At 65.5% G+C, this 112,364-nt stretch carries 105 protein-coding genes, 1 other RNA gene and 3 pseudogenes (1 of these 109 running past the window's edge); 51 read left to right on the forward strand and 58 right to left on the reverse strand.

What is annotated here, in order from left to right; genetic code table 11:
- Positions 1-26: 26 nt before the first annotated feature.
- The 3 genes from LOY33_RS24305 to LOY33_RS24315 all read left to right on the forward strand — a co-directional run bounded on the left by LOY33_RS24305 (position 27) and on the right by LOY33_RS24315 (position 4,854).
- Positions 27-2,246, forward strand: coding sequence for a primosomal protein N' (locus LOY33_RS24305; protein ID WP_078481693.1), 2,220 nt, complete (start codon positions 27-29; stop codon positions 2,244-2,246).
- Positions 2,247-2,423: 177 nt separating this feature from the next.
- Complete coding sequence (gene argS, locus LOY33_RS24310; protein WP_043860142.1) at positions 2,424-4,160, forward strand: arginine--tRNA ligase; 1,737 nt, start codon at positions 2,424-2,426, stop codon at positions 4,158-4,160.
- 1 nt (position 4,161) lies between these two features.
- Positions 4,162-4,854 carry an SPOR domain-containing protein gene (locus LOY33_RS24315; protein WP_043860141.1) on the forward strand — a complete coding sequence of 231 codons (693 nt, stop codon included), beginning with the start codon at positions 4,162-4,164 and terminating at the stop codon, positions 4,852-4,854.
- Between the two features lie 40 nt (positions 4,855-4,894).
- Here the strand turns inward: LOY33_RS24315 and LOY33_RS24320 are convergent, their stop codons facing one another.
- The gene (locus LOY33_RS24320; RefSeq protein WP_043860140.1) at positions 4,895-5,317 is read right to left on the reverse strand and encodes a TM2 domain-containing protein; all 423 of its coding nucleotides are present in this window, start codon (positions 5,315-5,317) and stop codon (positions 4,895-4,897) included.
- A gap of 156 nt (positions 5,318-5,473) precedes the next feature.
- Between LOY33_RS24320 and LOY33_RS24325 the strand changes: the two genes are divergently transcribed.
- The gene (locus LOY33_RS24325) at positions 5,474-6,112 is read left to right on the forward strand and encodes a C40 family peptidase (protein WP_043860139.1); all 639 of its coding nucleotides are present in this window, start codon (positions 5,474-5,476) and stop codon (positions 6,110-6,112) included.
- Here LOY33_RS24325 and LOY33_RS24330 read toward each other — a convergent pair.
- A complete protein-coding gene (locus LOY33_RS24330; protein WP_258660335.1) occupies positions 6,109-7,143 on the reverse strand; it encodes a type IV pilus twitching motility protein PilT in 1,035 nt (344 codons plus the stop codon). The two genes, LOY33_RS24325 and LOY33_RS24330, sit on opposite strands and share 4 nt — an antisense overlap.
- A 66-nt stretch (positions 7,144-7,209) precedes the next feature.
- Between LOY33_RS24330 and LOY33_RS24335 the strand changes: the two genes are divergently transcribed.
- From LOY33_RS24335 to LOY33_RS24375, 9 genes are all read left to right on the forward strand, one after another.
- Positions 7,210-7,896 (forward strand): YggS family pyridoxal phosphate-dependent enzyme, encoded by a 687-nt coding sequence (locus LOY33_RS24335; RefSeq protein ID WP_054915543.1) that lies wholly within the window; start codon positions 7,210-7,212, stop codon positions 7,894-7,896.
- A 38-nt stretch (positions 7,897-7,934) separates the two neighbouring features.
- Positions 7,935-8,753 carry a pyrroline-5-carboxylate reductase gene (proC, locus tag LOY33_RS24340; RefSeq protein ID WP_043860136.1) on the forward strand — a complete coding sequence of 273 codons (819 nt, stop codon included), beginning with the start codon at positions 7,935-7,937 and terminating at the stop codon, positions 8,751-8,753.
- Positions 8,754-8,763: 10 nt separating this feature from the next.
- A complete protein-coding gene (locus tag LOY33_RS24345) occupies positions 8,764-9,354 on the forward strand; it encodes a YggT family protein (protein WP_054915542.1) in 591 nt (196 codons plus the stop codon).
- A 95-nt stretch (positions 9,355-9,449) separates the two neighbouring features.
- Positions 9,450-10,589 carry a homoserine O-acetyltransferase gene (locus LOY33_RS24350; RefSeq protein ID WP_043860134.1) on the forward strand — a complete coding sequence of 380 codons (1,140 nt, stop codon included), beginning with the start codon at positions 9,450-9,452 and terminating at the stop codon, positions 10,587-10,589.
- Between the two features lie 7 nt (positions 10,590-10,596).
- A complete protein-coding gene (gene metW / locus LOY33_RS24355) occupies positions 10,597-11,217 on the forward strand; it encodes a methionine biosynthesis protein MetW (RefSeq protein ID WP_043860133.1) in 621 nt (206 codons plus the stop codon).
- 26 nt (positions 11,218-11,243) lie between these two features.
- On the forward strand, positions 11,244-11,678 hold the full coding sequence (locus LOY33_RS24360) for a DUF4426 domain-containing protein (RefSeq protein WP_258660339.1): 435 nt from the start codon (positions 11,244-11,246) through the stop codon (positions 11,676-11,678).
- Positions 11,675-12,271: an RdgB/HAM1 family non-canonical purine NTP pyrophosphatase gene (gene rdgB / locus LOY33_RS24365; RefSeq protein WP_258660342.1), complete on the forward strand. Its 597-nt coding sequence runs from the start codon at positions 11,675-11,677 to the stop codon at positions 12,269-12,271. Before LOY33_RS24360 ends, rdgB begins: the two co-directional genes overlap by 4 nt.
- Positions 12,268-13,482: a radical SAM family heme chaperone HemW gene (gene hemW, locus LOY33_RS24370; protein WP_100634288.1), complete on the forward strand. Its 1,215-nt coding sequence runs from the start codon at positions 12,268-12,270 to the stop codon at positions 13,480-13,482. The genes rdgB and hemW overlap by 4 nt, the downstream gene beginning before the upstream one ends.
- 9 nt (positions 13,483-13,491) lie before the next feature.
- On the forward strand, positions 13,492-13,815 hold the full coding sequence (locus LOY33_RS24375; protein ID WP_043860129.1) for a DUF3392 family protein: 324 nt from the start codon (positions 13,492-13,494) through the stop codon (positions 13,813-13,815).
- A 113-nt stretch (positions 13,816-13,928) separates the two neighbouring features.
- On the opposite strand, the gene trmB is transcribed toward LOY33_RS24375, so the two are convergent.
- The 4 genes from trmB to LOY33_RS24395 form a co-directional block, all read right to left on the reverse strand.
- A complete protein-coding gene (trmB, locus tag LOY33_RS24380) occupies positions 13,929-14,651 on the reverse strand; it encodes a tRNA (guanosine(46)-N7)-methyltransferase TrmB (RefSeq protein WP_043860128.1) in 723 nt (240 codons plus the stop codon).
- 9 nt (positions 14,652-14,660) lie between these two features.
- Complete coding sequence (locus LOY33_RS24385; RefSeq protein WP_043860127.1) at positions 14,661-15,455, reverse strand: thiazole synthase; 795 nt, start codon at positions 15,453-15,455, stop codon at positions 14,661-14,663.
- A gap of 48 nt (positions 15,456-15,503) precedes the next feature.
- Positions 15,504-15,704 carry a sulfur carrier protein ThiS gene (gene thiS, locus LOY33_RS24390; RefSeq protein ID WP_043860147.1) on the reverse strand — a complete coding sequence of 67 codons (201 nt, stop codon included), beginning with the start codon at positions 15,702-15,704 and terminating at the stop codon, positions 15,504-15,506.
- 101 nt (positions 15,705-15,805) lie between these two features.
- On the reverse strand, positions 15,806-16,177 hold the full coding sequence (locus LOY33_RS24395; RefSeq protein ID WP_043860126.1) for a DUF423 domain-containing protein: 372 nt from the start codon (positions 16,175-16,177) through the stop codon (positions 15,806-15,808).
- A gap of 34 nt (positions 16,178-16,211) precedes the next feature.
- On the opposite strand from LOY33_RS24395, the pseudogene mtgA reads away from it, so the two are divergent.
- Positions 16,212-16,969: pseudogene (mtgA, locus tag LOY33_RS24400) on the forward strand (monofunctional biosynthetic peptidoglycan transglycosylase).
- 95 nt (positions 16,970-17,064) lie between these two features.
- Here mtgA and rpoH read toward each other — a convergent pair.
- The 4 genes from rpoH to ftsY form a co-directional block, all read right to left on the reverse strand.
- Positions 17,065-17,919 carry an RNA polymerase sigma factor RpoH gene (gene rpoH / locus LOY33_RS24405; protein WP_043860124.1) on the reverse strand — a complete coding sequence of 285 codons (855 nt, stop codon included), beginning with the start codon at positions 17,917-17,919 and terminating at the stop codon, positions 17,065-17,067.
- Positions 17,920-18,030: 111 nt separating this feature from the next.
- Complete coding sequence (ftsX, locus tag LOY33_RS24410) at positions 18,031-19,062, reverse strand: permease-like cell division protein FtsX (RefSeq protein ID WP_043860123.1); 1,032 nt, start codon at positions 19,060-19,062, stop codon at positions 18,031-18,033.
- The gene (ftsE, locus tag LOY33_RS24415) at positions 19,059-19,730 is read right to left on the reverse strand and encodes a cell division ATP-binding protein FtsE (RefSeq protein WP_058541784.1); all 672 of its coding nucleotides are present in this window, start codon (positions 19,728-19,730) and stop codon (positions 19,059-19,061) included. Before ftsE ends, ftsX begins: the two co-directional genes overlap by 4 nt.
- The gene (gene ftsY / locus LOY33_RS24420) at positions 19,727-21,226 is read right to left on the reverse strand and encodes a signal recognition particle-docking protein FtsY (protein ID WP_258660358.1); all 1,500 of its coding nucleotides are present in this window, start codon (positions 21,224-21,226) and stop codon (positions 19,727-19,729) included. Before ftsY ends, ftsE begins: the two co-directional genes overlap by 4 nt.
- A gap of 229 nt (positions 21,227-21,455) precedes the next feature.
- On the opposite strand from ftsY, the gene LOY33_RS24425 reads away from it, so the two are divergent.
- The 4 genes and pseudogenes from LOY33_RS24425 (at position 21,456) to LOY33_RS24440 (ending at position 26,175) form a co-directional block, all read left to right on the forward strand.
- Entirely contained in the window at positions 21,456-22,811 is a 1,356-nt protein-coding gene (locus LOY33_RS24425; protein WP_043859990.1) for a pitrilysin family protein, read from the forward strand.
- A 103-nt stretch (positions 22,812-22,914) separates the two neighbouring features.
- Positions 22,915-24,282: pseudogene (locus LOY33_RS24430) on the forward strand (M16 family metallopeptidase); the annotation flags it as partial.
- Positions 24,282-24,878, forward strand: a complete 597-nt coding sequence (gene rsmD, locus LOY33_RS24435) for a 16S rRNA (guanine(966)-N(2))-methyltransferase RsmD (RefSeq protein WP_043859992.1) — start codon at positions 24,282-24,284, stop codon at positions 24,876-24,878. The pseudogene LOY33_RS24430 and the gene rsmD, both read left to right, overlap by 1 nt.
- Positions 24,879-25,179: 301 nt before the next feature.
- Entirely contained in the window at positions 25,180-26,175 is a 996-nt protein-coding gene (locus LOY33_RS24440) for a hydrolase (RefSeq protein WP_258660360.1), read from the forward strand.
- On the opposite strand, the gene LOY33_RS24445 is transcribed toward LOY33_RS24440, so the two are convergent.
- Positions 26,176-27,030 carry a sulfurtransferase gene (locus LOY33_RS24445; RefSeq protein WP_258660361.1) on the reverse strand — a complete coding sequence of 285 codons (855 nt, stop codon included), beginning with the start codon at positions 27,028-27,030 and terminating at the stop codon, positions 26,176-26,178.
- Between the two features lie 36 nt (positions 27,031-27,066).
- Positions 27,067-27,732 carry a TetR/AcrR family transcriptional regulator gene (locus LOY33_RS24450; RefSeq protein WP_043859994.1) on the reverse strand — a complete coding sequence of 222 codons (666 nt, stop codon included), beginning with the start codon at positions 27,730-27,732 and terminating at the stop codon, positions 27,067-27,069.
- Between the two features lie 88 nt (positions 27,733-27,820).
- Between LOY33_RS24450 and LOY33_RS24455 the strand changes: the two genes are divergently transcribed.
- From LOY33_RS24455 to LOY33_RS24465, 3 genes are all read left to right on the forward strand, one after another.
- Positions 27,821-29,248, forward strand: a complete 1,428-nt coding sequence (locus tag LOY33_RS24455) for a coniferyl aldehyde dehydrogenase (protein ID WP_104572827.1) — start codon at positions 27,821-27,823, stop codon at positions 29,246-29,248.
- Between the two features lie 239 nt (positions 29,249-29,487).
- Positions 29,488-29,967, forward strand: a complete 480-nt coding sequence (coaD, locus tag LOY33_RS24460; RefSeq protein WP_043859996.1) for a pantetheine-phosphate adenylyltransferase — start codon at positions 29,488-29,490, stop codon at positions 29,965-29,967.
- 109 nt (positions 29,968-30,076) lie between these two features.
- On the forward strand, positions 30,077-30,328 hold the full coding sequence (locus tag LOY33_RS24465) for a YfhL family 4Fe-4S dicluster ferredoxin (protein WP_011531711.1): 252 nt from the start codon (positions 30,077-30,079) through the stop codon (positions 30,326-30,328).
- A 9-nt stretch (positions 30,329-30,337) separates the two neighbouring features.
- Here the strand turns inward: LOY33_RS24465 and mutM are convergent, their stop codons facing one another.
- On the reverse strand, positions 30,338-31,150 hold the full coding sequence (gene mutM / locus LOY33_RS24470) for a bifunctional DNA-formamidopyrimidine glycosylase/DNA-(apurinic or apyrimidinic site) lyase (RefSeq protein ID WP_058541780.1): 813 nt from the start codon (positions 31,148-31,150) through the stop codon (positions 30,338-30,340).
- Positions 31,151-31,153: 3 nt separating this feature from the next.
- On the reverse strand, positions 31,154-32,020 hold the full coding sequence (locus tag LOY33_RS24475; protein ID WP_043859998.1) for an HDOD domain-containing protein: 867 nt from the start codon (positions 32,018-32,020) through the stop codon (positions 31,154-31,156).
- 137 nt (positions 32,021-32,157) lie between these two features.
- On the opposite strand from LOY33_RS24475, the gene LOY33_RS24480 reads away from it, so the two are divergent.
- Entirely contained in the window at positions 32,158-32,697 is a 540-nt protein-coding gene (locus LOY33_RS24480; protein WP_258660366.1) for a type 1 glutamine amidotransferase domain-containing protein, read from the forward strand.
- Between the two features lie 76 nt (positions 32,698-32,773).
- Entirely contained in the window at positions 32,774-33,970 is a 1,197-nt protein-coding gene (locus LOY33_RS24485; protein WP_043860000.1) for a class I SAM-dependent rRNA methyltransferase, read from the forward strand.
- A gap of 94 nt (positions 33,971-34,064) precedes the next feature.
- On the opposite strand, the gene LOY33_RS24490 is transcribed toward LOY33_RS24485, so the two are convergent.
- Positions 34,065-35,738 (reverse strand): DUF4153 domain-containing protein, encoded by a 1,674-nt coding sequence (locus LOY33_RS24490; RefSeq protein ID WP_100634280.1) that lies wholly within the window; start codon positions 35,736-35,738, stop codon positions 34,065-34,067.
- Between the two features lie 235 nt (positions 35,739-35,973).
- Between LOY33_RS24490 and LOY33_RS24495 the strand changes: the two genes are divergently transcribed.
- From LOY33_RS24495 to LOY33_RS24505, 3 genes are all read left to right on the forward strand, one after another.
- Positions 35,974-37,338: an APC family permease gene (locus LOY33_RS24495; RefSeq protein ID WP_258660375.1), complete on the forward strand. Its 1,365-nt coding sequence runs from the start codon at positions 35,974-35,976 to the stop codon at positions 37,336-37,338.
- A gap of 259 nt (positions 37,339-37,597) precedes the next feature.
- Entirely contained in the window at positions 37,598-39,439 is a 1,842-nt protein-coding gene (gene ilvD / locus LOY33_RS24500; RefSeq protein WP_058541776.1) for a dihydroxy-acid dehydratase, read from the forward strand.
- A gap of 333 nt (positions 39,440-39,772) precedes the next feature.
- Positions 39,773-41,164, forward strand: a complete 1,392-nt coding sequence (locus LOY33_RS24505; protein WP_058541775.1) for an L-cystine transporter — start codon at positions 39,773-39,775, stop codon at positions 41,162-41,164.
- A gap of 68 nt (positions 41,165-41,232) precedes the next feature.
- Here LOY33_RS24505 and LOY33_RS24510 read toward each other — a convergent pair whose 3' ends face one another.
- Positions 41,233-41,751 carry a dihydrofolate reductase gene (locus tag LOY33_RS24510; RefSeq protein WP_043860005.1) on the reverse strand — a complete coding sequence of 173 codons (519 nt, stop codon included), beginning with the start codon at positions 41,749-41,751 and terminating at the stop codon, positions 41,233-41,235.
- A gap of 76 nt (positions 41,752-41,827) precedes the next feature.
- Between LOY33_RS24510 and LOY33_RS24515 the strand changes: the two genes are divergently transcribed.
- The gene (locus tag LOY33_RS24515) at positions 41,828-43,207 is read left to right on the forward strand and encodes a DUF2868 domain-containing protein (RefSeq protein WP_258660376.1); all 1,380 of its coding nucleotides are present in this window, start codon (positions 41,828-41,830) and stop codon (positions 43,205-43,207) included.
- Complete coding sequence (locus LOY33_RS24520) at positions 43,200-44,564, forward strand: DUF3482 domain-containing protein (RefSeq protein ID WP_058541772.1); 1,365 nt, start codon at positions 43,200-43,202, stop codon at positions 44,562-44,564. Before LOY33_RS24515 ends, LOY33_RS24520 begins: the two co-directional genes overlap by 8 nt.
- Before the next feature lie 78 nt (positions 44,565-44,642).
- On the opposite strand, the gene LOY33_RS24525 is transcribed toward LOY33_RS24520, so the two are convergent.
- From LOY33_RS24525 to LOY33_RS24550, 6 genes are all read right to left on the reverse strand, one after another.
- Entirely contained in the window at positions 44,643-45,758 is a 1,116-nt protein-coding gene (locus tag LOY33_RS24525; protein ID WP_229588977.1) for a TIGR03364 family FAD-dependent oxidoreductase, read from the reverse strand.
- Between the two features lie 112 nt (positions 45,759-45,870).
- On the reverse strand, positions 45,871-46,896 hold the full coding sequence (locus LOY33_RS24530; protein ID WP_054915526.1) for a putative 2-aminoethylphosphonate ABC transporter substrate-binding protein: 1,026 nt from the start codon (positions 46,894-46,896) through the stop codon (positions 45,871-45,873).
- Positions 46,897-46,935: 39 nt separating this feature from the next.
- Complete coding sequence (locus LOY33_RS24535) at positions 46,936-48,654, reverse strand: putative 2-aminoethylphosphonate ABC transporter permease subunit (protein ID WP_043863458.1); 1,719 nt, start codon at positions 48,652-48,654, stop codon at positions 46,936-46,938.
- Position 48,655: 1 nt separating this feature from the next.
- The gene (locus tag LOY33_RS24540; protein ID WP_058541770.1) at positions 48,656-49,720 is read right to left on the reverse strand and encodes a putative 2-aminoethylphosphonate ABC transporter ATP-binding protein; all 1,065 of its coding nucleotides are present in this window, start codon (positions 49,718-49,720) and stop codon (positions 48,656-48,658) included.
- Between the two features lie 180 nt (positions 49,721-49,900).
- Positions 49,901-50,770 (reverse strand): LysR family transcriptional regulator, encoded by an 870-nt coding sequence (locus tag LOY33_RS24545; RefSeq protein ID WP_043863456.1) that lies wholly within the window; start codon positions 50,768-50,770, stop codon positions 49,901-49,903.
- Between the two features lie 8 nt (positions 50,771-50,778).
- Positions 50,779-53,061 (reverse strand): heavy metal translocating P-type ATPase, encoded by a 2,283-nt coding sequence (locus LOY33_RS24550; protein WP_236176464.1) that lies wholly within the window; start codon positions 53,059-53,061, stop codon positions 50,779-50,781.
- 84 nt (positions 53,062-53,145) lie between these two features.
- On the opposite strand from LOY33_RS24550, the gene cadR reads away from it, so the two are divergent.
- Positions 53,146-53,589 carry a Cd(II)/Pb(II)-responsive transcriptional regulator gene (gene cadR, locus LOY33_RS24555; RefSeq protein WP_043863455.1) on the forward strand — a complete coding sequence of 148 codons (444 nt, stop codon included), beginning with the start codon at positions 53,146-53,148 and terminating at the stop codon, positions 53,587-53,589.
- A gap of 93 nt (positions 53,590-53,682) precedes the next feature.
- On the opposite strand, the gene LOY33_RS24560 is transcribed toward cadR, so the two are convergent.
- From LOY33_RS24560 to LOY33_RS24570, 3 genes are read right to left on the reverse strand one after another with little or no spacing between them, the layout of a single operon-like run.
- A complete protein-coding gene (locus LOY33_RS24560) occupies positions 53,683-54,654 on the reverse strand; it encodes a thymidylate synthase (protein ID WP_088514635.1) in 972 nt (323 codons plus the stop codon).
- Positions 54,655-54,702: 48 nt separating this feature from the next.
- On the reverse strand, positions 54,703-55,515 hold the full coding sequence (gene lgt / locus LOY33_RS24565; protein ID WP_088514634.1) for a prolipoprotein diacylglyceryl transferase: 813 nt from the start codon (positions 55,513-55,515) through the stop codon (positions 54,703-54,705).
- Positions 55,516-55,529: 14 nt separating this feature from the next.
- Complete coding sequence (locus LOY33_RS24570; protein ID WP_043863452.1) at positions 55,530-56,312, reverse strand: sulfite exporter TauE/SafE family protein; 783 nt, start codon at positions 56,310-56,312, stop codon at positions 55,530-55,532.
- 129 nt (positions 56,313-56,441) lie between these two features.
- On the opposite strand from LOY33_RS24570, the gene LOY33_RS24575 reads away from it, so the two are divergent.
- Positions 56,442-57,188 carry an NRDE family protein gene (locus LOY33_RS24575; RefSeq protein WP_054915521.1) on the forward strand — a complete coding sequence of 249 codons (747 nt, stop codon included), beginning with the start codon at positions 56,442-56,444 and terminating at the stop codon, positions 57,186-57,188.
- An 85-nt stretch (positions 57,189-57,273) separates the two neighbouring features.
- On the opposite strand, the gene ptsP is transcribed toward LOY33_RS24575, so the two are convergent.
- Together ptsP and LOY33_RS24585 are read right to left on the reverse strand one after the other, a co-directional pair.
- Positions 57,274-59,553 (reverse strand): phosphoenolpyruvate--protein phosphotransferase, encoded by a 2,280-nt coding sequence (gene ptsP / locus LOY33_RS24580; RefSeq protein WP_043863450.1) that lies wholly within the window; start codon positions 59,551-59,553, stop codon positions 57,274-57,276.
- Between the two features lie 22 nt (positions 59,554-59,575).
- Complete coding sequence (locus tag LOY33_RS24585) at positions 59,576-60,055, reverse strand: RNA pyrophosphohydrolase (protein ID WP_043863449.1); 480 nt, start codon at positions 60,053-60,055, stop codon at positions 59,576-59,578.
- 140 nt (positions 60,056-60,195) lie between these two features.
- On the opposite strand from LOY33_RS24585, the gene LOY33_RS24590 reads away from it, so the two are divergent.
- Entirely contained in the window at positions 60,196-60,852 is a 657-nt protein-coding gene (locus LOY33_RS24590) for an HAD family phosphatase (RefSeq protein WP_043863448.1), read from the forward strand.
- A 74-nt stretch (positions 60,853-60,926) separates the two neighbouring features.
- Here LOY33_RS24590 and LOY33_RS24595 read toward each other — a convergent pair whose 3' ends face one another.
- Both LOY33_RS24595 and ilvA read right to left on the reverse strand, forming a co-directional pair.
- Positions 60,927-61,355, reverse strand: coding sequence for a DUF2269 domain-containing protein (locus tag LOY33_RS24595; RefSeq protein WP_258660387.1), 429 nt, complete (start codon positions 61,353-61,355; stop codon positions 60,927-60,929).
- 40 nt (positions 61,356-61,395) lie between these two features.
- Positions 61,396-62,910 (reverse strand): threonine ammonia-lyase, biosynthetic, encoded by a 1,515-nt coding sequence (gene ilvA / locus LOY33_RS24600; protein ID WP_054915520.1) that lies wholly within the window; start codon positions 62,908-62,910, stop codon positions 61,396-61,398.
- A 136-nt stretch (positions 62,911-63,046) separates the two neighbouring features.
- On the opposite strand from ilvA, the gene rpiA reads away from it, so the two are divergent.
- On the forward strand, positions 63,047-63,718 hold the full coding sequence (gene rpiA / locus LOY33_RS24605) for a ribose-5-phosphate isomerase RpiA (RefSeq protein ID WP_043863445.1): 672 nt from the start codon (positions 63,047-63,049) through the stop codon (positions 63,716-63,718).
- 87 nt (positions 63,719-63,805) lie between these two features.
- Here the strand turns inward: rpiA and LOY33_RS24610 are convergent, their stop codons facing one another.
- From LOY33_RS24610 to LOY33_RS24625, 4 genes are all read right to left on the reverse strand, one after another.
- A complete protein-coding gene (locus tag LOY33_RS24610) occupies positions 63,806-64,708 on the reverse strand; it encodes an SdiA-regulated domain-containing protein (protein ID WP_043863444.1) in 903 nt (300 codons plus the stop codon).
- Positions 64,709-64,785: 77 nt separating this feature from the next.
- Positions 64,786-65,718, reverse strand: coding sequence for an SdiA-regulated domain-containing protein (locus tag LOY33_RS24615; protein WP_100634265.1), 933 nt, complete (start codon positions 65,716-65,718; stop codon positions 64,786-64,788).
- A 162-nt stretch (positions 65,719-65,880) separates the two neighbouring features.
- A complete protein-coding gene (locus LOY33_RS24620) occupies positions 65,881-66,546 on the reverse strand; it encodes a fumarylacetoacetate hydrolase family protein (RefSeq protein WP_043863442.1) in 666 nt (221 codons plus the stop codon).
- 38 nt (positions 66,547-66,584) lie between these two features.
- Complete coding sequence (locus LOY33_RS24625; RefSeq protein WP_258660389.1) at positions 66,585-67,982, reverse strand: FAD-binding oxidoreductase; 1,398 nt, start codon at positions 67,980-67,982, stop codon at positions 66,585-66,587.
- 172 nt (positions 67,983-68,154) lie between these two features.
- On the opposite strand from LOY33_RS24625, the gene serA reads away from it, so the two are divergent.
- On the forward strand, positions 68,155-69,384 hold the full coding sequence (gene serA, locus LOY33_RS24630) for a phosphoglycerate dehydrogenase (RefSeq protein WP_043863440.1): 1,230 nt from the start codon (positions 68,155-68,157) through the stop codon (positions 69,382-69,384).
- Positions 69,385-69,454: 70 nt separating this feature from the next.
- Here serA and LOY33_RS24635 read toward each other — a convergent pair.
- Positions 69,455-69,914, reverse strand: a pseudogene (locus LOY33_RS24635) (DUF4399 domain-containing protein).
- Between the two features lie 229 nt (positions 69,915-70,143).
- On the opposite strand from LOY33_RS24635, the gene LOY33_RS24640 reads away from it, so the two are divergent.
- The gene (locus LOY33_RS24640) at positions 70,144-70,683 is read left to right on the forward strand and encodes a transporter substrate-binding domain-containing protein (RefSeq protein WP_043863438.1); all 540 of its coding nucleotides are present in this window, start codon (positions 70,144-70,146) and stop codon (positions 70,681-70,683) included.
- Here the strand turns inward: LOY33_RS24640 and LOY33_RS24645 are convergent.
- Both LOY33_RS24645 and LOY33_RS24650 read right to left on the reverse strand, forming a co-directional pair.
- Positions 70,680-71,168, reverse strand: coding sequence for a DUF523 domain-containing protein (locus LOY33_RS24645; RefSeq protein WP_253086248.1), 489 nt, complete (start codon positions 71,166-71,168; stop codon positions 70,680-70,682). The two genes, LOY33_RS24640 and LOY33_RS24645, sit on opposite strands and share 4 nt — an antisense overlap.
- Position 71,169: 1 nt before the next feature.
- A complete protein-coding gene (locus tag LOY33_RS24650) occupies positions 71,170-71,802 on the reverse strand; it encodes a 2OG-Fe(II) oxygenase (RefSeq protein WP_043863436.1) in 633 nt (210 codons plus the stop codon).
- A gap of 114 nt (positions 71,803-71,916) precedes the next feature.
- On the opposite strand from LOY33_RS24650, the gene LOY33_RS24655 reads away from it, so the two are divergent.
- The gene (locus LOY33_RS24655; RefSeq protein WP_043863435.1) at positions 71,917-72,666 is read left to right on the forward strand and encodes a DUF2059 domain-containing protein; all 750 of its coding nucleotides are present in this window, start codon (positions 71,917-71,919) and stop codon (positions 72,664-72,666) included.
- Here the strand turns inward: LOY33_RS24655 and LOY33_RS24660 are convergent, their stop codons facing one another.
- Positions 72,667-73,596 carry an alpha/beta hydrolase gene (locus tag LOY33_RS24660; RefSeq protein ID WP_058541761.1) on the reverse strand — a complete coding sequence of 310 codons (930 nt, stop codon included), beginning with the start codon at positions 73,594-73,596 and terminating at the stop codon, positions 72,667-72,669.
- A 163-nt stretch (positions 73,597-73,759) separates the two neighbouring features.
- On the opposite strand from LOY33_RS24660, the gene LOY33_RS24665 reads away from it, so the two are divergent.
- Positions 73,760-74,317, forward strand: coding sequence for a DUF6436 domain-containing protein (locus LOY33_RS24665; protein ID WP_043863433.1), 558 nt, complete (start codon positions 73,760-73,762; stop codon positions 74,315-74,317).
- On the opposite strand, the gene LOY33_RS24670 is transcribed toward LOY33_RS24665, so the two are convergent.
- On the reverse strand, positions 74,314-74,862 hold the full coding sequence (locus LOY33_RS24670; protein ID WP_043863432.1) for a sugar O-acetyltransferase: 549 nt from the start codon (positions 74,860-74,862) through the stop codon (positions 74,314-74,316). The two genes, LOY33_RS24665 and LOY33_RS24670, sit on opposite strands and share 4 nt — an antisense overlap.
- 100 nt (positions 74,863-74,962) lie before the next feature.
- Between LOY33_RS24670 and LOY33_RS24675 the strand changes: the two genes are divergently transcribed.
- Complete coding sequence (locus LOY33_RS24675; RefSeq protein WP_258660397.1) at positions 74,963-77,335, forward strand: penicillin acylase family protein; 2,373 nt, start codon at positions 74,963-74,965, stop codon at positions 77,333-77,335.
- Between the two features lie 102 nt (positions 77,336-77,437).
- On the opposite strand, the gene LOY33_RS24680 is transcribed toward LOY33_RS24675, so the two are convergent.
- From LOY33_RS24680 to LOY33_RS24710, 7 genes are all read right to left on the reverse strand, one after another.
- Positions 77,438-78,331, reverse strand: coding sequence for an ABC transporter permease subunit (locus LOY33_RS24680; RefSeq protein WP_043863430.1), 894 nt, complete (start codon positions 78,329-78,331; stop codon positions 77,438-77,440).
- Positions 78,328-79,209, reverse strand: a complete 882-nt coding sequence (locus LOY33_RS24685; protein WP_173925095.1) for an ABC transporter permease subunit — start codon at positions 79,207-79,209, stop codon at positions 78,328-78,330. The genes LOY33_RS24680 and LOY33_RS24685 overlap by 4 nt, the downstream gene beginning before the upstream one ends.
- Positions 79,210-79,244: 35 nt before the next feature.
- Positions 79,245-80,387 (reverse strand): ABC transporter ATP-binding protein, encoded by a 1,143-nt coding sequence (locus tag LOY33_RS24690; RefSeq protein ID WP_043863428.1) that lies wholly within the window; start codon positions 80,385-80,387, stop codon positions 79,245-79,247.
- A 58-nt stretch (positions 80,388-80,445) separates the two neighbouring features.
- Positions 80,446-81,540: a polyamine ABC transporter substrate-binding protein gene (locus tag LOY33_RS24695; protein ID WP_043863427.1), complete on the reverse strand. Its 1,095-nt coding sequence runs from the start codon at positions 81,538-81,540 to the stop codon at positions 80,446-80,448.
- Positions 81,541-81,704: 164 nt separating this feature from the next.
- Positions 81,705-82,802 (reverse strand): polyamine ABC transporter substrate-binding protein, encoded by a 1,098-nt coding sequence (locus LOY33_RS24700; protein WP_043863426.1) that lies wholly within the window; start codon positions 82,800-82,802, stop codon positions 81,705-81,707.
- Positions 82,803-82,971: 169 nt separating this feature from the next.
- Positions 82,972-84,330 (reverse strand): aspartate aminotransferase family protein, encoded by a 1,359-nt coding sequence (locus tag LOY33_RS24705; RefSeq protein WP_043863425.1) that lies wholly within the window; start codon positions 84,328-84,330, stop codon positions 82,972-82,974.
- A gap of 48 nt (positions 84,331-84,378) precedes the next feature.
- A complete protein-coding gene (locus LOY33_RS24710; protein ID WP_043863424.1) occupies positions 84,379-85,737 on the reverse strand; it encodes a glutamine synthetase family protein in 1,359 nt (452 codons plus the stop codon).
- Positions 85,738-86,340: 603 nt separating this feature from the next.
- Here LOY33_RS24710 and LOY33_RS24715 point away from each other — a divergent pair.
- The gene (locus tag LOY33_RS24715; RefSeq protein WP_043863423.1) at positions 86,341-87,717 is read left to right on the forward strand and encodes a glutamine synthetase family protein; all 1,377 of its coding nucleotides are present in this window, start codon (positions 86,341-86,343) and stop codon (positions 87,715-87,717) included.
- A gap of 75 nt (positions 87,718-87,792) precedes the next feature.
- On the opposite strand, the gene argA is transcribed toward LOY33_RS24715, so the two are convergent.
- Positions 87,793-89,091: an amino-acid N-acetyltransferase gene (gene argA, locus LOY33_RS24720; RefSeq protein ID WP_043863422.1), complete on the reverse strand. Its 1,299-nt coding sequence runs from the start codon at positions 89,089-89,091 to the stop codon at positions 87,793-87,795.
- A 123-nt stretch (positions 89,092-89,214) separates the two neighbouring features.
- Positions 89,215-90,372 (reverse strand): acetylornithine deacetylase, encoded by a 1,158-nt coding sequence (gene argE / locus LOY33_RS24725; RefSeq protein ID WP_258660402.1) that lies wholly within the window; start codon positions 90,370-90,372, stop codon positions 89,215-89,217.
- A gap of 120 nt (positions 90,373-90,492) precedes the next feature.
- On the opposite strand from argE, the gene LOY33_RS24730 reads away from it, so the two are divergent.
- Positions 90,493-91,860 carry an inorganic triphosphatase gene (locus LOY33_RS24730; protein WP_054915510.1) on the forward strand — a complete coding sequence of 456 codons (1,368 nt, stop codon included), beginning with the start codon at positions 90,493-90,495 and terminating at the stop codon, positions 91,858-91,860.
- Between the two features lie 3 nt (positions 91,861-91,863).
- On the opposite strand, the gene LOY33_RS24735 is transcribed toward LOY33_RS24730, so the two are convergent.
- Positions 91,864-92,328, reverse strand: coding sequence for an Lrp/AsnC family transcriptional regulator (locus tag LOY33_RS24735; RefSeq protein ID WP_043863419.1), 465 nt, complete (start codon positions 92,326-92,328; stop codon positions 91,864-91,866).
- A 126-nt stretch (positions 92,329-92,454) separates the two neighbouring features.
- Here LOY33_RS24735 and LOY33_RS24740 point away from each other — a divergent pair, with 126 nt between their 5' ends.
- The 5 genes from LOY33_RS24740 (at position 92,455) to LOY33_RS24760 (ending at position 96,470) form a co-directional block, all read left to right on the forward strand.
- A complete protein-coding gene (locus LOY33_RS24740; RefSeq protein WP_043863418.1) occupies positions 92,455-92,796 on the forward strand; it encodes a hypothetical protein in 342 nt (113 codons plus the stop codon).
- An 89-nt stretch (positions 92,797-92,885) separates the two neighbouring features.
- Complete coding sequence (locus LOY33_RS24745) at positions 92,886-94,628, forward strand: GspE/PulE family protein (RefSeq protein WP_258660415.1); 1,743 nt, start codon at positions 92,886-92,888, stop codon at positions 94,626-94,628.
- Positions 94,629-94,711: 83 nt separating this feature from the next.
- Positions 94,712-95,632 (forward strand): SPFH domain-containing protein, encoded by a 921-nt coding sequence (locus LOY33_RS24750; RefSeq protein ID WP_043863416.1) that lies wholly within the window; start codon positions 94,712-94,714, stop codon positions 95,630-95,632.
- A gap of 2 nt (positions 95,633-95,634) precedes the next feature.
- Positions 95,635-96,084, forward strand: a complete 450-nt coding sequence (locus LOY33_RS24755; protein WP_054915507.1) for an NfeD family protein — start codon at positions 95,635-95,637, stop codon at positions 96,082-96,084.
- A gap of 71 nt (positions 96,085-96,155) precedes the next feature.
- The gene (locus LOY33_RS24760) at positions 96,156-96,470 is read left to right on the forward strand and encodes a DUF2388 domain-containing protein (RefSeq protein ID WP_043863414.1); all 315 of its coding nucleotides are present in this window, start codon (positions 96,156-96,158) and stop codon (positions 96,468-96,470) included.
- Between the two features lie 62 nt (positions 96,471-96,532).
- Here the strand turns inward: LOY33_RS24760 and gcvP are convergent, their stop codons facing one another.
- The 9 genes from gcvP to LOY33_RS24805 all read right to left on the reverse strand — a co-directional run bounded on the left by gcvP (position 96,533) and on the right by LOY33_RS24805 (position 108,342).
- Positions 96,533-99,406, reverse strand: coding sequence for an aminomethyl-transferring glycine dehydrogenase (gcvP, locus tag LOY33_RS24765; protein WP_258660418.1), 2,874 nt, complete (start codon positions 99,404-99,406; stop codon positions 96,533-96,535).
- Between the two features lie 83 nt (positions 99,407-99,489).
- A complete protein-coding gene (gcvH, locus tag LOY33_RS24770) occupies positions 99,490-99,873 on the reverse strand; it encodes a glycine cleavage system protein GcvH (RefSeq protein WP_043863412.1) in 384 nt (127 codons plus the stop codon).
- Between the two features lie 45 nt (positions 99,874-99,918).
- Positions 99,919-101,001 carry a glycine cleavage system aminomethyltransferase GcvT gene (gene gcvT, locus LOY33_RS24775; RefSeq protein WP_043863411.1) on the reverse strand — a complete coding sequence of 361 codons (1,083 nt, stop codon included), beginning with the start codon at positions 100,999-101,001 and terminating at the stop codon, positions 99,919-99,921.
- Positions 101,002-101,119: 118 nt separating this feature from the next.
- A complete protein-coding gene (locus tag LOY33_RS24780; protein ID WP_058541753.1) occupies positions 101,120-102,742 on the reverse strand; it encodes an iron ABC transporter permease in 1,623 nt (540 codons plus the stop codon).
- Positions 102,743-102,872: 130 nt separating this feature from the next.
- Positions 102,873-103,874 carry an extracellular solute-binding protein gene (locus tag LOY33_RS24785; RefSeq protein WP_258660419.1) on the reverse strand — a complete coding sequence of 334 codons (1,002 nt, stop codon included), beginning with the start codon at positions 103,872-103,874 and terminating at the stop codon, positions 102,873-102,875.
- Positions 103,875-103,979: 105 nt separating this feature from the next.
- Positions 103,980-105,197 (reverse strand): 2-octaprenyl-3-methyl-6-methoxy-1,4-benzoquinol hydroxylase, encoded by a 1,218-nt coding sequence (locus LOY33_RS24790; RefSeq protein WP_168186836.1) that lies wholly within the window; start codon positions 105,195-105,197, stop codon positions 103,980-103,982.
- 36 nt (positions 105,198-105,233) lie between these two features.
- Positions 105,234-106,430: a 2-octaprenyl-6-methoxyphenyl hydroxylase gene (ubiH, locus tag LOY33_RS24795; protein ID WP_104572815.1), complete on the reverse strand. Its 1,197-nt coding sequence runs from the start codon at positions 106,428-106,430 to the stop codon at positions 105,234-105,236.
- Positions 106,427-107,761 (reverse strand): Xaa-Pro aminopeptidase, encoded by a 1,335-nt coding sequence (gene pepP, locus LOY33_RS24800; RefSeq protein WP_043863469.1) that lies wholly within the window; start codon positions 107,759-107,761, stop codon positions 106,427-106,429. Before pepP ends, ubiH begins: the two co-directional genes overlap by 4 nt.
- Positions 107,762-107,787: 26 nt before the next feature.
- The gene (locus LOY33_RS24805) at positions 107,788-108,342 is read right to left on the reverse strand and encodes a YecA family protein (protein ID WP_043863406.1); all 555 of its coding nucleotides are present in this window, start codon (positions 108,340-108,342) and stop codon (positions 107,788-107,790) included.
- A gap of 153 nt (positions 108,343-108,495) precedes the next feature.
- Here LOY33_RS24805 and LOY33_RS24810 point away from each other — a divergent pair, with 153 nt between their 5' ends.
- The 4 genes from LOY33_RS24810 to LOY33_RS24825 all read left to right on the forward strand — a co-directional run bounded on the left by LOY33_RS24810 (position 108,496) and on the right by LOY33_RS24825 (position 109,908).
- Complete coding sequence (locus tag LOY33_RS24810; protein ID WP_043863405.1) at positions 108,496-108,705, forward strand: TIGR02449 family protein; 210 nt, start codon at positions 108,496-108,498, stop codon at positions 108,703-108,705.
- A complete protein-coding gene (locus LOY33_RS24815) occupies positions 108,702-109,019 on the forward strand; it encodes a cell division protein ZapA (protein ID WP_043863404.1) in 318 nt (105 codons plus the stop codon). Before LOY33_RS24810 ends, LOY33_RS24815 begins: the two co-directional genes overlap by 4 nt.
- A 19-nt stretch (positions 109,020-109,038) precedes the next feature.
- Positions 109,039-109,216, forward strand: a non-coding RNA gene (ssrS, locus tag LOY33_RS24820) — 6S RNA.
- An 86-nt stretch (positions 109,217-109,302) separates the two neighbouring features.
- Complete coding sequence (locus LOY33_RS24825; RefSeq protein ID WP_043863403.1) at positions 109,303-109,908, forward strand: 5-formyltetrahydrofolate cyclo-ligase; 606 nt, start codon at positions 109,303-109,305, stop codon at positions 109,906-109,908.
- A 16-nt stretch (positions 109,909-109,924) separates the two neighbouring features.
- On the opposite strand, the gene LOY33_RS24830 is transcribed toward LOY33_RS24825, so the two are convergent.
- Positions 109,925-110,074, reverse strand: a complete 150-nt coding sequence (locus LOY33_RS24830) for a hypothetical protein (RefSeq protein WP_167400226.1) — start codon at positions 110,072-110,074, stop codon at positions 109,925-109,927.
- Between the two features lie 183 nt (positions 110,075-110,257).
- Here LOY33_RS24830 and LOY33_RS24835 point away from each other — a divergent pair, with 183 nt between their 5' ends.
- The 3 genes from LOY33_RS24835 to rbbA all read left to right on the forward strand — a co-directional run.
- Positions 110,258-110,707 (forward strand): EVE domain-containing protein, encoded by a 450-nt coding sequence (locus LOY33_RS24835; RefSeq protein WP_258660427.1) that lies wholly within the window; start codon positions 110,258-110,260, stop codon positions 110,705-110,707.
- A 95-nt stretch (positions 110,708-110,802) separates the two neighbouring features.
- Complete coding sequence (locus LOY33_RS24840; protein WP_043863401.1) at positions 110,803-111,768, forward strand: HlyD family secretion protein; 966 nt, start codon at positions 110,803-110,805, stop codon at positions 111,766-111,768.
- Positions 111,765-112,364, forward strand: the 5' end (the start) of a protein-coding gene (gene rbbA, locus LOY33_RS24845; protein WP_258660428.1) for a ribosome-associated ATPase/putative transporter RbbA. 2,136 nt of this gene lie beyond the right edge of the window; the window shows 600 of its 2,736 coding nt (coding positions 1-600); its start codon is at positions 111,765-111,767; its stop codon lies beyond the right edge, outside the window. Before LOY33_RS24840 ends, rbbA begins: the two co-directional genes overlap by 4 nt.

The following is a 112,364-nucleotide window of genomic DNA, read 5'->3' on the forward strand; positions in this document are numbered from 1 at the left end:
CGAATTGCCCTTCAGAGACCCTGCGCGTGTCCGACGTCATCCTTCGCCTTGCCTTGCCCTCGCCCCTGCGGCGGTTGTTCGACTACAGGGCCCCGGCAAGCATGGCGCACACCGCATTCACCCCCGGCATGCGCCTGCGCGTGCCGTTCGGGCGCCGCGAGATGATCGGCATCCTGGTGGAGGTGTGCGAGCACAGCGAGGTGCCCGCCGACAAACTCAAGCCCGCCATCGCCCTGCTTGACCCGGTATCGCCGATACCGCCAGCCCTGTTCAAGCTGTGCGTGTGGACCGCGCAGTACTATCAGCACAGCCTGGGCGACACCCTGAGCTGGGCGCTGCCGGTGCTGCTGCGCCAGGGCGAGCCGGCCGAAGCGCACCAGGAACGCTTCTGGCAGGTGGCCCCGGGGGCGCGCCACGACGACCCGCGCATCGCCCGCGCACCGCGCCAGCGCGATGCCCTGGCCACCCTGGCGCAGCATCCGCACGGCGTGGCCCACGGCCTGCTGAGCAAGCTCAAACTGAGCAAGGACAGCCTCGACCTGCTGCTGGCCAAGGAGCTGGTGCAGGTGGAGGTACGCCGGCATGCCCCGCCGGCGCGCCACGAACACTGGCTGGCACAGCCCGAACTGCCGCTCAACGATGAACAGAAGGCGGCGTTTCATGCGGTGCAGGCAGGGTTCGGCAGCTTCCATGCCTTTCTGTTGGCCGGGGTCACCGGCAGCGGCAAGACCGAGGTCTACCTGCAACTGATCCGCGAGACCCTGGAGGCCGGCAAGCAGGCGCTGATCCTGATTCCGGAGATCAACCTCGGGCCGCAGACCCTGGCGCGCTTCGAGCAGCGCTTCAATGCGCGCATTGCCCTGCTGCATTCGGCAGTCAACGACCGCGAACGCCTCAAAGCCTGGCTGGCAGCCCGTGATGGCGAGGCCGACATCATCATCGGTACCCGCTCGGCGCTGTTCACGCCCATGAAGAACCCGGGCCTGATCATCATCGACGAGGAGCACGACGGCTCCTACAAGCAGCAGGAAGGCCTGCGCTATCACGCCCGCGACCTGGCCCTGGTGCGCGCGCACCAGGAGCACATCCCGATCCTGCTGGGCTCGGCCACGCCATCGCTGGAAAGCCTGCACAACGCCTACTCCGGTCGTTACGGCCTGCTGCGCATGAACCACCGCGCCGGTGGCGCCAAGGCGCCGCGCTTCCTGCGCCTGGACGTCAAGAGCCGGCCCCTGGACAGCGGCATCAGCGGGCCGATGCAACAGGCCATCGGCCAGACCCTGGCCGCCGGTCAGCAGGTGCTGGTGTTCCTCAACCGTCGCGGCTTTGCCCCCACGCTGCTGTGCCACGACTGCGGCTGGCTGTCGGAATGCCCGCGCTGCGATGCGCGCATGACCGTGCATCAGCGCTCCGGCGAACTGCGCTGCCACCACTGCGGCTATGACGAGCGCGTACCGCGCCAGTGCCCGCAGTGCAACCATGTGGACCTGCGCCCGGTAGGTGCAGGCACCGAGCGCGCCGAAGAGCGCCTGAGCATTCTGTTTCCGGATGTCCCGGTGCTGCGCGTGGACCGCGACAGCACCTCGCGCAAGGACGCGATGAACCAGCTGTTCGCCACAGTGCAGCGCGGCGAGCCGTGCATCCTGGTCGGCACCCAGATGCTGGCCAAGGGGCACCACTTTCCGCGGGTCACCCTGGTGGCGATCCTGGATGCCGATGGCGGGCTGTTCTCCGGGGATTTTCGCGCCAGCGAGCGCATGGCCCAACTGATCGTGCAGGTGGCAGGGCGTGCCGGGCGTGCAGAGGAGCCAGGCAAGGTGATCATCCAGACGCACCTGGCCGACCATCCTCTATTGGTACAGCTTACCGAGCAGGGCTATTTCGCGTTTGCCGAACAGGCCCTGAGCGAGCGCCGCGCCGCCGGCCTGCCGCCCTTCGCGCACCTGGCGCTGCTGCGCGCCGAGGCGCACAAGCCGGGGCAGGCCGAGAGCTTTCTCGATGAGGCCTGCAGCGCCGCCGAGCAGTTGCTGGCAGAGCACGACCTGCACGGCATCGAGCTGCTGGGCCCGGTGCCGGCGCCGATGGAGCGACGGGCGGGACGTTTTCGTGCGCAATTGTTGTTGCAGGCCAATGCAAGGGCATCCTTGCATCGTCTGATGAGCGCCTGGCTGTTAGTGTTGGAGCAGATGCCGAGCGGGCGACAGGTGCGCTGGTCGCTGGATGTGGACCCGGTCGACCTGTACTGACCGCTTCGCCGGCAACGCCGGCTCCTACAGGTTTGATGAGCCCTGGCCCTCTGCAGAGCCTGCATTGTCGGCCAAAGGGCCCTAAAGGTTGGCAACCTCGCCCCGGCAACGGATAATACCCAGTTTTTCCACCTGCGCATCCAGGCGCCGCCGCGCTTGCGGTCGAAAGAGAAGCCCATGAAAGACACCATTCGCCAGCTGATCCAGCAAGCCCTCACCCAACTCGTCAACGACGGTGTGCTGCCTGACGGGCTGACGCCGGCGATCCAGGTGGAAAACGCCCGGGACAAGACCCACGGCGATTTCGCCAGCAACATCGCGATGATGCTGGCCAAGCCCGCCGGCCTCAAGCCGCGCGACCTGGCCGAGAAACTCATCGCCGCCCTGCCCGCCGACCCGCAGGTCAGCAAGGTGGAGATCGCAGGCCCGGGCTTCCTCAACTTCTTCCAGAACACCCAGGCCCTGGCCTCGCGCCTGGATGCCGCACTGGCCGACGCCAGGCTCGGCGTGCACAAGGCCGGCGCCACGCAGAAGGTCGTGATCGACATGTCGGCGCCCAACCTGGCCAAGGAAATGCACGTCGGCCACCTGCGCTCGACCATCATCGGCGACGCCGTGGCCCGTGTGCTGGAGTTTCTCGGTGACGATGTGGTACGCCAGAACCACGTGGGCGACTGGGGCACCCAGTTCGGCATGCTGATGGCGTACCTGGAAGAGAACCCGATCACCAGCGAAGAGCTGTCGGACCTGGAGAACTTCTACCGCGCCGCCAAGAAGCGGTTCGACGAGTCCAGCGAGTTCGCCGACCGCGCCCGTGGCCTGGTGGTCAAGCTGCAGGCCGGCGACCCCGAGTGCCTGAAGCTGTGGACCCGCTTCAAGGACATCTCGCTGTCGCACTGCCAGAAGACCTACGAGCTGCTCAACGTCAAGCTGACCATGGCCGACGTGATGGGCGAAAGCGCCTACAACGACGACCTGGCCAATGTGGTCGAAGACCTCAAGGCCAAGGGCATGCTGGTGGAAAGCAACGGCGCCCAGTGCGTGTTCCTCGACGAGTTCAAGAACGCCGAGGGCGAGCCGCTGCCGGTGATCATCGTCAAGGCCGACGGCGGCTACCTGTACGCCACCACCGACCTGGCCGCCGTGCGCTACCGCAGCGGCGTGCTCAAGGCCGACCGCGCCCTGTACTTCGTCGACCAGCGCCAGGCCCTGCACTTCCAGCAGGTGTTCGCGGTGGCCCGCAAGGCCGGCTTCGTGACCCACCCGATGGACATGGAGCACATGGGCTTCGGCACCATGAACGGCGCCGACGGCCGCCCGTTCAAGACCCGCGACGGCGGCACCGTGAAGCTGATCGACCTGCTCAACGAAGCCAAGGAGCGTGCCTACGCCCTGGTCAAGGAGAAGAACCCGCAGCTGCCTGAAGAAGAACTGCGCGCCATCGCCAAGGTGGTGGGCATCGGCGCGGTCAAGTACGCCGACCTGTCCAAGCACCGTACCAGCGACTACAGCTTCAACTTCGAGCTGATGCTCAACTTCGAAGGCAACACCGCGCCGTACCTGCTGTACGCCTACACCCGCGTGGCCGGCGTGTTCCGCAAGCTGGGCAAGGGCTTCGACCAGGTCGAAGGCGAGATCCGCTTGCAGGCACCGCAGGAACAGGACCTGGCCGCGCGCCTGGCGCAGTTCGGCGAAATCCTGAACAACGTCGCCGAAAAAGGTACCCCGCACGTACTGTGCAGCTACCTCTACGACGTGGCCGGCCTGTTCTCCAGCTTCTACGAGAACTGCCCGATCCTCGCCGCAGAAACACCCGAACAGCAGCAGAGCCGCCTGCGCCTGGCCGCCCTGACCGGTCGCACCCTCAAGCAGGGCCTGGAACTGCTTGGCCTGGAAACCCTGGAGCGCATGTAAGTTGGCTGCCAAGAAAAAACCTGCTCCCAAGCGCGGCGCCAGCCGCTACCAGGCCCCGGCCAAGCAACCGATACCGGGCTGGATGTGGCTGGCCATCGGCCTCACGGTCGGTGCGTTCATCGTGTTCCTGATGAAACTCGAGCCCAGCCGCGACGAGGTCAAGCGCACCAAGCCTGAAGCCCAGCAGAAGGCCGAGAAGATCGCCGAGGCGAACAAGACCGCGCCGAGCCCGCAGCAGCCGGTCAAGCCCAAGTACGACTTCTACACACTGCTGCCCGAGTCGGAAGTGATCGTGCCGCCCGAAGCCGTGCCGGAGAAAACCCCGCCGGTACCGGCGCAGCCACCGGTGACCCCGGCCGAGGCGGCCAAGATCGACACCGCCCGCGCCCAGGCCGCGCTGCTGGGGCAGACCCCGCCACCGGCACCGCCGGTGATCAAGCCGGCCGCCACCACGCAGTTCTACCTGCAGGCGGGCTCGTTCCGCAAAGAGGCCGATGCCGACAAGGTGCGTGCGCAGATCATCCTGCTCGGCCAGGCGGTGAAGGTGGAGTCCGGTACGGTGAAGGAAGAGACCTGGTACCGCGTGCTGGTCGGCCCGTTCAGCAATCGCGAACAGCTGACCGTGGCGCAGAAGCAACTGGCCGGCAGCGGCTTCAACAACCTGCTGCTGCAACAGCGCCAGATACGCCAGTAACCCCGATGTTCGGCGGCCCGCAGCAGCGGGCCGCCTGCTTTCAGGCCCGCGCCTGCACGTTCTTGAGCGATACCTGGGTGTTCAGCGTCCAGAAGTCGTACAGCACCCCCAGCAGAAACAGCCCGCCGGTAAAGGCATAGATCACGCCGCTGATCCACTTGCCCTGGTACATGCGGTGCACGCCGAATATCCCCAGGAAGGTCAGCAGGATCCAGGCCAGGCTGTAGTCCAGCGGGCCGGCGTGAAAGCGCAGGTCGGCCTCGCTGTCCATCTTCGGGATCAGGAACAGGTCGATGAGCCAGCCGATACCGAGCAGGCCCAGGGTGCAGAACCAGATGGTGCCGGTCACCGGCCTGCCGTAGTAGAAACGGTGCGACCCGGTAAAACCGAAGATCCACAGCAGGTAGCCGAGGACCTTGCTGTGGGTGTCCTGGGGCTGCGCCTGTTGCTGATAACTGTTCATTCATAGCCTCCACGGTTTAGAGAGAAATTTTCTAAGAAAAAATGTGACTTTTACGTGCTCAGCCGACGTATGGCGCCTCTGCAATCGACCAACGGACCAGAATTCGATCAAAAAGCTGTTATAAAGTTGCGCGCTTAACCAACAAGAGCCCTGCCCATGCGACCTTTTTTCAAGACATGGCTGACTGTTTGCCTTTTATTGCCACTGGCCGCCCACGCCACCAACCGTGAGCAACGTCTTCCCAACGGCTTCAACGTGCACACCACCAGCACCGCAGCCGTACGCTCGACCAAGGGCGCCCACGCCAAGGTCACCTCGTCCGCCGCCTCCTCCAAGGTCGCCAAGACCACCCGCCAGGTCGCCTCGATGCCGGCCAAGCAGAGCAGCGATGTGCTCAGCCGCGCGGTGAACGTGCTGGGCACTCCGTACCGCTGGGGCGGCAGCAGCCCGAGCAAGGGCTTCGACTGCAGCGGGCTGGTCAAGTACGCCTTCAACGACATCGACGAGGTCGACCTGCCGCGTACCTCCAACGCCATGGCCAGCGGCCACGGCGTGAAAGTCGACCGCAAGGATCTCAAGCCCGGCGACCTGCTGTTCTTCAACATCAAGAGTCGCCGCGTCAACCACGTGGCCATCTACCTGGGCAACGACCGCTTCATCCACGCGCCACGGCGCGGCAAGCGGGTCAGCATCGATACCCTGAACAAGCCCTACTGGCAGAGCCACTACGTGGTCGCCAAGCGCGTACTGCCCAAGGAGCAGCCGCAAACCCAGCTGCGCCTGGCCAAACGCTAGACCTGATCGGGCGAACGCGCGTTCGCCCTGGCCGTTTCCAGGCTGACGACTCCCCGCCTCACCAGGCCCTGCAGGCTGCTGTCCAGGGTCTGCATGCCTAACGCCGCGCCGGTCTGCATGGCCGAATACAGCTGCGCCACCTTCCCCTCGCGAATCAGGTTGCGCACCGCCGGCGTGGCCAGCAGGACCTCGTGCGCGGCCACTCGCCCGCCTTGCACCCTGGGCACCAGCACCTGGGCCATCACCGCCTGCAAGGCGTCGGCGAGCATGGTGCGTACCAGGGCCTTCTCCTGCGCGGCAAACACGTCCACCAGCCGGTCGATAGCCTTGGCCGCCGAGGCGGTGTGCAGGGTCGCCAGCACCAGGTGGCCGGTTTCGGCGGCGGTCAGGGCCAGGCGGATCGTCTCCAGGTCGCGCAGCTCGCCAAGCATGATCACGTCCGGGTCCTGGCGCAGCGCAGCCCGCAGCGCCTGGGCGAACCCCTGGCTGTGACGCCCCATCTCACGCTGGCTGAGCTGGCTGCGCAGCGGGCTGTGGATAAATTCGAGCGGGTCTTCCAGGGTCAGGATATGCACGGCGCGCTCGCGGTTGAGGTGATCGACCAGCGCCGCCAGGGTGGACGACTTGCCTGAGCCGGTGGGGCCGGTCACCAGCACCAGCCCGGCCGGCGACTCGGCAATGCGACGAAACACCTCCGGCAGCTGCAGGCTCGCCAGCGTCGGCACCTGGTCGGGTATCAGGCGCAGTACCGCCGCCGGCCCGCGCACCTGCACGAAGGCGTTGACCCGAAAGCGCCCCAGCCCGGGCACGGCCACGGCAAAGTCCAGGTCCTGCAGCCTGGCGAAGTCCTCCTGCTGCTGTGGGCTCATGAGCTGCGCCAGCAGGGCATGCAGGTTGTCGCTGCTCAACGCCGCCGGCCCCAGCGGCTGCATCTGCCCGTCACGGCGGATCATCGGCGCACTGCCGGCCGCCAGGTGCAGATCGGAGGCGCCTTCCCTGAGCGCCAGGGCCATCAGCCCGGTCATGTCCATAACACTCCCCAAACATCGCCAAGCAGGTAGAATGCCGCAGACCCGAACAGCCGCTGGCGTTGATCCATGTCCACCATAGCAGACAACCTTTCCACGCTTGCCGACCGCATCCGCAGCGCTGCACAGGCCGCCGGGCGTGACCCCGGGCAGGTCCGCCTGCTGGCCGTGAGCAAGACCAAGCCGGCTGCCGCGATACGCGAAGTGTATGCGGCCGGTGTGCGCGACGTGGGCGAAAACTACTTGCAGGAAGCCCTGGCCAAGCAGCTCGAATTGACCGACCTGCCCTTGACCTGGCACTTCATCGGCCCCATTCAATCGAACAAGACGCGAGCAATCGCCGAGCACTTCGACTGGGTACATTCGGTGGACCGACTGAAAATCGCACAACGCCTCAGCGAACAACGCCCTGCCGGGCTGCCCGCACTGAATGTGTGCGTGCAGGTCAACGTCAGCGGCGAGGCCAGCAAATCGGGCTGCAACCCCGACGAGCTGCCGGCGCTGGCCCAGGCCATCGCGGCGCTGCCGCACCTGAAGCTGCGCGGCCTGATGGCGATTCCCGAACCCACCGACGACCCGGCCGCCCAGGCGGCGGCATTCGCCCGTGTACGCCAATTGCAGGACAGCCTGAACCTGGGCCTGGACACCCTGTCGATGGGCATGAGCCACGACCTGGAAGCAGCGATTGCCCAGGGCGCGACCTGGGTGCGCATCGGCACCGCCCTGTTCGGTGCCCGCGACTACGGCCAGGCCTGACCCATGCATCGTTCACCTTCTTCAACCAAGGACCTGACATGAGCAAGACTCGAATTGCCTTCATCGGCGCCGGCAACATGGCCGCCAGCCTGATCGGCGGCTTGCGCGCCCAGGGTGTGGACGCCGCGCAGATCCGCGCCAGCGACCCGGGTGCCGAGACGCGCGCCAGGGTGCACGCCGAACACGGCATCCAGCTGTTCGAAGACAACGCCCAGGCCGTCGATGGCGCCGACGTGGTGCTGATCGCGGTCAAGCCGCAAGCCATGAAGGCGGTGTGCCAGGCGCTCAAGCCAAGCCTCAAGCCCAACCAGCTGGTGGTGTCGATTGCCGCCGGCATCACCTGCGCCAGCCTGCGCAACTGGCTGGGCGAGCAACCGCTGGTACGCTGCATGCCCAACACCCCGGCGCTGCTGCGCCAGGGCGTCAGCGGTCTGTACGCCACCGAGCAGGTATCGGCCGAACAACGCGCCGAAGCCGAGCAACTGCTCTCGGCAGTGGGCGTGGCCCTGTGGGTCGACAGCGAACAGCAACTGGATGCAGTGACCGCGGTCTCCGGTAGCGGCCCGGCGTATTTCTTCCTGCTGATCGAGGCGATGACCGCAGCCGGCGAAAAACTCGGCCTGCCCCGCGACGTCGCCTCCCGGCTGACCCTGCAAACCGCCCTGGGCGCGGCGCACATGGCCGTGGCCAGCGATGTCGAGGCCAGCGAACTGCGCCGGCGCGTCACCTCCCCCAATGGCACCACCGAGGCGGCGATCAAGTCGTTCCAGGCCAACGGGTTCGAGGCGCTGGTAGAAAAAGCACTGGGCGCCGCGGCGCACCGCTCGGCCGAAATGGCCGAACAACTGGGCAACTAAGGAGCTCTGCATGAATGCACTTTCGGGCGCCGCGATCTTCGTGGTGCAAACACTGGTCAGCCTGTACCTGGTCATCGTGCTGCTGCGCTTCGTGCTGCAGCTGGTCAAGGCCAACTTCTACAACCCGCTCAGCCAGTTCGCGGTGCGCGCCACCCAGCCGCTGCTCAAGCCGATCCGGCGCGTCATCCCCAGCGTGTTCGGGCTGGACACCTCATCGCTGATCCTGTCGATCGTGATCCAGGCGCTGTTGATGGCGTTCGTGCTGATGGTCACCTACGGCACCTTCGGCGACATCCCGCACCTGCTGATGTGGGCCGTCATCGGCGTCACCTCGCTGTTCCTGAAGATCTTCTGGGTCGCGATGATCGTGATGGTGATCGTGTCGTGGATCGCCCCCGGCAGCCACAACCCCGCCGCCGAGCTGGCCTACCAGATCAGCGAGCCGGTGCTGGCACCGTTTCGCAAGCTGGTGCCCAACCTCGGAGGCCTGGATATTTCGCCGATCTTCGCCTTCCTGGCGATCCAGGTGATCCAGTCGTTCGTGATGCCGCCGCTGGCCGCCTACGCCGGAATGCCGCAGGAACTGTTCCGCATGATCTGACCCGCACCACCCCCGGCCGCAAGCCGCGCCATGTTGCTTGCCGCTGGGGGTGGCGGTCTTTAGACTTACGCCTCATTCAAGCGTGAGCAGGGTCGATGTCCACTGTCTTTCCCGAAGATTCGGTCGGTCTGGTAGTACCGCAACTGGCGCGATTCGATGAGCCCCTGGCCCTGGCCTGCGGTCGCTCGCTGGCCAGCTACGAGCTGGTCTTTGAAACCTACGGTACCCTCAACAGCGCGGCCAGCAATGCCGTGCTGATCTGCCATGCCCTGTCCGGGCATCACCATGCCGCCGGCTACCACAGCCCCGACGACCGCAAGCCGGGCTGGTGGGACAGCTGCATCGGGCCGGGCAAGCCGATCGATACCAACCGCTTCTTCGTGGTCAGCCTGAACAATCTCGGCGGCTGCAACGGCAGCACCGGCCCCAGCAGCGTCAACCCGGCCACCGGCCAGCCCTACGGCGCCGACTTCCCGGTACTCACCGTGGAAGACTGGGTGCACAGCCAGGCGCGCCTGGCCGATCGCCTGGGCATCGGGCAGTGGGCCGCCGTGGTGGGCGGCAGCCTGGGCGGCATGCAGGCGCTGCAATGGACCATCACCTACCCCGACCGCGTGCGCCACTGCCTGGACATCGCCTCGGCACCCAAGCTGTCGGCGCAGAACATCGCCTTCAACGAAGTGGCGCGCCAGGCCATCCTCACCGACCCCGAGTTCCACGGCGGCTCGTTCCAGGCCGAAGGCGTGATCCCCAAGCGCGGGCTGATGCTGGCGCGCATGGTCGGGCACATCACCTACCTGTCGGATGACTCGATGGGCGAGAAATTCGGCCGCGAGCTCAAGAGCGACAAGCTCAACTACGACTTTCACAGCGTCGAGTTCCAGGTCGAGAGCTACCTGCGCTACCAGGGTGAGGAGTTCTCCGGGCGTTTCGATGCCAACACCTACCTGCTGATGACCAAGGCGCTGGACTACTTCGACCCCGCCGCCAGCCACGGCGGCGACCTGGCCGCGACCCTGGCCCACGTCACCGCCGACTACTGCGTGATGTCGTTCACCACCGACTGGCGTTTCTCGCCGGCGCGCTCGCGGGAGATCGTCGATGCGCTGATCGCCGCGCGCAAGAACGTGTGCTACCTGGATATCGACTCGCCGTATGGCCACGATGCCTTCCTGATCCCGACCCCGCGCTACATCACGGGATTCACGAACTACATGAACCGCATCGTCTGCTGAGGACCCCATGAGAGCCGACCTGGAAATCATCCAAGACTGGATCCCCGCCGGCAGCCGGGTACTCGACCTCGGTTGCGGTACTGGCGAGCTGCTCGCCTCGCTGCGTGACACCAAGCAGGTGGCTGGCTACGGCCTGGAAATCGACCCCGACAACATCGCCCAGTGCGTGGCCAAGGGCGTCAACGTCATCGAGCAGGACCTGGACAAGGGCCTGGGCAACTTCGCCAGCAACAGCTTCGACGTGGTGGTCATGACCCAGGCCCTGCAGGCCGTGGAGTACCCCGACCGGATCCTCGACGAAATGCTGCGCGTGGGCCGCCAGTGCATCATCACCTTCCCCAACTTCGGCCACTGGCGCTGCCGCTGGTACCTGGCGACCAAGGGTCGCATGCCAGTGTCGGACTTCATGCCGTATACCTGGTACAACACGCCGAACATCCACTTCTGCACCTTCGAGGATTTCGAGGCGCTGTGCAGCGAACGTCGCGCCCAGGTGCTCGACCGCCTGGCGGTCGACCATATGCACCGGCATGGGTGGGCGAGCAAGCTATGGCCTAATCTTCTAGGGGAGATCGGCATTTACCGTGTCAGCAGCCCGGGCCTGCAGGAACACAAGGTCGCGGTTTGAACAACCCACACTGGAGGAGACAGATCATGGGTCGCTTGTTGAGCTTTTTACTGGTTGCCTGCCTGAGCACGACGGCACTTGCTGCCGATGCGATCAAGGGCGAGCGCAAGGAAGTCTTCGGTGACACCACGGTGCACTACAGCACCTTCATCTCCACCTTCCTGCAGCCGGACATCGCCAAGGCGGCGCAACTGGTGCGCAGCAAGAACCAGGGCGTGATCAACGTGTCGGTGATCAAGGCCGGCAAGCCGCAGGTGACCCAGGTCAGCGGCAGCGTCAAGGACCTGAGCAGCCGCACGGTACCACTCAGCTTCAAGCAGATCACCGAACAGGGCGCGATCTACTACATCGCCCAGTTCCCGGTGGAGCAGCAGGAAAACCGCACCTTCACGATCAATGTTGCAATTGGTGGCAAGACCGAGACCATCAGTTTCAACCAAGAGCTCTTCCCAGGCGAATGATGAACATCCAGCAACTCGTATTGGCCAGCCACAACGCCGGCAAACTCAAGGAACTGCAGGCCATGCTCGGTGACACCGTGCAACTGCGTTCGATTGGCGAATTCAGCAGCGTCGAGCCGGAGGAAACCGGCCTGTCGTTCGTCGAGAACGCCATCCTCAAGGCGCGCAATGCCGCACGTATCTCCAGGCTGCCGGCCCTGGCCGACGACTCGGGCCTGGCGGTGGACTTTCTCGGTGGTGCGCCAGGCATCTACTCGGCGCGCTACGCCGATGGCCAGGGCGACGCGGCGAACAACGCCAAGTTGCTCGAGGTACTCAAGGACGTGCCGGACGCCGAGCGCGGCGCGCAGTTCGTGTGCGTGCTGGCGCTGGTACGCCATGCCGACGACCCGCTGCCGATCCTGTGCGAGGGCCTGTGGCATGGACGCATCCTGCACCAGGCCAGCGGTGCCCACGGCTTTGGCTACGACCCGCTGTTCTGGGTACCGGAGCGCGACTGCTCCAGCGCCGAGCTGAGCCCCGCAGACAAGAACCAGATCAGCCACCGCGCCCGCGCCATGAGCCTGCTGCGTCAGCGCCTGGGCCTGCAATGACCGACCGCACGCCGGCACAGCCACTGCATCTGGGCGAGGCTGGCTTCAGCTCCAACGCACCTCGGGCGGCACTCGCGCAGTTGCCGCCGCTGTCGCTGTACATCCATATCCCGTGGTGCGTGCGCAAATGCCCGTACTGCGACTTCAACTCCCATGCCGCCACCCCGCAGCTGCCGGAAGAGGCCTACGTCGACGCCCTGCTCGCCGACCTCGACCAGGAGCTGGGCGCGGTGTACGGGCGACCGATCAGCTCGATCTTCTTTGGCGGCGGTACCCCGAGCCTGTTCAGTGCCCGTGCGCTGGGCCGCCTGCTGGCGGGCGTGGAGCAACGCATCCCGTTCGCCGCCGACATCGAGATCACCCTGGAGGCCAACCCCGGGACCTTCGAGCAGGAGAAGTTCAAGGCCTACCGGCAACTGGGCATCAATCGCCTGTCGATCGGCGTGCAGAGCTTCCAGCAGGCCAAGCTCCAGGCGCTGGGGCGCATCCACAACGGTGACGAGGCGGTGCGTGCGGCCGGCATGGCGCGTGCGGCGGGGTTCGACAACTTCAACCTGGACCTGATGCACGGCCTGCCCGACCAGTCGCTGGACGATGCGCTGGGCGACCTGCGCCAGGCCATCGCGCTCAACCCTACCCACCTGTCGTGGTACCAGTTGACCCTGGAGCCGAACACGGTGTTCTGGAACCAGCCGCCGCTGCTGCCCGAGGACGACATCCTGTGGGATATCCAGGAGGCCGGGCAGGCGCTGATGGCCGAGCACGGCTACCGCCAGTACGAAGTGTCGGCCTACGCCCAGCCAGGGCGCCCGGCGCGGCACAACCTCAACTACTGGAGCTTTGGCGACTTCATCGGCATCGGCGCCGGTGCCCACGGCAAGCTCAGCCACCCGGACGGGCGCATCGTGCGCACCTGGAAGACCCGGCTGCCCAAGGACTACCTGAACCCGGCCAAGGCGTTCAAGGCGGGCGACAAGCTGCTGGCGGTGGACGAACTGCCGTTCGAGTTCCTGATGAACGCCCTGCGCCTGACCGAGGGCGTGGAGGCTGCGCTGTTCGCGCAGCGTACCGGCCTGCCGCTGGAACAACTGACGGCGGCGCGCCGTGAAGCCGAACAAAAGGGCCTTTTGCAGGTCGAACCGACGCGGCTGGTGGCGACACCGCGGGGCCAGCTGTTTCTCAACGACCTGCTGCAGTATTTCTTGACCTAAGGATAGCGAATGGACCTGGTACTCGACCTGCTCTCGACCGTCTCCCGCTGGAGCCGCAGTAACCTGTCGGAGATCTCTCTGGCGCTTGTAGGCTGTTTGCTGGTGTTGTTCGGCACCGACATCAAGGGCTGGGTCGAACAGCGCCTGGGTGGGCTGGCAGGTGCATTGCGCGTGCCGTTCATGGCCCTGCTGGTGCTGATCGGCAGTGGTGCGGCGTTGATCTATGCCACGCCGTGGGTGGTACGCGGGCTGAGCCAGTTCAACAACTATGCACTGGCGCCGGTGCTGCTGGTGGTGCTGGTGTTGCTTGGCGTGGTCGCAGACCGCCGCTAGAAGCATCGCGGGTCAAGCCCGCTCCCACAGGTACCACGCTGATTTCGAGGTCAGCGCTGTACCTGTGGGAGCGGGCTTGACCCGCGATTCGAGCGCGCAGCGCTCACCGGCAATCAGGCCAGTTTTTCGAACTTCAGATCCCACACCCCATGCCCCAGGCGCTCGCCACGGCGTTCGAACTTGGTGATCGGACGCTCGGCAGGGCGAGGTACGCACTTGCCGTCTTCGGCCAGGTTCCTGTACCCCGGCGCGACATTCATCACTTCCAGCATGTACTCGGCGTACGGTTCCCAGTCGGTCGCCATGTGGAACACGCCGCCCACCTTCAGCTTGCTGCGCACCAACTCGGCAAATTCCGGCTGCACGATGCGACGCTTGTGGTGACGGCTCTTGTGCCACGGGTCCGGGAAGAACAGCATCAGGCGGTCCAGGCTGTTGTCGGCCACGCACTTGTTCAGCACTTCGATGGCATCGCAGTCATACACCCGCAGGTTCTGCAGGCCCTGGGTCAGCACGCCATTGAGCAGCGCGCCCACGCCCGGGCGGTGCACTTCGACACCGATGAAGTCCTGCTCGGGCGCGGCGGCGGCCATCTCCAGCAGGGAATGGCCCATGCCGAAGCCGATCTCCAGGGTGCGCGGCGCCGAACGGCCGAACACCTGGTCGTAATCCACCGGGCTGTCGGCCAGTGGCAGCACGAACAGCGGCGCGCCCTGGTCCAGGCCGCGCTGCTGGCCTTCGGTCATGCGCCCGGCACGCATCACGAAACTCTTGATGCGGCGGTGTTGGCGTTCTTCGCCTTCGGCGGTGATCGGCGATTCTTGCGATTCAGTCATCAGGGGCTCTTACTTGATCAGACCATCCAGCGGCGACGAGGCGCTGGCATAGAGTTTTTTCGGCATGCGGCCGGCCAGGTAGGCCAGGCGGCCTGCCACGATGGCGTGCTTCATGGCTTCGGCCATCATCACCGGTTGTTCGGCATGGGCGATGGCGGAATTCATCAGCACTGCCTCGCAGCCCATTTCCATGGCAATGGTGGCGTCCGACGCGGTACCCACACCGGCATCGACCAGCACCGGCACTTTCGATTCCTCGAGAATGATGCGCAGGTTGTACGGGTTGCAGATGCCCAGGCCCGTACCGATCAGGCCTGCCAGCGGCATGACCGCGATGCAGCCGATTTCGGCCAGCTGACGCGCGATGATCGGGTCGTCGCTGGTGTAGACCATCACGTCGAAACCGTCCTTGACCAGCACTTCGGCGGCCTTGATGGTTTCGATCACGTTGGGGAACAGCGTCTTCTGGTCGGCCAGCACTTCGAGCTTGACCAGGTTGTGCCCGTCGAGCAGTTCGCGGGCCAGGCGGCAGGTGCGCACGGCCTCGACCGCGTCGTAGCAGCCGGCGGTGTTCGGCAGGATGGTGTAGCGGTCCGGTGGCAGCACGTCGAGCAGGTTCGGCTCGCCCGGGTTCTGGCCCAGGTTGGTGCGGCGCACGGCGACGGTGACGATCTCGGCACCCGAGGCCTCGATGGCCAGGCGGGTTTCTTCCATGTCGCGGTACTTGCCGGTACCGACCAGCAGGCGAGACTGGAAGGTACGACCGGCCAGCGTGAAGGGCTTGTCGCTACGAACATTGCTCATCGGTAATCCTCTTGAAGGTTGAGGGACTTGCAGGTGAAGCGCGTGGGCCTAGCCGCCGCCGATGGCGTGAACCACCTCGACCTGGTCGCCTTCGCGCAGGGCGGTGGCGTCGTGCTGGCTGCGCGGCACGATGTCCAGGTTCAGCTCCACCGCCACCCGGCGACCTGCGAGGTCGAGCCGGGTCAGCAGGGCCGCGACGCTTTCGCCGTCGGGCAATTCGAAAGGTTCACCGTTCAGTTGAATGCGCATGCGCACGGCCGCCATTGTTTTTAGGGGCCCGCATTCTAGCCCCTATCCGGGGCTGAACCCAAGGCCAAGCGGCGCCATTCGTCTCGATCCGGACCCGCGGGTCAACCCAGGCGCCAGGCCGCCAGGCCCAGGCACAGCCAGCCGCCGAGGAAGGCCAGGCCGCCAAAAGGGGTGATGATGCCGAGCTTGCCGATGCCACTCAGGGTCAACAGGTACAGGCTACCGGAAAACAGCACGATGCCCAGGCAGAACAGACCACCGGCCCAGGCCGTGAGTCGCCCAGGCAAGTGCGCCCAGAGCACTGCCACGCCCAGCAGGGCCAGGGCGTGTACCAGCTGGTAGGTGACGCCGGTATGGAAGATCGCCAGGTACTCCTGGCTCAGGCGGCCCTTGAGGCCATGGGCAGCGAAGGCACCGAGGGCCACGCCGGTAAAGCCGAAAAAGGCGGCGAGCAACAGAAAGCTGCGAAGCATGCGCAAGACTCCTTGGGGGCACAGGGTCTGTATAATGGCCCGCTCATTCGGTTCGGCCAAGCCATCTCTATGCTTTCATCCCTGATCCGCCGCCTCACCCGCGCCCTGCTCTGGTTCGCCGTTGCCAGCGTGTTGCTGGTGCTGCTGTTTCGCTGGGTACCGCCGCCGGGCACCATGCTGATGGTCGAGCGCAAGGTGGAATCGTGGGTCGACGGCCAGCCCATCGACCTGCAACGCGACTGGCGCCCATGGGGTGAGATCTCCGATGAACTGAAGGTGGCGGTGATTGCCGGCGAGGACCAGAAGTTCGCCGGGCACTGGGGTTTCGACTTCAATGCCATCCAGGCCGCACTGGCACACAACGAGCGTGGCGGCACGCTTCGCGGCGCCAGCACACTGAGTCAGCAGGTGGCCAAGAACCAGTTCCTGTGGGCCGGCCGCAGTTGGCTGCGCAAAGGGCTGGAGGCATGGTTTACCGCACTGATCGAGCTGCTGTGGTCCAAGGAGCGCATCCTGGAGGTGTACCTCAACAGCGCCGAGTGGGATGACGGCGTGTTCGGCGCCCAGGCAGCGGCCCGCCATCACTTCGGTACCGATGCGAGCAAGCTGACGCGCCAGCAGGCCAGCCTGTTGGCGGCGGTACTGCCCAGCCCGCGCAACTGGAGCGCAAGCCGGCCCAGCAGCTATGTGGCGCGACGGGCGGCGTGGATTCGTCAGCAGATGAGCCAGCTGGGCGGCAGCGGCTACCTGGTGCAACTGGATGAGCCGCGCAAGGCGCCCTGGGCCAACTGAAACAAAGAGGGCCCCTTCGCCGGCAAGGCCGGCTCCTACAGGGATTGTTGTAGGAGCCGGCCTTGCCGGTGAAGGGGCCCTCAGGGTCCCGCAGATCAGGCAGCGATCAGGGCTTTGACCTTGTTCATCGCATTCTTCTCCAGCTGCCGGATACGCTCGGCCGACACGCTGTACTTGGCCGCCAGGTCATGCAGCGTGGCCTTCTCTTCGGCCAGCCAGCGCTGGTACAGGATGTCGCGGCTACGGTCGTCCAGGCCTTGCAGCGCCTCGTGCAGGTTGTTCGAGGAGCTGTCGCTCCAGTCCGCATCCTCCAGCTGACGTGCCGGGTCGTAACGGTGGTCTTCGAGGTAGTTGGCCGGCGACTGGAACGCGCTGTCGTCGTCCGCCTCGCTGGCCGGGTCGAAGGCCATGTCCTGACCGGTCAGGCGGCTTTCCATCTCGCGCACTTCACGCGGCTCCACCCCCAGGCTTTCGGCCACACGATGCACTTCATCGTTGTTCAGCCAGGCCAGACGCTTCTTCTGGCTGCGCAGGTTGAAGAACAGCTTGCGCTGCGCCTTGGTGGTCGCGACCTTGACGATGCGCCAGTTGCGCAGGATGAATTCGTGAATTTCGGCCTTGATCCAGTGCACGGCAAAGGACACCAGACGCACACCCATCTCGGGGTTGAAACGCTTGACCGCTTTCATAAGGCCAACGTTGCCTTCCTGAATCAGGTCGGCCTGGGCCAGCCCGTAGCCCGAATAGCTACGCGCGATATGTACGACAAAACGCAGGTGGGCGAGCACCATCTGCCGAGCCGCCCCCAGATCCTGCTCATAGTAGAGACTCTCGGCCAGTTCACGCTCCTGCTCGGGCGTCAGCAATGGAATGCTGTTGACCGTGTGCACATAGGCCTCCAGGTTCGCACCCGGGACCAAGGCATAGGCAGGTTGCAACGAAGTGGTCATACGAAAAAACCTCCGACTCACTGAATTGTGCCATCAGGCACTGCCACCATTGACCGGGAACCGCGAAACAAGTTCCCGAAATACACGATAGTCAATGACGGCTGGAAGACACTATCGCGGTGCAAGCTCACGCAGATGCCGAGCGACCGCAATCCAAGCACCGATATACCCTAACAGCACCGCCCCAAGCAAGAGCGACAGACCATCGGCAGGCGGCACCCCGGCCAGCGAGAAATCGCTGCCGTAAAGACCCGACAGGCCGACGACCGCGTCATCCAGCCAGTTGAGGCCGAACGCCAGTACCCCCCAGGACAGTACGCCTGCCCCCAGGCCATACAGCGCGCCCATGTACAGGAACGGCCGGCGCACGTAGGCATCGGTACCGCCCACCAGCTTGATGACCTCGATTTCGGTACGGCGGTTCTCGATATGCAGGCGAATGGTGTTGCCGATGACCAGCAGCAGCGCCGACACCAGCAGCACGGTCAGGCCGAAGACAAAGCGATCACCCAGCTTGAGGATCGCCGCCAGCCGCTCCACCCACACCAGGTCGAGCTGGGCCAGTTCCACCTTGGGCAGTTCGGCCAGGCGTTGGCGCAGGGCCTCCAGCGCTGGCTTGTCGACTTCGGCCGGGGTCACCACGACCACGCCAGGCAAGGGGTTCTCCGGCAGCTCGCGCAAGGCCTCGCCCAGCCCGGACTGCTGCTGGAACTCGTCGAGGGCCTGTTCACGGCTGACATACTCGGCATCGGCCACCCCCGGCATGCCCTTGATCTGGGTACGCAGGGCTTCGCCTTCGCTCACGCTGGCGTCAAGTTTGAGGTACAGCGAAATCTGCGCTGCACGCTGCCACGAGCCGCCAAGGCGCTCGACATTGCTCAGCAGCAGCGACAACCCCATCGGCAGGCTCAGGGCCACGGCCATCACCAGGCAGGTGAAGAAGCTTCCGATCGGCTGCTTGCCCAGGCGACGCAGGCTGTCGAGCAGGCTGGAGCGATGGCTTTCCAGCCAGGCGTGCAGCAGCGTGCTGAAATCCGGGCCGTCATCGTCATCATCACGGCGCTTTTTCTGTTTCTGAGGGCTTGGCTCGGCTGCCGCAGGGGCCACCCGCTCGGACACCTTGGGACTACGTGTTGCACTCATTGCCCGGCCCCCCCATCGCCGATCAAGCGGCCGCGCTGCAGGGTCAGCATGCGATGGCGCATGCGCGCGATCAGCGCCAGGTCGTGGCTGGCGATCAGCACGCTGGTGCCCAGGCGGTTGATATCTTCGAAAACACCCATGATCTCGGCCGCCAGGCGCGGGTCGAGGTTGCCGGTGGGTTCATCCGCCAGCAACAGGGCCGGACGGTGCACGATGGCTCGCGCAATGCCCACCCGTTGCTGCTGGCCGGTGGACAGGTCGCCGGGGAACAGCTGGGCCTTGTCCGACAGGGCCACACGCTCCAGCGCCGCGTCCACACGCTTGGCCACCTCGACCTTGGACAGGCCCAGGATCTGCAGCGGCAGGGCGACGTTGTTGAACACGGTACGGTCGAACAGCAGCTGGTGGTTCTGGAACACCACGCCGATCTGGCGACGCAGGAACGGGATCTGCGCGTTGCTGATCTGACCCAGGTCCTGGCCGGCCAGCAGCAGCTTGCCGCTGGTCGGACGCTCCATGGCCAGCAGCAGGCGCAGCAAGGTGCTCTTGCCCGCGCCGGAATGGCCGGTGACGAACAGGAACTCGCCCCGACGCACCCGAAAACTCAATTCATGCAGGCCAACGTGACCGTTAGGGTAACGCTTGGCGACCTGTTCGAATCGGATCATGAAGGCTCCCGCTCGGCAAACAAGGCTTGTACGAAGGGCTCGGCTTCGAAGGTGCGCAGGTCATCGATGCCTTCGCCCACACCAATGTAGCGGATCGGCAGGCCGAACTGCTTGGCCAGGGCGAAGATCACCCCGCCCTTGGCGGTGCCGTCGAGCTTGGTCAGCGCCAGGCCGGTGAGCTCCACGCTCTGGTTGAAGTGCTTGGCCTGGTTGATGGCGTTCTGCCCGGTGCCGGCGTCCAGCACCAGCAGCACCTCGTGCGGCGCGTCGGCGTCCAGCTTGCCGATCACGCGGCGAACCTTCTTCAGCTCTTCCATCAGGTTGTCTTTGGTGTGCAGGCGACCGGCGGTGTCGGCGATCAGCACGTCGATGTTGCGCGCCTTGGCCGCCTGCACCGCGTCGAAGATCACCGAAGCGGAGTCGGCGCCGGTGTGCTGGGCGATCACCGGGATCTGGTTGCGCTCGCCCCATACCTGCAGCTGCTCCACCGCGGCAGCACGGAAGGTGTCGCCGGCGGCCAGCATGACCTTCTTGCCTTCGAGCTGGAGCTTTTTCGCCAGCTTGCCGATGGTGGTGGTCTTGCCGGCGCCGTTGACGCCGACCACCAGGATCACGAACGGCTTGTTCGCGGCATGCACCTTCAGCGGCTGTTCGACCGGCTTGAGCAGGTCGGTCAGCTCGCCCTGCAGCGACTTGTACAGGGCATCGGCATCGGCCAACTGCTTGCGTGCGACCTTCTGGGTCAGGCTCTGCACGATCACCGAGGTGGCCTCGACGCCGACGTCGGCGGTCAGCAGGCGGGTCTCGATCTCTTCGAGCAGGTCGTCGTCGATGACCTTCTTGCCCAGGAAAAGGCTGGCCATGCCCTCGCCAATGCTGGCGCTGGTCTTGGACAGGCCCTGCTTGAGGCGGGCGAAGAAGCCGGCCTTGGTGGTGGTTTCAGGCACCGACGGGGCGGCCTCGGGAACAGGCAGGGCGACCTCGGTGGCCGCAACAGGTGCGGGCGGCACCACTGCAGGCGGCTCGACCACCGGCTCGGGTGCGTTGTACTGCGGGGCAGGCTCGACCACCGGCTCGGGTGCGCTGTACTGCGGGGCAGGCTCGATCACCGGCTCGGGCGCGGCGTACTGCGGCGCAGGCGCTTCAACAGGCTCGGGCGCAGCGTACTGCGGGGCAGGCTCGGGGGCTGGGCGCTCGGGAATCGGCGGGGGGACGTGGGGCTCGAGGTCGGCCACCAGCGCCACCGGCTCTTCGGGCACCGGCAGCACCAGGCTGCTGGGGTGATCCTCGACGGCGACGGGCGCGCTCGCGACCGGGGCGGGCTCGACGGCTACCGGCTCAGGCAAAGTCGGGGCGATAGGCTCCAGCGCCTCTGGCACTGGGGTTTCGGGCTGTTCGACAACAGGTTGCTGGGGCTTTTTGCGCAGCCAGCCGAACAGGCCTTTCTTTTCACCGGCCGCGGCCGGGGTCTTTTTGTCGTCGTTGGAACCAAACATGGAAGACGGCTATCTCAGGGTAGCGATGCGCCAGTGTGGCGCCTCAAAATTCTTCTAACGCAGAACAGACTATGGTCAAGCCGACTGGTTCATGCGCAACATTTTGTCGGGACGCCTGCAACGCTTGATCTCGACAGGCATGGTCGTCAGGCAACCGGATCAGTATCCTAGCACCTCCTAGCCCGCCGACGCTAAGGCCATGCGGGCAGCCCTACAGGTTGAATCATCAATGAATGCTCTAGCCCGCCGCGCCGCCGGCCTGCTGCTCAGCACAATTGTCATGCCCCTGGTGGCGGTTGCCGCCGACGTCCAGCCCACCCATGAATTCACCCTCGACAACGGCCTCAAGGTCATCGTGCGTGAAGACCATCGCGCCCCGGTGGTGGTATCGCAGGTCTGGTACAAGGTCGGCTCCAGCTACGAGACCCCGGGTCAGACCGGCTTGTCCCATGCCCTGGAACACATGATGTTCAAGGGCAGCAACAAGCTGGGGCCTGGCGAAGCCTCACGCATCCTGCGTGACCTGGGCGCCGAAGAGAACGCCTTCACCAGCGACGACTACACCGCCTACTACCAGGTGCTGGCCCGCGACCGCCTGGGCGTGGCCCTGGAACTGGAAGCCGATCGCATGGGCAGCCTGCGCCTGCCGCCCGAAGAGTTCAGCCGCGAAATCGAGGTCATCAAGGAAGAGCGTCGCCTGCGCGTCGACGATCAGCCCAACTCCAAGGCCATGGAGCTGTTCAGCGCCATGGCCCACCCGGCCAGCGGCTACCACACCCCGACCATCGGCTGGATGGCCGACCTCGAACGCATGAAGGTCGAAGAGCTGCGCCACTGGTACGAAGCCTGGTACGTGCCCAACAACGCCACCCTGGTGGTGGTCGGCGACGTCACCGCCGACGAGGTCAAGGGCCTGGCCCAGCGTTACTTCGGTGCCATCCCCAAGCGCGCCACACCCCCTGCCAAACTGCCGCTGGAACTGGCCGAGCCGGGCCTGCGCCAGCTCACCGTGCATGTGCGCACCCAACTGCCGAGCCTGATCTACGGCTTCAACGTGCCGGGCCTGGCCACCGCCAAGGACCCGCGCAGCGTGCACGCCCTGCGCCTGATCGCGGCCCTGCTCGACGGCGGCTACAGCGCGCGCATGGCCACCCGCCTGGAACGCGGTCAGGAACTGGTGGCCGGCGCGTCGGCCAGCTACAACCCGTTCACCCGTGGCGACAGCCTGTTCGTGCTCTCCGCGGTGCCCAATACGCAGAAGAAAAAGACCCTGGCCGAGGTCGAAAGCGGCGTCTGGAAGCTGCTCGACGAGCTGAAAACCACCCCGCCAACCGCTGAAGAGCTGGAGCGCGTGCGCGCCCAGGTGATTGCCGGGCTGGTCTACGACCGCGACTCGATCAGCAGCCAGGCCACCACCATCGGCCAACTGGAGACCGTCGGGCTGTCGTGGAAGCTCATCGACAAGGAGCTCGACGAGCTCAAGAGCGTGACCCCGGCCGACATCCAGAGTGCCGCCCGCACCTATTTCACCCGCGAACGCCTGAGCGTTGCGCATGTATTGCCCGAGGAGCAGGCGCATGACTGAGCACACCACCCCACGCCACACCCCGAAGGGCCGCGGCGTATTCGGCGCGTTGCTGCTGAGCGCCGTGTGCCTGGCCGGCCCCGCCCATGCCGACACCGCGGCCGCCAAGCCCGGCGCCAACCTGCAATCGCTGGCCGAGCTGGACGGCAAGGCACCGAGCCGACGCAACCTCGACATCAAGACCTGGAACACCGCCGAAGGCGCCAAGGTGCTGTTCGTCGAAGCCCACGAACTGCCGATGTTCGACCTGCGCCTGACCTTCGCCGCCGGCAGCAGCCAGGACGGTAACCTGCCGGGCCTGGCCACCCTGACCAACGCCATGCTCAACGAAGGCGTGGCGGGCAAGGACGTCGGCGCCATCGCCGCCGGCTTCGAAGGCCTGGGCGCGGATTTCGGCAACGGTGCCTACCGCGACATGGCGGTGGCCTCGCTGCGCAGCCTGAGCGCCAAGGACAAGCGCGAGCCGGCCCTGAAGCTGTTCGCCGAAGTGGTGGGCAAGCCGACCTTCCCTGAAGACGCGCTCAAGCGCATCAAGAACCAGATGCTCGCCGGCTTCGAGTACCAAAAGCAGAACCCCGGCAAGCTGGCCAGCATCGAGCTGTTCGAGAAGCTCTACGGCAAGCATCCCTACGGGCACCCCAGCGATGGCGACGCCAGGAGCATCCCGCCGATCACCCTGGACCAGCTGCGCGCTTTCCATGCCAAGGCCTATGCCGCCGGCAACGTGGTGATCGCGCTGGTCGGCGACCTCAGCCGCACGGAAGCCGAGGCGATTGCCGCGCAGGTCTCCGCCGCGCTGCCCAAGGGCCCGGCGCTGCCCAAGCTGGCACAACCGAGCGAACCCAAGCCTGGCGTCAACCACATCGACTTCCCGTCCAAGCAGACCCACCTGATGCTGGCCCAGCTGGGCATCGACCGCGCCGACCCGGACTACGCGGCCCTGTCGCTGGGCAACTCGATCCTCGGCGGCGGCGCCTTCGGCACCCGCCTGATGAGCGAAGTGCGCGAAAAGCGCGGCCTGACCTACGGCGTGTACTCGGTGTTCAGCCCGATGCAGGTGCGTGGCCCGTTCATGATCAACCTGCAGACCCGTGCCGAACTCAGCGAAGGCACGCTCAAGCTGGTACAGGACATCCTGCGCGACTACCTCAAGACCGGCCCCACCCAGCAGGAGCTGGACGATGCCAAGCGCGAACTGGCCGGCAGCTTCCCGCTGTCCACCGCCAGCAATGCGAGCATCGTCGGCCAACTGGGGGCCATCGGCTTCTATGACCTGCCGCTGAATTTCCTCGAGGACTTCATGCAGAAGTCCCAGAGCCTCACCGTCGAGCAGGTGCGTGCTGCCCTCAACAAGCACCTGGCCGCCGACAAGATGGTCATCGTGACCGCCGGGCCGAAGGTGGCGCAACAGCCGCTGCCACCGCCCACTGACAAACCCGCCGAGCAGCCGCTTGGCGTACCGGAGCATTAATGGCCAGTCCATCCGCCAAATCCAAGGCCGCCGCCCACGGCGGCCAGGGCCAGTTGCGCATCATCGCCGGCGAGTGGCGCAGCCGCCGCCTGAGCTTTCCTGACGCACCGGGCCTGCGCCCTACCCCCGACCGGGTGCGCGAAACCCTGTTCAACTGGCTGACCGCGCACATCGAGGGCGCCCGCGTGCTGGATGCCTTTGCCGGCAGCGGCGCGCTGTTTCTCGAAGCGCTGTCGCGCGGCGCGGCCTCGGCCGTGGCGCTGGACAGCAACCGCGCCGCCATCGAGAACCTCAAGGACAACCTGGAGCTGCTGCGCTGCCCCACCGGGCAGGTGATCCAGACCGACGTGGTGCGCTACCTGCAAGGCGAGCCCAAGGCCCCGTTCGACGTGGTGTTCCTCGACCCGCCCTTCCACCAGGACCTGCTGCCGGCCACCTGTGCACTGCTCGAAGAGCGCCACTGGCTGGCCGAGCACGCGTGGATCTACACCGAAAGCGAAACCGCGCCGTCGACCCTGCAACTGCCGGGCAACTGGCGCCTGCACCGGGAAAAGAAGGCCGGTCAGGTGCACTATGCCTTGTGGGAGCGCGGCTGAACGTCGCCCCGCCTCCAGCAAACTGCGGCCGCCTGAGGTGCTTTGCCTGATCGTGCTCCGGCGCTCCCCAGGCACGACACCGATCACCAACCGGCTTGTGCGTGCCGCCTGCACCACCGCCGGGCTGCTGACCCTCAGCAGCCCGGCACTCGCCCAGCACACCCTTCCACGACCTCAGCCTCGCCAACCGACAGCCCTTGCCCGAAGTGACACCTGCTGAATATGCTTTGGCGGCAGCAGACCTGCGCTTGCGCACATACACTGATCACAGGGTCTGCCGCCCGCTCAAGAGACCTCGACGATGTCCAGCGCCACCCCACCCCCGTTCAAGCCAGCCACCGGCCTGCGCAACCCCCATGTGCAGACGCTCTGGGGCCCGCTCTGGCGCAAGTCGCCACCGCTGGCACATCGGCGCGAGCGCCTGTGGCTGGCCGACGGCGATTTCCTCGACCTGGACTGGCACGGCCCGCTTGCCACCACCACGCCACTGGTGGTGGTACTGCACGGCCTGACCGGCTCGTCGACCTCCCATTACGTCATCGGCCTGCAGCGCGCCCTGGCGGCGCAGGGCTGGGCCAGCGTGGCGGTCAACTGGCGCGGATGCTCGGGCGAGCCGAACCTGTTGCCGCGCAGCTACCACTCCGGCGCCAGCGAAGACCTGGCCGAAGTCATCGCCCACCTGCGCACCCAGCGCCCGCAGGCACCGCTGTACGCGGTGGGTTATTCGCTGGGTGGCAACGTGCTGCTCAAGCACCTGGGGGAAGCGGGTACGGCCAGCCAGTTGCAGGCGGCCGTGGCGGTGTCGGTGCCGTTTCGCCTGGACCAGTGCGCCGACCGCATCGGCCTGGGGTTTTCACGGGTGTACCAGGCGCACTTCATGCGCGCCATGCTGGGCTACGTGAAGGACAAGCAGCGCCACTTCCAGCACCACGGTTATCATGAGGGCCTGGCAACCCTGGATCGCCTCGGCCCGCTGGAAAACCTGCGCACCTTCTGGGATTTCGACGGCCGCGTGACCGCGCCGCTGAACGGCTTCAGCGACGCCCACGACTACTACCAGCGCTCGTCGAGCCGCTACTATCTGGGTGAAAACCGTACGCCCACGCTGATCATCCATGCCCAGGACGATCCGTTCGTGTTCAGCCACAGCCTGCCAGGGGCCGCCGAACTGGCCAGCCAGACCACCCTGGAGCTGCACCGTCATGGCGGTCACGTGGGCTTTGTCGACGGCAGCCTGCGCCAGCCCGGCTACTACCTGGAGCGGCGCATTCCACAGTGGCTGGCCAGCGGGGCCTGATCAGTCGCCCTTGGCCACCGGACGCTGCGGGTCGGTGATCCACTCGCTCCACGAACCGGCGTACAGCCGTGCCAGCGGATAACCGGCCAAGGCCAAGGCGAACAGGTTATGGCAGGCCGTCACCCCCGAGCCGCAATAGGCCACCAGCGCCTGCGGCTGGCGCGTACCGAGCAAGGCGGCAAAGCGCTGCTTGAGCTGCTGGGGCGACAGAAAACGACCATCAGGCCCCAGGTTGTCGGTGAAGGCCGCGCAATGCGCACCCGGGATATGCCCGGCCACCGGGTCGATGGGCTCCACCTCGCCGCGAAAACGCGGCAGCGCACGGGCGTCGAGCAGGGTCAGGTCGGGCGTGCCCAGGCCATTGGCCAACTCGGCGGCGTTCAGCACCAGGCTCGCATCGGGCTGCCCGCTGAAGTTGCCTTCACGCTTGTCACAGGCATCCAGGCTCAGCGGCAACCCGGCCGCGTGCCAGGCCTTGAGCCCGCCATCGAGGATCGCCACCCCGTCGCGCTTGCCCAGCCATGCCAGCAACCACCAGGCCCGCGCGGCAAAGGCCCCGGGGCCATCGTCGTAGAGCACCACGTCGCTGTCGTTGTCGATGCCCCAGCTGCGCAGCCGTTGGATCAGTTGCTGCGGGTCGGGCAAGGGGTGGCGACCGGTCACGCCCTTGACCACCGGCCCGCTCAGGTCACGCTCCAGGTCGGCGAAGTGCGCGCCGGCGATATGCCCTTCGGCATAGCTGCGCTGGCCATAGTCGACGTCTTCCAGGGCAAAGCGACAATCGAGAATCACCAGCTTCGGAGCGCCCAGGCGCTCTGCCAGTTGCTGGGGTGCGATCAGTTGCGCGAGTGGCATGTCGGTCTCCATATCGATTCAAAGGGGGTGGGCGGCCTACTGTTCCAGTGCCTGGTCCAGCGGCACGTAGAATTCCTTGCACAGCGCATCCACTGCAGGGCGCGCGCTGGCGGTGACGAAACCGAGCTCCAGCACCAGCACCTGGTACACGCCGCGCTTGATCGCCTCTTCGCTCAGGTGCGCGGAGTGCTCGCGGGTGGTGCACAGAAAGCGCACCCAGGAGGTCAGCACGATCCAGGCATTGAGGGTCAGCGATTCGATCTGCACGGTGTCCATGGCCACGATGTCGGCCTCGACGAAACCTCGGTAGATGGCCTGGCCCTGCAGCAGGCAGCGCTGCGAAAAACGTCGGTAGCGCGCAGCCAGGGTCGGGTCGTGGCCGAGCAGGTGTTCGAGGTCGCGGTGCAGGAAGCGGTAGTTCCACATCGCCGACAGCAGCGCCTCGAGGTAGAAGCGCTTGTCCTCGACGGTGGCGGCGCGCCCCTGGGGCGGGCGCAGAAAGCCTTCCACCAGCGCCTCGTACTGGGTGAACAGCACGGCGATGATCGCCTGCTTGTTGGCGAAGTGGTAATAGAGGTTGCCAGGCGAGATTTCCATGTGCGCAGCAATGTGGTTGGTGCTGACACTGCGTTCACCCTGCTGGTTGAACAGCTCGAGGCTGTTCTGCACGATGAGCTCGCGGGTCTTGATGCGCGGTGCCATGGTCAGCTCCAAAGGCATGAGCTTGAAGGAATAGGCTTATCTTACGGCGTATCCGCCACGGGATGTACCACCTGCACAACCGGCGTATATGCTCCAGGCACACTTGCCCTGCCACGGAGCCCGCATGCCCCTCCAGACCCTGTTCGAACAGCAGCGCCGGGCCTTTGCCGGGCTGCCCATGGCGCCGGCGGCGCAGCGCCTGCAGTGGCTTGCCAGCCTGCGCCGGCTGCTGCTGGCGAACCAGTCGGCCCTGGTCGCGGCGATCGACCGCGACTTTGCCGGGCGCAGTGCCGACGAGACCCTGCTGGCCGAACTGATGCCCAGCGTGCAGGGCATTCGCCACGCCGAGCGCCACCTCAAGGGCTGGATGAAGCCGGTGCGGCGCACGGTGGGCCTGGCGTTCCAGCCGGCCAGCGCGCGGGTGCTGTACCAGCCGCTGGGCGTGGTGGGCATCATCGTGCCATGGAACTACCCGCTGTTTCTGGCCATCGGCCCGCTCACCGCGGCGCTGGCAGCGGGCAACCGGGTGATGCTCAAGCTCAGCGAAGCCACCCCGGCCACCGCGGCACTGCTTCAGCGCCTGCTGGGCGAAGTGTTTCCCGACGACCTGGTCAGCGTGGTGCTGGGCGATGCTGGCGTGGGCGAGGCCTTCTCGCGCCTGCCGTTCGATCACCTGCTGTTCACCGGCGCCACCAGCATCGGCCGCCAGGTGATGGCGGCGGCAGCCACCAACCTGACCCCGGTGACCCTGGAGCTGGGCGGCAAGTCGCCGGCCATCGTGTCGGCCAGTGTACCGCTGGCCCAGGCGGCCGAGCGCATCGCCTTCGGCAAGACCCTCAACGCCGGGCAGACCTGCGTTGCCCCGGACTACGCGCTGGTACCGCGCGAGCGCCTGGAGGGCTTCGTGCAGGCCTATCGCGAGGCGGTGCTGCGGTTTTATCCACAGGTGCGAAACAACCCGGACTACAGCGCGATCATCAATGTGCGTCACCTGGCGCGCCTGGAAGGCTATTTGCGCGATGCCCGCGACAAGGGCGCCAGCGTGCTCGACCTGTACCCCGGCGAAGCCCGCGAAGGTCGGCGCCTGCCGCCGCAGGTGCTGCTGCAGGTCGATGACAGCATGCAGGTGATGCAGGACGAGATCTTCGGCCCGCTGCTGCCGGTGGTGCCCTATGACAGCCTGGCCGAGGCGCTGGCCTATGTGAACCAGCGCCCGCGCCCGCTGGCGCTGTACTACTTCGGCCACGACCGTGCCGAGCAGCGGCGGGTGCTGGAGCAGACCCATTCCGGCGGCGTGTGCCTGAACGACACCCTGCTGCACGTGGCCCAGGACGACCTGCCGTTTGGCGGGGTCGGGCCGTCGGGGATGGGCAACTACCACGGGCACGAGGGCTTCAAGACCTTCAGTCATGCCCGGGCGGTGTTCGCCAAGTCGCGGGTGAATGCGGCGCGGCTGATCTATCCGCCGTATGGGAAGGCGCTGCAGCGGTGGGTCTATCGTCTGTTCATTCGCTGACGTTGCAGCGACCCCATCGCGGGTCAGGCCCGCTCCCACAAAGAGATGCATAGCCTGTGGGAGCGGGCCTGACCCGCGATGGGGTCGATACTTTCAAGGCACCAGACACTCGGCCTGCAGCGGGTGACAAGCATTATCACGCCTGTCTATAGTGCCTTGAGCCGGCGATGGCGACTTGGCCGACCGCAGCTGCTGCGATACCATCCGACTCCCAAACGCACTCCTGCCAGGACGACGCGATGAACCGAGTGTTGTACCCAGGTACATTCGACCCTATTACCAAAGGCCATGGCGATCTGGTCGAGCGGGCCTCCCGGCTGTTCGACGAGGTGATCATCGCGGTCGCCGCCAGCCCCAAGAAGAACCCGCTGTTCCCCCTGGAACAACGGGTAGAGCTGGCGCGTGAGGTCACCAAGCACCTGCCCAACGTGCAGGTCATCGGCTTCTCCACGCTGCTGGCGCATTTCGCCAAGGAGCAGCAGGCCAATGTATTCCTGCGCGGCCTGCGCGCGGTTTCGGACTTCGAGTACGAGTTCCAGCTGGCGAACATGAACCGGCAACTGGCGCCCGACGTCGAAAGCCTGTTCCTGACGCCGTCCGAGCGCTATTCGTTCATATCCTCGACCCTGGTGCGCGAAATCGCGGCGCTGGGCGGCGATATCACCAAGTTCGTGCACCCGGTAGTGGCTGACGCACTCACCGAGCGCTTCAAGAAGTAACCGCGCCCGCATCGAAAACCGCGCCCGCGTGCACTGCGGGCGTTAATGCGGCACAATTGTGCCCATTGGTTTTCATATGCCCGGGCCTGACGCCCCGGCCGGAGTCCCCATGTCCCTGATCATCACCGACGATTGCATCAATTGCGACGTCTGCGAACCCGAGTGCCCGAACGCCGCCATCTCCCAGGGCGAAGAGATCTACGTGATCGACCCCAACCTGTGCACCCAGTGCGTTGGCCATTACGACGAACCGCAGTGCCAGCAGGTCTGCCCGGTCGACTGCATCCCGCTGGATGAAGCGCACCCGGAAACCGAAGACGAGCTGATGGCCAAGTACCGCAGGATCACCGGCAAGGCCTGATACAGGCCGCTAGGTCTGGCAGCGCGGGCAGAACACGCTGGCGCGCTGGCCCAGGGTCACGTTGCGCAGCACCGTGCCGCACACCTTGCACGGTTCTTCCCCGCGCCCGTACACGAACAGTTCCTGCTGGAAGTAGCCCGGCTGGCCGTCGCCGCCGATGAAGTCGCGCAGGGTGGTGCCGCCACGCTCGATGGCGGCGGCCAGGATGCGCTTGATCTCGATGGCCAGGCGCAGGTAGCGTGCCCGCGAAATGCCCCCGGCCGGGCGCCGCGGGTCGATGCCCGCCGCGAACAGCGCCTCGGTCGCATAGATGTTGCCCACCCCCACCACCACCGCGTTGTCCATGATGAACGGCTTGACCGCCATCGAGCGCCCGCGCGACAGCTGGAACAGCCGCTCGCCATCGAACAGGTCGGTCAGCGGCTCCGGGCCCAGGCGCAGCAGCAGCTCGTGCTGCAACGGGTCGGGGGCCCAGAGCATCGCGCCAAACCGGCGCGGGTCGGTGTAGCGCAGCGCCAGCCCCGACTCCAGCTCGATGTCCACATGCTCGTGCTTGGCCGCCGGCAGGCCGATCTCCACCAGCCGCAGGTTGCCCGACATGCCCAGGTGGCTGATCAGCGTGCCCACCTCGGCGTTGAGCAGCAGGTACTTGGCACGCCGCTCCACCGACACGAAGCGCTGCCCCGACAGGCGTACGTCGAGGTCTTCGGGTATCGGCCAGCGCAGGCGCCGTTCACGCACCACCACACGGCTGACACGCTGCCCTTCAAGGTACGGCGCAATGCCGCGGCGGGTGGTCTCGACTTCAGGTAGCTCGGGCATGGGTCAGTGCGCACCCATTTCGCGGATGGTCTGCTTGAGGTTCTCGAAGTCGTACTCCGACAGGCCCACGTAGTCGAGCACCAGGTGCCCGACGGTGTTCCATTCGTGGTCCACGCTCTGGTTGCCCAGCACCCGGTACGAGCTGCAGATGTGCTCGGCCATCTTCAGAATGGCCAGCAGGTTCTTGAGCTGGGTGTTGCGCGCCGAGTCGTCGCTGAACACCGCCAGGGCATTGTGGTGGTTGGCGATGGCGGCACTCACGTGCTCGGGCAGGCGCCACGACTTGGCCGTGTAGTAGCCGACCACGGCGTGGTTGGTGTTGAACGTGCGGTTCTCGGTGTCGACCACGCGCTTGTCGGGGCCGGCCTCAGCGTAGGCCTGCTCCAGGGTATGCATGTAGTCGGGGAAGCGCTTGTGCATCAGCGGCACGCCGCAATCGTGGAACAGCCCCAGGGCATAGGCTTCGTCCACCGCCTGCGAGCCGATGCGCTTGGCCAGGGTCAGGCAGGTCATGGCCACGTCCTGGGCGGTATCCCAGAAGCGGTTGAGGGTGACGATGGTGTCGTCGCTCATCTCGCCCTTGATCGACTGCGCGTTGATCAGGTTGATGATCGAGCGGCTGCCCAGCAGGTTCACCGCGCGTTGGATCGAGGCGATCTTGTTGGTCAGCCCGTAGTACGGCGAATTGACCAGCTTGAGCAGTGCGCCGGAAAGGCCCGGGTCCTGGGAGATCAGCTTGGCGATGGTCTCCAGGTCCGGGTCGGGCATGTACTGCTCGAACTGCAGGTCGACCATGATCTGCGGCTGGGGCGGTACGCTGATGCCCTGCAGGGCTTGCTGGATCTGTTCGGCGGTAAGTTCCTGGGACATAGATACACACTCGGGGCTGAAGGGCGATTCTAACCCTGCAGGCGGGCCGGGAAACACCCGTTGATGGATTCAGAAGGAACTTTGCCTGCCCCAGGGCTGCCTGCTTACTACAGGTTCAACTCAACAGGAGCACGCAGATGACGACCCAACTGAACGGCAAGCGCGTGGCCATGCTGGTCACCGACGGCTTCGAGCAGGTAGAACTCACCGGGCCCAAGCAGGCCCTCGAGCAAAGCGGCGTGCGCGTCGACATCCTCTCGGCCAAACCGGGCACGGTCAAGGGCTGGAACCATGACAAGCCCGCCGACGACTTCAATGTGGACAACACCTTCGACAAGGCCGACGTCGCGGTCTACGACGCCATCGTGCTGCCCGGCGGCGTGCAGAACTCCGACACCATACGCATCGACCCCGACGCCCAGAAGCTGGTCAAGGCCCACGACGCCAGCGGCAAGCCCCTGGCGGTGATCTGCCATGGCGCCTGGCTGCTGGTGTCGAGCCAGTTGGTCAAGGGCCGCAAGATGACCAGCTACAAGACCGTGCGCGACGACATCACCAATGCCGGCGGGCAGTGGCAGGATCAGGCCGTGGTCATCGACCGCAACCTGATCAGCAGCCGCCAGCCCGACGATATTCCCGCCTTCAACACCCAGCTGCTGCGCGCTTTGGGCGCCTGATCGGCTATTTGTCGCCGGCCGAGCCGCGTGCCCGGCCGACGCGCTATACTCCCGCTCTTTTTTCCGGAGCGACGTCATGTCCCTGCCCAGCCTTCGCCTCAAAGCCAACGCCGACCGCCGCCTGCGCGCCGGCCATCTGTGGGTGTACAGCAACGAAATCGACGTCGCCGCGACCCCGCTGCATGGCTTCAAGGCCGGCGACCAGGCGGTGCTCGAAGGTGCCGGCGGCAAGCCGCTGGGCATCGTCGCCATGAGCCCCAACAACCTGATCTGCGCGCGCCTGCTGTCGCGCGACGCCAAGCTGGCCCTGGACAAGTCGCTGCTGGTGCACCGCATCAACGTGGCCCTGTCGCTGCGCGAGCGCCTGTTCGACAAGCCGTTCTACCGCCTGGTGTACGGCGACTCGGACCTGCTGCCGGGCCTTGTGGTCGACCGTTTCGGCGACATCCTGGTGGTACAGCTGGCCTCGGCCACCATGGAACAGCACAAGGACGACGTGATCGCCGCCCTGGTGCAGGTGCTCAAACCCACCGGCATCCTGTTCAAGAACGACTCGGCGGCGCGTGATGCCGAAGGCCTGAACCGCTACGTCGAAACCGTGTTCGGCCTGGTGCCGGAGTGGGTGGCGCTGGAAGAGAACGGCGTGAAATTCGAAGCGCCGGTGATGGAAGGCCAGAAGACCGGCTGGTTCTACGACCACCGCATGAACCGCGCACGCCTGGCACCCTACGTCAAAGGCAAGCGCGTGCTCGACCTGTTCAGCTACATCGGTGGCTGGGGCGTGCAGGCCGGTGCGTTCGGCGCCAGCGAAGTGTTCTGTGTGGATGCCTCGGGCTTTGCCCTGGATGGCGTGGAGCGCAATGCGGCGCTCAACGGCATTGCCGAGAAGGTCACCTGCGTGGAAGGCGATGTGTTCGAGGCGCTGCGCGAGCTCAAGGCCGCTGAAGAGCGTTTCGACGTGATCGTGGCCGACCCGCCCGCGTTCATCAAGCGCAAGAAGGACCTGAAGAACGGCGAAGGCGCCTACCGCCGCCTGAACGAGCAGGCCATGCGCCTGCTGAGCAAGGACGGCATTCTGGTCAGCGCCTCGTGCTCGATGCACCTACCCGAAGACGACCTGCAGAACATCCTGCTGACCAGCGCCCGCCACCTGGACCGCAACATGCAGCTGCTCGAACGCGGCGGCCAGGGCCCGGACCACCCGGTGCACCCGGCGATCCCGGAAACGCGCTACATCAAGAGCATCACCTGCCGGCTGCTGCCCAACAGCTGATTGCTTGGAATGAAAATCCCGGCCAGGTGCCGGGATTTTTTTTGCCTGTAACGGCCTTTTCGCAGGCAAGGCCGGCTCCTGCAGGCAGGTGCACTCAATCGCGCTGCGGGTAAGGCATCATTCCCAGTTCTCGCCCGTCGATCACCAGGGTCTTGTAGCGCGGTTTCGCCAGCTTGAGCGTGCCCGCCCGAATCTGCTCGATCAGTGCGCGCCCCGTGCCGATCCCATCCACCCGCGCATAGTCACGCCAGAAGCCCTCGTGACGCGCATATACGAACGCCGACGTCGAGTACTCGTGCTTGGGCACCACCAGCACTTCGTTGACCCCATCGTCATCCAGGTCCACCTGCCAGGCAGCACACCCCGAACTGCCGCATTGGCTCTCGATCAGGGTCAGGTTGAGCATCTGCGCACTGTCCTCCGGCGCAGGCCCGATCCATTCCAGCTTGGGTCCGTACTCACGCGGCGACATGCTCACCGGTTCAGCCTCCAGCAGTCGATCGGCCAGCAGCTCGCGGCTTGGCGCATCCAGGATCTGCCCCTCCTTGACCAGGCGCGACAACCGCTCGAACTGCTCGATCCCCGGCTTGCCGAGCCGGTAGCGCAAAGCGCGCGCATCGAACGCATCCGCCGAGGTGCGCCCGCTCAACAGCCGCTCCATCTGGTTGGCGGCGCTGTAGGTCAACGGGTTGAGCACCGGCGTGAACACCAGCATCAGCACCACGAAACTCAGCAGCGCGATCAACGGGTTGCTGCGCCGCAAGCTGCCCAGCCACACCGCCTGGCGCGGGCGAATGGCCCACAGCGCGGCCAGGCTGTGCACCAGCGCGATGCCGATCAGCAGCATCGCCAGAAAGCGCTGCGGGGTCAGGCCGTACTGGTCGATGCGCAGCCAGCTCGAGTAGCACGCCAGCGCCATCAGCAGCGGCAGGCACACAAGGCTGGCGTTCACCAGCAGCTTCAGGGGCCTGGCATAACCGGCATCGTGCTCGCCGTCCTGGAACACGCCGTTGAGCAGAAACAGCGTACTGCCCACCAGGCACAGCAGGATGCTGGTGGAGTAACCGGTGTTGAAGATCGGCGCGACCCCGGTTACCGCCAGCGCCAGAGTGAACACCACCGCAATCAGCGAACACAGCGGCAGCAGGTAGCGGCACACGGTGAGCAGCACATTGCGCAGCAGGCCGATGGCCTTGTCGTTCTGGCGCCCCATGCGGATGCCCAGCGAGAAGAAGATCGGCAGGCACACGCAGATGAATTCGAGCGAGGCGAAGATATCGCTGAGCACCGGCGCGCCCAGAATCGTGAACAGCCGCCCGCACAGCCACAGCAGCAACCAGAACGCCAGGGTCACCAGCAGCGCCAGCAGCACGATGAAGGCATTGTTCCAGGCGTGCTGGTACAGGTCCTGATAGCGCAGGCGATTGCCGTCGCGGGTCGGCCAACTGAGGATGAACGCCGCGCCGATATAGGCCAGCACCAGCGAGGCCGGCATCCAGCGCATCCATAGCCAGCCGTCGGCCGATTGCGCATACAGCCAGGCGGACACGCTGGCCATCAGCAACGCCAGGCCGGCCACCAGCAGCCAGGTGCCGCGCTGGCGCACCGCGCCGCCCAGCAGTTGCAGATTGATGCCGCCCACCAGGGCCAGTGTGGCGCAGAACACCGCGAGCACAGGGTTGCGGTAATGGATGAAGGTGAGCAGCAGCGCCCCCTGTACCAGGGCGATGGCGAGGTAATACAGCACGGAGCGGTTGAGCACGGGCATTCCAAGTCCTTTTGCGAGGGGTGATGCACAAGGCGCGCAGTCTAGGGCCAGGCGACCCCGCACGGCTAGAGCACGTCGACTTCATTGCAGCGCCGCACAGGCCCCATGCAGCCATGCACATATATCGATAAAAATCCAGGCAAATAATCCATAAGGGAAAATTTTTCATTGATCCAGGCGACATAAGCAGATAAAAATCGACTCAATCAAAATAAAAACAATGCAGGTTCGACCCATGTCCTCTATCGACCGCTCTCATCCTGGCACTTCAGATACCGCTCGACTGCGCCGCGTGCTGGGGCTGCCCGCCCTGGTGTTCTTCGGCCTGGTGTACATGGTGCCGCTGACCATCTTCACCACCTACGGCATCGTCACCGAACTCACCGGTGGCCGCACCGCAGGCGCCTACCTGGTGACCCTGCTGGCCATGCTGTTCACCGCGACGTCCTACAGCTTCATGGTCAAACGCTTCCCGGTGGCGGGCTCGGCCTACTCCTATACCCACCTGGCGTTCGGCCCCAACATCGGCTTTCTGGCCGGTTGGTCGCTGCTGCTCGACTACCTGTTCATCCCGATGATCAACTACCTGCTGATCGGGCTGTTCCTCAACATCGCCTTCCCGGCACTGCCGGTGTGGGGCATCATCGTCGCCGCCATCGCCCTGGTGACCGTGCTCAACGTGATCGGCATCCATTCGGTGGCCAAGGCCAGCAACCTGATCGTGGGCGCGCAGATCATCTTCATCGGCGTGTTCGCCGCGCTGTCGATCAAGAGCCTGCACGGCGCGCCCATCGACCTGCTGTCGCCCCTGCTCGGTGACGGCACCCGGCCCGGGTTCAGCCACCTGATGACCGGGGCAGCGGTGCTGTGCCTGTCCTTCCTGGGCTTCGACGCGGTATCGACCCTTGCCGAGGAAACCCGCGACCCGCAACGCGATGTGCCGCGCGCCATCCTGCTCACCACCCTGGGCGCCGGGCTGCTGTTCACCGTGCTGGCCTACATCAGCCAGCTGGTACTGCCGGGCAGCCACTTCGCCAACGTCGATGCGGCAGCCAATGAAGTGATGTTCAAGGCCGGCGGGCAGTTCCTCGCCAACTTCTTCACCGCGGCCTTCGTGGCCGGCAGCCTGGGTTCGGCACTGGCCTCGCAGGCTGCGGTGTCGCGCATCCTGTACACCATGGGCCGCGACCAGGTGCTGCCACGGCGCTGGTTCGGGCGCCTTTCGCCACGCTTCGGCACCCCGGTGTTCGCCACCCTGGTGGTATCGGTGTTCTCCCTGCTGGCACTGCTGATCGACCTGACCACCCTGGCCTCGCTGATCAGCTTTGGCGCGCTGGTGGCGTTCTCGGCGGTGAACCTGGCGGTGGTGCGCACGCACCTGGTCGATCAAGCCTGCCACCGCAACCTCTCGGGGCTGCTGCGTTACGGCGTGGTGCCGCTGGTGGGCATGAGCCTCACGCTGTGGCTGTGGACCAGCCTGTCGGCACTGACCCTGACCATCGGCATGACCTGGTTCACCCTCGGCCTGGTGTACCTGGGCGTGCTGACCGGCGGCTTTCGCAAGCGCGTGAAGCTGGTGCACTTCTCCGAGGCCGGCTGAACGCCATGGCGGTTGGGCGGCCCGCGCGCAGCGAAAACGCCCAACCGCCCAATGCGCCATTCCTTCCCGCCGCCAGCGGTGTAGAATCGGCCTATTCATCGCCAGTCATCCCCGGCGGGTTTATGAGCTCTGGTCGAGCCCTCGGCGATCCCGTGGTGTTTTCGGCCTCATCCGTACCAGCGGCCACCTGCCTTCGGTGCAAAGGACAAGAGAAGCTCACTCCCCTTTTTGTTACCTGATTAGCCGCCAGGAGTGCTTCATGCCTGATTACCGCTCGAAAACGTCCACCCACGGTCGCAACATGGCCGGCGCACGCGCCCTGTGGCGCGCTACCGGCATGAAAGATGCCGACTTCAAGAAGCCGATCATCGCCATCGCCAACTCCTTCACCCAGTTCGTCCCGGGCCACGTGCACCTGAAGGACCTGGGCCAGCTGGTGGCCCGCGAGATCGAGCGCGCCGGTGGCGTGGCCAAGGAATTCAACACCATCGCCGTGGATGACGGCATCGCCATGGGCCACGACGGCATGCTGTACTCGCTGCCCAGTCGCGAGATCATCGCCGACTCGGTCGAGTACATGGTCAACGCCCACTGCGCCGACGCCATCGTGTGCATCTCCAACTGCGACAAGATCACCCCCGGCATGCTGATGGCCGCCCTGCGCCTGAACATCCCGGTGATCTTCGTGTCCGGCGGCCCGATGGAAGCCGGCAAGACCAAGCTGGCCAGCCACGGCCTGGACCTGGTCGACGCCATGGTGATCGCCGCCGACAGCTCGGCCAGTGACGAAAAGGTCGCCGAATACGAGCGCAGCGCCTGCCCTACCTGCGGTTCGTGCTCCGGCATGTTCACCGCCAACTCCATGAACTGCCTGACCGAAGCCCTGGGCCTGGCCCTGCCGGGCAACGGTTCGACCCTGGCCACCCACAGCGACCGCGAAGAGCTGTTCCTCAAGGCCGGCCGCACCATCGTCGAACTGTGCCAGCGCTACTACGGCGACAACGACGAGTCGGTACTGCCGCGCAACATCGCCAACTTCAAGGCGTTCGAGAACGCCATGATGCTCGACATCGCCATGGGCGGCTCGACCAATACCATCCTGCACCTGCTGGCCGCCGCCCAGGAAGCCGAGATCGACTTCGACCTGCGCGACATCGACCGGTTGTCGCGCAGCGTGCCGCAGCTGTGCAAGGTGGCGCCGAACATCCAGAAGTACCACATGGAAGACGTGCACCGCGCCGGCGGCATCTTCAGCATCCTCGGTTCGCTGGCCCGTGGCGGCCTGCTGCACACCGACCTGCCGACCGTGCACAGCCGCAGCATGGAAGAAGCCATCGCCAAGTGGGACATCACCCAGACCGACGACGAAGCGGTGCACCACTTCTTCAAGGCCGGCCCGGCCGGCATCCCGACCCAGACCGCGTTCAGCCAGTCGACCCGTTGGGAAACCCTGGATGACGACCGCGAGAACGGCTGCATCCGCAGCTTCGAGCACGCCTACTCCAAGGAAGGCGGCCTGGCCGTGCTGTACGGCAACATCGCGCTGGATGGCTGCGTGGTGAAGACCGCAGGCGTCGACGAGTCGATCCATGTGTTCGAAGGCAACGCCAAGATCTTCGAAAGCCAGGACAGCGCGGTACGCGGCATTCTGGCCGACGAAGTGCAGGCCGGCGACATCGTGATCATCCGCTACGAGGGGCCGAAAGGCGGCCCGGGCATGCAGGAGATGCTGTACCCGACCTCTTACCTGAAGTCCAAGGGCCTGGGCAAAGCCTGTGCGCTGCTGACCGACGGGCGCTTCTCGGGCGGCACCTCGGGCCTGTCCATCGGCCATGCTTCGCCGGAAGCGGCAGCAGGCGGCGCGATTGGCCTGGTGCGCGACGGCGACAAGGTGCTGATCGACATTCCCAACCGTTCGATCAACCTGCTGGTCAGCGATGAAGAGCTGGCGGCGCGGCGTGTCGAGCAGGACAAGAAGGGCTGGAAGCCGGTCGAGCAGCGTCCGCGCAAGGTGACCACCGCACTCAAAGCCTACGCCCTGCTCGCCACCAGTGCCGACAAGGGCGCGGTGCGCAACAAGGCCATGCTGGACGGTCTGTAAGGTCTGGCAAAATAAAGAACCGGCGCCCAGGCGCCGGTTTTTTTTGCCTGCGGTGCGGTGTTCGCCGGCAACGCCGGCTCCTACAGACGCCGTGGCCCCCGTAGGAGCCGGCGTTGCCGGCGAAGAGGCCGGTACAGAGGGCGGCAACATCTGCCCCTTACACCCCAGCCCCGCATCTGTTTTCGTCCGTCTTTGCTTGCCGAGGAATATGGTTATTCCAAAACCATCTATCTAAATTCCATTTAGATCTAATTTCGTTGTTTTTCAGGCTGTTAGCATTTCTGTTCGCAATCGCGCACAGACGCGACGCCCCGCCCTTTGTCTGGAGCTTCAATGAACCTGCCGCTGTTTCTCAACCTGCTGGTGTTCGCAGCCTTGCTGCTGGGCCTGGCGCAAACCAGCAAGACCTCCTGGAGCCTGGCCAAGAAAGTGCTGGTCGGCCTGATCGTCGGCGTGCTGTTCGGCAGTGCCCTGCATGCCATCTACGGTGCCGGCAGCCCGGTCCTGAAAAGCACCATCAGTTGGCTCGACCTGGTCGGCAACGGCTATGTGGGCCTGCTGCAGATGATCGTCATGCCGCTGATCTTCGTCTCGATCCTCAGCGCCGTGGCACGCCTGCACAACGCCTCGTCGCTGGGCAAGATCAGTTTCCTGACCATCGGCACCCTGCTGTTCACCACGGCCATCGCCGCGTTGATCGGCATCGGCCTGACCAACCTGTTCGGCCTCAGCGCCGAAGGCCTGGTGGCCGGCGTGCAGGAAACCGCGCGCATGCAGACCATCCAGAGTGACTACGCGGGCAAGGTCGCCGACCTCAACATCCCGCAACTGCTGCTGTCGTTCATCCCCACCAACCCGGTGGGCGACCTGGCCCGGGCCAAGCCGACCTCGATCATCAGCGTGGTGATCTTCGCCGCGTTCCTCGGTGTGGCCGCCTTGCAACTGCTCAAGGACGACGCCGACAAGGGCAACCGTGCGCTGGTGGCCATCGACACCCTGCAGGCCTGGGTGATGCGCCTGGTACGCCTGGTGATGAAGCTCACCCCATATGGCGTGCTGGCGCTGATGACCAAGGTGGTGGCCAGCTCGAACCTGGACGACATTCTCAAGCTGGGCAGTTTCGTGGTGGTGTCGTACATCGGCCTGGGCCTGATGTTCGTGGTGCACGGTGTGCTGCTGGGCCTGGGCGGGGTCAACCCGCTGCGGTTTTTCCGCAAGGTATGGCCGGTGCTGACCTTTGCCTTCACCAGCCGCTCCAGTGCGGCGAGCATTCCGCTAAGCATCGAGGCGCAGACCCGTCGCCTGGGCATCCCTCAGGCGATTGCCAGCTTTGCCGCCTCGTTCGGCGCGACCATCGGCCAGAACGGTTGCGCAGGCCTGTACCCGGCGATGCTGGCGGTGATGGTGGCCCCGGCGGTGGGCATCGACCCGCTCGACCCGCTGTGGATCGCCACGCTGGTGGCCATCGTGACCCTGAGTTCGGCCGGGGTGGCCGGGGTGGGCGGCGGTGCGACCTTCGCCGCGCTGATCGTGCTGCCGGCGATGGGCCTGCCGGTGGAGCTGGTGGCGCTGCTGATCTCGGTCGAGCCGCTGATCGACATGGGCCGCACGGCACTGAACGTGAGTGGTGCGATGGTGGCCGGTACCCTGACCAGCCAGGCCATGGGGCAGACCGACAAGGTGCTGCTGGAGGCCGATGAGCATGCGCAGTTGACGCATAGCTGAAGACCCCTTCGCCGGCAAGGCCGGCTCCTACAGCAATCGTGTAGGAGCCGGCCTTGCCGGCGAATGCATCAACGCCGCTCCCACACCTCGAAGTGATAAGCCGGCTTGTCCCCTTCAGCCGCATTGGCCTGGGTCGATTTCATCGCCCACTGCTGTGCATCCACCTCGGGGAACCACGCATCCCCCACCGGGCTGAGCTCGACCCGCGTCAGGTACAGCCGATCCGCCAGCCCGCGTTCCAGCGCCTGCCCGTACAGCTGCGCACCGCCGATCAGCATCAGCTCGTTCACACCGTGCTCCAGCGCCCACTGCTCGGCCCGCACGATGGCCTCATCCAGCGAACCGAACACCTCGGCGCCCTCCAGCACCAGGCCCGGCTGACGGCTGACCACCAGGTTCAGACGCCCCGGCAAGGGGCGCCCCAGCGAATCCCAGGTCTTGCGACCCATGATGATCGGCTTGCCCAACGTGGTGGCCTTGAAATACTTGAAATCCCCCGGCAAATGCCAGGGCATGCTGTTGTCGATGCCGATGACGCGGTTCTCGGCGAGGGCCGCGATCAGGCTGAGAGGCAGTGATGTTTTCATGCCCGCGAGGATAGCAAAGCCCGCTGGCCGATGCGTGGGTTATGCTTTGGGCAGTTTTGATCAATGGAAGCTGGGTGTGACTGGACTGACTGACCTGGACAAACGCTGGCTCACCGAAGCCGTGCGCCTGCGTGAAGAACATGCCGGCGCGCTGGAAGACCAGGAAGCCAACCGCCGCGCGCGCCAGCAAGGCGGCGACCTGGCTGCACGCATCGAACACCGCGCCCTGTGGCTGGCCGAACGCGACGGCCTGCGCGCCGCGCTGGGGCGCTGGAAAGCCGGGGCGCGCCTGGCGCTGCTGGCCCTGCTGCTGCTCGCCGTGCTCAGCGGCGCCGGCCTGGCCTTCGCCGGGCTGGGCGACGGCCAGCGCCCGGTCAACGTGTTCTGGGCGCTGGGCAGCCTGCTGGGGCTTAACCTGCTGATGCTGCTGAGCTGGACTCTGGGCTTTGCCCTGGCCGGCGACCATGGCGCCAGCCTGGGGCGGCTGTGGCTATGGCTGAGCGAAAAGTTCGCCCGCGATGCCAAGGCCGCGCACCTGGCCCCTGCCCTGCTGGTGCTGCTGCAACGCCAGCGCCTCAACCGCTGGCTGCTCGGCCTGCTGGTGCACGGCCTGTGGCTGCTGGCGCTGGCCAGCGCCCTGGTGGTGATGCTGATGCTGCTGGCCACCCGGCGTTATGGCTTTGTGTGGGAAACCACCATCCTCGACCCCGACACCTTTGTCGGCCTGACCCAGGCCCTCGGCGCCCTGCCCGCGCTGCTGGGCTTCAGCGTGCCGGACGCGGCCATGATCCGCGCCAGTGGCGCCAGCCAACCGGCGCTGGAGCTGGCACGCCAGTCGTGGGCCGGCTGGATGCTCGGCGTGCTGGTGGTGTACGGCCTGCTGCCGCGGCTGGTGCTCGCGGCCCTGTGCCTGTGGCGCTGGCACAGCGGGCGCCGGCGCCTGGGCCTGGACCTCAACCTGCCCGGCTACAGCGCCCTGCGCGACGTGCTGATGCCCAGCAGCGAACGCCTGGGGGTCAACGACCCTGCCCCGCAGGCCTTGCCCGAAATCACCCGCAGCGAAGGCGACGCACCGGCCGAGGGCGCCTTGCTGGTGGGCCTGGAGCTCGACGACCAGCGCCCCTGGCCGCCCGCTCTGCCAGCCTCGGTGACCAACGCCGGTATCCTCGACAGCCGCGAATCACGCAACAGGCTGCTCGAACAGCTGAGCCGCTTCCCGCCCGCGCGCCTGGCCATCGCCTGCGACCCGCGCCGCTCGCCCGACCGGGGCAGCCTGGCGCTGCTGGCCGAGCTTGCGCGCAGCGCCGGGGCCACGCGCATCTGGCTGTTGCAGGCGCCACCCGGCCAGGCACTGGACGCCGACCGCCTGGGCGACTGGCACCAGGCGCTGGAGCAACTGGGCCTGGCGTACGCCGACAGTGCCCCCCTCAACTGGCTGGAGCATGGCCATGACTAAGCCGTTGAAACTGGCCGTGGTCGGCCACACCAACGTCGGCAAGACCTCGCTGCTGCGCACGCTCACCCGCGACGTGGGTTTCGGCGAAGTCTCGCACCGCCCCAGCACCACCCGTCATGTGGAAGGCGCACGGCTGTCGGTGGAGGGCGAGCCGCTGCTGGAGCTGTACGACACCCCGGGCCTGGAGGATGCCATCGCGCTACTCGATTACCTGGAGCGTCTCGATCGGCCCGGTGAGCGGCTGGACGGACCGGCGCGGGTCGAGCGTTTTCTGCAAGGCAACGAGGCGCGCCAGCGCTTCGAGCAGGAGGCCAAGGTGTTGCGCCAGCTGCTGGCCAGTGATGCCGGGCTGTACGTGATCGACGCCCGCGAGCCGGTGCTGGCCAAGTACCGCGATGAACTGGAAGTGCTGGCCGGTTGCGGCAAACCGCTGCTGCCGGTGCTCAACTTCGTGGCCAGCAACGAGCATCGCGAGCCGGACTGGCGCGAGGCCCTGGCACGCCTGGGGCTGCACGCACTGGTGCGCTTCGACAGCGTGGCCCCGCCGCAGGATGGCGAGCAGCGCCTGTACGAAAGCCTGGCCTTGCTGCTGGAGAATGCGCGCCCGGCCTTGCAGCGCCTTATCGATGACCAGCAGGCCCAGCGTGTGGCACGCCAGCACAGCGCCAAGCGCCTGATTGCCGAACTGCTGCTCGATTGCGCGGCGTGCCGGCGTAGCGTGATCGCCAGGCCGGAGGCCGAGGCAGCGGCGATCAGCGAGCTGCATCAGGTGATTCGCCAGCGTGAACAACGCTGCGTCGAGGCGCTGCTCAAGCTGTATGCGTTTCGCAAGGACGACGCCAACACCGGCGAGCTACCGCTGCTGGACGGGCGCTGGGGCGATGACCTGTTCAACCCCGAGACCCTGAAATTGCTGGGCGTGCGCCTGGGCAGCGGGGTTGCCGCGGGCGCGGCGGCCGGTGCCGGGGTCGACCTGCTGGTCGGCGGCATCACCCTGGGGGCGGCCGCACTGGCCGGGGCGATTGCCGGGGGGGCGCTGCAGACGGCACGCAGTTACGGTTCGCGGCTGATGGGCAAGCTGAAGGGCCAGCATGAACTGACGGTGGACGACGGGGTGCTGCGCTTGCTGGCGTTGCGTCAGCGTCAGTTGCTGGCAGCGCTGGAGGGGCGCGGGCATGCGGCGACAGCTCGCATCAAGCTCACGTTGCCCAGCGACAAGGGCTGGCGCGAGGGCAAGTTGCCGGAGGCGCTGAGCAAGGCGCGGGCGCACCCGCAGTGGTCGTCGATGAACCCAGGGGCCAAGCTCGGGCAGGCGGAGCGGCAGGAGCAGATCGACAGTCTTGTGCAGGAGCTTTAGGGCCAATCGCGGGTCAAGCCCGCTCCCACAGAGAGTGTGCGATCCCTGTGGGAGCGGGCTTGACCCGCGATGGCGGTCTCAGATCAGACGTGCAACATGCCCCTCCGCCAACGCCGGCCCCACGCTCATCCCCACCCCGCTGTGCATCAGCGCCGCACTCACCCCCGGCGCTACCGCCAGCAGCGAAAACGGCCCCGGCCCACCCGAGCCGTACACCCCCTGCCAGCGCTCCAGCACCTCGATGCGCCCACCCAGCGTCTGCTCGGCCAGCTCGATCATCCAGTTGTCCACCTGCTCGGCATTGAACGGCGATGCATCGCTGCCATAGGCATGCGAATCGCCGATGATCAGCTCGCCATGGGGCGTCGGGCTGATCAACAGGTGAATGCCGTTTTCCAGCAGGTGCGGGCTGCCGGCCTGCACCTCGGCGCGCAGGGCCTGCGCCTGCGGCAGGTCGGCATACGCCCCGTAATGCAGGCAGCTCAACCCGGTCAGCAGCGAATGCTGCAGGTCCAGGCCGAAGCATGGCCGGGCGCGCAGCATCTGCAGGCGACATACCTGCGGCTGCAACTGCGCCATCGGCTCGGCGAGCAGCGTCTGGTAGTCGTGCCCGCTGCACACCACGATGTGCTCGCCGCTGAAGCGACCGGCGGTGGTGGTCAGAAACCCCGGCTCCACCTCGCGCACCAGCGTGGAAAAGTGGAACTCGACGCCCAGTTGCTCGCGCAGGTAGTTGACCAGCGCAGGGATGGCCTCGCGCGAGTACACCTGCTGATCGTCCAGCCCACGCAGGGCGGCGCGATGATGGCGGAACTGGCCGTCGTACAGCGCATCGAGCGCGGCGCCCTGCAGCAGTTCGACCGGGTAGCCGTGCTCGAGTGCACGCCCGTTGCAGAAGGCTTCGAGCAGGTCTTGCTCCAGCGCGGTGCGGGCCAGCAGCAGCGAGCCGTTGCGCTTGAGCGCAAAGCCGGCGTGCTCGGCCCAGTGGGCCCAGATGCCGCGGCTGGCCTTGGCCAGTTCGAGCATCTGGCCGGGTGGCTGGCCGCTGACCAGGGCCTGGCCGAAGTTGCGAATGGAGGCGCCCAGCGGGGTGGCGCTGCGTTCGAACACCTTGACCCGCAGGCCGCGCCGGGCTGCGGCGTAGGCGTGGGACAGACCGAGGATGCCGGCGCCGACGATGAGAAAATCTGACATGGGGGTTCCCTTCAGGATTGTGGTGCGGCCATCGCGGGTCAAGCCCGCTCCCACAAGGACGGCGATGATCCCTGTGGGAGCGGGCTTGACCCGCGATGAATGCGAAGCGGATTTACTGCTGCGCCACCTTCTCCGACTTGCCGTCATAGCGCTTGCGCCACTCGGCCAGAATGCTGTCGCGGTTCTTCGATGCCCAGCCGAAGTCGTTCTTGATCAGACGCTGCTCGTAATCGGCCGGCAACTCGGTCTGCGGCTTGGCAATGCCCGGCTGCGCCAGCACCGCGAAGTTCTCCTTGTACAGCTCCATCGCCGCCGGGCTCGCCGAGAAGTCGGCCAGGCGCTTGGCCGCGGCTTCATGCTGACTGCCCTTGATCAGCGCAGTGGCCTCGATCTCCCAGCCCAGGCCTTCCTTGGGCAGCACGATATCCAGCGGCGCGCCCTGGCGCTTGAGCTGCACCGCCGGGTACTCGAACGAGATGCCGATCGGGAACTCTCCCGCCGCCGCCAGCTTGCACGGCTTGGAACCGGAGTGAACGTACTGGCCGATGTTCTGGTGCAGCTCGTCCATGTACTGCCAGCCCTGCTTCTCGCCGAAGGTCTGCAGCCATGCGCTCACATCCAGAAAACCGGTGCCGGACGAGGCCGGGTTGGGCATCACGATCTTGCCCTTGTACTCGGGCTTGGTCAGGTCCTGCCAGCTCACCGGCTTGCTCAGCCCCTGCTTCTCGGCCTCGATGGTGTTGAAGCAGATGGTCGCCGCCCACACGTCCATGCCCACCCACGCCGGCGGGTTGGCCGCATCGCGGTAGTTGGCGCCGATCTTGTCCAGGTCCTTGGGGGCATAGGTCTGCAGCATGCCCTGCTGGTCGAGGATCGCCAGGCTCGACGCCGCCAGGCCCCACACCGCGTCGGCCTGCGGGCGATCCTTCTCGGCCAGCAGCTTGGCGGTGATGATGCCGGTGGAGTCACGCACCCACTTGATCTCGATATCCGGGTTGGCCTTCTCGAAGGCCTGCTTGTAGGTCTTGAGCTGTTCGGCCTCCAGCGCGGTGTACACGGTGAGCTGGGTGTCGGCGGCCTGGGCCTGCACGGTCACGGCAGCGAGCACGGCAGCGGCAAGAGCAAGTGGCTTGAACATGGTGCGGTTCCTTTGAGCAGTACAGGGTTGGAAGAGCAATCAGTGGCCCGGCGCGCGCTGGCGCCAGGCCTGGGAGCGTTTGAGCAGGCCACGCGAGGCCCACGCCAGCAGCAGTGACACGCCGGCGCTGGTCAGCAGGATCAGGGTGGACATGGCGGCGGCACCGCCGACGTTGCCGGCATCGTCCATGTTCAGTACCGCCACCGCGGCCAGGATGGTGTCGGGGCTGTAGAGGAAGATGGCCGCCGACACGGTGGTCATCGCCGAGACGAACAGGTAGCGGATGATGTCCAGCAGCGCTGGCAGGCAGATCGGCACGGTAACCCGCGCAAAGTGGCGGTACAGCGGGGCCTTGAGCGACAGCGCGGCGGCCTCGAACTCGCTGTCGAGCTGGCGCAGTGCAGTGGTGGCGGTCATCTGCGCGGTGGTCAGATAGTGCGCGATGGTGCACACCACCAGCAGCGTCATGCTGCCGTAGAACACATGCAGCGGGTTGCCCGGCAGGTTGAAGAAGAACACGTAGCCCAGCCCCAGCACCAACCCCGGCACGGCCATCGGCACGAAGCTGAGCAGGCGCAGCAGCAGGTTGAGACGGCCTCTGGTCTTCTCCATCAGGTAGGCGCCGCTGAAGATCACCGCGCTGCCGATCAGGGCGGTGCCCAGCGCCATGGTGATGCTGTTGCGGTAGGCCAGCCAGCCGCCGCCGGCGGTGTCGTCGAACTGGTAGTGCTTGAGCGACAGCGACAGGTTGTAGGGCCAGAACTTGACCAGCGAGGAGTACACCGCCATGCCCACCACCAGCAGCAGAATGGCGCACACCAGCAGCACGATGGCCAGGAAGCACGCATCTCGCCGGCGGCTGGGGGCCGGCTCGAACACCTGGGCGCGACCGCTCATGGCATCGCCCTGGCGCCGGCGCAGCCAGGCATCCACCGCAAAGCTGAGCAGCGCCGGCACCAGCAGCACCATGCCGATCAGTGCACCACGGCCGAACTGCTGCTGGCCCACCACCGCCTTGTAGGCTTCCAGCGCCAGCACCTGGTAGTCGCCACCCACTACTACCGGCACGCCGAAGTCGGTGATGGTGAGGGTGAACACCAGGCAGAACGCGGCGAACACGGCCTGGCGTGTGGCCGGCCAGGTGATGCTGGTGAACGCGCGGCGTGGCCCGGCGCCCATGCTGGAGGCCGCATCGAACAACCGTGCATCGGCCAGCGACAGTGCCGAGAGCAGGATCATCAGCGCATGCGGGAAGGTGTAGATGGCCTCGCCCAGCACGATGCCCCAGAAGCCATAGATATTGTCGCTGAGCAGCCCGCGCAGCAGGCCCTGGTTACCGAACAGGTACACCAGCGCGATGGCCGGCAGCATCGAAGGCGCCAGCAGCGGCAGCAGCGAGATCCCGCGCCATATGCGCTTGCCCGGAATCAGCGTGCGTTGCAGCGCATAGGCGAACAGGTAGGCGGTGGGCACCACGATGGCCGCCACGCTCAGCGCGACGGTGAGGCTGTTGCCCAGCAGCCAGTGGAAGTTGGCGCTGGCGAACAGTTCGCGGGCCGCGACCAGCCCGCCGCCCTGCCCGGCATCGCTGCTGAAGCCGCGCCAGAAGATCGCCAGCAACGGCAGCAGCACCGCGACGGTCAGCAGGACCAGCAACAACCATTTGCCGCCGGTCACGAACAGGCGATCACCCAGCGCGACGCCGCCGGTGGTCTTGGCCTTCGCAGGTGCGATCGGCAGGCTCATCGGCGCGCCCATGTCAGGCAAACACCTGCAGGCTGCGCGGCGGCAAGGCCACCCAGATATCCTGCGAGCCCAGGCGCGGCATCGATTCGGGCGCCACCTCGGCGGTGAGTGCGTGGCCAGGCAGTTGGTTGAACTCGAAACTCATGCGGCAGCGATTGCCAAGGAAGGTGATTTCCCGCACGCGGGCCGGGAACAGGTTTTCTTCATGCACCGGCGGGTTGACGCTGATCGCCTCGGGGCGGCAGAACAACCGGCCACTGTTGGCCGCGCCCGCACCGGGGGCCAGGCGCAGGTTCATGTCACCTACCTGGGCATGGCTGTCGCTGCGCTGCTGGAATGGCAGCCAGTTGCCCTGGCCGACGAACTCGGCCACGAACGGCGTGGCCGGCTTGTCGTAGATGGCCTGCGGGGTGTCGTACTGCTCGACCTGGCCGTTGTTCATCACCGCGATGCGGTCGGCCATGAGCATGGCCTCGTCCTGGTTGTGGGTGACCATCAGGGTGGTGATGCCAAGTTGGCGTTGCAACTGACGCAGCTCGCTGCACAGGTGGTCGCGCACGCGGGCATCGAGGGCCGACATGGGTTCGTCGAGCAGCAGCAAGGAGGGTGCCGGGGCGAGTGCGCGGGCCAGGGCCACACGTTGTTGCTGGCCGCCGGAGAGCTGGCCGGGGTACTTCTTCTCGCTGCCGCGCAGGCCGACCAGGTCGAGCATGTCGGCCACGCGCTGACGGGATTCGTCGCGGCTGCTGGCGGTCAGGCCGTAGGCGATGTTGGCTTCGACGGTGAGGTTGGGGAACAGCGCGTAGGACTGGAACAGAATGCCGTAGTCGCGGGCCTGGGGCGGCAGCTCGGAAATGTCGCGGTCACCGATGTAGAGGGTGCCACGGTCCTGGCGTTCGAGCCCGGCGATGCAGCGCAGCAGGGTGGTCTTGCCGCAGCCGGAAGGGCCGAGCAGGCACACCAGTTCGCCGGCGGCGATGTCCAGGGACACGTCGTGCAGCGCGGTGAAGGCGCCGAAGCGTTTGTGGATGCCGCGCACTTTCATCTGTGCGCCGGGGGTTGCGAGTGCGTTGTTCATGCCGGGACCTCACTGAACGAGTGAGGGCCATGCTAGGCGGGCAATGCGAAGGTTCTGTGGCGGTGGGGCAAAAGCGGATGATAGTGGTATAGGCAGATTTTGTAGGGCTGCTGCGCAGCCCATCGCGGGTCAAGCCCGCTCCCACAACGATCTTGTGGGAGCGGGCTTGACCCGCGATGGCTATGGACCAGACGCCGATACTTCCTGGGCCAAGCCGAGAAAGGCAGCAGGCAACCGCGCCTGGCGCCGTTCCTTGAGGCAGTACAGGTACTCATGCATCACCGGCGCACCCTCCAGCGCCAGCACCTTCAGCTCCGGGTTATGCGGCACCTCGTGGCGGGCGATGATGCTGATGCCGATGTTGCGCAGCACCGCCTCGCGGATCGACTCGCGGCTGCCGATCTCCAGCAGCGAGCCCACCTTAACCCCCGCCTCGTCGAGCATCTGCTCGGTGAGCCGGCGCGTGGTCGAGCCCTGTTCGCGCATCAGCAGGCAATGCCCGCCCAGCGCACTCAGCGGCACCGCCTCACGCGAGGCCAGGGGATGGTTGCGGTGCACTGCCACCACCAGCGGGTCGACGCCCAGCACCCGCCGCACTAGGCGCGCATCCTCCACCAGCTGTGACGAGGCGGCCATGTCCACGCGGTAATCCTCCAGCCACTCCAGCACCTGCTGCGAGTTGCCGATCTCCACCGACAGCTCCACCTGCGGCAGGCGCTCGCGGAAGATCTTCACCAGGTCGAGAATGTAGTACGGCGCCGTGGCCGCAATGCGCAGGCCGCCCTGCCCCTGGCCGCTGTTGCGCAGGAAGAACTCGATATCCGACTCCTGCTGCATCAGCGCCTTGACCATCGGCATCAGCCGCGTGCCGTCGTCGCTCAGGGTCAGGCGGCGACCGCCGCGAAAGAACAGCTCGACCCCGTACTGGGCCTCCAGGTTGCGGATCTGCGTGGTCACCGTCGGCTGGCTGAGCCCGAGTTTCTTCGCCGCCAGGGTAATGCTGCCCAGGCGGGCCACCATGTAGAACGCCTTCAACTCGGAACTCAACATACCGCCTCTTACTTTCTGAGCAGGCGCAAGCCGTTGAATACCACCAGCAAGCTCACGCCCATGTCGGCGAACACCGCCATCCACAAGGTCGCCATGCCGGTGAAGGTGATCGCCAGGAAGATCGCCTTGATGCCCAGGGCCAGAACGATGTTCTGCACCAGGATCGCCGCGCTTTGCCGCGAGAGCCTGACGAACGCCGGGATTTTGCGCAAGTCGTCATCCATCAGTGCCACGTCTGCGGTTTCGATGGCGGTGTCGGTACCGGCCGCCGCCATGGCAAACCCGATCTCGGCCCGCGCCAGCGCCGGGGCATCGTTGATGCCGTCGCCGACCATGCCGACCCGATGGCCCTGGGCGTACAGGTCTTCGATGGCCTTGAGCTTGTCGGCCGGCAGCAGGTTGCCGCGAGCCTCATCGATGCCCACCTGCGCGGCGATGGCCTCGGCGGTGTGCGGATTGTCGCCGGTGAGCATGACGGTCTTGATACCCAGTGCATGCAACTGCGCAATCGCCTCGCGGCTGCTTTCCTTGACCGTATCGGCCACGGCGAACAGCGCCAGCGGGCCGGAGGCGTCGAGCAGCAGCACCACGGTCTTGCCCTGGCGCTCCAGCTCATCGAGCTGGGCTTCCAGTTCGGGCGAGCACAGGCCCAGTTCCTCGACCAGGCGATGGTTGCCCAGGTGGTACAGCACGCCGTCGATCTTGCCGCCCACGCCACGGCCCATCAGGGCCTGAAACTCGCTGACCTCGGCCAGCGGCTTATCGGCGTACTGCTGTGCGATGGCCATCGACACCGGGTGATCGGAACGAGCGCCCAGGCTCGCGGCGATGTGCTGGGCACGGTCTTCGAAGCGCGCATCGAGCACGCGGTAGTCGGTTTGCACCGGTTTGCCGTGGGTGATGGTGCCGGTCTTGTCCAGCGCCAGGAAGCTGAGCTTGCGCCCGCCCTCCAGGTACACGCCGCCCTTGATCAGGATGCCCTTGCGCGCTGCGGCGGCCAGGCCGCTGACGATGGTCACCGGGGTCGAGATCACCAGCGCGCACGGGCACGCCACCACCAGCAGCACCAGCGCACGGTAGATCCAGTCGAACCACAGGCCGCCGAAGAACAGCGGTGCCACCACGGCCACCGCCAGTGCCAGCACGAACACCACCGGGGTGTAGATGCGCGAGAACTGGTCGACGAAGCGCTGGGTCGGGGCGCGGGCGCCCTGGGCTTGCTCCACGGCCTTGATGATGCGGGCCAGGGTCGACTGGCCGGCGGCGGCGGTCACGCGGTACTCCAGCGCACCGGACTGGTTGATGGTGCCGGCGAACACCTTGTCGCCGGGGCCCTTCTCCACCGGCAGGCTTTCGCCGGTGATCGGCGCCTGGTCGATGCTGGACTGGCCTTGCAGCACTTCGCCGTCCAGGCCGATACGTTCGCCTGGGCGCACGCGCACGGTGGCGCCAAGGGCCACCTGGCGCACGTCGACCTCCTGCCATTGGCCGTCGGCCTGGCGCACGGTGGCCAGGTCCGGGGCCAGTTGCATCAGGCCGCCGATGGCGTTGCGTGCACGGTCCAGCGAGCGCGCCTCGATCAGTTCGGCCAGGGTGAACAGCACCATCACCATGGCCGCTTCCGGCCACTGGCCGATCAGCACGGCGCCGGTCACGGCGATGCTCATCAGTGCGTTGATGTTCAGGTTGCGGTTCTTCAGGGCAATCCAGCCCTTCTTGTAGGTGCCCAGGCCGCAGCCGAGGATGGCCGCCAGCGCCAGCAGGGCCACGGCCCATTCCGGGGCGGCATTGGTGAAGTGGACGATCTCGGCGGCGAGTGCGGCGACACCGGACAGCGCCAGCGGCCACCAGGCTTTCTTCGGCGCAGCCCCTGCGTCGCTGCCGGCCTCGCCCGCATCGTCGAGCGGTTCGGCGTGCATGCCCAGCGAGGTGATCGCCTGCTCGATGCCGCGGGTGTCGGGGTGGGTATGCGTGACGCCGAGGATACGGTTGATCAGGTTGAATTCCAGCTGCTCGACGCCGTCGAGCTTGCCCAGCTTGTTCTGGATCAGGGTCTGCTCGGTCGGGCAGTCCATGGCCTCGATCCGGAAGCGGCTCAGCCGCGCATCGCTGCTGGTGGTTTCACGCAGCTGCACCAGGGCCGGTGCGGCGGCGCCGGAGCAGCAGCTGCCGTGGGCAGGCGCGGGGCTGGCGTGGTCGTGGTCCGCGTGGTCGTGGGCATGATCGTGGCTATGTTCATGCTTGTGATCATGCGCGTGGCCGACGTGGTCGGGGCTGACAGGCTGGTTCATGTGGTTCATCCCTAAAGGTCCTGTTGCCAAGTGAACACCCTGTAGCCACTATAGGGTCAAGCAACCAACCGAGGTATTTTGCAGATGAAGATCGGAGAGCTGGCCAGGGCCACCGACTGCCCGGTGGAAACCATTCGCTACTACGAGCGTGAAAGCCTCTTGCCAGAGCCTGCGCGCAGCGAGGGCAACTACCGGCTGTATACCCAGGCGCACGTGGAGCGGCTGACCTTCATCCGCAACTGCCGCACGTTGGACATGACCCTGGAAGAGATCCGCAGCCTGCTGCGCCTGCGCGACAGCCCGGAGGACCAGTGCGAAAGCGTGAATGCGCTGATCGACGAGCATATCCAGCACGTGAAGGCGCGCATCGACGGGTTGGTGGCATTGCAGGGGCAGTTGCTGGAGTTGCGCCAGCATTGCCGGGCGCAGGAAACGCAGTGCTCGATCCTGCAGCATCTGGAGGTGAACGGTGCGGTGACAGCCCCGGAGGCGGAGCATTCGCATGTGGGGCGCAGCCATGGGCACTGACTGAGGGCCCTTTCGCCAGCAAGGCTGGCTCCTACAGGGGATCGCGGTGATCCTTGTAGGAGCCAGCCTTGCTGTCGAAGCGGTATGGCGCGCTTAAACCGCCATCGGCGCCGTCATCGGCGCATGGTGCTCGTAGCCTTCCAGGCTGAAGTCGCTCGGTTCGATCTTCTCCAGCCACTCAGGCTCGTACACACCCGTCTTGGCATACTCCGGCACACGGTCGGAGATCACCAGCCTGGGCGCCGCCAGCGGCTCGCGCTTGAGCTGTTCGGTGAGCATGTCCAGGTGGTTCTCATACACGTGCGCATCACCGATGAAGTAGGTGAACCAGCGCGGCGTGTAGCCGGTCAGGCGGCCCACCAGCGACAGCAGCGCGGCGCCTTCGGTGAGGTTGAACGGCGTGCCCAGGCCCAGGTCGTTGGAGCGGATGTAGAGGGTCAGGGAAATCTCCTTGGTCTCCACGTTCGGGTGAAACTGATAAAGCAGGTGGCACGGCGGCAACGCCATCTCGTCCAGCTGCGCACAGTTCCAGCCATGGAACAGGATGCGGCGGCTGCCCGGGTCGTTGTGGATGGTGTCGATGCACTGGCGAATCTGGTCGATGGCCTTGTACAGCACCACGAACGCCTCGCCCTCTTCTTCTGCCTCGGCAATCTTCACGAAGCCATTGCTCTGCGCCAGCTCGATGGCCGCCGGGTTGCTCAGCGGGATGCGCTTGTAGGCCGGCCACTGGCGCCATTGCACGCCGTAGATCTCGCCCAGGTCGTCATGCCCCTGGCGGAACGGGTTGGCCAGCCACTGGGCGTTCTCGTTGGCGTTCTGGTCCCAGACCTTGCAGCCCAGTTCACGGAATTCGCCGGCGTTCTTCACGCCACGCAGAAAGCCCACCATTTCGCCGATCGCCGACTTGAACGCCAGACGGCGGGTGGTGATGGCCGGGAAACCCTTCTGCAGGTCGAAACGCAGCATGGCGCCCGGCAGGCTGATGGTGCGCACGCCGGTACGGTTGCCCTGCAGGGTACCGTTCTCGATCACATCACGCACCAGCTCTAGATATTGCTTCATGTCTTACCTGTCTCGATACCGGCAGGGGCCAGGCCCCTGCCGGGAAAATTAAAGCGCGGCGCCCTTGGCACTCGGCGCGCGGCGGTAGGCCAGCCAGATCAGCGCGATACCGGCGACGATCATCGGCACGCACAGCACCTGACCCATGGTCAGCCAGCCGAAGGCCAGGTAACCCAGCTGCGCATCCGGCACCCGCACGAACTCGACGATGAAGCGGAAGATGCCGTAGAACAGCGCGAACATCCCGGAAACCGCCATGGTCGGGCGCGGTTTGCGCGAGTACAGCCACAGAATCAGGAATAGTGCCACACCTTCCAGGGCGAACTGGTACAGCTGCGACGGGTGACGCGGCAATTGCGCCGGGTCGCTGAACGGCGGGAACACCATGGCCCACGGCACGTCGGTGGCCTTGCCCCACAGCTCGGCGTTGATGAAGTTGCCGATGCGCCCGGCACCCAGGCCGATCGGCACCAGCGGCGCAACGAAGTCCATCAGCTCGAAGAACGACTTGTTGTTGCGCTTGCCGAACCACAGCGCCGCCAGCATCACGCCGATGAAGCCGCCATGGAACGACATGCCGCCCTTCCACACCTCGAAGATCAGCGTCGGGTTGGCCAGGTACGCGCTCAGGTCATAGAACAGCACGTAGCCCAGGCGCCCGCCGACAATCACGCCCATGGACAGCCAGAACACCAGGTCGGAGAGTTTCTCGCGGCTCCAGGTGGGGTCGAAGCGGTGCAGCCGGCGCGACGCCAGCAGCCACGCGCCGCCGATGCCGATCAGGTACATCAGGCCGTACCAGTGGATTTTCAGCGGCCCGATGGCCAGTGCCACGGGATCGATCTGCGGGTAAGGCAGCATGGTGACTCCTCTCGTTAAAGCAAAAAGCTCAGGCCTACACAGAACAGCAGTGCGGCGAACAGCCGCTTGAGTAGGCGTGGCGACAGTTTATGCGCCAGGCGCGCACCGAAACGGGCAAAGAACATGCTGGTCAGGGCAATCCCGAGCAGCGCCGGCAAATACACGAAGCCCAGGCTGTTGGGCGGCAGGTGCGCCTCGTCCCAGCCCAGCACGATGAAACTCAGGGCACTGGCCACCGCAATCGGAAAACCACAGGCCGAGGACGTGGCCACCGCCTGCTGCATGGGCAGGCTGCGCCAGGTCAGGAAGGGCACGGTGAGCGAGCCGCCGCCGATGCCGAAGATCGCCGAGGCCCAGCCCACCACGCCGCCGGCGGCGGTCAGACCAAGCTTGCCGGGTACGCCGCGGCTGGCCTTGGGCTTGAGGTCCAGGGCCATCTGCACGGCCACCAGCAGGGCGAACACGCCGATGATCTTCTGCAGGTGCGGGCCCTGGATCAGCGAGGCGGTCTTGGCCCCGACCCCGGCGCCGAGCAGGATGCCCACGGTCATCCACACGAAGATCGGCCACTGCACCGCGCCACGGCGGTGGTGCTCGAGGATGGCGTTGACCGAGGTGAAGACAATGGTCGCCAGCGACGTGCCGACTGCCAGGTGGGTCAGCACCGAGGCGTCGAAGCCCTGCAGGGTGAAGCTCAGCACCAGCACCGGCACGATGATGATGCCGCCGCCCACGCCGAACAGCCCGGCCAGTACACCTGCACAGGCGCCCAGCACCAGATAGATCACAAATTCCATTGTCGACCCCCAAAATCAGTTCGGCATGGTAACGGAAGGTGGGCCTGTGGCTCTAGTGAAGACACGTTTAGTCGATGGATAGCGAACGCCAGTGTGGGTAGAGTGGCTGAAAACACTGGGAGCGAACCTATGTGTCTGATTGCTTTTGCATGGCGCCCGGGGCATGCCCGGCCGCTGATCGTCGCGGCCAACCGTGACGAGTTCTATGCCCGCCCCAGCCAGGCGCTGGGGGCGTGGGAGGATGCGCCGGGGGTATATGCCGGACGTGACCTGGAAGCTGGCGGCAGCTGGCTGGGGGTCGGACCGGGCGGGCGCTTTGCGGCGCTGACCAATATTCGGGACCCGCAGCAGGCGCAGGGTGCGCGCTCGCGCGGCGAGCTGGTGGCGGGGTTTCTGCGCGGCGAGCTGGGGGTGGAGGCTTACCTGGACCATGTGGCCAGCCGCAGCAGCCAGTATTCGGGATTCAACCTGCTGGTAGGGGACGCCGGGCAGCTGGGGTACCTGAATGCGCAGGAGGCGGCGCCGGTGCTGCTGGGCGAGGGGGTGTACGGCTTGTCGAATGCCGGGCTGGATACGCCGTGGCCGAAACTGCTGAAGATGCGGGCTGCGCTCGAAGACCAGCTGCAGGACCCGCGACCACAGCGGCTGCTGGCGTTGCTGGGGGATGAGCAGCAGGCCGAAGAGGCCGAGCTGCCGCAGACCGGTGTGGGGCTGGCGACCGAGCGGTTGCTGTCGAGCGTGTTCATTGCCAGCCAGAACTACGGGACGCGGGCGAGTACGGTGTTGATTGTCGAGGCGGATGGCAGCAGGTTGATGGTGGAGCGCAGCTTTGGGCCGTTTGGAGGGCAGCTGGGAGAGGTCACCCTGCAGGTTTGACGCTTTCGCCGGCAAGGCCGGCTCCTACATCGACCTCCTGTAGGAGCCGGCCTTGCCGGCGAAGGGCCGCGAAGCGGTCCCGGCTTCACAGGGTCTTGGAAGCCCCAGGATTGATCATCCGCGACAGCCCCAGGTTCTTCAGCGCCAGTTGCAGCGAGCTGTGGATAACCTGCGGGTTATCGATACCCATCGCCTGCTCCAGCAATTCCCTGGATTTGCTCATGCTGATCTGACGCAGCATCCATTTCACTTTCGGCAGGTTGGTGGCGTTCATCGACAGGCTGTCGAAGCCCATGGCCATCAGCAGCACCGCCGCAGCCGGGTCGCCAGCCATCTCGCCACAGATGCTCACCGGCTTGCCCTCGGCATGCGCCGCGGTCACCACGTGCTGCAAGGCCTGCAGCACCGCAGGGTGCAGGTAGTCATAGAGGTCGGCCACCCGCGGGTTGTTGCGGTCGACCGCCAGCAGGTACTGGGTCAGGTCGTTGGACCCCACCGACAGGAAGTCGACCATGCGCGCCAGCTCGCGGGTCTGGTAGACCGCCGCCGGAATCTCGATCATGACCCCCACCGGCGGCATCGGCACGTCGGTGCCTTCGTCGCGCACCTCGCCCCAGGCGCGGTGGATCAGGTGCAATGCCTCTTCCAGTTCGTGTATCCCGGAGATCATCGGCAGCAGGATGCGCAGGTTGTTCAGGCCTTCGCTGGCCTTGAGCATGGCGCGGGTCTGCACCAGGAAAATCTCCGGGTGGTCCAGCGTCACGCGGATACCGCGCCAACCCAGGAACGGGTTGTCCTCCTTGATCGGGAAGTACGACAGCGCCTTGTCACCCCCGATGTCCAGGCTGCGCATGGTCACCGGCAACGGGTGGAAGGCCGCCAGTTGCTCGCGATAGATCGCCAGCTGCTCCTTTTCGCTGGGGAAGCGCTGGTTGATCATGAACGGCACTTCGGTACGGTACAGCCCCACCCCTTCGGCGCCGCGCTGCTGCGCCCGCGCCACGTCGGCCAGCAGCCCGGTGTTGACCCACAGCGGCATGCGGTAGCCATCGAGCGTCTCGCACGGCAGTTCGCGCAGGGCGTCCAGGCCCTGGGCCAGCTGGCGCTCCTCCTCGACCACTTCGGTGTAGTGCTTGCGCAGCACTTCGCTGGGGTTGGTGTAGACGTCGCCCTTGTAGCCGTCGACGATCATCTGGATGCCGTCGACCTTCGAATATGGCAGATCGACCAGGCCCATCACCGTGGGGATGCCCATGGCACGCGCCAGGATCGCGACGTGGGAGTTGCCCGAGCCGAGTACCGACACCAGCCCCACCAGCTTGCCTTCGGGTACTTCGCCGAGCATGGCCGGGGTCAGCTCTTCGCTGATCAGGATGGTGTTGTCGGGGTACACCAGGGTCAGCTGGCGGGCTTCCTGCAGGTAGGCCAGCAGGCGCCGGCCCAGGTCTTTGACATCGGAGGCGCGCTCGCGCAGGTAGGCGTCGTCCATCAGCTCGAAGCGGTTGACGTGCTCGCCCACCACCTGGCGCAAGGCGCCCTGGGCCCACTGGCCGGTCTTGATGACCTCCACCACCTCGCCGCCCAGGGCGACGTCTTCGAGCATCATCAGGTACACGTCGAACAACGCACGCTCTTCGGGGCGCAGCTGGGTGGCGAGCTTGGCCGAGAGGTTGCGCATGTCGCTGCGCACGCCTTCGAGGGCGTTGTTGAACAGTTTGAGTTCGGCGTCGATGTCGGTGACGGTCTTGTCCGGCACCACGTCCAGGTCGGCCGGCGGCAGCATCACCACCGCCGTACCCACCGCCGCGCCCGGCGAGCCCGGCACGCCGACGAACTTGGCTTCCTGGATACCCTTGCCCTGGCGCCCCAGGCCGCGAATCGAGCCGGTGGCCTCGGCATGGGCGATAACCCCGGCCAACTGCGCACTCATGGTGACCAGAAAGGCTTCTTCGCCCTCGTCGAACTGGCGACGTTCCTTCTGCTGGATGACCAGCACGCCCACCACGCGGCGGTGGTGGATGATGGGTGCACCGAGGAAGGAGGCAAAGCGCTCTTCGCCGGTTTCGGCAAAGTAGCGATAACGCGGGTGATCGGCGGCGTTTTCCAGGTTCAGCGGTTCTTCGCGGGTACCCACCAGGCCCACCAGGCCTTCGTTGGGGGCCATGCTGACCTTGCCGATGGAGCGCTTGTTCAGGCCCTCGGTGGCCATCAGCACGAAGCGGTTGCTCTCCGGGTCGAGCAGGTAGACGGAACACACCTGGCTGCCCATGGCTTCTTTGACGCGTAACACAATGATCCCCAACGCCGTCTTGAGATCCTTGGCGGAGTTAACTTCCTGGACGATCTTGCGCAGCGTATTGAGCATGGCTCGGGGTCGAACTCCGTCGTCAGTCGCGCGCCAGCAGGCGCGGGGCAAGCTCTTTGAGAGCGCGGCGGTAAACCTCGCGCTTGAATGTCACCACCTGGCCCAACGGATACCAATAGCTGACCCAGCGCCACCCATCGAATTCCGGTTTACCGGTCAAATCCATCCGCACCCGCTGCTCGTTGGACACCAGGCGCAGGAGGAACCATTTCTGTTTCTGGCCGATGCACAGCGGTTGGCTGTGGGTACGCACCAGGCGTTGGGGTAAACGATAACGCAACCAGCCACGGGTGCAGGCAAGAATTTCAACATCCTGCCGCTCCAGGCCCACTTCTTCATTCAGCTCGCGGTACAGGGCGTCTTCCGGCGTTTCCTCGGGGTTGATCCCGCCTTGTGGAAACTGCCAGGCATCCTGGTTGATCCGTCGAGCCCATAGCACCTGCCCGAGATCATTGGTCAGAATGATCCCGACATTGGGGCGAAAACCATCGGGGTCGATCACGGCAGCAACCTCGCAAACGCATGTCGCCGCATTGTTCCACAAAGCTTGCAACGCCAGCAACGCGCCGCTCCACCTTATGTGCATAGCAGATAAAAGTCCGTATTCTGTGGGCCTTTTCAGATGTTATGCGAGTGACTTCGATGCGCCTGGCTTTATTCGATCTGGACAACACGCTTCTGGGTGGCGACAGCGACCACGCCTGGGGCGATTACCTGTGCGAACGCGGGATTCTCGACCCCATCGCCTACAAGAACCGCAACGATGCGTTCTACCAGGACTACCTGGCCGGCAAGCTGGACCAGGGCGCCTACCTTGAATTCACCCTGGAGATCCTGGCCAGGACCGAAATGGCGCAACTCGACGAATGGCACCGCGACTTCATGCGCGACTGCGTCGAGCCGATCATCCTGCCCCAGGCCCTGGCGCTGCTGCAAAAGCACCGTGACGCGGGCGACAAGCTGGTGATCATCACCGCCACCAACCGCTTCATCACCGGCCCGATTGCCCAGCGCCTGGGCGTGGAGACCCTGCTGGCCACCGAGTGCGAGATGGTCGACGGTCGCTACAGCGGGCGCAGCATCGACGTGCCGTGCTTCCGTGAAGGCAAGGTGACGCGCCTGAACCGCTGGCTCGAAGAGAATGGCTTGAACCTGGACGACAGCTACTTCTATAGCGACTCGATCAACGACCTGCCGCTGCTGGAGCAGGTGGCCAACCCGGTGGCGGTGAACCCGGACCCTACCCTGCGTGCCGAAGCCGAGAAACGCGGCTGGCCGGTGATCAGCCTGCGCGATTGAGGTGTGACCATTCGCCGGCAACGCCGGCTCCTACAGCGCAACCGGTGTAGGAGCCGGCGTTGCCGGCGAAGGCATCAGACGGGTTTTGCACCCATCAGCCCGGCAATCGCGATGAAGCACACGGCGCAGAACACCGCCAGGCCCAGCGTCACCTTCGGGTTGCCTGCGCCCGGCGCCGTGCGCAGCCGGTTAAGGCGCACACTCAGCCAGAACCAGCAGCACGCCCCCACCGTATAGATCAGGCTGGAGCCCAGCACCCAGGTCTGCCCCAATGGCCAGCCGATCAGGTGCACCAGCCACCAGCCACTGAACGGCATGCTCACCAGGCATACGCCCATCAGCAACCATACGAACAGCAAAGGCCGCTGCAACAGGCGCGTGTGCGCAGTCACGTCACCCTTGCGTCGTGCCAGCCAGACCCACAGCGCCAGGCCCAGGGCACTGCCCAGCAGCACGACCGTGGCCAGTACGTGGGCGACTTTCAGGCTTGTCAGCAATTCCATGTCTTCTTATTCCTCAGGCGTTGCCCAACAGCGTAGCCGTTCAGCCCAGAAACAGCCGGTACGCCGGGTTGTCGGTTTCATCCCAGTACGGGTAGCCGATCTTGGCCAGTGCCGCCGGCACCAGGTGGCGCTCATCATCCGGCACCTGCAGCCCGGCCACCACGCGACCATCGGCCGCGCCATGGTTGCGGTAGTGGAACATCGAGATGTTCCAGCGCCCACCCAGCTTGTTGAGGAAGTTGAACAGCGCCCCCGGCCGCTCCGGGAACTCGAAGCGCAGCACCAGCTCGTCGCTGACCCGCGCCGCGTGCCCGCCCACCATGTGGCGGATGTGCAGCTTGGCCAGCTCGTTGTCGGTCAGGTCCAGCACCGGAAAACCCTGCGCGGTCAGGCTGTGCAGCAGGGCACTGCGCGGGTCGGTGTCGGGATGGGTCTGCACCCCGACAAAGATGTGCGCCTCGCCGTCGGCGTGGTAGCGGTAGTTGAATTCGGTGATCTGGCGCTTGCCGATGGCCTCGCAGAACGCCTTGAAGCTGCCCGGCTGTTCGGGGATGGTCACTGCGATGATCGCCTCGCGGCCCTCGCCCAGTTCGGCGCGCTCGGCCACATGGCGCAGGCGGTCGAAGTTCACGTTGGCACCGGAGTCGATGGCCACCAGGGTCTGCCCGGTCACACCTCGCAGCTCAACGTATTTCTTGATGCCGGCAACGCCCAGCGCGCCGGCAGGTTCGGTGATCGAGCGGGTATCGTCGTAGATGTCCTTGATGGCCGCGCAGATCTCGTCGGTGCTGACGGTGATCACCTCGTCCACATGATCCTTGCAGATGTCGAAGGTGTGCTGGCCGATCTGCGCCACCGCCACGCCATCGGCGAACAGGCCCACCTGCGGCAGCACCACGCGCTCGCCGGCGGCCATGGCGGCCTGCAGGCAGTTGGAGTCGTCCGGCTCGACACCGATCACCTTGATCTCGGGGCGCAGGTATTTGACGTAGGCGGCAATGCCGGCGATCAGGCCGCCGCCGCCCACCGGCACGAAGATCGCGTCCAGCGGCCCGGGGTGCTGGCGCAGGATCTCCATGGCCACGGTGCCCTGCCCGGCAATGGTGTGCGGGTCGTCATAGGGGTGGATATAGACGAAGCCCTTTTCGTCCACCAGCTTGAGCGAGTAGGCCAGCGCCTCGGGGAACGAATCGCCATGCAGCACCACCTTGGCGCCCCGCGAGCGCACGCCTTCGACCTTGATCTCGGGGGTGGTCTTGGGCATCACGATGGTGGCCTTGATCCCCAGTTCACGGGCGGCCAGCGCCAGGCCCTGGGCATGGTTGCCGGCCGAGGCGGTGACCACGCCCCGCGCCAGTTCCTCGGCGCTCAACTGCGCCAGCTTGTTGTAGGCGCCGCGGATCTTGAACGAGAACACCGGCTGCAGGTCTTCGCGCTTGAGCAGCACGTGGTTGCCCAGGCGCTTGCTGAGCTGGCCGGCCGGTTGCAGCGGGGTTTCGACGGCGACGTCATAGACGCGCGAGGTGAGGATCTTCTTGACGTACTGTTCGAGCATCGGGAACGCATCACTGGGCAGCTGGGCGGGGCCTCGGAGTCTACCGCAGCGCCCGGTCGGGCGACCACAGCCAGTCTGTGGTTTTAGCCGCTATACTACGCGCCCTCACGATACCCCTGCCCGCTCCGGAGCCCGCATGACCCAGGACCAACTCAAACAGGCTGTCGCCCAGGCCGCTGTCGATTTCATTCTGCCCAAGCTCGATGACAAGAGCATCGTCGGCGTCGGCACCGGTTCGACCGCCAACTGCTTCATCGACGCCCTGGCGCTGCACAAGGGTGCGTTCGATGGTGCGGTCGCCAGCTCCGAGGCCACGGCTGCACGCCTGAAGGGCCACGGCATTCCGGTGTACGAGCTGAACACGGTCAGCGACCTGGAGTTCTATGTGGACGGTGCCGACGAGAGCGACGAGCGCCTGAACCTGATCAAGGGCGGTGGCGCAGCCCTGACCCGCGAGAAGATCGTCGCGGCCGTGGCCAAGACCTTCATCTGCATTGCCGACGCGAGCAAGCTGGTGCCGGTACTGGGCGCCTTCCCGCTGCCGGTCGAGGTGATCCCGATGGCGCGCAGCCATGTGGCACGTCAGCTGGTGAAACTGGGCGGCGACCCGGTGTACCGCGAAGGCGTGGTGACCGACAACGGCAACATCATCCTGGACGTGTTCAACCTGCAGATCACCAACCCGGTGGAGCTGGAAACCCAGATCAACGCGATCGTGGGCGTGGTGACCAACGGCCTGTTCGCGGCGCGCCCGGCGGACCTGCTGCTGCTGGGGACCGCGGACGGCGTGAAGACCCTGACCAGGTAAGCTTGCGGGGCGGCCTCATCGCGGGCCAAGCCCGCTCCCACAGGTTCGGTGTGATCTTGTGGGAGCGGGCTTGACCTGCGATACAGCCTACTCGGTCTTCCTGAATACGTAGAACAGGTTCGGCTCGCTCACCACATACAGCGTCCCGGCATCGTCCAGCGCAATCCCCTCGGCCTGCGGCACGCTCGCCTTCAACCCGGCAGACCCCTTGCGCAGCGACAGGCTGCTGATCGGCTTGCCCTTCACGTCCAGCTCCAGCACCAGTTGCGATTCGTCCGACAGGGCCAGCAGATGCCCGCTGCGCTCGTCGAACTGCAAGCTCGACAGGTCTCTCACGAACAACCGCGAATCACGCTTGCGGTCCTGCACCACGTGCACCGCATAGGGCTGCTCCGGATTGTCATGGGGAAACCCGTGCACCTCGTAGATCAGCATCGGGTCGCGCTCCTTGGCCACGAACAGGCGCTTGCCGCCCGAGTCGTAGGCCAGCCCCTCGAAACCCTTGTTGCCGTTCAGGCCGATGCCCAGGGTAAGCTGCTCGGCATCCTTGGCATCCAGGAACGCGGTATCGGGCGCCACATGCACCCGGATCAGGCGCTGCTCGCGCTCGTCCGTGATCACGAAACTGCCCGGCCCCACATACTCCACCGCCTCGGGGTCGCCGAAACCGGTCAGGGGGATGCGCCGCACGATGCGCCCCTCCAGCGACAGCTCGATCAGCTCGGGGTTCTTGTTGGTGACCGTGTACAGGCTGTTGCGGTCCGGGTCGAAGGTCAGCGCCGAAATATCCGCCTGCAGCCCCTCGACCGGACGTGCCTCGACCACCACCTGGTAGCGGCTCAGCCCCATGCCCTGCTCGGCCGGCTGCCACCAGGCCTTGAGGTCGAACCAGGCACGCTCGAACACGCGGTGCTGCTGCCCCGCCACGCCCAGGGCGGCAAGGGCCAGCAGACTGAAAACAAGAAAGACCAGGGGCAGGTAACGACGCATTCGGGAAGACTCGGCAGGGTTCGGGCGTCATCTAACCATAGCCAACTGAATCGAAGCTTAATGCCACTATGCGGGAGTCACTGCTTGCGAAAGCGGTAGAACAGGTTCGGCTCACTGACGATGTACAGGGTGCCCTGGTCGTCCATGGCCACGCCCTCGGCGCGAGGGATGCGCTTTTTCAGGCCGTTGAAACCGCCGAGCAGGGTCATGAAGCTGACCTGCTCGCCCCGCTCGTCCAGCTCCAGCAGCATGTTCGAGTCGGCCGACAGCACCAGCATGTGCCCGGTACGCGGGTCGACCCCCAGCGCCGAGAGGTTGCGCAGGTCCAGCTCGTCACTGGGCAGCGGCTGCTTGTCGCCGGTCAGCGGCGAACGGCCGTCGGTGCGCCAGGTGAACAGCTGTGGTGGACGCTCCTCGCCCAGCACGAGGCGCTGGTTGCGCGGGTCCCAGGCAATCGCCTCGAAGGCCTTGTTCTGATTGGCCGAAGGGCCCAGGTCGTATTGCGTGAAATCCTTGATGTTCAGTGCCTGGGTGCTGTCGTCCAGGCTGACGATGGTCATGGTGTGATCACGCTCGTCGACAATGGCCAACCGCCCGTCCGCCAGCACCGCAACCCCCTCGGGGTTGCTCCAGCCGTGAAGTGGCAGCTTGCGCAACACATCGCCGTCCAGGGTCAGCTCGACCAGGAACGGGTTCTTGCCCATGACGGCGAACAGGGTCTTGCGCTGGGGGTCGTAGGCCAGGTCGGAGGCCTCGTCGTCCTCCATGCCCGGCAGCACCTTGGCGTCGATATCGACCGTATAGCCCGGCAGCCAGATACTGGCCTGCTGTTCGCTCACCGACTCGAAACGCTCCTGCAGCCACAGCAGGCCACGGTCGTCCCAGTGCATGGCGATAGCCACGCCATAGCCGATCACCGCAGCCGTCACCAGCCAGGTAGACCAGCGCAACAGGAGACGACGCTTGCGCACAGGAGGGAGCGAACCGCTGGAAGGATAAGGTGTGGCCATCAGGTATTCCCGTTGTTTTTTTAGCCTGGCACGCAACACGCAGGCACGTTCACAAGGTTGATTCGCGGGGATTATCCGGATCATTTGTGAAAAAAACGGCAACGCCCGATCAAAGGCCGGGGAAAAGGTGGCAGTCGGCTATCGACTGCCACCCGGGGCAGGTCAGCGAACGCTGCCCTCGAAACGGCTCACACCGGGCAGTTCCAGCACCAGCTCATCGCCAGCGCTCAGCGGCCCGACGCCGGCCGGCGTACCGGTAAGAATCACGTCACCCGCCTGCAGCGCGAACTGCGAGGCCATGTGCTGGATCATCGGCACGATCGGGTTGAGCATCAGCGCGCTGTTGCCGTCCTGGCGCACCTCGCCGTTGATGCTCAGGCGAATGCCGATATCGGCCAGGTCCTCGAATGTGCTGCCAACCACGAAGGGCGTCAGCACGCAGGCGCCGTCGAAGCACTTGGCGCGCTCCCAGGGCAGGCCCTTTTCCTTGAGCTGGGCCTGCAGGTCACGCAGGGTCAGGTCCAGTGCCGGGGCGAAGCCGGAGATGGCGTCGAGCACTTCTTCTTCGGTAGGCGCCGGCGACAGCGACTTGCCCAGCAGCACCGCGATTTCCGCCTCGTAGTGCACCGAGCCACGCTCGGCCGGGATCTTGAACCCGCCTTCCAGCGATACCACGCAACTGCCCGGCTTGATGAACAGCAGCGGCTCGGTCGGAATCGGGTTGTCCAGCTCTTTGGCGTGCTCGGCGTAGTTGCGACCGATGCACACCACCTTGCCCACCGGCAGATGAGTACGCGTGCCGTCTACATACTGGTGCTGATAGTTCATTGCCGACTCCTGGAACGATGTTATTGGCGCTGCGGGGTTCACTCGACGGCGAAGATCTTGCCCGGGTTCATGATCCCGTTGGGGTCGAACACCGCCTTCACTGCCTTCATGTACTCGATCTCGACCGGCGAACGGCTGTAGGTCAGGTAGTCACGCTTGGTCATGCCCACGCCGTGTTCGGCCGAAATCGAGCCGTTGTACTTCTCTACCGTCTCGAACACCTGCTTGTTGACCACCGCGCAACGGGAGAAGAACTCGTCCTTGCTCATGTCGTCGGGCTTGAGGATGTTCAGGTGCAGGTTGCCGTCGCCGATGTGGCCGTACCACACCACCTCGAAGTTGGGGTAGCGTTCGGCGACGATCGCGTCGATATCCTTGAGGAACGCCGGCACCTTCGACACGGTTACCGAAATGTCGTTCTTGTACGGGGTCCAGTGCGAGATGGTCTCGGAGATGTACTCGCGCAGCTTCCACAGGTTCTGCAGTTGCTGCTGGCTCTGGCTCATCACGCCGTCCAGTACCCAGCCCTGCTCGACGCAGTGCTCGAAGGTGGCCAGGGCTTCGTTGGCCACTTCCTCGGTGCTGGCTTCGAATTCCAGCAGCGCGTAGAACGGGCAATCGGTCTCGAACGGCGCAGGCACGTCACCGCGGCCCAGCACCTTGGCCAGGGCCTTGTCGGAAAGAAATTCGAAGGCGGTCAGGTCGAGCTTGCCACGGAAGGCGTGCAGCACCGGCATGATGGAGTCGAAATCAGGCGTGCCCAGCACCATCGCGGTGAGGTTGTTGGGTGCCCGGTCCAGGCGCATGGTGGCCTCGACCACGAAGCCCAGGGTACCTTCGGCGCCGATGAACAGCTGGCGCAGGTCGTAGCCGGTGGCGTTCTTGATCAGGTCCTTGTTCAGCTCGAGCAGGTCGCCCTTGCCGGTCACGACCTTGAGGCCAGCTACCCAGTTGCGGGTCATGCCGTAGCGAATCACCTTGATACCGCCGGCATTGGTGCCGATATTGCCGCCAATCTGGCTGGAACCTGCCGACGCGAAGTCGACCGGGTAGTACAGGCCCTTGTCCTCGGCAAAATTCTGCAGCTGCTCGGTGATCACGCCAGGCTGGCACACCACGCTGCGGTCGAATTCGTTGAAGTCGAGAATCTGGTTCATGTAGTCGAACGCCACCACCACTTCGCCATTGGCGGCTACTGCGGCAGCCGACAGGCCGGTGCGCCCGCCCGACGGCACCAGGGCGACCTGGCGCTGGTTGGCCCAGCGCACGATGGCCTGAACCTGTTCGGTGCTCTTGGGGAACACGATGGCCAGAGGGGCTGGAGCAAAATGCTTGGTCCAGTCCTTGCCGTACGCATCAAGTGAAGCAGCGTCGGTCAGGACCTTTCCAGGCTCAACCAGGGTCATCAGCTCATCCAACAGCGCACGATCGGTCATCTACAGAACTCTCGAACAATTCATGGTCACCCTGAGCACGTTTCACGTGCCAGGGATGGGCGTAAACAGGGGTGCCTATGCTAGCATACGCACCCCCGCAGATCGTGCCGAAAGCCGATGCTGCGAGCGCTTCTTTCCCTGCCATTTTTCTCCGGGACACAGGTTTACGCAGATGAGCAAGACTTCTCTCGATAAGAGCAAGATCAAGTTCCTTCTCCTCGAAGGCGTCCACCAATCCGCCGTGGACGTCCTCAAGGCCGCCGGGTACAGCAACATCGAATACCTCACCGGCTCCCTGCCGGACGCGCAACTGAAGGAAAAGATCGCCGATGCCCACTTCATCGGCATTCGCTCTCGCACCCAGCTGACCGAAGAGGTCTTCGACTGCGCCAAGAAACTGGTCGCTGTCGGCTGTTTCTGCATCGGCACCAACCAGGTCGACCTGGACGCCGCTCGCGAGCGCGGCATCGCCGTGTTCAACGCGCCTTACTCCAACACCCGTTCGGTTGCCGAGCTGGTACTGGCCGAAGCGATCCTGCTGCTGCGCGGCATCCCCGAGAAGAACGCTTCCTGCCACCGTGGCGGCTGGATCAAGAGCGCGGCCAACTCCTTCGAGATCCGTGGCAAGAAGCTGGGCATCGTCGGCTACGGCTCGATCGGCACCCAGCTGTCGGTACTGGCCGAAAGCCTGGGCATGCAGGTGTTCTTCTTCGACCCGCTGACCAAGCTGCCGCTGGGCAACGCGACCCAGGTCGCCAGCCTGCACGAGCTGCTGGGCCTGGCCGACATCGTCTCGCTGCACGTTCCTGAGCTGCCATCCACCCAGTGGATGATCGGCGAGAAGGAAATCCGCGCGATGAAAAAGGGCGCGATCCTGATCAACGCCGCCCGTGGCACCGTGGTCGAGCTGGACCACCTGGCCGCCGCGATCAAGGACAAGCACCTGATCGGCGCCGCCATCGACGTGTTCCCGGTAGAGCCGCGCTCCAACGACGAGCAGTTCGAAAGCCCGCTGCGTGGCCTGGACAACGTGATCCTGACCCCGCACATCGGTGGTTCCACCGCCGAGGCCCAGGCCAACATCGGCCTGGAAGTGGCCGAGAAGCTGGTCAAGTACAGCGACAACGGTACCTCCGTGTCGTCGGTCAACTTCCCTGAAGTGGCCCTGCCGGCGCACCCGGGCAAGCACCGCCTGCTGCACATCCACCAGAACATTCCGGGCGTGCTCAGCGAGATCAACAAGGTGTTCGCGGAAAACTCGATCAACATCTCCGGTCAGTTCCTGCAGACCAACGAGAAGGTCGGCTACGTGGTGATCGACGTCGATGCCGAGTACTCGGACCTGGCGCAAGAGAAGCTGCAGCACATCAACGGCACCATCCGTTCGCGCGTGCTGTTCTAAACGCTTCGCCGGCAACGCCGATCCAAATGAAAAAGGCGACCCTCGGGTCGCCTTTTTTCATGCACGCGATTTACTTCACGGTCACGGTGATCTTCTTCGATTCCACGCTTGGCTTGAACGGCACGTGGAACTTGTCGCCCAGCACCAGTTGCAGGGTGTGCTTGCCAGGGGTCAGGGTCAGCTGGGTTTCGGTCTGCGCCTTGCCAAAGTGCAGTACCTGCGGGCCGGCGGGCAGCGGCTGGCCGTTTTCCGGCATCAGGCTGGTGGGCAGCCGGCGCCTTGTCGACGTCCACCAGCAGGTGATGATGGCCGCTATGCGGGGTGGCGTCGCCGGCCGGCTTGAGTTCCATGCCTTCGATGCCAAACTTGACGGTGAAGGTCTTGTCGACGGTGGCGCCATCGGCCGGGGAAACGATGAATACCTTGGCATCCTTGGGTGGTGCCTGGCTCACCAGGCCTTCGGCGGCGGCCAGCGCGGACACGCCCATCAACAAACCAGCGACGGCAGCACGCGAAAATAGGCTTTTCATTCACTTCTCCTGTGATTTACTTCGGTAACCCTTACCCCTGAATACCAGGGCAACGGTTCATTACGATAGATCAATTGCGCCAAGGCAAGCTTTAAAAAACGCCACGGAAAAATCTTCCCTGGCATCTAACATCCTCGGCCAAGTGCGGTCCTAGACACTGTTCGACCGCGACACACACAAAAAGTCGCGGCGACCGGACTCACTGCCAAAGACCAGGAAAGGGGCTTAGATGCGTTTGACTATTGGGGTACTGCTCACGGCCCTGCTGACCCCGTTGGCCCATGCCGAGCTGATCGACGAGGTCAACGATCGAAATGAACTGCGTATCGCGATCAGCGCCGATTCCTCGACCAATATCCGCAAGCAAGGCCAGTGGACCGGCTTCGAGATCGGGTTGGGCCAGGCGCTGGCCAAGGAGCTGGATGTAGGGGTGGAGTTCGTGCCCGTCGACCATGACGAGTTGCTGGACGGTGTGGAAAGCGGCCGTTACGACATCGCCCTGGACCAGATCACCGCCAGCCCCGAGCTCAAGCAGCGCCTGGGTGTCAGCGAACCCTATACCGACGGCGACGACGACAAACGCTATGTGATGCCCTTCCAGAAGGACAACCCGGCCTTCGAGAAAGCCTTGAACGCCGCCCTGCAGCGCATCAAGGACAACGGGCGCATGACCGAGCTGGCGCAGCAGGCGGCGCGGCCCGCTGTCGAGCCCCAGGCCCAGACCCACACCGAAGCGGCGGATGCTGCCGTGGACACCGACGCACCTTAGGCGTCGAGGGCCTCCAGGGCCTGCACGGCCGCGTCCAGCTCCAGTTCGCTGAACACCTGCACCCCGGCACGGCGCAACAGCGCCGTGGTCACACCCTCACCTTCCACCCTGGTGCCGCTGAACGTACCGTCATAGGTCAGCCGGTTGCCACAGGACGGGCTGCCCGACTTGAGCACGGCCACCCTTATGGCGTGGCGCTGCACCAGTGCCAGCGCCAGGTGCGCGCCCTGCACGAACGGCGCGGTCACGTCCTCGCCGGCTACCGTCACCACCCGGGCCTGGCCCTCCAGCACCGCACTGCCCTGCCCACCGGGAATTTCCGCAGGTGGCCGCGGGGTCGGCAGACCGCCGGCGACCTCGGGGCACAACGGCACCACGCGACCCTCCCGCTGCCAGCCCTGGAGCACATCCGGATGCCCGCTGGCGCGACCGTCATAGCGCACCGGCTGCCCCAACAGGCAGGCGCTGACCAGAACCTTGTGCATGCTAAAAGGGCTCGTTGCCGCGCCGACGGAACCAGCCGGTGAGCGACAACCGCTCGCGGTTGGCCGGCAGCACTTCGTGGGGGATCTCGCCGGAGAGGAACACCACCAGGCAACCGCCGGTCGGCTGCACATCGTGTTCCACATTGTCCTTGAGGGTCATGCGCAACTGCCCGCCATGTTCGGGCAGCCAGTCTTCGTTGAGGTAGATCACCGCCGAGACCATGCGCCGGTCGTCGTCGCGAAAGCGGTCCAGGTGCTTGCGGTAGAAGCCGCCGGGCGGGTACAGGGCGAAGTGGCACTCGAAGTCTTCCAGGCCCAGGAACAGGCCGCGGTTCATCGCTTCGCGCAGGCCGTCCATCAACCCCAGGTACTGGTCGCAGGCGTCCGAGTCACCGGGTTCGAGCCACTGGATATGGTCGTTGCGAATACCTTCGCGTACTTCCTGCGCGGGCCCTCGCCCAACCCCCGCAGGGGCCAGTTCGCCTTCGGCGGCGCGGCGGCGGCACTCGGCCGCCAGTGCCCGCGTCAGCGGGGCCGGCAGGAACAGGTCGTGCTGCGACCAGCCACGGGTGGCCAGGTCGTCGACGATGCGCGACAGCAAGGGGTGATCAAGGGATATCTGCATGCCGCGCATAGTATCGAGCCGCCAGCAAAACCGACAGCGCCACTTGGCCGAGAGTGTGCATTGGCGTCTCGACAAAGCCCCGCCGGGCCACGGACAATAGCGGCCTGCCGACAGGAGTCCTGAATGCGCCGTTTGTTTTTTCTGCTGTTGATGATCTGCACCACGCCTGTCCTGGCAGATACCCACGACCAACTGTACAAGGTTGCCGGGTGGCCGGAGCAGCGCGCCCACTTCACCGATGCCCTCGATGCCGCCCAGCAGCGCTATCGCAGCAGCCTGCCGCCTGCAGTCTTCCAGGCCCTGGTGAACAACAGCAACCAGCGTTTCGAACCCACCGCCGTCGACCGCCGCGCCGAAGCCCAGTTGCGCGCCAACCTCAGCGACCCCAAGCCTGCGCTGGCGTTTTTTCAATCCCCCCTGGGGCGCAAGATCGTGGCGGCCGAGCTGCTGGCCACCCGCCGTGACCAGTTGGCCAAGAATGCCAAGGGCCTGCCCAAGATCGAGGCCAGCGACAGCCGCCTGCTGATCATCGGCCACCTGGCCCAGGCCCTGCCGGCCCGCGAGGCCGGTGCCGAGGTCAGCCTGGCGATTGCCGGGGTAGCGGCCGACAGCCTGAGCCAGATGATCCCCGGCCTGCTCGGTGGCAGCCAGGCCCAGGGCCTGCTCGACGGGCAGCGCCAGCGCCTGATGCAGCAGATCGAGGCCGACCTGAACAACACCCTGCTGTATGTGTATCGCGGGCTGTCGGATGCCGAACTCGATGCCTTTGCAAGCTTTGCCGAATCGCCCGAAGGCAAGGCGTACTATGCCGCCGCCCTGGCCGCAATCCGGGCTGGCCTGGCGGTCGGTCAGAGCACCTCCGACCTGCAGTGATCAGCCCAGGCGCTGGCCGATGAAGGCAAAGTAGTCTCGGCGTATTGCCGGCAGCTCGTTGACCAGGTGGTGGCGGGCTTCGGGCATCAGCAGAATCTGCGGTTCGGCGAACTTGGCCTTGAGCACCTCAAGGTTGTACGGCCAGTCCACAGTCATGTCGGCCTGCCCCTGCACGATCAGCGGCTGGCGCGGGCTGCATGGCGCCACCTCGATACGCTTGACCCACGCCATCAGCGCCCCGACCCAGGCAGTGGGCAGGCGCCGCGGCTGCAGCGGGTCGGCCTGCAGGAACGGCAAAAAGGTAGGGTCGTTGCTGTTCTCGCTGAAGCGCCGCTCGATGCCGGTGACGAAGTGGCGCAGCACCTGATAGCTGAATTTCGACCAGCGCCACGCACGCGGGCGTACCAGCGGCGCCAGCAGGATCACCTGGCCCTGGGCCGGGCTGTGCGCGCCGTGATGCAGCAGGTGGTCGACCAGGATGGCGCCGCCGGTGCTCTGCCCACACAGGTGCCAGGGTTGCGGCAGGTTCAGCGCCTGGCCCTGCTCGAACAGCGCCTGCAGCACGTCCTGATACACCGCAAAGTCATCGATGCTGGCGCGCTCGCCACTGGACAGCCCATGACCCGGCAGGTCGCAGGCGATGACCGCGAACTGCCGGGCCAGGGCCCATTCGATGGCGTGGCGGTAGAGGCCCATGTGGTCGTAGAAACCGTGCAGCAATACCAGCGTCGCCACAGGCGCGGCGGGCAGCCAGACCTGGGCGACCAGCTCGAAGCCTGCGGTGTCGAAACGCCCCAGCCAGCTGTCGACGCCGGGAATGTCCAGGCTGTAGAAATGCCGGTACGCCTGCGCCTGGGTCGACAACGGCTGACGCGCGGCCAGCGGTTGCAGGCTGGCACGCAGGGAGTCGGGCTGGAATGACGCGGGCATGGAAGTTACCAACAACGGGGCAAAGGATTGACCTGTGATATTCATCTGTTGCGAACGGCGTGGCAAGCTGGGGGACTTTTTTGTTGCCTGTGCCGCCCCCTCGCCCGTAGGCGCCGGCCTTGCCGGCGAAAAGATACACCCCTTTCCAGAATTGGTACCCCCGATGCCCCGCCACCTGCTCACCGGACTCACCCTGCTCCTCTGCGCCGCCGGCCTGTGGTGGGCCTACGACAGCTTCCAGGGCCGCTACCTGCGCCCCTTCGACAACCACACCGCACTGTTCGCCGGCGACACTCTGCGCCTGCCAGAAGACATCGCCGGCCCCGGCCCCGTCCGCCTGGTGCACTTCTGGGACCCGGCCTGCCCCTGCAACGTCGGCAACCAGCAGCACCTGGCCGAGCTGACCGAGCACTTCGCCGCCCAGGGCGTGGAGTTCTACGTGGTGCAAAAGCCCGGTACCCACGGCCAACTGCCCGCCACCCTCGGCGCGCTCAAGCCACTGGCCGATCTGCCCGGCGCCGAGCACCTGCCGGCAAGCCCTGCGGTTGCGATCTGGGACCGCAACGGCCAGCTCGCCTACTTCGGCCCCTACAGCGAGGGTGCCACGTGCAATTCGAGCAACAGCTTCATCGAGCCCATTCTGCTGGCCCTCACCCAGGGCCGCAGCGTGAACGCCACCCACACCCTGGCGGTGGGCTGCTATTGCCCCTGGGCCGGCTAGCGTACCCGTGCCGGGTTGCCCATCGCTGTCGCCCCCGCCGGCACATCGCGGGTCACCACTGCGCCCGCGCCGATGATCGCATCATCACCAATGCTCACCCCTGGCAGAATCAGCGCACCGGCACCGATCCACACGTTGCTGCCGATGTTCACCGGGCGCCCGCTCTCCAGCCCCGAACGGCGGATGGCCGGATCGCGCGGATGGTCGGCGGTGAGGATCTGCACACCGGGGCCGATCTGGCAGTCATCGCCGATGTGCACCTGCACCACGTCGAGGATCACGCAGTTGAAGTTGACGAACACGTTGGCGCCCAGCGTGATGTTGTAGCCGTAGTCGCAATGAAACGGCGGCCGGATCACCGCGCCTGCCCCCACCTTGGCGAAGTGCTCGACCAGCAGGGCATGACGCTGCTCGTTGAGCAGTTCGGGGGAATGGTTGTAGCGGTACATCCAGTGCTTGTTGGCGATCTGCTCGGCCTGCAGCTCGGGACAGCCGGCATGATAGAGCTGGCCGGCGAGCATTTTCTGCTTTTCACTGAGGTTCATCGGACCGTGGCTTCCTGGGATGGGTTAAGTTGCAGGGTCTATCCTGTGCCGAACATCTGACCGGCCAGGGCAAGGAACGATCCTCGCACAAGGAGCCCCGATGAAACGCAGCCTTACCCTTCTTGCGGTGCTCATCGCCGCCGTCGCCGGCGGTGGCTACTGGTATGCCCACAGCAAGTTGCCGCAACGCACCGGCGAAGTCACCGTGGCCGGCCTGCAGGCGCCGGTAAGCGTGCGCTACGACCAGCGCGGCGTACCGCACATCCGGGCGCAGAACGAAACCGACCTGTACCGCGCACTGGGCTACGTGCACGCCCAGGACCGCCTGTTCCAGATGGAAATCACCCGGCGCCTGGCCAATGGCGAACTGGCCGAGGTACTGGGCCCCAAGCTGGTGGAGACCGACACCCTGTTCCGCAGCCTGCGCATTGCCGAGCAGGCGCGCAGCATGGTCGCCCGCCAGGACAGGCAATCCCCGGCCTGGCTGGCCCTGCAAGCCTACCTGGAGGGCGTGAACGCCTGGCAGGACTCGCACCCCAGGCCCGTGGAGTTCGATGTGCTGGGCATCACACCGCGCCCGTTCACCGCCGAGGACACCCTGAGCATCGCAGGGTTCATGGCCTACAGCTTCGCCGCCGCGTTTCGTACCGAGCCGCTGCTGACCTACGTGCGCGATCACCTGGGCAAGTACTACCTCAGCGACTTCGACCTGGGTTGGGACCCCGAAGGCGCGGTGCAGACCCCGCCACACCTGGCCGCCGCCGACTGGCGCAGCCTGGGCCGCATCGCCCAGGTCAGCCACCAGGCGCTGGGCGATGCGGGCCTGCCGCAATTCGAGGGCAGCAACGCCTGGGCCGTCAGCGGCAGGCTCACCGCCAGTGGCAAGCCGCTGCTGGCGGGCGACCCGCATATTCGCTTCTCGGTGCCGTCGGTGTGGTACGAGGCCGAACTGTCGGCGCCGGGCTTTCACCTGTACGGCTACCACCAGGCGCTGAACCCGTTCGCCTCGCTGGGACACAACCGCGAGTTCGGCTGGAGCCTGACCATGTTCCAGAACGACGACCTCGACCTGATCGCCGAGCAGGTCAACCCGGACAATCCCGAACAGGTGAAGATCCACGGCCAGTGGCACGACCTCACCTCCACCCAGCAGCAGGTCCGGATCAAGGGGGAAGACCCGCTCACCCTCACCCTGCGCCGCTCGCCGCACGGGCCGATCATCAACCCCGCCGTCAGTGGGCATGAAAACGGCACGCCGATCGCGATGTGGTGGGCATTCCTGGAAACCGAGAACCCGATCCTGGAAGCCTTCTACGACATCAACCGCGCCAACACCCTGGACAGGATGCGTGCGGCCGCCGCCAAGATCCACGCCCCCGGCCTCAACCTGGTATGGGCCAACGCACAGGGCGATATCGGCTGGTGGGCGGCAGCGCAGTTGCCGATCCGTCCGGATGGGGTGAACCCGGCGTTCATTCTCGACGGCAGCACGGCCCAGGCCGACAAGCTCGGCTTCTACCCGTTCAGCGCCAACCCGCAGCAGGAGAACCCCGCCGCGGGCTACATCGTCTCGGCCAACTTCCAGCCGGTGTCGCCCACCGGCATGGTCATCCCCGGCTACTACAACCCGCCGGACCGCGGCCGCCAGCTCAACAACAACCTGGCCTCGCCCGGCGTGAAGTGGGACCTGCACAACAGCCAGGCGTTGCAGCTGGACACGGCCACCGCCTATGGCCCGCACCTGCTCACACCGCTGCTGTCGGTACTGCGCCAGGTGGTCACCGACGTACACGAGCGCGAGCTGGTCGAGCAACTGGCCGCGTGGCGCGGCGACTACCCGGTGGAATCGACCAGCGCCACGCTGTTCAACCAGCTGCTGTACGAATTCGCCCGCGCCGCCACCCATGACGAGCTCGGTGACGAATGGTTCGAGACGCTGCTGTCGACGCGCATGGTGGATACCTTGCTGCCGCGCCTGGCCGCAGACGTGGATTCGCAGTGGTGGGCGCGCAAGGGCAGCAACGCGCACAGTGACCGCGAAACGGTGGTCAAGCTGGCCTGGGACAACACCCTGGCGCATCTGCGCACCACCCTGGGCAAGGACCCGGCGAACTGGCAGTGGGGCAAGGCGCACACGTTGACCCACGGGCACCCGCTGGGTGCGCAGAAGCCGCTGAACCTGCTGTTCAACGTGGGGCCATTCGCGGCGCCGGGCGCGCATGAGGTACCGAACAACCTGTCATCCAGAATCGGCCCGGCACCGTGGCCGGTGACCTACGGGCCATCGACGCGGCGCGTGATCGATTTCGCCGATGCGGGGACGGCGCTGAGCATCAACCCGCTCGGGCAGAGCGGCGTGGTGTTCGACAGGCACTATGCCGATCAGGCGCAGGACTATATCGACGGCAGGTATCAGCGGGCGCTGATGGGGTTGGCGGGGGAGACCGAGGGGACGTTGCGGCTGGTGCCCTAGGGCTGCTGTGCAGCCCATCGCGGGTCACGCCCGCTCCCACAGGGGTCTGCGGTGTTCGCAAAACCTGTGGGAGCGGGCGTGACCCGCGATGGCTTTTTCAGATCAGGCCGAGACCTGCGCCGCAGTGGCGCGGCGCACGTCCGGCTGCTTCCACGAATCCGCGGCGCTTTCTTCGATGGCTTGCTGGATCGCGCGCTTGCGGCGCTCTTCGGCACGGCGGCTGAAGTACCAGACCATGAAGGTCACCAGCGACACGCTGAGCAGGATCAGGCTGGCCACCGCGTTGATCTCAGGCTTCACGCCCAGGCGCACCGCCGAGAACACTTCCATCGGCAAGGTGGTCGAACCCGGCCCGGACACGAAGCTGGCCAGCACCAGGTCGTCCAGCGACAGTGCGAACGACATCATGCCGCCCGCCGCCAGCGACGGCGCGATCATCGGGATGGTGATCAGAAAGAACACCTTCCACGGCCGCGCGCCCAGGTCCATGGCCGCCTCTTCGATGGACAGGTCCAGCTCGCGCAGGCGGGCCGACACCACCACCGCCACATAGGCGGCGCAGAACGTGGTGTGAGCGATCCAGATGGTGACAATGCCGCGCTCCTGCGGCCAGCCGATCATCTGCGCCATGGCCACGAACAGCAGCAACAGCGACAGACCGGTGATCACCTCAGGCATCACCAGCGGTGCGGTGACCAGGCCACCGAACAGCGTGCGCCCCTTGAAGCGGGTCACGCGGGTCAGTACGAACGCCGCCAGGGTACCCAGCGCCACCGCGGCCACCGCGGTGTAGCAGGCAATCTCCAGCGAGCGCATCACCGAGCCCATCAGTTGGGTGTTGTCGAGCAGGCCCACGTACCACTTCACCGACCAGCCCCCCCACACCGTCACCAGCTTGGAGGCGTTGAACGAGTAGATCACCAGGATCAGCATGGGCAGGTAGATGAACAGCAGGCCTACCACCAACATCAGTTTGGAGAAACTGAAACGCTTCATGCCCTGCCCTCCATCTCTTTGGCCTGGCTGCGGTTGAACAGCAGGATGGGCACGATCAGGATTGCCAGCATCACCACCGCCAGGGCGGAAGCCACCGGCCAGTCACGGTTGTTGAAGAATTCCTGCCACAGCACCTTGCCGATCATCAGGGTTTCCGGGCCGCCCAGCAGCTCGGGGATCACGAACTCGCCCACCACCGGGATGAACACCAGCATGCAGCCGGCCACGATGCCGTTCTTGGACAGCGGCACGGTGATTTTCCAGAAGCTGTTGAAGGTGCTCGAACCCAGGTCGGACGCCGCTTCCAGCAGGCTCTGGTCGTGTTTGACCAGATTGGCGTAGAGCGGCAGGATCATGAACGGCAGGTACGAATAGACCACGCCGATATACACCGCCAGGTTGGTGTTGAGGATCTGCAGCGGCTGATCGATCAGCCCCAGCCACATCAGGAAGGCATTGAGCAGCCCGTTGTTGCTGAGGATGCCCATCCACGCATACACGCGGATCAGGATCGCCGTCCAGGTCGGCATCATGATCAGCAGCAGCAACACGGTCTGCATTTCCTTGCGCGCGTTGGCGATGGCATAGGCCATCGGGTAGCCGATCGCCAGGCACAGGATCGTGCTGATCAGGGCCATCTTCAACGAGCCCAGGTAGGCCGCGATGTACAGCTCGTCCTCGGTCAACAGGCCATAGTTGGCCAGGTTGAGTACCAGCTGCACCTTGTCTTCGAGGTAGGTGAAGATCTCGGTGTACGGCGGGATCGCCACGTCGGCTTCGGCAAAGCTGATCTTCAGCACGATGAAGAACGGCAGCATGAAGAACAGGAACAGCCACAGGAACGGCACCCCGATCACCAGGTGACGCCCTTCGGGTATCAATCGCTGAAACGCTCGCTTGAGCTTGCGCGCTGTCATGACCGCAGGACCACGCCGCTGTCGTCTTCCCACCACACGTAGACCTGGTCATCCCAGGTCGGCCGGGTGCCCTGGCGCTCGGCGTTGGCGACGAACGACTGCACGATCTTGCCGCCTGGCAGCTCCACGTAGAACACCGAATGGCCACCCAGGTAGGCGATGTCGTGCACCTTGCCATGGGACCAGTTGAACTCGAAGCTCGGCTGCTCGGTGGTCACCAGCAGTTTTTCCGGACGCAGCGCATAGGTGATGCGCTTGTCTTCGACCGAGGTGGTCACACCGTGGCCCACGTAGATCTTGCGCTCGAGCTCGGGGCTGGCGATCAGCGCGTGGCCCTCGGCGTCCTCGACCACTTCGCCTTCGAACAGGTTGACGTTGCCGATGAACTCGCACACCAGGCGGCTGGTGGGGGTTTCGTAGATATCGATGGGGCTGCCGATCTGGGCAATCCAGCCCAGGTGCATGATCGCGATGCGCTGGGCCATGGTCATGGCCTCTTCCTGGTCGTGGGTCACCATCACGCAGGTCACGCCCACGCGCTCGATGATCTCCACCAGCTCCAGCTGCATCTGCGAACGCAGTTTCTTGTCCAGCGCGCCCATCGGCTCATCGAGCAGCAGCAGCTTGGGCCGCTTGGCCAGCGAACGGGCCAGGGCCACACGCTGGCGCTGGCCACCGGAGAGCTGGTGCGGCTTGCGCTTGGCGTACTGGGTCATGTGCACCAGCTTGAGCATCTCGGCCACCCGCGCCTCGATCTCGTCCTTGCTCATGCGGTCCTGCTTGAGGCCGAAGGCGATGTTGTCGGCCACGCTCATGTGCGGGAACAGCGCGTAGGACTGGAACATCATGTTGATCGGCCGCTCGTAGGGCGGCATATCGGTGATGTCCACGCCATCGAGGAAGATCCGCCCTTCGGTCGGGCGCTCGAACCCTGCCAGCATGCGCAGCAAGGTGGACTTGCCCGAGCCGGAGCCACCGAGCAGCGCGAAGATCTCGCCCTTCTTGATCTCCAGGGACACATCGTCCACCGCTACGGTTTCGTCGAACTTCTTTGTAACCCGGTCGATCTTGACCAGCACCTGTTTAGGTTGCTGATCGCCTTCTAGGGCTTTCTTATAGGCACCGGAGGCAACTGCCATGTGTGAAACTCCCAACAAGATTTTGGTGCCCGCCCCTGCCGTGACGGGCCCTGGATAGTTACTTGCCCGACTTGATCTTGGTCCAGCTTCGGGTCATCAAACGTTGCACTTTGGGGGGTAACTCTGAGTTGACGTACAGCTTGTCCAGCACCTCTTGCGGTGGGTAAACCGCTGCGTCGGTTCGCACGCTCTGGTCCATGAGTTCGCCAGCCTTGGGGTTCGGGTTGGCGTAACCGACGTAATCGCTGACCTGGGCGATGACCTCAGGCTTGAGCAGATAGTTGATGAAGGCGTGGGCCTCTTTGACGTTCTTGGCGTCCTTGGGAATCGCCAGCATGTCGAACCAGAGGTTGCCGCCTTCCTTGGGGATCGCGTAGGCGATTTCCACGCCCTTGCCCGCCTCTTCGGCGCGGGACTTGGCCTGGAACACGTCGCCGGAGAAGCCGGCGGCCACGCAGATGTCGCCGTTGGCCAGGTCCGAGATGTACTTGGACGAGTGGAAGTAGGTCACGTAGGGCCGTATGGCCAGCAGCTTCTTCTCGGCGTCGGCGTAGTCCTTTGGGTTGGTGCTGTTGGGGTCGCGGCCCATGTAGTTGAGCACCGCCGGCAGCATCTCGTCGGCCGAGTCGAGGAACGCCACGCCGCACTTGGAGAGCTTCTTGATGTTTTCCGGCTCGAACAGCACGGCCCATGAATCGATGGTGTCGGTTCCCAGCGCGGCCTTGACCTTCTCGACGTTGTAGCCGATGCCATTGGTGCCCCACAGGTAGGGGACCGCGTACTGGTTGCCCGGGTCGTTCTTCTCCAGGCGCTTCATCAGGGCCGGGTCGAGATTGGAATAGTTGGGCAGCAGCGTCTTGTCGAGCTTCTGGAACGCGCCCGCCTTGATCTGCTTGCCGAGGAAATGGTTGGACGGCACCACCACGTCATAGCCGGTGCGACCGGCCAGCAGCTTGCCTTCCAGGGTTTCGTTGGAATCGAAGACGTCCTGCACCGGCTTGATGCCGGTCTCCTTTTCGAAGTCCGCAAGGGTGGTCTGGCCGATGTAGTCCGACCAGTTGTAGATATGCACCGTGGGCGCCGCCTGGACACTGATCGCCAGCGTCAGGCTCGCTGTGGCCAGGACGGCCTTGCGAAAATGTGAAGTAGACAAGTGGGAGGTCCTCTACAAAAGTGCCCGAGTCGTTTGGCAGATACGCCTGCGGTACCGGCAAACCGGCGCGCAACTTACCTTCGATACACCCATCGAGCAAAAAGAATTTGCCCTCGAGCCCCGTTCAGGCACTGTTTTTCAGTGCCTGACGGGAAAAACCGGATTTATTTGCCCGATTTGATCTTGGTCCAGCTGCGGGTGATCAGGCGCAGGGTGCCTGCATCCAGGTCGCTGATCGCGTACAGGTGCTTCTTCACTTCATCCGACGGGTAGATGCTCGGGTCGCCGGAGATGTCCTTGTCCACCAGAGCGGTGGCTGCCTTGTTGCCGTTCGGGAAGCGCACGGCGTTGGTGATCTCGGCCATGACTTCCGGCTGCATCAGGAAGTCCATGAACTTGTAGGCTGCTTCGACATTGGTGGCGTCCTTGGGAATCGCGACCATGTCATAGAAGGTGCCGGCGCCTTCTTTCGGAATGCTGTAGGCCAGCTTGACCTTGTCGCCCGCTTCGTGGGCACGGGCCTTGGACTGCTCCAGGTCACCCGAGTAACCCACGGCCACGCAGATGTTGCCGTTGGCCAGGTCCGAGATGTACTTGGAGGAATGGAAGTACGCCACCGATGGGCGAATGCTCAGGAACAGGTCTTCGGCGGCCTTCAGGTCTGCCTTGTCCTTGCTGTTGGTCGGCTTGCCCAGGTAATGCAGGGCCGCCGGGATCATTTCGGTCGGTGCGTCGAGGAAACTCACGCCGCAGCTCTTGAGCTTGGCGATGTTTTCCGGCTTGAACACCACGTCCCACGAGTCGATCTTGTCGACGCCCAGCGCGGCCTTGACCTTCTCGGGGTTGTAGCCGATGCCGATGCTGCCCCACATGTACGGGAAGGCATGCTTGTTGCCCTGGTCACTGGCATCGCCCACGGCCTTGAGCAGGTCTTCGTCGAGGTTCTTCCAGTTCGGCAGCTTGGACTTGTCCAGCTCCTGGTACACACCGGCCTTGATCTGCTTGGCCAGGAAGTTGTTGGACGGTACCACCACGTCGTAGCCCGACTTGCCGGCCAGCAGCTTGGCTTCCAGGGTTTCGTTGCTGTCGAACACGTCGTAGACCACCTTGATGCCCGACTGCTTCTCGAACTTGGCGATGGTGTCCGGCGCAATGTAGTCGGACCAGTTGTAGACGTGCAGCACCTTGTCGTCCGCCTGAACAGCACCGGCCATCAACCCCGCGAGGGTAGCGGCCAACAGCGTCTTGCCCATTTTCTTCATGCGTAATGCTCCAGAATTTTTTATAGAAACCATCTGTTCAGCGACCGACTCGTTCGGCGCAAGCGCTGGGCGACTGAAACAGTCGCTAGTCTGGCAAGATCCACGGCGCGGTTTCAACCAGAGTGCGCCGCAGATCGCCATTCAACCCAAGGCTGAGCCTAGCACCTGCTCACTTCAACGCTTCGAGCGTCAGGTCCAGGCATTTGCGTGCCTTTTCCACCAGCTCGTCGATCTCCTCGCAGGTGATGACCAGCGGCGGCGCGATGATCATGGTGTCGCCCACGGCGCGCATGATCAGCCCGTTGTCGAAGCAGAACTGGCGGCAGATCATGCCCACGCCCTTGCCCTCGTAACGGGTGCGGGTCGCCTTGTCCTTGACCAGCTCGATCGCGCCAAGCATGCCCAGGCCACGGACCTCGCCCACCAGCGGATGATCGTTCAGCTCACGCAGACGTTTCTGCAAATACGGTGCCGTTTCTGCCTGAACGCGCTCGATGATTTTCTCGTCGCGCAGGATCCGCAGGTTTTCCAGGGCCACCGCTGCCGCCACCGGGTGGCCGCTATAGGTGAAGCCGTGGTTGAAGTCGCCGCCTTCACTGAGCACGGCCGCCACTTCGTCACGCACGATCACGCCGCCCATGGGGATGTAGCCCGAAGTCAGGCCCTTGGCGATGGTCATCAGGTCGGGCTTGAGGCCGTAGTAGTCGGTACCGAACCACTGGCCGGTACGACCGAAACCGCAGATCACCTCATCGGCAATGAACAGGATTTCGTACTTGGCGAGGATTTCCTTGATCTTCGGCCAGTAGGTTTCTGGTGGGATGATCACCCCGCCAGCACCCTGGATCGGCTCGGCGATAAAGGCGGCCACGTTGTCTTCGCCGACCTCGAGGATCTTCTTCTCCAGTTGCTCGGCGGCCCATACGCCGAACGCGTCCGGGGTCATGTCGCCGCCTTCGCCGAACCAGTACGGCTGCGCAATATGCACGATGCCCGGCAGCGTACCGCCCTGCTCGTGCATGCCGCTCATGCCGCCCAGGGCAGCGCCGGCCACGGTGGAGCCGTGATAGCCGTTGACCCGACCGATGATCACCTGCTTCTGCGGCTTGCCCTTGAGCGCCCAGTAATGGCGGACCATGCGCAGGTTGGTGTCGTTGCCTTCGGAGCCGGAGCCGGTGAAGAACACATGGCTCATGCCCGCAGGGGCCACCTCGGTGATCGCCCGGGCCAGCTCCAGCGCCGGCGGGTGGGCGGTCTGGAAGAACAGGTTGTAGTACGGCAGCTCGCGCATCTGGCTGGCTGCCGCCTCGGCCAGTTCTTCACGGCCGTAGCCGACGGCCACGCACCACAGCCCGGCCATGCCGTCGAGGATCTTGTTGCCCTCGCTGTCCCACAGGTGCACGCCCTTGGCCTTGGTGATGATCCGCGGGCCTTTTTCCTTCAGCTGCTTGTAGTCGCTGAACGGCGCCAGGTGATGATCACGACTCAGGTCTTGCCACTCGCGGGTTTGCGGGTTCTTGACGCTCATGTGCTTCTCCGATGACTGACGGCCGCGCTCCTGCGGCCCCGGGGTTTATCAGACCGCGAACAGCAGGAACTCGCGTTCCCAGGAGCTGATCACGCGTTTGAAATTTTCATGCTCGGCGCGTTTGGTGGCGACGTAGCCTGCGATGAATTTCTTGCCCAGGTACGGCTCCAGCGCGCTGCAGTTCTCCATGCGTTCAAGGGCGTCCTCGATGGTCAGCGGCAGGCGCAGGTTGCGCCGCTCGTAACCGCGACCCTTGACCGGCGCGCTGGGGTTGATGCCTTCGACCATGCCGATGTAGCCGCACAACAGGCTGGCGGCAATCGCCAGGTAAGGGTTGGCGTCGGCGCCGGGCAGGCGGTTTTCCACACGCCGGTTCTGCGGGCCGGCATCCGGCACGCGCAGGCCCACGGTGCGGTTCTCCTCGCCCCACTCCACGTTCACCGGCGCCGAGGTGTCGGGCAGGAAGCGGCGGAACGAGTTGACGTTGGGGGCAAACAGCGGCAGCACCGACGGGATGAACTTCTGCAGGCCACCGACGTGGTGCAGGAACAGCTGGCTCATGCTGCCGTCTTCGTTGGAGAAGATGTTCTTGCCGGTGTTCACGTCGATGATGCTCTGGTGCAGGTGCATCGCACTGCCCGGCTCGCCGGTCATGGGCTTGGCCATGAAGGTGGCGGCGACGTTGTGCTTGAGCGCGGCCTCACGCATGGTGCGCTTGAACACCAGGATCTGGTCGGCCAGCGACAGCGCGTTGCCGTGACGGAAGTTGATTTCCATCTGCGCGGTGCCGTCCTCGTGGATCAGCGTGTCCAGGTCCAGGTGCTGCAGTTCGCACCAGTCGTAGACGTCCTCGAACAGCGGGTCGAATTCGTTGGCGGCCTCGATGGAGAACGACTGGCGACCGGTCTCGGGGCGACCCGAGCGGCCGATGGGCGGCTGCAGCGGGAAGTCCGGGTCCTCGCAGCGCTTGGTCAGGTAGAACTCCATCTCCGGCGCCACGATCGGCTGCCAGCCTTTGTCGGCGTAGAGCTTCAAGACCTTCTTGAGCACGTTGCGCGGCGACAGCTCGACCGGGTTGCCCTGCTTGTCGTAGGTGTCGTGGATCACCTGCGCGGTGGGCTCGATGGCCCATGGCACCAGGAATACCGCGTTCTCGTCGGGGCGACAGATCATGTCGATGTCGGCCGGATCGAGCAGCTCGTAATAGATGTCATCGTCGACGTAGTCGCCGGTCACCGTCTGCAACAGCACACTTTCGGGCAGGCGCATGCCCTTTTCGGCAATGAACTTGTTGGTGGGGGAGATCTTGCCGCGCGTGATACCGGTGAGGTCGCTGATCAGACACTCGACTTCGGTGATCTTGTGCTCTTTCAACCAATCGGTGAGCTGGTCGAGGTTGTTACTCATAAATACCTCAGGAGGTAAATGTCTGGACTGACGTCAGGACGCCCAGGCTGGGCCGTCCTGCTCATTCTGGATGCCGCACGACGCTAAAGCAAAGCACCTGCCACGGGGCGAACGCGCAGGGCAATACCCGCTGGGCCGCCTGGCCGGCTATAGTGGTGGCAGTCGATTACAGAAGAGGGTGCGATACCGGGCATGCAGCCCAGGCCGTCAATTATTGCGGCCAGGTGGTGGCGCACGGCCACGCGGTATCTGCCGTGGGTGCGGCGGGCGTGCAGACCGATCCGCGCGGTGCGGCCGGTGACGCCGATTGTCGGCTGGCGAGACATGTAACCCCCGGTATTATTGCTGTTATGGGTTGCAACCGAGCTTAGCCTTGTTCATTTTTTTACACAACACCCCTGTAAAAAATAGAATACGGCCCGCTCAAAGTCGCTGTCTCGCTACCAAAGCAGGCCTTGTCGACGCCCTCATTTGCAGCAAAAATGCCGCTTCAGCGCCGTTTTAGGGCATGATGGGGCTGGCTTGACTTCAGCAGGGCTTTCGCGTTGACTGAACCTGCAAGCCCCCATTGATTGATATTTTTAACAACAAAGGTGTTGCATCATGTCGGTACCCCCGCGTGCCGTTCAGCTTAACGAAGCGAACGCGTTCCTTAAGGAACATCCTGAGGTTCTCTACGTTGACCTTCTGATTGCAGATATGAATGGTGTGGTGCGTGGCAAGCGCATCGAACGCACGAGCCTGCACAAGGTTTACGAGAAAGGCATCAACCTGCCGGCCTCCCTCTTCGCCCTGGACATCAACGGTTCCACCGTCGAAAGCACCGGCCTGGGCCTGGACATCGGCGATGCCGACCGTATCTGCTATCCCATCCCCGGTACCCTCTCCAACGAGCCCTGGCAGAAGCGCCCTACCGCGCAGCTGCTGATGACCATGCACGAGCTCGAGGGCGAGCCGTTCTTCGCCGACCCGCGTGAAGTGCTGCGCCAGGTGGTGAGCAAGTTCGACGACCTGGGCCTGACCATCTGCGCCGCGTTCGAGCTGGAGTTCTACCTGATCGACCAGGAGAACGTGAACGGCCGCCCGCAGCCGCCGCGCTCGCCGATCTCGGGCAAGCGTCCGATCTCCACCCAGGTGTACCTGATCGACGACCTCGACGAGTACGTCGACTGCCTGCAGGACATTCTGGAAGGTGCCAAGGAACAAGGCATCCCGGCTGACGCCATCGTCAAGGAAAGTGCCCCGGCGCAGTTCGAAGTGAACCTGCACCACGTGGCCGACCCGATCAAGGCCTGCGACTACGCGGTACTGCTCAAGCGTCTGATCAAGAACATCGCCTACGACCATGAGATGGACACCACCTTCATGGCCAAGCCGTACCCTGGCCAGGCGGGCAATGGTCTGCACGTGCATATCTCGGTGCTGGACAAGGATGGCAAGAACATCTTTACCAGCGAGGATCCCGAGCAGAACGCCGCATTGCGTCACGCGATCGGCGGTGTGCTCGAGACCCTGCCGGCGTCGATGGCGTTCCTGTGCCCGAACGTCAACTCGTACCGCCGTTTTGGTGCCCAGTTCTACGTGCCCAACTCCCCGACCTGGGGCCTGGACAACCGTACCGTGGCCTTGCGCGTACCGACCGGCACGCCGGACGCCGTGCGCCTGGAGCACCGTGTGGCCGGTGCCGACGCCAACCCGTACCTGCTGATGGCAGCCGTACTGGCGGGCGTGCACCACGGCTTGACCAACAAGGTCGAACCGGGCCCGGCGATGGTGGGCAACTCCTACGAGCAGAACGAGCAGAGCCTGCCGAACAACCTGCGTGATGCACTGCGCGAGCTGGACGACAGCGAGATCATGGCCAAGTACATCGATCCGAAGTACATCGATATCTTCGTGGCCTGCAAGGAAAGCGAGCTGGAGGAGTTCGAACACTCCATCTCCGACCTTGAGTACAACTGGTACCTGCACACCGTGTAAGGTCCATTCGCCGGCAAGGCCGGCTCCTACAGGGTCGATGTGACCGTGTAGGAGCCGACCTTGCCGGCGAAGCCCTTAAAGCGCCTTCTCGAAGATCTTCGAATTGCGCTGGTAGTTGTACAGCGAAGCCCTCGCCGCAGGCAGCCGCTCCACCTCGCTGGGCACGAAGCCGCGTTCGCGGAACCAGTGCGCCGTGCGCGTCGTCAGCACGAACAAGGTCTTCAAGCCCATCTCCCGCGCCCGTGTCTCGATGCGCTCCAGCAACTCGTCGCCACGCCCGCCATGCCGGTATTCCGGGTTCACCGCCAGGCACGCCAACTCGCCCGCCTCCGAATCGGCGATCGGGTACAGCGCCGCGCAGGCAATGATCATCCCCTCGCGCTCCACCACACTGAACTGCTCGATCTCGCGCTCCAGCACCTCGCGCGAACGCCGCACCAGGATGCCCTGCTCTTCCAGCGGGCTGATCAGGTCCAGCAGGCCGCCGACATCCTCGATGGCCGCCTCGCGCACCTTCTCGAACTGTTCCTGAGCCACCAGCGTGCCGCCACCGTCACGGGTGAACAGCTCGGTGAGCAGCGCACCGTCCTCGGCATAGCTGACGATGTGGCTGCGCGCCACGCCGCCACGGCAGGCTTCGGCGGCCGCGTCCAGCAACTCGCCCTGATAGTCCGAGCCCAGGCGCTGCAGATGCGCCGGCACCTGCTGCGGGCGCAGCTCACGCACCAGCCTGCCGCTCTCATCCATCAGCCCGCGCTCGGCGCCGAACAGCAGCAGCTTGTCGGCCCCCAGCTCGATGGCCGCACGGGTGGCGACGTCTTCGCAGGCCAGGTTGAAGATCTCGCCGGTGGGCGAATAGCCCAGCGGCGACAGCAGCACGATGGAGCGCTCGTCGAGCAGGCGATTGATGCCCTTGCGATCGACCCGGCGCACTTCGCCGGTGTGGTGATAATCGACGCCTTCGAGCACGCCGATGGGGCGCGCCGTGACCAGGTTGCCGGCGGCCACGCGCAGGCGCGAACCCTGCATCGGCGACGCGGCCATGTCCATCGACAGGCGCGCCTCGATGGCGATGCGCAGGTGGCCGACCGCGTCGATCACGCATTCCAGGGTGGCCGCATCGGTGATGCGCAGGCCGTGATGGTAGTGCGCGCTCAGGCCGCGGGCGGCCAGGCGGCTTTCGATCTGCGGGCGCGAACCGTGCACCAGCACCAGGCGCACGCCCAGGCTGTGCAGCAGCACCAGGTCGTGGACGATATTGCCGAAGTTGGGGTGCTCGACCCCGTCACCGGGCAGCATGACCACGAAGGTGCAGTCGCGGTGGGCATTGATGTAAGGCGAAGCATGACGCAGCCAATTGACGTATTCGGGCATAACCAGAGCCTGTAGAAACCTGTGGAAAAAGGACAAGAACGGAAAAGCACACAGCGCTCGAAGGGTTATCGTCGCAACAGGTCTGGCGTCACGCGCGTTCTCCTTGGGTAAAAACGGTTGAAATCAGCGGGCAATTACCGGGTTGAGGCAATAATGCCCGATCAACTCACGCAATAGACGCACGGTAGGCTCCAGGCGTGACATTTCGAGGTACTCGCCCGGCTGGTGGGCACAGCTGATGTCGCCGGGGCCCAGCACCAGGGTTTCACAGCCCAGACGTTGAAGATAAGGCGCCTCGGTACCAAAGGCCACCGCCTCGGCCGTATGCCCGGTAAGACGCTCGGCCACGCGCACCAGTTCGGCGTCGGCGGCCTGCTCGAACGGCGGCACCTCGGGAAACAGCGGCGCGTAGTCGATCTTCACCTGGTGCTGTTCGGCCAGCGGCGCCAGCTTGCTGCGGATCGCAGCACGCAGCACTTCGGGGTCCATGCCCGGCAGCGGACGCAGGTCGAACTCCAGGGCGCACTGCCCGCAGATACGGTTGGGGTTGTCGCCACCGTGGATGCAGCCGAAGTTCATGGTCGGCTGCGGCACGCTGAACTGGGCGTTGCTGTACTGCTGCTGCCATTGCCGGCGCAGGCCCATCAGCTCGCCCATCACCGCATGCATCGCCTCCGAGGCGCTGTGGCCCAGGCTCGGGTCGGACGAATGACCGCTGCGCCCGAGGATATCGATGCGCTCCATCATCACCCCCTTGTGCAGGCGGATCGGGCGCAGCCCGGTCGGCTCGCCGATCACCGCTGCACGGCCCAGCGGGCGGGCGGCATCGGCCAGGGCGCGGGCGCCGGACATCGAACTTTCCTCGTCGCAGGTAGCCAGGATCAGCAGCGGCTGCCTGAACGGCTGCTCGAGCAGCGGGCGTACCGCCTCGATCACCAGGGCGAAGAAGCCCTTCATGTCGCAACTGCCAAGGCCCACCCAGCGCCCGTCAACCTCGGTCAGCTTGAGCGGATCGGTCTGCCACAGCTGCGGGTCATAGGGCACCGTGTCGCTGTGCCCGGCCAGCACCAGGCCGCCGGGGCCGCTGCCGTAGCTGGCCAGCAGGTTGAACTTGCCCGGCGTCACCTCCTGCAGCTCGCAGGCAAAACCCAGGTCACCCAGCCAGGTGGCCAGCAGGTCGATCACCGCGCGGTTGGACTGGTCCAGGCTCGGCTGGGTGCAACTGACCGACGGCGTGGCGATCAGGGCGGCGAACTGGTCTTTGAGCGGCGGCAAAGGCATGCGCATTCTCCTCGGTACGAGGCCCATCATAGGGCTATCGGGCACCTGGAATAAACCGTCAGCGGCCGACTCCTGTACACTGCACGGCCAAGACGCACCCAGTCATCGAGCCTGCCAGCAATGAACAAAGAAACCGAACTCAAACTGCGGGTCAGCCGCGAGACCCTCGCTGCCCTGCGCGAACACCCGTTGCTGAAGAAGCGCAACAAGTCCGGCTGGCAGCAGCGCGAGCTGCTCAATCAATATTTCGATACCCCAGAACGCGACCTGGCCGCAGCCAAGGTGGCCCTGCGCCTGCGCCGTGACGGCGACGTGGTGATCCAGACCCTCAAGGCCCGTGGCCACAGCACCGCCGGGCTGTCGGTACGCAACGAGCACGAATGGCAGCTGCCCAAGGCCAAGCTCGACCTCAAGAAGCTCGACGAGCAGGTATGGCCGGCCGAGCTGGCCGACCTGGACAAGAAAACCATCAAGCCGCTGTTCAGCACCGACTTCACCCGCGAGTACGCCGAAATCGCCTGGGGCCGTGGCAAGGCCAAGGTGGTCATCGAGGCTGCGCTGGACCTGGGCCATGTAGTGGCCGGCAAGCAGAAGGAAGCCATCTGCGAGCTTGAGCTGGAACTGCGTGAAGGCGACCCGGCCGCACTGCTGGAACTGGCCGCCGAGCTGGCCGCCAGCCTGCCGCTGATGCCGTGCGACATCAGCAAGGCCGAACGCGGCTACCGCCTGCTCGACCCCTCGAGCTTCGCCGTGAGCCTGCCGCCTGCTGAACTGAACGCCGAGATGCCGCTGGACGATGCCTTCGCGGCACTGGCCTGGCACCTGCTGGGCAGCAGCCAGCGCCTGGCCGAGCAGTACCTGTTCAACGGACACTGGCGCCTGCTGCAGGACTGGGTCCAGAGCCTGGCCGAACTGCGCGCCCTGCTCGGCAGCCTGGGCCAGGCCGCGCCGCGCCCGACCACCAGCGCCCTGCGTGCCAGCCTCGACGCCCTGCTCGAGGACTGGCGCCCGCTGGTGCTGGCCGGCAACGACGACGAAGACGTGCGCCGCGCGGCGCCCGAGCAGTTTGCCGAAGAACTGCTCGACACCCGCTGGGGCCAGTTCTCGCTGGACACCTCGCGCTGGCTGCTGGCCCGTGGCTGGACCGTCGAGCGCAACAAGCGTGGCGACCGCCAGGGCGCTGCGCAACTGGGCAACTGGCTCAAGGTGCTGCTGTCGGACGAAGCCAACGCGCTGCAACTGCCGCTGTACCACCGCCAGCCTGAAGACCTGGCCGAACAGCTGCCGCGCATCGAGCGCCTGCTGGCCTGGCTGCACCATGCCCGCCAGGTGCTGGAAAGCCCCGACCTGGACCGCCTGTTCGGCGAGCTGAACAAGCTGCACGAACTGGCCAGCCTGCCAATCAGCGACGACGTGCTCGAAGCCCGTGTGCATCAGGCCATGGCAGTGTTCCAGAGCCGCGGCTGGAAGCACCTGCTGCGCAAGTGACGGCTACACCGGCAAGCTGGTCGTGGACTTGATTTCGGACAAGGCCACGATCGAGTTGACCTCCTGGATCCCCGGCACCATCGACAGCTTTTCGAAGAAGAACCGTTCGTAGGCTTCGATGTCCGGGGTGACGATGCGCAGCAGGAAGTCCACTGCGCCCATCAGCACATAGCATTCCAGCACCTCGGGAAACTCGCGGATCGCCTCGGTGAATTCGGCGAAGTTGGTCCGCCCGTGGGCGTTGAGTTTGACCTCGGCGAAAATCTGCGTGTTCAGGCCGATCTTCTTGCGATCGAGCAGGGTCACCTGCCCGCGAATCACCCCCTCCTCCTTGAGCCGCTGGATCCGCCGCCAGCACGGCGACTGCGACAGGCCGACCCGTTCGGCAATCTGTGCGCTGGACAGCGACGCATCCTCCTGCAGCAGAGCCAGGATACGTCGGTCGTAGGCGTCCAGTTGGCTTTGCATGTTTTATCCCCTCAAGGCGCCATTAATGAATTGAACAATGCGCAGATTACGCAGATCGCTCGATCATAGAGAAAAAATACCCGGTTGAAGATGTAAAAATTCCTCCATCGAAACCGGAGATTTCCCATGAGCGCCCACGAACGGCTGGACAGCCCCGTCACCCCGCTGCGCAGCGATGTCTGGGCCGCCAATGCTGCGCACAGCAGCGTGCGCTACAGCCTGCAGGTGGAAGCCGAGCCGGACAGCCTGTGCCGCGTGCTCAACCTGTTTGCCCTGCAGTTCCTTACCCCGCACCAGGTACAGATGCAGCAGCAGGACGACCTGTTGAACCTGGAGATCGGCGTAGCCGGCCTGAGCTGGCACCGCGCCGAACTGATTGCACAGAAAATGCGCAACCTGATCTGTGTCGCCCAGGTCAGCGTCGAGCCTCTGGCGGCCTCGCGCATGCCATTGCAGCAGGCACGCTGAACAGAAAAATCCGGCAACCCTTGCGACAGGCCCTGTGGTCCGCTGGCAGCTAGCCTTGGCTGGCCGTCCGACCTTCGCAAGGAAGCCCCATGCCTGCCACGCCGCCCGATCGCTGGCTCGACCTCGACACCCTGCTCGCCGAACTGCTCGCCCAGCAACGCATCAGCCCCGCCTGTGCGCGCCCCTGGCCGCAGGCCGCCAATGAACCCACACATCCGCTGGAGCGCATCGCCCGACGCGGCCTGAACGACCTGCAACGCCCCGGCCATACCCTGGACCTCGATGCCCTGGGCGAATGGCTGGGCCGCCAGGCCGGCCAGCGCCATGTGCGCATCGACCCCCTGGCACTGCAGGCAGCCAGCCTCGGCGGGCTGATGTCGGCCGCATTCGCGCGGCGTCACCAGATTCTGGCCATCGCGGTGGATGCCCACACGGTGACAGTCGCCAGCGCCCAGCCCTACGTACGCAGCTGGGAGCGCGACCTTGGGCAGGTGCTGCAACGCAGGGTGCAGCGGGTGCTGGCCAGCCCGGTGCAGATCCGTGAGCTGAGCCAGGCGGTGTTTCGCCTGGCCCACTCGGTCAGTGGTGCCAGCCAGCAGGCCGTGCCCGGGCCCGACGGCGCCAGCCTCGAGGCACTGCTCGACCTGGGCAACAGCGCAGGCGACGTCGATGCCAACGAGACGCACATCGTCGGCATCGTCGACTGGCTGTTGCAGTACGCCTTCGAGCAGCGCGCCAGCGATATCCACATCGAGCCGCGCCGCGACCAGGGCCACCTGCGCCTGCGCATCGACGGCCTGCTGCACCCGGCCTACCAGTTCCCGCCGGCGGTGACCCTGGCGGTGGTCAGCCGGCTCAAGAGCCTGGGGCGCATGAACGTCGCGGAAAAGCGCCGCCCGCAGGATGGCCGCATCAAGGCCCGCTCGGCCGCCGGCGCCGAGGTCGAGCTGCGCCTGGCCACCCTGCCCACCGCGTTCGGCGAGAAACTGGTACTGCGTATCTTCGACCCGCACCTGCTGCACCAGGACTTCACCCAGCTGGGCCTGGACGGCGAGGCGCTGCAGCACTGGCAGGCGATGCTGCACCAGCCCCACGGCATCATCCTGGTGACCGGGCCGACCGGCTCGGGCAAGACCAGCACCCTGTACGCCACCCTCAAGCAACTGGCCACGCCACAGGTCAACCTGTGCACCCTCGAAGACCCGATCGAACAGCTCGAGCCGGCCTTCAACCAGATGCAGGTGCAGCCCGGCATCGACCTGGGCTTTGCCAACGGTGTGCGTGCGCTGCTGCGCCAGGACCCGGACATCATCATGATCGGCGAGATCCGCGATGCCGACACCGCGCAGGTGGCGATCCAGGCCGCGCTCACCGGCCACCTGGTGCTCTCGACCCTGCACACCAACGATGCCTGCGGCGCCGTCGGGCGCCTGCTGGAACTGGGCATCGCGCCGTACCTGATCCGTGCCACGCTTGTCGGCGTGCTGGCCCAGCGCCTGGTGCGCACGCTGTGCCCGGCGTGCAAGGTGGCGCAGCCGCTCGACATGGCGCACTGGCGCGAACTCGACCCGCAGGCGCCGCTGCCCACCGCTACCTGCCAGGCTGAAGGCTGCCGCGATTGCCGGTACACCGGCTACCGGGGCCGCACCGGCCTGTTCGAGCTGCTGCCTGTGAGCCCACGCCTGCGCGAGCAGCTGTCGGGCGACGTCGACCTGGCAAACCTGCGCCGCCAGGCCCGGGCCGAGGGGCTGGGCAGCCTGCGCATCAGCGGCGCGCAAAAAGTCGCCGCAGGGCTGACTACACTGACAGAAGTGATTCGCGTTACTGCATGAAATGAAATGATCCGGCGCTGGCCTGCACAGCTGACCACATGCCAAGCTTGCGCACTTTCAGTCCTGCTGACCAAGGAAACGTCATGCAAATCGGAATGGTAATGCTGTTATTCGTGGGCCTGGCCCTGGCGCTGGTGTTCATGGGGTTCAAGGTGGTGCCGCAGGGTTTCCAGTGGACCGTGGAACGCTTTGGCCGCTACACCACCACCCTCAAGCCGGGCCTCAACATCATCGTGCCGGTGATGGACCGCATCGGGCGCAAGATCAACATGATGGAAAGCGTGCTGGACATCCCGCCGCAGGAAGTCATCACCGCCGACAACGCCACCGTGCAGATCGATGCGGTGTGCTTCTTCCAGGTGGTCAACACGGCGCAGGCCGCCTACGAGGTCAACAACCTCGAGCACGCCACCCGCAACCTGCTGCAGACCAACATCCGTACCGTGCTCGGCTCCATGGAACTGGACGCCATGCTCAGCCAGCGCGACGCCATCAACGAGCGCCTGCTGCGCACCGTGGATGAAGCCACCGCACCGTGGGGCATCAAGATCACCCGTATCGAGATCAAGGACATCAGCCCGCCGGCCGACCTGATGGCCGCCATGTCCGGGCAGATGAAAGCCGAGCGGGTCAAGCGTGCGCAGATCCTCGAAGCCGAGGGCCTGCGGGCGGCTGCCATCCTCACCGCCGAAGGCAAGAAACAGGCGCAGATCCTCGAGGCCGAGGGTGAGCGTCAGGCGGCCTTCCTGGAATCGGAGGCCCGCGAGCGCCAGGCCGAAGCCGAAGCCCGCGCCACCCAGGTGGTGTCCGAGGCCATCGCCAACGGCAATGTGCAGGCCATCAACTACTTCGTGGCGCAGAAATACGTCGACGCGCTGGGCAAGCTGGCCTCGGCCAACAACAGCAAGGTGGTGCTGATGCCGCTGGAAGCCAGCCAGGTGATCGGCGCCGTCGGCGGCATCGGCGAGATCGTGCGGGCCACCTTCGACGGCAAGAAGGGCTGAGCATGTGGGACTACCTGCAACACCTGTCGTTCTGGGACTGGCTGGCGCTCGGTACGCTGCTGCTGATCCTGGAGGTGTTCGGCGCCGGCGGCTACCTGCTGTGGATCGGGGTGGCGGCGGCGGGCGTGGGCGTGATTACCTTCGTCGTCCCGCAGCTGCCGTGGACCTTGCAGTTCCTGCTGTTCGGCCTGCTGTCGGTATTCACCGCAGTGTTCTGGTGGCACCGTCAGCGCAGCAATGCCAGCCCCAGCGATGCGCCGGGGCTGAACATGCGCGGCCAGGAACTGATCGGCCGGACCTTCGTGGTGCAGGAGGCCATCGTGGGCGGTCGCGGCAAGATCAAGGTCGGCGACGGGGTGTGGATGGTCCGCGGGCCGGACCTGCCGGTGGGCACCCCGGTGCAAGTGCTGTCGCAGGACGGCGCGATACTGCAGGTTGGCCCCGCACCGTAGGCCCTGGGGAACTTGCCTGGGGAAATCACGATCCAACGCACCATAATAGCCCCCACACTGGAGTAAGCCCCATGCGCGTCAAACTTGCGGTTGCCACCCTTGCCTTGTTGTCGCTGCCGGTTGGCTCGGCGATGGCTGATGGCTTCTGGCGTGATGTGATTTCGTCCGGTGCCACCACCGGCTCCACCTACCTGACCTTCAAGGACCACAAGCTGGTGGTGGCGGCGCAGGAAGATGCCAGCAGCTATGTGGCCAGCAACGGCCAGATCAGCGGGCCGTATCTTGAGGCTGCCATGCAGCGTGTGCGTGCCGAGCAGCCAGGGCTGCAGGTCAGCGACATGGAGCTGGCCAATGCGATCCTGGCGCAGAATGCCGTGACCGAGTAATCACCTCGCCGGCAATGCCGGCTCCTACAGGAGCCAGCCTTGTCGGCCACGAGGCCCTGGCCTCAGCGATAATCCTCCACCGGCACACACGCACAGAACAGGTTGCGGTCCCCGTACACGTTGTCCACCCGGTTCACCGCCGGCCAGTACTTGTGCAGCCGCGCATGGTGGCTCGGCGCAACACCCTGTTCGATCGAGTAAGGTCGTTCCCACACCCCCAGCACATCCGCCAAGGTATGCGGCGCCCGCTTGAGCGGGTTGTCCTCGGCTGGCCAGTTGCCGTTCTGCACCTCTGCAATCTCGGCCCGAATCTTCAGCATCGCCTCCACGAAGCGGTCCAGCTCGGCCTTGGACTCGCTCTCGGTCGGCTCCACCATCAAGGTGCCCGGCACCGGGAACGACATGGTCGGCGCATGGAACCCGTAGTCCATCAGGCGCTTGGCCACATCCTCTTCGGTGATGGCGGTCAGCGTCTTCAAGGGCCGCAGGTCGAGGATGCACTCATGCGCCACCCGCCCATTGCGCCCGCGGTACAGCACCGGGAACGCCCCGCCCAACTGCTGGGCCAGATAGTTGGCCGACAGGATCGCCACCTCGCTGGCATCGGCCAGTTGCGGCCCCATCATGGCGATGTACATCCAGCTGATCGGCAGGATGCTCGCACTGCCCCAGGGCGCCGCACTGACCGCGGTGTTCTGCGGGTCGGGCCCGGGCACCGGCACCACCGGATGGCTGGCCACGAACGGTGCCAGGTGTGCACGCACGCCGATCGGGCCCATGCCCGGCCCGCCACCGCCATGGGGAATGCAGAAGGTCTTGTGCAGGTTCATGTGCGATACATCGGCACCGATGTCCGCCGGCCGCGCCAACCCAACCTGGGCATTGAGGTTGGCGCCATCCATGTACACCTGGCCACCGTGGCTGTGGATAACTTCGCAGATCTCACTGATGCCTTCCTCGTACACACCGTGGGTCGACGGGTAGGTGGCCATCAGGCAGGCCAGACGCTCACCTGCCGCCTGGGCCTTGGCCTTGAGGTCGGCCAGGTCGACGTTGCCCGCCACATCGCATTCCACGATCACCACCTGCATGCCGGCCATCTGCGCAGACGCCGGGTTGGTGCCGTGCGCCGAGGCCGGGATCAGGCAGATATCGCGCTGACCCTGCTGGCGGCTGCGGTGGTACTTGCTGATCGCCAGCAGCCCCGCGTATTCACCCTGGGCACCGGAGTTGGGTTGCATGCAGATGGCATCGAAACCGGTGATCGCGCACAGCCAGCGCTCCAGCTCGTCGATCATCGCGGTATAGCCCTGGGCCTGGCTGAGCGGCGCGAACGGGTGCAGGTTGGCGAAGGCCGGCCAGGTGATGGGGATCATCTCGCTGCTGGCGTTGAGCTTCATGGTGCACGAGCCCAGCGGGATCATCGACTGGTTGAGGGCCAGATCCTTGTTCTCCAGCTGCTTGAGGTAACGCAGCATCTCGGTTTCGCTGTGGTGCAGGTTGAACACCGGGTGCGTCAGAAACGCCGACTGGCGCTGCAAGGCGTCGGGGATGCCGCTGTGCTGCGCCTGGGCATCCAGCTCGGCCACGCTCAGCCCATGGTCGGCGCCCAGAAAGATGCCGAACAGGCGCAGCACCGTGGCCTCGTCGCAGGTTTCATCCAGGCTTACGCCCAGGTGCCCGCGGCCCAGGATGCGCAGGTTGATCTGCGCGGCCTCGGCGCTCTGGATGATCGCGGTCTGGCTGCCGCCGACGTCCAGGGTCAGGGTGTCAAAGAAGTGCTCGTTCAAGCGCTTGAGCCCCTTGGCTTGCAGGCCGGCAGCCAGGATCACCGTGAGCCGGTGCACCCGCTGGGCGATGCGCCTGAGCCCTTCGGGCCCGTGGTACACGGCATAGAACCCGGCGATGTTGGCCAGCAGCACCTGCGCGGTGCAGATGTTGGAGTTGGCCTTCTCGCGGCGGATGTGCTGTTCGCGGGTCTGCAGGGCCATGCGCAGCGCCAGGTTGCCGCGCGCGTCCTTGGAAACGCCGATGATGCGCCCTGGCATGGCGCGCTTGAAGTCGTCGCGGCAGGCAAAGTAGGCCGCGTGCGGGCCCCCGTAGCCCATGGGCACGCCAAAGCGCTGGGTCGAGCCGAGCACCACGTCGGCGCCCTGCTCGCCCGGCGGGGTCAACAGCACCAGGCTCAGCAGGTCGGCGGCGACGCAGGCCAGCGCCTGCTGGGCATGCAGCTGCTCGATGGCCGGGCGCAGGTCGTGCACCCCGCCGTGGGTGTTGGGGTATTGCAGCAGCGCGCCGAACACCCGGTGCTTGTCCAGGTTGTCCAGCCCATCGACGATCAGCTCGAAGCCGAAGCCCTCGGCGCGGGTCTGCAATACGGACAGGGTCTGCGGGTGGCAATGTTCATCGACGAAGAACGCATTGCTGCGCGACTTGGCCATGCGCCGTGCCAGAGCCATGGCTTCGGCAGCGGCCGTCGCTTCGTCGAGCAGCGAGGCATTGGCCAGGTCCAGCCCGGTCAGGTCGATGACCATCTGCTGGTAATTGAGCAGCGCCTCCAGGCGACCCTGGGCGATCTCCGGCTGATACGGCGTATAGGCGGTGTACCAGCCGGGGTTCTCCAGCACGTTGCGCAGGATCACCGTGGGCGTCAGGGTAGCGTGGTACCCCATGCCGATCAGGCTGGTCCACACCTGGTTCTGCTCGGCGTAACCGCGCAGTTTTGCCAGGGCGGCCTGTTCATCAAGCGCCGGGGGCAGTTCCAGCGGGCGGTTCAGGCGAATGCCCGGCGGGACGGTCTGCTCAATCAGTTCACTGCAACTGCTCAGGCCCAGGGCCTGCAACATCGCCTGCTGCTCGGCCGCATCCGGGCCAAGATGACGACGCAGGAACGGGTTGGGATCGTGCAGTTGGCTCAGGGACGGCGACTGGGACATAGCGGCTCTCTCTTCCAAGACCAAGCCTCGAGGGGTCGAGGCTTATTGAGTCTAGGAAGGGATTGCCGTTCGTGCGGGAAAAACTACTCGCCGATGGCGGCCTTGTAGCCGGCAGCGTCCAGCAACTGCTCCAGCTCTGCCGGGTTGGACGGCTTGAGCTTGAAGATCCAGCTGGCGTAAGGATCGTTGTTCAGGTTCTCAGGGCTGTCGCTAAGGTCTTCGTTGACCGCGATCACTTCGCCGCTGACCGGCGCGTAGATATCCGAAGCGGCTTTCACCGACTCCACCACACCGGCGGCGTCCTTGGCCGCGAACACCTTGCCGACCTCGGCCAGTTCGACGAATACCACGTCGCCCAGAGCCTCCTGGGCGTGGTCGCTGATGCCCACGGTGACGGTACCGTCGGCTTCCAGCCTGGCCCACTCGTGGCTCTCGGCAAAACGCAGGTCGGCGGGGATATTGCTCATAGTGTCTTTCCTCAACAGGTCAGCGGTCGGCCCGCCGGAATGAATTCAGATCAGGATCTTGCCCTGGCGCACGAAGGTCGGCTTGACCACCCGTACCGGGTACCACTTGCCGCGAATTTCCACCTCGGCGCGGTCGGCGGTAGCCACCGGCACGCGGGCCAGGGCAATCGCCTTGCTCAGCGTAGGAGAGAAACTACCACTGGTGATCTCCCCTTCGCCAATCTGTGCGATTCGCACCACCTGATGCGCACGCAGTACACCGCGTTCCTCGAGCACCAGGCCGACCAGTTTCAGCTGCACGCCTGCGGCCTGTTCGGCCTCCAGCGCACGGCGTCCGATGAAGTCGCGGTCGGCCGGTTCCAGGGCGATGTTGTGGGCCAGGTTGGAGGTCAGTGGCGAGTGTGCCTCGTCGATGTCCTGTCCGTACAGCGTCATGCCCGCTTCCAGGCGCAAGGTATCGCGCGCGCCCAGCCCGCTGGGGGCAATACCGGCGCCGACCAGGTCGTTGAAGAACGCCGGGGCCTGCTCTGCCGGCAGGGTGATCTCCAGGCCGTCTTCGCCGGTGTAGCCGGTACGCGAGATGAACCAGTCCCCACTGCTGCGGCCTTCGAAGGGGGCCAGTTCACGAATCAGCGCCGCACGGTCACTGCTCACCAGTTCGGCCAGCTTGTCCCGCGCATGCGGGCCCTGCACAGCGAAGATCGACAGTTCGGGACGCTCGCGCACCTGCACGTCGTAGTCGCCGATATGGGCCTGCAGCCAGGCCAGGTCCTTGTCGCGGGTGGCGGCGTTGGCCACCAGGCGGTAGCCGTCGTCGGTGCGGTAGACCAGCAGGTCGTCGATCACACCGCCCTGTTCGTTGAGCAGGGTGCTGTACAGGGCCTTGCCGTGGGCATTCGGGCTGGCCACATCGTTGGCCAGCAACCAGCGCAGCCAGGGCGTGGCCTGGGCGCCGTGCACATCGATCACGGTGAGGTGCGAGACATCGAAGACCCCGCAGTCGCGGCGCACCTGGTGGTGCTCCTCGACTTGCGAGCCGTAATGCAGGGGCATGTCCCAACCGCCAAAATCGACCATCTTGGCGCCAAGCGCCAGGTGCAGGTCATAAAGAGGCGTACGCTGTCCCATGGGTTTCTCCTTCCGGGCGTGGCGAGGCTGCGGCTGAGGGCAGCGTTTCAGCTACCCGGTGCTGATCGGCCGCAGCGAATGCCGCGCATTGTAGCCGCAAGGGCGCAGCCTTACACCCTCAGTGACTCTGACCCGGGTGACGCGCCGAACGCCTTATCAAACCGATGACTGGCAGCAGCCCCACCAGCACCAGCGTCAACGCCGGCAGCGAGGCACGCGACCACTCGCCCTCGCTGGTCATCTCGAATACCCGCACCGCCAGGGTGTCCCAACCGAACGGGCGCATCAGCAGGGTGGCGGGCATCTCCTTGAGCACATCGACGAACACCAGCAGCGCCGCGCTCAGCGCACCCGGCACCAGCAGCGGGAGATACACCTTGAAAAACAATCGCGGGCCGCTGACCCCGAGGCTGCGCGAGGCCTCCGGCAGCGAGGGCCGGATGCGCCCCAGGCTGTTTTCCAAGGGGCCGTAGGCCACGGCAATGAAGCGCACCAGATAGGCCAGCAGCAGTGCCGCCAGGCTGCCCATCAGCAGCGGCCGGCCGGCACCGCCAAGCCAGCTCGAAAGCGGCACCACCAGCTGGTTGTCGAGGTAACTGAAGGCCAGCATGATCGACACCGCCAATACCGAGCCGGGCAAGGCGTAGCCCAGGTTGGCCAGGCTGACCCCGGCGCGCACCACGCGGGTGGGGGCCTGGCGTCGGGCAAACGCCAGCAGCAGTGCCACCGCCACGGTGATCAGCGCAGCCATGGCGCCCAGGTACAGGGTATGCAGGATGAGCGCGCCATAGCGCTCGTCGAGGTCGAAACGCCCGCGCTGCCAGAACCACACCAGCAACTGCAGCACCGGGATAACGAACGCGCAGGCAAACACCAGCAGGCACCAGCTGCTGGCAGCCAGCGCCTTGACCCCGCGCAGGTGGTACAGCGCCGCCACCCGGGGCCGCTCGTTGCTGCTGCGTACCGCACCGCGGGCCCGGCGCTCGCCGTACAGCACCAGCATGACGGCCAGCAGCAACAGGCTGGCGAGCTGGGCGGCGCTGGAGAGGCTGAAGAAGCCGTACCAGGTCTTGTAGATGGCGGTGGTGAAGGTGTCGAAGTTGAACACGGCCACCGCGCCGAAGTCGGCCAGGGTTTCCATCAGCGCCAGCGCCACGCCCGCGCCGATCGCCGGCCGCGCCATGGGCAGGGCCACGCGCCAGAAGGCTTGCAGCGGCGATTGCCCGAGCACCCGCGCCGCTTCCATCAGGCCCTTGCCCTGGGCCAGGAAGGCGGTACGTGCCAGCAGGTAGACATAGGGGTAGAACACCAGCACCAGCACGATGATCACCCCGCCGGTGGAGCGCACGCGCGGCAGGCGCATGGGGCCGAACCATTCGCGCAGCAGGGTTTGCACCGGGCCGGAGAAGTCCAGCAAACCGACGAAGACGAACGCCAGCACATAGGCGGGGATGGCGAAGGGCAGCATCAATGCCCAGTCGAGCCAGCGTCGGCCGGGGAATTCGCACAGGCTCGTGAGCCAGGCCAGGCTCACGCCCAGCACGGTGACGCCGACGCCCACGCCGAGGATCAAGGTCAGGGTGTTGCCCAACAGGCGGCTCATCTGGGTGTCGAGCAGGTGCGACCAGATCTGCAGGTCGATGCTCTGCCACGACAGCACCAGCACGCTCAGCGGCAGCAGCACCAGCGCGCAGACGGTGAAGACCAGGGGGTACCAGCGGCGTTGGGCGGGGTGGGCCAAGGGGGAGATCTCTAGCGAATGTGAGATTCGCCGGCAACGCCGGCTCCTACAGGGGTCGCGCATTACCTGTAGGAGCCGGCATTGCCGGCGAAGGGGCCCTGGAGGGCCCCGCAAGGATAAGGTCTTGCGCTCAGTTCCAGCCAGCCCGATCCATCAGGCGAATCGCTTCAGCCTGACGCTTGCCCGCCACTTCCACCGGCAGGCTGTCGGCTTTGAACTTGCCCCACGCCGCCACTTCTGCCGAAGGTTCGACCTTGGGGTTGGCCGGGAACTCCTGGTTCACATCGGCGAAGATCTTCTGCGCCTGCGGCCCGGTCATCCACTCCACCAGCTTGATCGCGGCCTCCTTGTGCGGCGCGTGCCGGGTCAAGCCGATGCCCGACAGGTTGACGTGCACGCCACGGTCGGCCTGGTTGGGCCAGAACAGCTTGATCGGCAGCTGCGGCTGCTCCTTGTGCAGGCGGCCATAGTAGTAGGTATTGACGATGCCCACGTCGCACTGCCCGGCCTCGATGGCCTTGAGCACTGCCACGTCATCCGAGAACACGTCGGTGGACAGGTTGTTCACCCAGCCCTTGAGGATCTCTTCGGTCTTCTCGGCGCCGTGGGTTTCGATCAGGGTCGCGGTCAGCGACTGGTTGTAGACCTTCTTGGCGGTACGCAGGCACAAGCGCCCTTCCCATTCCTTGCCGGCCAGCGCCTCGTAGGTGCTCAGCTCCTCGGGCTTGACCCGGTCGGTGGCGTAGGCAATGGTCCGCGCGCGCAGGCTCAGGCCGGTCCAGTCATGGGACGAAGCGCGATACTGCGGGGGAATGTTGGCGTCGATCACGGCCGACTTGATCGGCTGCAGGATACCCATCTGCTCGGCCTGCCAGAGGTTGCCGGCATCCACGGTCAGCAGCAGGTCGGCGGTGGCGTTGCTGCCCTCGGCCTTGATGCGCTGCATCAACGGCGCTTCCTTGTCGGTGATGAACTTGACCTTGACCCCGGTTTCCTTGGTGTAGGCATCGAATACCGGCTTGATCAGCTCGTCGATGCGCGAGGAATACACCACCACCTCGTCCCCCGCCTGTGCGGTACCGCCCAGCAGGGTGAGCGCCAGGGCGGCGAGTAGATGCTTGCGTGGCAACATGAAGGCGGTCCTCGGAATGCGGGAGAGGCGCAAATGGTAGTGAATGCCATTTGCCTTCTCAACCGAACTGCCAAGGGAGGAGTTACCAGATGTTGCGGTGCCGCCTCAGGCCCGTGCCAGCTCCGGCAGGTCGCCGCTCAGCCCCAGCGCCTGGCGCACGAACAGCGCCTTGGCCTCCGGCAGTTGCTCCACCCACTTCAGGCCACTGTTGCGCAGCCAGCGCAGCGGCAGCGGGTCGGCCTGGAACAGTCGCTCGAAGCCCTCCATTGCGGCCATCAAGGCCAGGTTGTGCGGCATGCGCCGTCGTTCGTAGCGGCTCAGCACGCGCACGTCGGCCAGGCGCTCGCCGCGCTCATGGGCATGCTGCAGCACTTCGGCCAGCACCGCCGCGTCCAGAAAGCCAAGGTTCACGCCCTGCCCGGCCAGCGGGTGAATGGTATGTGCCGCATCGCCGATCAACGCCAGGCCCTCGGCCACGTAGCGCTTGGCATGGCGCTGGCGCAGCGGTACGCACAGCCGTGGGTCGGCCGCCAGCACCGTGCCCAGGCGGCCCTCGAAGGCCCGCTCCAGCTCGGCGCAGAAGGCTTCGTCCGGCAGGGCCATGAGGCGCTCGGCCTGCGCAGGCGTGGTCGACCACACGATGGAGCACCAGTGCTGCTGGCCGTCGCGCAGCAGTGGCAGAAACGCCAGCGGGCCGTCATCGGTGAAGCGCTGCCAGGCTGTGGCCTGGTGCGGCTCGGCACAGTGCACGCTGGTCACGATGGCGTGGTGCAGGTAGTCCCACTCACGGGTTTGGCAGCCGGTCAGGCGGCGCACCGCCGAGTTGGCGCCGTCAGCCGCAATTACCAGCGGCGCGCGCAGGGTGCGGCCATCGGCCAGGGTCAGCAGCCAGTCGTCGCCACTGCGGCGCATCTGCTCCAGGCGGGCGTTGGCCAGCAGGCCGATCTCGCTGTCGTGCAGGCGCTGCAGCAGACCGTCCTGCACCACGCGGTTCTCGACGATGTGGCCGAGCACCTCGGCGTGCACGCTGGCGGCCGAAAAGTGGATCTGCCCGGTGCCGCTGCCGTCCCACACGTGCATGTCCGAATACGGGCTCAGGCGCCGCTCGCGGATGTGCTGCCAGGCGCCCACGCGCTCGAGGATGCGCTGGCTGGCCATCGACAGCGCGCTGACTCGCGGCTCGAAGGGCGCCTGTGCATCGAACGGCTTGACCGTCAGGGGGCTGCCGTCGAGCAGCAGGATGTCCAGGCCACTGTGCTGCAAGGCCAGGGCCAGGGCGCTACCGACCATTCCGGCACCGACAATCAACAGATCTGCGCGCATTTCCATGCTTTCAAGCCCGATAAAGAGAAGAAGGGGTCATTGGCCAGGCTGGTCCGGGCGTGTACCCAGGCCCATGGCCTGGCGGGCGAACCAGCGCTTGGCCGGGGGCAGCAGGTCCAGGCCCAGCAGGCCCAGGTTGCGCCCGGTGGCGAGCAACGGCTGGCCGCTGCCGAACAACCGCGTGACCTTGTCGGAGAAGCCCACGGTCAGGTCCTGGTCCAGGCGCTGGCGCTCGCGGTAGGCCTGCAGGGTCGCCAGGTCGCCTGGTACTTCGGGCCCGGCCAGCAGACCGTCAGCCAGCGACTGCACGTCTCGCAGCGACAGGTTGAAACCCTGCCCGGCAATCGGGTGCAGGCTGTGCGCGGCGTTGCCCAGCACCACCAGGTGCGAGCGCACCTGCTCCTGGGCCTCGACCAGCGACAGCGGGTAGAGGTGACGCGCGCCCACCTGGCGCAAGGTGCCCAGACGGTAGCCGAACACGCCTTGCAGCTCGGCCAGGAAGGCTCGTTCGTCGATCTCGGCCAGCCGTTTGGCATCCATTCCGGCACGGGTCCAGACCAGCGCGCAGCGGTTTTCCGGCAGCGGCAGCAAGGCCATCGGGCCGTCATCGGTGAAGCGTTCGAACGCCTGCCCGCAATGGGCCTCGCTCGGGGTGATGTTGGCGATCAGCGCACTCTGGTTGTACGGGCGCTGGCTGACGTGGATGCCCAACTGCTCGCGCAGCCCGGAACGCCCGCCGTCGGCCAGTACCGCCAGGTCGCAGTCCACCGTGGTGTCGTCATCCAGTGTCAGGCGGTAGCCGTCGGCCAGCGGCTGCATCGCGCTGACCTGCGCCGGGCAGCGCCAAGTCACCACCTCGGCATCCAGCCCCTGCCACAGGCACTGGCCGAGCCAGGCGTTCTCGACCACGTAGCCGAGTGCCGGCACGCCTTCTTCCAGGGCGTCCAGGCGGGTGGCGCCAAAGCGGCCACGGTCGGACACCTGGATCTGGCGGATCGGTTCGGCGCGGCGGCTGATCGGCTGCCACAGGCCCAGACGCTCGTAGATCTGCCGGGTGCCGTAGGAAAGCGCCGAGGAACGTGCGTCGTAACTGGGCTGGAAGCTGTCGCCGGGGGCGAACGGCTCGATCAGCAGGATCTTCCAGCCACGCGCCCTGGCCCCGGCCTGCAGGGCCAGCGCCAGGCTGGCACCGACCAGGCCGCCACCGATGATGGCAAGGTTGACCCGGCTCATGCGGCGTGGCTGCGTGCAGCCGCCATCAATGCTTCGATTTCGGCCACCGTGCGCGGTACGCCGGAGGTCAGGATTTCACAGCCCTGCTTGGTCACCACTACGTCGTCCTCGATTCGTACGCCGATACCGCGCCACTTCTTCGCGACGCTCTGGTTGTCGGCAGCAATGTAGATGCCCGGCTCCACCGTCAGGGCCATGCCCGGCTCCAGCACGCGCCACTGGTCGGCGACCTTGTACTCGCCGACGTCGTGCACATCCAGCCCCAGCCAGTGACCGGCGCGGTGCATGTAGAAGGCCCGATGGGCCTCGGCCTCGATCAGCGCCGGCACATCGCCCTTGAGCAGCCCCAGCTCCACCAGCCCTTCGGTGATCACCTGCACGGTGGCCTCGTGGGCATGGTTCCAGTGCTTGCCCGGTGCAATCGCGGCAAAGGCTGCAGCCTGGGCCTTGAGCACCAGCTCGTAGATCGCTTTCTGCTCCGGCGAGAAGCGCCCGCTGACCGGGAAGGTGCGGGTGATGTCGCTGGCGTAGCAGTCGATCTCGCACCCGGCGTCGATCAGGACCAGGTCGCCGTCCTTGAGCAGGGCGTCGTTCTGCTGGTAATGCAGGATGCAGGCGTTGCGACCCGATGCCACGATCGAGCCGTAGGCCGGCATCTTCGCCCCGCCCTTGCGGAACTCGTAGTCCAGCTCGGCCTCCAGGCTGTATTCGTGCAACCCGGCGCGGCAGGCCTGCATGGCCCGCACATGGGCGCGTGCCGAAATCGCCGCGGCCTCGCGCATCACCTTCACTTCCGTGGCCGATTTATACAGGCGCATGTCGTGCAGCAGATGATCCAGCGCAACGAACTCGTTCGGTGGCTGGGCGCCGAGGTTGGCCTTGGAGCGGATCACGTTGATCCACTCCATCAGGTGGCGGTCGAATTCGGGGTGGCTGCCCATGGCCGAGTACACCCGGTCGCGGCCTTCGATCAGGCCCGGCAGGATGTCGTCGATGTCGGTGATGGGGAACGCATCGTCCGCGCCGTATTCGCGTATCGCACCTTCCTGGCCAGCGCGCAGGCCGTCCCACAGCTCGCGCTCGGGGTTGCGCTCGCGGCAGAACAGCACGTACTCACCGTGCTCACGGCCGGGGATCAGCGCAATCACCGCCTCGGGCTCCGGGAAGCCGCTGAGGTACTGGAAGTCGCTGTCCTGGCGGTACACGTGCTCCACGTCGCGGTTGCGAATGGCCACCGCGGCCGCGGGCAGGATGGCGATGCTGTTGGGTTCCATCTGCGCCATCAGCGCCTTGCGACGACGGGCATACTCCGCTTTGGGGATATGGGCTATTGGCACGAGGAACCCCTGTTCGGCATTTAGTGCAAGGAAGGCTTGGGCGCAGGCGCCTGTGGCTTGGCCAGCTCGGAGAACAGCAGCATCGGTGCGACGCGCAGGTACTCCATCACTTCCATATAGTCGCTTTCGCCGTCTTCGGATTCTTCCAGTGCATCCTGGACCTGGGAAATGGCATCCAGGTCACCCAGCACTTCCTTGGCTTCGGCACTCAGGCTCAGGCCTGCCGAGTTGAGGCCGAAGCCGTACAGGAAGCCTTTGCACCACTCGCCCAGGGCGATGGCACGCTCGGTCAGCGGGGCATCGTCGGTGGGCAGCAACAGCACGACGGTGACTTCTTCACCGGTGAGTTCGCCCTTGACCATCTCCTGCAGGCCGATCAAAGCGTTACGAACATTGTCTACAGGATCGACTTCCAGCAGGTGGGCCGCATCGGCCAACCAGCCGTCGGCATCGAAGCCGGCGCCGGCGCAGCTGCGCCCGAGCAACAAGCCGTGAAGCTCGGCAGGCGAAACAGGGTGACCGTTGCTGGTGAGCAAGGTGGCAAAAGCGGTGTATGGCGAATTCGTAATGGGCATGGGCAGCTAGGCGCCAGACGGCGCAATGACTAGAATGAAGGCCTTGTATCCTAGCACCGGCAGGCGCGCCAAGACCATCGACGCCGCCAATTCGGGGCATGCCGGAACTTAATGAGCGGGTAAGACCCGTCTGACAAAAGCGAGTGGCACGTCATGCCAGAGAACGACCTGCAAGCGCTGATGGGCCGATTCGAGCTGTTGATCGAACGTGTCGAGCAACTAAAGCGGCAAAATGCACTCCTATTAGCTCAGGAAAAATCCTGGCGCGAGGAGCGCGCCCACCTCATCGAAAAAAACGAGATCGCCCGGCGTAAGGTCGAATCGATGATTTCGCGGCTCAAGGCCCTGGAGCAAGACTCATGAGTTCAAGCAATAGCGTCACCGTTCAGATCCTCGACAAGGAGTATTCGATCATCTGCCCGCCGGAAGAGCGCAGCAACCTGGTCAGCGCAGCGCGCTACCTGGACAGCAAGATGCGCGAGATCCGCAGCAGCGGCAAGGTGATCGGCGCCGACCGTATCGCGGTGATGGCGGCGCTGAACATCACCCACGACCTGCTGCACAATCAGGAGCGCCCGCAGGCGCCCACCGGCGGTGCCACCCGTGAACAGGTGCGCGACCTGCTCGAACGTGTCGATCAGGCATTGGCCGACGACGCGGGTTCAAAACCGGCCTGAGTTTCGGGTATACTCCGACCACTCCCTGGAGTGCTTGCCAGTCGGTCATGTCCCTGAGCCGATACGCACAACCACGGGGGTTGCACGTGGGGCCGGTGTGCATGTCCGCTTGACGGAAAGCCTTAACGCCTCCTGTAATCTCCACCTTGAACTTTCGGGTTCAAGGGCTACACCGACAGCGGTTCGTCGGGGAGCCTGAATTCTCCAGCCTGCGCCCACCCAGCGGCGCACGCACATGCACTGCCACCCCTGCGTGGCAGTCGCCCCAGGGACCGCCCGTGCCATGACCGACACCGCGCCGCTTACCCGCCCCCAACTTCGTCGTCTGCTCCGTGATGCCCGCCGTGCCCTCAGCCCGGCCGAACAGCGCCGTGCCGCGCGCGGCCTGTACCGGCAACTGGCGCAGCACCCGCTGTTTCGTCGTGCCCGGCACATTGCCCTGTACCTGCCCAACGACAGCGAGATCGACCCGCGCCTGCTGCTGCGCGAAGCTCAACGTCGAGGCAAGCATACCTACCTGCCGGTGCTGCACGCCTGGCCCAGAACCCGCATGGCCTTCCAGCGCTTCGAGCACGGTGAAAAACTGCGCCCCAACCGCTTCCGCATCCCCGAACCACGCATCAATCTCACACGCCAGCGACCCACCTGGGCACTGGACCTGATCCTGCTGCCGCTGGTGGGTTTCGACGAGACGGGTGGGCGACTGGGCATGGGCGGCGGGTTCTATGACCGCAGCCTGGCGTATCAGGGGCGGCGCAAGGCCTGGAAGAAACCCCTGCTGCTGGGGCTGGCGCACGAATGCCAGAAAGTGCAACGACTGGCCCAGGCCAGTTGGGACGTGCCGCTGCAGGGCACGGTATCGGACAGGGGGTGGTACCTGGCACCCTGAACGGGCGCCGCAAGGCTCAACGCTTGACGGGGGTCGGGGCGGCCGGCATCTCGTAGGCGGCTGTTTCGAGTTTCTGTTCCCACAGGCTTTGTGCATAGCCGGTGGTGACCACACCCAGGCCAAACAGAAAAACGAGCACCCAGAGCAAATCCGGTTTGCGATTCATCGATTGCCCCCCTCAGGCAAACTCATCACGATGACAGCAACGGTTTTTATTATGCCGTGCAGCAGCGTCAAGCTTAAAATGCGCGCATTCTCCGACAACCTGGTGCCACACGCAAACGTTGACGCCAACCGGCTGTCGGTTTCATGCAACAGGTTATTTCAAACTTTGTCTGGAGCGTCAACGATGGCCTACTGGCTGATGAAATCCGAGCCCGACGAGCTCTCGATCGAAGACCTCGCCCGCCTCGGCCAGGCGCGCTGGGACGGGGTGCGCAACTACCAGGCGCGCAACTTCATGCACGCCATGGCGGTGGGCGACCTGTTCTTCTTCTACCACTCCAGCTGCCCCGAGCCCGGCATCGCCGGTATTGCCCGCATCACCACCGCCGCCTACCCCGACCCCACCGCACTGGACCCCGAGAGCCACTACTTCGACGCCAAGGCCAGCGCCGAGAAGAACCCGTGGAGCGCAGTGGACGTGGAGCATGTGGAAACCATGCGCAAGGTGCTGGGCCTTGGCTACCTCAAGCAACAGGCGGCACTGGCCGAACTGCCACTGGTACAGAAGGGCAGCCGCCTGTCGGTGATGCCGGTGACGGACGAACAATGGGCCGCGGTGCTCGCACTACGTTAATTTCGCGTAAGATGCCCACTCGTTTGATACGTATCAACCCGCCACGGTAGGCAAAACGTCAGACTCTGACGTCAAACGCAGCAGGATGCAGGTGCATGTCGATGAGCCAACACACCCCCAAACTCTTTGCCGGCGCGCTGATTGCGCTGCTGGTGGCAGCCGGCGGCCTGGGCTACTGGAAGTCCATGCACGACCGTCTGCCCGAAGGCCTGAGCATGGGCAACGGTCGCCTTGAGGCCACCGAGGTGCAGATCGCCACCAAAGTGCCGGGGCGCCTGGCCGAAGTGCTGGCCGACGAGGGCGACGTGGTGCACAAGGGCCAACTGCTGGCGCGCATCGACACCCGCACCATGGAGGCCCAGCGCAACCAGGCCGAAGCCGAAGTGCTGCGTGCCCGCGAGAACTACGCGGCCGCCCAGGCCACCGTGCAGCTGCGCCAGAGCGAACAGCTGCTGGCCAGCCAGGAACTCAAGCGCGTGCGCGAACTGTTCCAGCGCAAGTACTCCAGCCAGCAATTGCTCGACCAGCAGCAGGCCCGCTACGACACCAGCAATTCAGCCGTGGTGGCAGCGCGAGCGCAACTCGCGGCAATCAAGGCCGCCATCGGTGCCGCCGAGGCCCAGGTGGCCCAGCTCACCAGCGAAATCGACGACAGCAGCCTGCGCGCGCCCATCGATGGCGTGATCCAGCTGCGCCTGGCCGAACCGGGCGAAGTGCTCGGGGCCGGCGGGCGCGTACTGCTGCTGATCGACCCCAGCGACCAGTACATGAACCTCTATCTGCCCGCCTCCACCACCGGCAAGCTGACCGTGGGCGACCAGGCACGCATCGTGCTCGATGCCCTGCCCGACCGCGCACTGCCGGCCAAGATCAGCTTCGTGGCAGCCAAGGCGCAGTTCACCCCCAAGCAGGTGGAAACCCGTGACGAGCGCCAGAAGCTGGTGTTTCGCGTCAAGCTGCGCCTGACCGAGCCCAGCGCGGTGCCCCAGGCCAAGCCGGGCATGCCCGGCGCCGGCTATGTGCGTAGCGCCCCCGTGGACTGGCCGGCCAACCTGCAATGACGGCCCTGGCGCTGCAGGCGCGTGGCATCAGCCACCGCTACGGCTCCCTCGAGGCCCTGCAAAACATCTGCTTTGAACTGCCGGCAGGCACCCGCTGCGGCCTGATCGGCCCGGACGGTGCGGGCAAGTCGAGCCTGCTGGGGCTGATTGCCGGGGTCAAGAAGCTGCAACAGGGCGAGTTGCAGGTGCTGGACGGCTCGATCCGCCAGCGCCGCCACCGCAACAGCCTGTACCCGCGCATCGCCTTCATGCCCCAGGGCCTGGGCGGCAACCTGTACCCAGAGCTGTCGATCAGCGAGAACATCCGCTTCTTCGCCACGCTGTTCGGCCTGAGCCGTTCCGAGTGCGACACGCGCATGCACGCGCTGCTGCTGGCCACCGACCTGGAACGCTTTGCCGAGCGCCCGGCAGGCAAGCTCTCCGGGGGCATGAAGCAGAAACTCGGGCTGTGCTGCGCACTGATCCACGAGCCCGACCTGCTGATTCTCGACGAGCCCACCACCGGCGTCGACCCGCTGTCGCGCCGGCGCTTCTGGGAGCTGGTGGAGCAGGTGCGCGGCGAGCGTCCGCAACTGACCCTGCTGGTGGCCACCGCC

Source organism: Pseudomonas sp. B21-036 (assembly GCF_024748925.1).
Classification (GTDB): Bacteria; Pseudomonadota; Gammaproteobacteria; order Pseudomonadales; family Pseudomonadaceae; genus Aquipseudomonas; species Aquipseudomonas palmensis.

Bases quoted from the DNA above. Each gene is read 5' to 3' on its own strand.
- argS (WP_043860142.1), top strand. From the start codon at position 2,424: ATGAAAGACACCATTCGCCAGCTGATCCAGCAAGCCCTCACCCAACTC.
- LOY33_RS24320 (WP_043860140.1), bottom strand. From the start codon at position 5,317: ATGAACAGTTATCAGCAACAGGCGCAGCCCCAGGACACCCACAGCAAG.
- LOY33_RS24325 (WP_043860139.1), top strand. From the start codon at position 5,474: ATGCGACCTTTTTTCAAGACATGGCTGACTGTTTGCCTTTTATTGCCA.
- LOY33_RS24330 (WP_258660335.1), bottom strand. From the start codon at position 7,143: ATGGACATGACCGGGCTGATGGCCCTGGCGCTCAGGGAAGGCGCCTCC.
- LOY33_RS24335 (WP_054915543.1), top strand. From the start codon at position 7,210: ATGTCCACCATAGCAGACAACCTTTCCACGCTTGCCGACCGCATCCGC.
- proC (WP_043860136.1), top strand. From the start codon at position 7,935: ATGAGCAAGACTCGAATTGCCTTCATCGGCGCCGGCAACATGGCCGCC.
- LOY33_RS24345 (WP_054915542.1), top strand. From the start codon at position 8,764: ATGAATGCACTTTCGGGCGCCGCGATCTTCGTGGTGCAAACACTGGTC.
- LOY33_RS24350 (WP_043860134.1), top strand. From the start codon at position 9,450: ATGTCCACTGTCTTTCCCGAAGATTCGGTCGGTCTGGTAGTACCGCAA.
- metW (WP_043860133.1), top strand. From the start codon at position 10,597: ATGAGAGCCGACCTGGAAATCATCCAAGACTGGATCCCCGCCGGCAGC.
- LOY33_RS24360 (WP_258660339.1), top strand. From the start codon at position 11,244: ATGGGTCGCTTGTTGAGCTTTTTACTGGTTGCCTGCCTGAGCACGACG.
- rdgB (WP_258660342.1), top strand. From the start codon at position 11,675: ATGATGAACATCCAGCAACTCGTATTGGCCAGCCACAACGCCGGCAAA.
- hemW (WP_100634288.1), top strand. From the start codon at position 12,268: ATGACCGACCGCACGCCGGCACAGCCACTGCATCTGGGCGAGGCTGGC.
- LOY33_RS24375 (WP_043860129.1), top strand. From the start codon at position 13,492: ATGGACCTGGTACTCGACCTGCTCTCGACCGTCTCCCGCTGGAGCCGC.
- trmB (WP_043860128.1), bottom strand. From the start codon at position 14,651: ATGACTGAATCGCAAGAATCGCCGATCACCGCCGAAGGCGAAGAACGC.
- LOY33_RS24385 (WP_043860127.1), bottom strand. From the start codon at position 15,455: ATGAGCAATGTTCGTAGCGACAAGCCCTTCACGCTGGCCGGTCGTACC.
- thiS (WP_043860147.1), bottom strand. From the start codon at position 15,704: ATGCGCATTCAACTGAACGGTGAACCTTTCGAATTGCCCGACGGCGAA.
- LOY33_RS24395 (WP_043860126.1), bottom strand. From the start codon at position 16,177: ATGCTTCGCAGCTTTCTGTTGCTCGCCGCCTTTTTCGGCTTTACCGGC.
- rpoH (WP_043860124.1), bottom strand. From the start codon at position 17,919: ATGACCACTTCGTTGCAACCTGCCTATGCCTTGGTCCCGGGTGCGAAC.
- ftsX (WP_043860123.1), bottom strand. From the start codon at position 19,062: ATGAGTGCAACACGTAGTCCCAAGGTGTCCGAGCGGGTGGCCCCTGCG.
- ftsE (WP_058541784.1), bottom strand. From the start codon at position 19,730: ATGATCCGATTCGAACAGGTCGCCAAGCGTTACCCTAACGGTCACGTT.
- ftsY (WP_258660358.1), bottom strand. From the start codon at position 21,226: ATGTTTGGTTCCAACGACGACAAAAAGACCCCGGCCGCGGCCGGTGAA.
- LOY33_RS24425 (WP_043859990.1), top strand. From the start codon at position 21,456: ATGAATGCTCTAGCCCGCCGCGCCGCCGGCCTGCTGCTCAGCACAATT.
- rsmD (WP_043859992.1), top strand. From the start codon at position 24,282: ATGGCCAGTCCATCCGCCAAATCCAAGGCCGCCGCCCACGGCGGCCAG.
- LOY33_RS24440 (WP_258660360.1), top strand. From the start codon at position 25,180: ATGTCCAGCGCCACCCCACCCCCGTTCAAGCCAGCCACCGGCCTGCGC.
- LOY33_RS24445 (WP_258660361.1), bottom strand. From the start codon at position 27,030: ATGCCACTCGCGCAACTGATCGCACCCCAGCAACTGGCAGAGCGCCTG.
- LOY33_RS24450 (WP_043859994.1), bottom strand. From the start codon at position 27,732: ATGGCACCGCGCATCAAGACCCGCGAGCTCATCGTGCAGAACAGCCTC.
- LOY33_RS24455 (WP_104572827.1), top strand. From the start codon at position 27,821: ATGCTCCAGGCACACTTGCCCTGCCACGGAGCCCGCATGCCCCTCCAG.
- coaD (WP_043859996.1), top strand. From the start codon at position 29,488: ATGAACCGAGTGTTGTACCCAGGTACATTCGACCCTATTACCAAAGGC.
- LOY33_RS24465 (WP_011531711.1), top strand. From the start codon at position 30,077: ATGTCCCTGATCATCACCGACGATTGCATCAATTGCGACGTCTGCGAA.
- mutM (WP_058541780.1), bottom strand. From the start codon at position 31,150: ATGCCCGAGCTACCTGAAGTCGAGACCACCCGCCGCGGCATTGCGCCG.
- LOY33_RS24475 (WP_043859998.1), bottom strand. From the start codon at position 32,020: ATGTCCCAGGAACTTACCGCCGAACAGATCCAGCAAGCCCTGCAGGGC.
- LOY33_RS24480 (WP_258660366.1), top strand. From the start codon at position 32,158: ATGACGACCCAACTGAACGGCAAGCGCGTGGCCATGCTGGTCACCGAC.
- LOY33_RS24485 (WP_043860000.1), top strand. From the start codon at position 32,774: ATGTCCCTGCCCAGCCTTCGCCTCAAAGCCAACGCCGACCGCCGCCTG.
- LOY33_RS24490 (WP_100634280.1), bottom strand. From the start codon at position 35,738: ATGCCCGTGCTCAACCGCTCCGTGCTGTATTACCTCGCCATCGCCCTG.
- LOY33_RS24495 (WP_258660375.1), top strand. From the start codon at position 35,974: ATGTCCTCTATCGACCGCTCTCATCCTGGCACTTCAGATACCGCTCGA.
- ilvD (WP_058541776.1), top strand. From the start codon at position 37,598: ATGCCTGATTACCGCTCGAAAACGTCCACCCACGGTCGCAACATGGCC.
- LOY33_RS24505 (WP_058541775.1), top strand. From the start codon at position 39,773: ATGAACCTGCCGCTGTTTCTCAACCTGCTGGTGTTCGCAGCCTTGCTG.
- LOY33_RS24510 (WP_043860005.1), bottom strand. From the start codon at position 41,751: ATGAAAACATCACTGCCTCTCAGCCTGATCGCGGCCCTCGCCGAGAAC.
- LOY33_RS24520 (WP_058541772.1), top strand. From the start codon at position 43,200: ATGACTAAGCCGTTGAAACTGGCCGTGGTCGGCCACACCAACGTCGGC.
- LOY33_RS24525 (WP_229588977.1), bottom strand. From the start codon at position 45,758: ATGTCAGATTTTCTCATCGTCGGCGCCGGCATCCTCGGTCTGTCCCAC.
- LOY33_RS24530 (WP_054915526.1), bottom strand. From the start codon at position 46,896: ATGTTCAAGCCACTTGCTCTTGCCGCTGCCGTGCTCGCTGCCGTGACC.
- LOY33_RS24535 (WP_043863458.1), bottom strand. From the start codon at position 48,654: ATGGGCGCGCCGATGAGCCTGCCGATCGCACCTGCGAAGGCCAAGACC.
- LOY33_RS24540 (WP_058541770.1), bottom strand. From the start codon at position 49,720: ATGAACAACGCACTCGCAACCCCCGGCGCACAGATGAAAGTGCGCGGC.
- LOY33_RS24545 (WP_043863456.1), bottom strand. From the start codon at position 50,770: ATGTTGAGTTCCGAGTTGAAGGCGTTCTACATGGTGGCCCGCCTGGGC.
- LOY33_RS24550 (WP_236176464.1), bottom strand. From the start codon at position 53,061: ATGAACCAGCCTGTCAGCCCCGACCACGTCGGCCACGCGCATGATCAC.
- cadR (WP_043863455.1), top strand. From the start codon at position 53,146: ATGAAGATCGGAGAGCTGGCCAGGGCCACCGACTGCCCGGTGGAAACC.
- LOY33_RS24560 (WP_088514635.1), bottom strand. From the start codon at position 54,654: ATGAAGCAATATCTAGAGCTGGTGCGTGATGTGATCGAGAACGGTACC.
- lgt (WP_088514634.1), bottom strand. From the start codon at position 55,515: ATGCTGCCTTACCCGCAGATCGATCCCGTGGCACTGGCCATCGGGCCG.
- LOY33_RS24570 (WP_043863452.1), bottom strand. From the start codon at position 56,312: ATGGAATTTGTGATCTATCTGGTGCTGGGCGCCTGTGCAGGTGTACTG.
- LOY33_RS24575 (WP_054915521.1), top strand. From the start codon at position 56,442: ATGTGTCTGATTGCTTTTGCATGGCGCCCGGGGCATGCCCGGCCGCTG.
- ptsP (WP_043863450.1), bottom strand. From the start codon at position 59,553: ATGCTCAATACGCTGCGCAAGATCGTCCAGGAAGTTAACTCCGCCAAG.
- LOY33_RS24590 (WP_043863448.1), top strand. From the start codon at position 60,196: ATGCGCCTGGCTTTATTCGATCTGGACAACACGCTTCTGGGTGGCGAC.
- LOY33_RS24595 (WP_258660387.1), bottom strand. From the start codon at position 61,355: ATGGAATTGCTGACAAGCCTGAAAGTCGCCCACGTACTGGCCACGGTC.
- ilvA (WP_054915520.1), bottom strand. From the start codon at position 62,910: ATGCTCGAACAGTACGTCAAGAAGATCCTCACCTCGCGCGTCTATGAC.
- rpiA (WP_043863445.1), top strand. From the start codon at position 63,047: ATGACCCAGGACCAACTCAAACAGGCTGTCGCCCAGGCCGCTGTCGAT.
- LOY33_RS24610 (WP_043863444.1), bottom strand. From the start codon at position 64,708: ATGCGTCGTTACCTGCCCCTGGTCTTTCTTGTTTTCAGTCTGCTGGCC.
- LOY33_RS24615 (WP_100634265.1), bottom strand. From the start codon at position 65,718: ATGGCCACACCTTATCCTTCCAGCGGTTCGCTCCCTCCTGTGCGCAAG.
- LOY33_RS24620 (WP_043863442.1), bottom strand. From the start codon at position 66,546: ATGAACTATCAGCACCAGTATGTAGACGGCACGCGTACTCATCTGCCG.
- LOY33_RS24625 (WP_258660389.1), bottom strand. From the start codon at position 67,982: ATGACCGATCGTGCGCTGTTGGATGAGCTGATGACCCTGGTTGAGCCT.
- serA (WP_043863440.1), top strand. From the start codon at position 68,155: ATGAGCAAGACTTCTCTCGATAAGAGCAAGATCAAGTTCCTTCTCCTC.
- LOY33_RS24640 (WP_043863438.1), top strand. From the start codon at position 70,144: ATGCGTTTGACTATTGGGGTACTGCTCACGGCCCTGCTGACCCCGTTG.
- LOY33_RS24645 (WP_253086248.1), bottom strand. From the start codon at position 71,168: ATGCACAAGGTTCTGGTCAGCGCCTGCCTGTTGGGGCAGCCGGTGCGC.
- LOY33_RS24650 (WP_043863436.1), bottom strand. From the start codon at position 71,802: ATGCGCGGCATGCAGATATCCCTTGATCACCCCTTGCTGTCGCGCATC.
- LOY33_RS24655 (WP_043863435.1), top strand. From the start codon at position 71,917: ATGCGCCGTTTGTTTTTTCTGCTGTTGATGATCTGCACCACGCCTGTC.
- LOY33_RS24660 (WP_058541761.1), bottom strand. From the start codon at position 73,596: ATGCCCGCGTCATTCCAGCCCGACTCCCTGCGTGCCAGCCTGCAACCG.
- LOY33_RS24665 (WP_043863433.1), top strand. From the start codon at position 73,760: ATGCCCCGCCACCTGCTCACCGGACTCACCCTGCTCCTCTGCGCCGCC.
- LOY33_RS24670 (WP_043863432.1), bottom strand. From the start codon at position 74,862: ATGAACCTCAGTGAAAAGCAGAAAATGCTCGCCGGCCAGCTCTATCAT.
- LOY33_RS24675 (WP_258660397.1), top strand. From the start codon at position 74,963: ATGAAACGCAGCCTTACCCTTCTTGCGGTGCTCATCGCCGCCGTCGCC.
- LOY33_RS24680 (WP_043863430.1), bottom strand. From the start codon at position 78,331: ATGAAGCGTTTCAGTTTCTCCAAACTGATGTTGGTGGTAGGCCTGCTG.
- LOY33_RS24690 (WP_043863428.1), bottom strand. From the start codon at position 80,387: ATGGCAGTTGCCTCCGGTGCCTATAAGAAAGCCCTAGAAGGCGATCAG.
- LOY33_RS24700 (WP_043863426.1), bottom strand. From the start codon at position 82,802: ATGAAGAAAATGGGCAAGACGCTGTTGGCCGCTACCCTCGCGGGGTTG.
- LOY33_RS24705 (WP_043863425.1), bottom strand. From the start codon at position 84,330: ATGAGCGTCAAGAACCCGCAAACCCGCGAGTGGCAAGACCTGAGTCGT.
- LOY33_RS24710 (WP_043863424.1), bottom strand. From the start codon at position 85,737: ATGAGTAACAACCTCGACCAGCTCACCGATTGGTTGAAAGAGCACAAG.
- LOY33_RS24715 (WP_043863423.1), top strand. From the start codon at position 86,341: ATGTCGGTACCCCCGCGTGCCGTTCAGCTTAACGAAGCGAACGCGTTC.
- argA (WP_043863422.1), bottom strand. From the start codon at position 89,091: ATGCCCGAATACGTCAATTGGCTGCGTCATGCTTCGCCTTACATCAAT.
- argE (WP_258660402.1), bottom strand. From the start codon at position 90,372: ATGCCTTTGCCGCCGCTCAAAGACCAGTTCGCCGCCCTGATCGCCACG.
- LOY33_RS24730 (WP_054915510.1), top strand. From the start codon at position 90,493: ATGAACAAAGAAACCGAACTCAAACTGCGGGTCAGCCGCGAGACCCTC.
- LOY33_RS24735 (WP_043863419.1), bottom strand. From the start codon at position 92,328: ATGCAAAGCCAACTGGACGCCTACGACCGACGTATCCTGGCTCTGCTG.
- LOY33_RS24740 (WP_043863418.1), top strand. From the start codon at position 92,455: ATGAGCGCCCACGAACGGCTGGACAGCCCCGTCACCCCGCTGCGCAGC.
- LOY33_RS24745 (WP_258660415.1), top strand. From the start codon at position 92,886: ATGCCTGCCACGCCGCCCGATCGCTGGCTCGACCTCGACACCCTGCTC.
- LOY33_RS24750 (WP_043863416.1), top strand. From the start codon at position 94,712: ATGCAAATCGGAATGGTAATGCTGTTATTCGTGGGCCTGGCCCTGGCG.
- LOY33_RS24755 (WP_054915507.1), top strand. From the start codon at position 95,635: ATGTGGGACTACCTGCAACACCTGTCGTTCTGGGACTGGCTGGCGCTC.
- LOY33_RS24760 (WP_043863414.1), top strand. From the start codon at position 96,156: ATGCGCGTCAAACTTGCGGTTGCCACCCTTGCCTTGTTGTCGCTGCCG.
- gcvP (WP_258660418.1), bottom strand. From the start codon at position 99,406: ATGTCCCAGTCGCCGTCCCTGAGCCAACTGCACGATCCCAACCCGTTC.
- gcvH (WP_043863412.1), bottom strand. From the start codon at position 99,873: ATGAGCAATATCCCCGCCGACCTGCGTTTTGCCGAGAGCCACGAGTGG.
- gcvT (WP_043863411.1), bottom strand. From the start codon at position 101,001: ATGGGACAGCGTACGCCTCTTTATGACCTGCACCTGGCGCTTGGCGCC.
- LOY33_RS24785 (WP_258660419.1), bottom strand. From the start codon at position 103,874: ATGTTGCCACGCAAGCATCTACTCGCCGCCCTGGCGCTCACCCTGCTG.
- LOY33_RS24790 (WP_168186836.1), bottom strand. From the start codon at position 105,197: ATGCGCGCAGATCTGTTGATTGTCGGTGCCGGAATGGTCGGTAGCGCC.
- ubiH (WP_104572815.1), bottom strand. From the start codon at position 106,430: ATGAGCCGGGTCAACCTTGCCATCATCGGTGGCGGCCTGGTCGGTGCC.
- LOY33_RS24805 (WP_043863406.1), bottom strand. From the start codon at position 108,342: ATGCCCATTACGAATTCGCCATACACCGCTTTTGCCACCTTGCTCACC.
- LOY33_RS24810 (WP_043863405.1), top strand. From the start codon at position 108,496: ATGCCAGAGAACGACCTGCAAGCGCTGATGGGCCGATTCGAGCTGTTG.
- LOY33_RS24815 (WP_043863404.1), top strand. From the start codon at position 108,702: ATGAGTTCAAGCAATAGCGTCACCGTTCAGATCCTCGACAAGGAGTAT.
- LOY33_RS24825 (WP_043863403.1), top strand. From the start codon at position 109,303: ATGACCGACACCGCGCCGCTTACCCGCCCCCAACTTCGTCGTCTGCTC.
- LOY33_RS24830 (WP_167400226.1), bottom strand. From the start codon at position 110,074: ATGAATCGCAAACCGGATTTGCTCTGGGTGCTCGTTTTTCTGTTTGGC.
- LOY33_RS24835 (WP_258660427.1), top strand. From the start codon at position 110,258: ATGGCCTACTGGCTGATGAAATCCGAGCCCGACGAGCTCTCGATCGAA.
- LOY33_RS24840 (WP_043863401.1), top strand. From the start codon at position 110,803: ATGTCGATGAGCCAACACACCCCCAAACTCTTTGCCGGCGCGCTGATT.